Annotated in this window: 108 protein-coding genes and 1 pseudogene (2 of these 109 running past the window's edge); 69 read left to right on the plus strand and 40 right to left on the minus strand. The window is 68.3% G+C overall.

The annotated features are described in order from the left end of the window. Both DDQ50_RS12245 and DDQ50_RS17515 read right to left on the minus strand, forming a co-directional pair. Nucleotides 1-1,245, minus strand: the 5' portion of a protein-coding gene (locus tag DDQ50_RS12245) for a DHA2 family efflux MFS transporter permease subunit (protein ID WP_240614362.1). Its footprint begins 174 nt before the window's first position; 1,245 of the gene's 1,419 nt are visible here — the first part of the coding sequence; its start codon is at nt 1,243-1,245; its stop codon lies off the left edge, out of view. A gap of 46 nt (nt 1,246-1,291) precedes the next feature. Beyond that, the gene (locus DDQ50_RS17515) at nt 1,292-1,669 is read right to left on the minus strand and encodes a hypothetical protein (RefSeq protein WP_240614363.1); all 378 of its coding nucleotides are present in this window, start codon (nt 1,667-1,669) and stop codon (nt 1,292-1,294) included. Between the two features lie 185 nt (nt 1,670-1,854). Here DDQ50_RS17515 and DDQ50_RS12250 point away from each other — a divergent pair, with 185 nt between their 5' ends. Beyond that, entirely contained in the window at nt 1,855-4,347 is a 2,493-nt protein-coding gene (locus tag DDQ50_RS12250; protein WP_116756985.1) for a DEAD/DEAH box helicase, read from the plus strand. A gap of 111 nt (nt 4,348-4,458) precedes the next feature. On the opposite strand, the gene DDQ50_RS12255 is transcribed toward DDQ50_RS12250, so the two are convergent. The 3 genes from DDQ50_RS12255 to DDQ50_RS12265 all read right to left on the minus strand — a co-directional run bounded on the left by DDQ50_RS12255 (nt 4,459) and on the right by DDQ50_RS12265 (nt 5,204). Then, nucleotides 4,459-4,710, minus strand: coding sequence for a YozE family protein (locus tag DDQ50_RS12255; RefSeq protein WP_116756986.1), 252 nt, complete (start codon nt 4,708-4,710; stop codon nt 4,459-4,461). Then, nucleotides 4,707-4,898, minus strand: coding sequence for a hypothetical protein (locus DDQ50_RS12260; RefSeq protein WP_116756987.1), 192 nt, complete (start codon nt 4,896-4,898; stop codon nt 4,707-4,709). The genes DDQ50_RS12255 and DDQ50_RS12260 overlap by 4 nt, the downstream gene beginning before the upstream one ends. 108 nt (nt 4,899-5,006) lie before the next feature. Then, a complete protein-coding gene (locus tag DDQ50_RS12265) occupies nt 5,007-5,204 on the minus strand; it encodes a hypothetical protein (protein WP_116756988.1) in 198 nt (65 codons plus the stop codon). A 185-nt stretch (nt 5,205-5,389) separates the two neighbouring features. On the opposite strand from DDQ50_RS12265, the gene DDQ50_RS12270 reads away from it, so the two are divergent. The 4 genes from DDQ50_RS12270 (at nt 5,390) to DDQ50_RS12280 (ending at nt 8,489) form a co-directional block, all read left to right on the plus strand. After that, a complete protein-coding gene (locus tag DDQ50_RS12270; RefSeq protein ID WP_116756989.1) occupies nt 5,390-6,220 on the plus strand; it encodes a CPBP family intramembrane glutamic endopeptidase in 831 nt (276 codons plus the stop codon). 68 nt (nt 6,221-6,288) lie between these two features. Beyond that, nucleotides 6,289-7,014, plus strand: coding sequence for a hypothetical protein (locus DDQ50_RS17520; protein WP_240614364.1), 726 nt, complete (start codon nt 6,289-6,291; stop codon nt 7,012-7,014). 7 nt (nt 7,015-7,021) lie between these two features. Beyond that, a complete protein-coding gene (locus DDQ50_RS12275) occupies nt 7,022-8,041 on the plus strand; it encodes an LLM class flavin-dependent oxidoreductase (protein ID WP_240614365.1) in 1,020 nt (339 codons plus the stop codon). 100 nt (nt 8,042-8,141) lie between these two features. Next, complete coding sequence (locus tag DDQ50_RS12280) at nt 8,142-8,489, plus strand: hypothetical protein (protein WP_116756991.1); 348 nt, start codon at nt 8,142-8,144, stop codon at nt 8,487-8,489. Between the two features lie 388 nt (nt 8,490-8,877). On the opposite strand, the gene DDQ50_RS12285 is transcribed toward DDQ50_RS12280, so the two are convergent. Then, on the minus strand, nt 8,878-10,230 hold the full coding sequence (locus tag DDQ50_RS12285) for a transaminase (RefSeq protein ID WP_116756992.1): 1,353 nt from the start codon (nt 10,228-10,230) through the stop codon (nt 8,878-8,880). Nucleotides 10,231-10,270: 40 nt separating this feature from the next. Further along, nucleotides 10,271-10,978, minus strand: a complete 708-nt coding sequence (locus tag DDQ50_RS12290; RefSeq protein WP_240614366.1) for a GntR family transcriptional regulator — start codon at nt 10,976-10,978, stop codon at nt 10,271-10,273. 274 nt (nt 10,979-11,252) lie between these two features. Between DDQ50_RS12290 and DDQ50_RS12295 the strand changes: the two genes are divergently transcribed. The 12 genes from DDQ50_RS12295 to DDQ50_RS12350 all read left to right on the plus strand — a co-directional run bounded on the left by DDQ50_RS12295 (nt 11,253) and on the right by DDQ50_RS12350 (nt 23,941). Next, a complete protein-coding gene (locus DDQ50_RS12295; protein WP_240614367.1) occupies nt 11,253-12,518 on the plus strand; it encodes an iron-containing alcohol dehydrogenase in 1,266 nt (421 codons plus the stop codon). Next, nucleotides 12,515-13,960 carry an NAD-dependent succinate-semialdehyde dehydrogenase gene (locus DDQ50_RS12300; protein ID WP_116756994.1) on the plus strand — a complete coding sequence of 482 codons (1,446 nt, stop codon included), beginning with the start codon at nt 12,515-12,517 and terminating at the stop codon, nt 13,958-13,960. The genes DDQ50_RS12295 and DDQ50_RS12300 overlap by 4 nt, the downstream gene beginning before the upstream one ends. Nucleotides 13,961-14,001: 41 nt before the next feature. Beyond that, nucleotides 14,002-14,700, plus strand: coding sequence for an RraA family protein (locus DDQ50_RS12305; protein WP_116757437.1), 699 nt, complete (start codon nt 14,002-14,004; stop codon nt 14,698-14,700). 59 nt (nt 14,701-14,759) lie between these two features. Next, nucleotides 14,760-15,599, plus strand: coding sequence for an NAD(P)-dependent oxidoreductase (locus DDQ50_RS12310; RefSeq protein WP_116756995.1), 840 nt, complete (start codon nt 14,760-14,762; stop codon nt 15,597-15,599). After that, nucleotides 15,596-16,579: a carbohydrate ABC transporter permease gene (locus DDQ50_RS12315; protein WP_116756996.1), complete on the plus strand. Its 984-nt coding sequence runs from the start codon at nt 15,596-15,598 to the stop codon at nt 16,577-16,579. The genes DDQ50_RS12310 and DDQ50_RS12315 overlap by 4 nt, the downstream gene beginning before the upstream one ends. Beyond that, nucleotides 16,576-17,514 carry a carbohydrate ABC transporter permease gene (locus DDQ50_RS12320; RefSeq protein WP_116756997.1) on the plus strand — a complete coding sequence of 313 codons (939 nt, stop codon included), beginning with the start codon at nt 16,576-16,578 and terminating at the stop codon, nt 17,512-17,514. The genes DDQ50_RS12315 and DDQ50_RS12320 overlap by 4 nt, the downstream gene beginning before the upstream one ends. Nucleotides 17,515-17,551: 37 nt before the next feature. Further along, the gene (locus DDQ50_RS12325) at nt 17,552-18,871 is read left to right on the plus strand and encodes an ABC transporter substrate-binding protein (protein ID WP_116756998.1); all 1,320 of its coding nucleotides are present in this window, start codon (nt 17,552-17,554) and stop codon (nt 18,869-18,871) included. A 109-nt stretch (nt 18,872-18,980) separates the two neighbouring features. Then, a complete protein-coding gene (locus DDQ50_RS12330) occupies nt 18,981-20,147 on the plus strand; it encodes a CaiB/BaiF CoA transferase family protein (RefSeq protein ID WP_240614368.1) in 1,167 nt (388 codons plus the stop codon). Then, nucleotides 20,144-20,947, plus strand: a complete 804-nt coding sequence (locus DDQ50_RS12335) for an enoyl-CoA hydratase-related protein (RefSeq protein WP_116757000.1) — start codon at nt 20,144-20,146, stop codon at nt 20,945-20,947. The genes DDQ50_RS12330 and DDQ50_RS12335 overlap by 4 nt, the downstream gene beginning before the upstream one ends. Next, nucleotides 20,944-21,864 (plus strand): amidohydrolase family protein, encoded by a 921-nt coding sequence (locus DDQ50_RS12340; protein ID WP_116757001.1) that lies wholly within the window; start codon nt 20,944-20,946, stop codon nt 21,862-21,864. The genes DDQ50_RS12335 and DDQ50_RS12340 overlap by 4 nt, the downstream gene beginning before the upstream one ends. Further along, on the plus strand, nt 21,861-22,913 hold the full coding sequence (locus DDQ50_RS12345; RefSeq protein ID WP_240614370.1) for a Gfo/Idh/MocA family protein: 1,053 nt from the start codon (nt 21,861-21,863) through the stop codon (nt 22,911-22,913). Before DDQ50_RS12340 ends, DDQ50_RS12345 begins: the two co-directional genes overlap by 4 nt. Continuing rightward, a complete protein-coding gene (locus DDQ50_RS12350) occupies nt 22,910-23,941 on the plus strand; it encodes a Gfo/Idh/MocA family protein (protein ID WP_116757002.1) in 1,032 nt (343 codons plus the stop codon). The genes DDQ50_RS12345 and DDQ50_RS12350 overlap by 4 nt, the downstream gene beginning before the upstream one ends. Here DDQ50_RS12350 and DDQ50_RS12355 read toward each other — a convergent pair. Continuing rightward, on the minus strand, nt 23,910-27,440 hold the full coding sequence (locus DDQ50_RS12355) for a TM0106 family RecB-like putative nuclease (RefSeq protein WP_116757003.1): 3,531 nt from the start codon (nt 27,438-27,440) through the stop codon (nt 23,910-23,912). The genes DDQ50_RS12350 and DDQ50_RS12355 overlap by 32 nt on opposite strands. A 162-nt stretch (nt 27,441-27,602) precedes the next feature. Between DDQ50_RS12355 and DDQ50_RS12360 the strand changes: the two genes are divergently transcribed. Both DDQ50_RS12360 and DDQ50_RS12365 read left to right on the plus strand, forming a co-directional pair. Then, entirely contained in the window at nt 27,603-28,460 is an 858-nt protein-coding gene (locus DDQ50_RS12360) for an aldo/keto reductase (RefSeq protein WP_116757004.1), read from the plus strand. A gap of 99 nt (nt 28,461-28,559) precedes the next feature. Continuing rightward, complete coding sequence (locus tag DDQ50_RS12365) at nt 28,560-29,459, plus strand: alpha/beta fold hydrolase (RefSeq protein ID WP_116757005.1); 900 nt, start codon at nt 28,560-28,562, stop codon at nt 29,457-29,459. Nucleotides 29,460-29,666: 207 nt separating this feature from the next. Here DDQ50_RS12365 and DDQ50_RS12370 read toward each other — a convergent pair. Beyond that, a pseudogene (locus DDQ50_RS12370) lies at nt 29,667-30,203 on the minus strand (glycosyltransferase family 2 protein); the annotation flags it as partial. A gap of 167 nt (nt 30,204-30,370) precedes the next feature. Here DDQ50_RS12370 and DDQ50_RS12375 point away from each other — a divergent pair. Then, the gene (locus tag DDQ50_RS12375; RefSeq protein WP_276308399.1) at nt 30,371-31,345 is read left to right on the plus strand and encodes an alpha/beta hydrolase; all 975 of its coding nucleotides are present in this window, start codon (nt 30,371-30,373) and stop codon (nt 31,343-31,345) included. On the opposite strand, the gene DDQ50_RS12380 is transcribed toward DDQ50_RS12375, so the two are convergent. Beyond that, complete coding sequence (locus DDQ50_RS12380; RefSeq protein WP_240614372.1) at nt 31,332-32,096, minus strand: glycosyltransferase family 2 protein; 765 nt, start codon at nt 32,094-32,096, stop codon at nt 31,332-31,334. The genes DDQ50_RS12375 and DDQ50_RS12380 overlap by 14 nt on opposite strands. A 198-nt stretch (nt 32,097-32,294) precedes the next feature. Between DDQ50_RS12380 and DDQ50_RS12385 the strand changes: the two genes are divergently transcribed. The 5 genes from DDQ50_RS12385 (at nt 32,295) to DDQ50_RS12400 (ending at nt 38,177) form a co-directional block, all read left to right on the plus strand. After that, nucleotides 32,295-33,140, plus strand: coding sequence for a DUF1295 domain-containing protein (locus tag DDQ50_RS12385; protein WP_116757008.1), 846 nt, complete (start codon nt 32,295-32,297; stop codon nt 33,138-33,140). A gap of 370 nt (nt 33,141-33,510) precedes the next feature. After that, on the plus strand, nt 33,511-33,888 hold the full coding sequence (locus DDQ50_RS12390) for a hypothetical protein (protein ID WP_116757009.1): 378 nt from the start codon (nt 33,511-33,513) through the stop codon (nt 33,886-33,888). 98 nt (nt 33,889-33,986) lie between these two features. Then, complete coding sequence (locus DDQ50_RS17290; protein WP_165829802.1) at nt 33,987-36,062, plus strand: hypothetical protein; 2,076 nt, start codon at nt 33,987-33,989, stop codon at nt 36,060-36,062. A gap of 116 nt (nt 36,063-36,178) precedes the next feature. Beyond that, entirely contained in the window at nt 36,179-36,304 is a 126-nt protein-coding gene (locus DDQ50_RS17615) for a hypothetical protein (RefSeq protein WP_276308401.1), read from the plus strand. 277 nt (nt 36,305-36,581) lie between these two features. Then, a complete protein-coding gene (locus tag DDQ50_RS12400; protein ID WP_116757010.1) occupies nt 36,582-38,177 on the plus strand; it encodes a bifunctional phosphatase PAP2/diacylglycerol kinase family protein in 1,596 nt (531 codons plus the stop codon). Nucleotides 38,178-38,297: 120 nt separating this feature from the next. On the opposite strand, the gene DDQ50_RS17295 is transcribed toward DDQ50_RS12400, so the two are convergent. Beyond that, a complete protein-coding gene (locus DDQ50_RS17295) occupies nt 38,298-38,447 on the minus strand; it encodes a hypothetical protein (RefSeq protein WP_165829803.1) in 150 nt (49 codons plus the stop codon). Between the two features lie 231 nt (nt 38,448-38,678). Between DDQ50_RS17295 and DDQ50_RS12405 the strand changes: the two genes are divergently transcribed. From DDQ50_RS12405 to DDQ50_RS12425, 4 genes are all read left to right on the plus strand, one after another. Then, the gene (locus tag DDQ50_RS12405; protein ID WP_116757011.1) at nt 38,679-39,257 is read left to right on the plus strand and encodes an HhH-GPD-type base excision DNA repair protein; all 579 of its coding nucleotides are present in this window, start codon (nt 38,679-38,681) and stop codon (nt 39,255-39,257) included. Nucleotides 39,258-40,136: 879 nt separating this feature from the next. Beyond that, the gene (locus tag DDQ50_RS12415) at nt 40,137-40,949 is read left to right on the plus strand and encodes a DarT ssDNA thymidine ADP-ribosyltransferase family protein (protein ID WP_133245965.1); all 813 of its coding nucleotides are present in this window, start codon (nt 40,137-40,139) and stop codon (nt 40,947-40,949) included. 56 nt (nt 40,950-41,005) lie between these two features. Further along, nucleotides 41,006-41,932 carry an RNA polymerase sigma factor SigJ gene (gene sigJ, locus DDQ50_RS12420; protein WP_116757014.1) on the plus strand — a complete coding sequence of 309 codons (927 nt, stop codon included), beginning with the start codon at nt 41,006-41,008 and terminating at the stop codon, nt 41,930-41,932. Nucleotides 41,933-42,057: 125 nt separating this feature from the next. Continuing rightward, nucleotides 42,058-42,825, plus strand: coding sequence for an SDR family oxidoreductase (locus DDQ50_RS12425; protein WP_205663629.1), 768 nt, complete (start codon nt 42,058-42,060; stop codon nt 42,823-42,825). 41 nt (nt 42,826-42,866) lie between these two features. Here DDQ50_RS12425 and DDQ50_RS17300 read toward each other — a convergent pair whose 3' ends face one another. Together DDQ50_RS17300 and DDQ50_RS12430 are read right to left on the minus strand one after the other, a co-directional pair. Further along, nucleotides 42,867-43,034 (minus strand): hypothetical protein, encoded by a 168-nt coding sequence (locus DDQ50_RS17300; RefSeq protein ID WP_165829804.1) that lies wholly within the window; start codon nt 43,032-43,034, stop codon nt 42,867-42,869. A gap of 133 nt (nt 43,035-43,167) precedes the next feature. Further along, nucleotides 43,168-44,574, minus strand: coding sequence for an FAD-binding oxidoreductase (locus DDQ50_RS12430; protein ID WP_116757016.1), 1,407 nt, complete (start codon nt 44,572-44,574; stop codon nt 43,168-43,170). A gap of 107 nt (nt 44,575-44,681) precedes the next feature. On the opposite strand from DDQ50_RS12430, the gene DDQ50_RS12435 reads away from it, so the two are divergent. Further along, nucleotides 44,682-45,083: a SpoIIAA family protein gene (locus DDQ50_RS12435; protein ID WP_116757017.1), complete on the plus strand. Its 402-nt coding sequence runs from the start codon at nt 44,682-44,684 to the stop codon at nt 45,081-45,083. A gap of 208 nt (nt 45,084-45,291) precedes the next feature. Next, the gene (locus DDQ50_RS12440; RefSeq protein ID WP_116757018.1) at nt 45,292-45,780 is read left to right on the plus strand and encodes a pyridoxamine 5'-phosphate oxidase family protein; all 489 of its coding nucleotides are present in this window, start codon (nt 45,292-45,294) and stop codon (nt 45,778-45,780) included. Nucleotides 45,781-45,791: 11 nt separating this feature from the next. Here DDQ50_RS12440 and DDQ50_RS12445 read toward each other — a convergent pair whose 3' ends face one another. Both DDQ50_RS12445 and DDQ50_RS12450 read right to left on the minus strand, forming a co-directional pair. After that, entirely contained in the window at nt 45,792-46,568 is a 777-nt protein-coding gene (locus tag DDQ50_RS12445) for a YqjF family protein (RefSeq protein WP_240614374.1), read from the minus strand. A 26-nt stretch (nt 46,569-46,594) separates the two neighbouring features. Further along, nucleotides 46,595-49,564, minus strand: coding sequence for a DEAD/DEAH box helicase (locus DDQ50_RS12450; protein WP_116757019.1), 2,970 nt, complete (start codon nt 49,562-49,564; stop codon nt 46,595-46,597). Nucleotides 49,565-49,647: 83 nt separating this feature from the next. On the opposite strand from DDQ50_RS12450, the gene DDQ50_RS12455 reads away from it, so the two are divergent. Continuing rightward, complete coding sequence (locus DDQ50_RS12455) at nt 49,648-50,262, plus strand: carboxymuconolactone decarboxylase family protein (protein ID WP_116757020.1); 615 nt, start codon at nt 49,648-49,650, stop codon at nt 50,260-50,262. Nucleotides 50,263-50,542: 280 nt separating this feature from the next. Here DDQ50_RS12455 and DDQ50_RS12460 read toward each other — a convergent pair whose 3' ends face one another. Together DDQ50_RS12460 and DDQ50_RS12465 are read right to left on the minus strand one after the other, a co-directional pair. After that, nucleotides 50,543-51,706: a diaminopropionate ammonia-lyase gene (locus tag DDQ50_RS12460; RefSeq protein ID WP_116757021.1), complete on the minus strand. Its 1,164-nt coding sequence runs from the start codon at nt 51,704-51,706 to the stop codon at nt 50,543-50,545. Between the two features lie 26 nt (nt 51,707-51,732). Further along, nucleotides 51,733-52,479 (minus strand): SDR family NAD(P)-dependent oxidoreductase, encoded by a 747-nt coding sequence (locus DDQ50_RS12465; RefSeq protein ID WP_116757440.1) that lies wholly within the window; start codon nt 52,477-52,479, stop codon nt 51,733-51,735. A 46-nt stretch (nt 52,480-52,525) separates the two neighbouring features. Between DDQ50_RS12465 and DDQ50_RS12470 the strand changes: the two genes are divergently transcribed. Genes DDQ50_RS12470 through DDQ50_RS12480 form a run of 3 tightly spaced genes read left to right on the plus strand, consistent with a single transcriptional unit; the run spans nt 52,526 to nt 55,941 of the window. Then, the gene (locus DDQ50_RS12470; RefSeq protein ID WP_165829805.1) at nt 52,526-53,980 is read left to right on the plus strand and encodes a gamma-glutamyltransferase; all 1,455 of its coding nucleotides are present in this window, start codon (nt 52,526-52,528) and stop codon (nt 53,978-53,980) included. Beyond that, a complete protein-coding gene (locus DDQ50_RS12475) occupies nt 53,980-55,212 on the plus strand; it encodes a M20 family metallopeptidase (protein WP_116757023.1) in 1,233 nt (410 codons plus the stop codon). The genes DDQ50_RS12470 and DDQ50_RS12475 overlap by 1 nt, the downstream gene beginning before the upstream one ends. Before the next feature lie 48 nt (nt 55,213-55,260). Then, entirely contained in the window at nt 55,261-55,941 is a 681-nt protein-coding gene (locus tag DDQ50_RS12480; protein WP_116757024.1) for a GntR family transcriptional regulator, read from the plus strand. Nucleotides 55,942-55,981: 40 nt separating this feature from the next. Here DDQ50_RS12480 and DDQ50_RS12485 read toward each other — a convergent pair whose 3' ends face one another. The 3 genes from DDQ50_RS12485 to DDQ50_RS12495 form a co-directional block, all read right to left on the minus strand. After that, nucleotides 55,982-56,776, minus strand: a complete 795-nt coding sequence (locus DDQ50_RS12485; RefSeq protein ID WP_116757025.1) for an amino acid ABC transporter ATP-binding protein — start codon at nt 56,774-56,776, stop codon at nt 55,982-55,984. After that, complete coding sequence (locus tag DDQ50_RS12490; RefSeq protein ID WP_116757026.1) at nt 56,769-57,437, minus strand: amino acid ABC transporter permease; 669 nt, start codon at nt 57,435-57,437, stop codon at nt 56,769-56,771. The genes DDQ50_RS12485 and DDQ50_RS12490 overlap by 8 nt, the downstream gene beginning before the upstream one ends. 85 nt (nt 57,438-57,522) lie before the next feature. Beyond that, the gene (locus tag DDQ50_RS12495; protein ID WP_116757027.1) at nt 57,523-58,437 is read right to left on the minus strand and encodes a substrate-binding periplasmic protein; all 915 of its coding nucleotides are present in this window, start codon (nt 58,435-58,437) and stop codon (nt 57,523-57,525) included. 150 nt (nt 58,438-58,587) lie between these two features. Between DDQ50_RS12495 and DDQ50_RS12500 the strand changes: the two genes are divergently transcribed. Continuing rightward, nucleotides 58,588-60,024 carry a flavin-containing monooxygenase gene (locus tag DDQ50_RS12500; RefSeq protein ID WP_116757028.1) on the plus strand — a complete coding sequence of 479 codons (1,437 nt, stop codon included), beginning with the start codon at nt 58,588-58,590 and terminating at the stop codon, nt 60,022-60,024. 103 nt (nt 60,025-60,127) lie between these two features. On the opposite strand, the gene DDQ50_RS12505 is transcribed toward DDQ50_RS12500, so the two are convergent. Then, a complete protein-coding gene (locus tag DDQ50_RS12505) occupies nt 60,128-60,559 on the minus strand; it encodes a heme-binding protein (protein ID WP_116757029.1) in 432 nt (143 codons plus the stop codon). Nucleotides 60,560-60,610: 51 nt separating this feature from the next. On the opposite strand from DDQ50_RS12505, the gene DDQ50_RS12510 reads away from it, so the two are divergent. The 15 genes from DDQ50_RS12510 (at nt 60,611) to DDQ50_RS12580 (ending at nt 75,311) form a co-directional block, all read left to right on the plus strand. Beyond that, on the plus strand, nt 60,611-61,408 hold the full coding sequence (locus DDQ50_RS12510) for an SDR family NAD(P)-dependent oxidoreductase (RefSeq protein ID WP_116757030.1): 798 nt from the start codon (nt 60,611-60,613) through the stop codon (nt 61,406-61,408). 347 nt (nt 61,409-61,755) lie between these two features. After that, complete coding sequence (locus tag DDQ50_RS12515; RefSeq protein ID WP_377940298.1) at nt 61,756-62,709, plus strand: aldo/keto reductase; 954 nt, start codon at nt 61,756-61,758, stop codon at nt 62,707-62,709. Between the two features lie 182 nt (nt 62,710-62,891). Then, on the plus strand, nt 62,892-63,275 hold the full coding sequence (locus DDQ50_RS12520; protein ID WP_116757032.1) for a DUF3054 domain-containing protein: 384 nt from the start codon (nt 62,892-62,894) through the stop codon (nt 63,273-63,275). A 113-nt stretch (nt 63,276-63,388) separates the two neighbouring features. After that, nucleotides 63,389-64,144, plus strand: coding sequence for an SDR family NAD(P)-dependent oxidoreductase (locus tag DDQ50_RS12525; RefSeq protein WP_116757033.1), 756 nt, complete (start codon nt 63,389-63,391; stop codon nt 64,142-64,144). 36 nt (nt 64,145-64,180) lie between these two features. Then, on the plus strand, nt 64,181-64,582 hold the full coding sequence (locus tag DDQ50_RS12530; protein WP_116757034.1) for a DUF2256 and DUF3253 domain-containing protein: 402 nt from the start codon (nt 64,181-64,183) through the stop codon (nt 64,580-64,582). A 249-nt stretch (nt 64,583-64,831) separates the two neighbouring features. Next, nucleotides 64,832-65,524: an HAD family hydrolase gene (locus DDQ50_RS12535; RefSeq protein WP_116757035.1), complete on the plus strand. Its 693-nt coding sequence runs from the start codon at nt 64,832-64,834 to the stop codon at nt 65,522-65,524. Between the two features lie 420 nt (nt 65,525-65,944). Then, nucleotides 65,945-67,216: a M20/M25/M40 family metallo-hydrolase gene (locus DDQ50_RS12540; RefSeq protein WP_116757036.1), complete on the plus strand. Its 1,272-nt coding sequence runs from the start codon at nt 65,945-65,947 to the stop codon at nt 67,214-67,216. Next, nucleotides 67,213-68,001 (plus strand): FadR/GntR family transcriptional regulator, encoded by a 789-nt coding sequence (locus DDQ50_RS12545; protein ID WP_116757037.1) that lies wholly within the window; start codon nt 67,213-67,215, stop codon nt 67,999-68,001. The genes DDQ50_RS12540 and DDQ50_RS12545 overlap by 4 nt, the downstream gene beginning before the upstream one ends. Then, a complete protein-coding gene (locus tag DDQ50_RS12550; protein WP_116757038.1) occupies nt 67,998-68,957 on the plus strand; it encodes an ABC transporter permease in 960 nt (319 codons plus the stop codon). The genes DDQ50_RS12545 and DDQ50_RS12550 overlap by 4 nt, the downstream gene beginning before the upstream one ends. Further along, complete coding sequence (locus tag DDQ50_RS12555) at nt 68,954-69,814, plus strand: ABC transporter permease (protein ID WP_116757039.1); 861 nt, start codon at nt 68,954-68,956, stop codon at nt 69,812-69,814. The genes DDQ50_RS12550 and DDQ50_RS12555 overlap by 4 nt, the downstream gene beginning before the upstream one ends. Further along, on the plus strand, nt 69,811-70,812 hold the full coding sequence (locus DDQ50_RS12560) for an ABC transporter ATP-binding protein (protein WP_116757040.1): 1,002 nt from the start codon (nt 69,811-69,813) through the stop codon (nt 70,810-70,812). The genes DDQ50_RS12555 and DDQ50_RS12560 overlap by 4 nt, the downstream gene beginning before the upstream one ends. Further along, nucleotides 70,809-71,699 carry an ATP-binding cassette domain-containing protein gene (locus DDQ50_RS12565; protein ID WP_165829806.1) on the plus strand — a complete coding sequence of 297 codons (891 nt, stop codon included), beginning with the start codon at nt 70,809-70,811 and terminating at the stop codon, nt 71,697-71,699. The genes DDQ50_RS12560 and DDQ50_RS12565 overlap by 4 nt, the downstream gene beginning before the upstream one ends. A gap of 9 nt (nt 71,700-71,708) precedes the next feature. Continuing rightward, nucleotides 71,709-72,509: an alpha/beta fold hydrolase gene (locus DDQ50_RS12570; RefSeq protein WP_116757041.1), complete on the plus strand. Its 801-nt coding sequence runs from the start codon at nt 71,709-71,711 to the stop codon at nt 72,507-72,509. 22 nt (nt 72,510-72,531) lie between these two features. Beyond that, the gene (locus DDQ50_RS12575) at nt 72,532-74,112 is read left to right on the plus strand and encodes an ABC transporter substrate-binding protein (RefSeq protein ID WP_116757042.1); all 1,581 of its coding nucleotides are present in this window, start codon (nt 72,532-72,534) and stop codon (nt 74,110-74,112) included. 221 nt (nt 74,113-74,333) lie between these two features. Next, nucleotides 74,334-75,311, plus strand: coding sequence for an aldo/keto reductase (locus DDQ50_RS12580; protein ID WP_116757043.1), 978 nt, complete (start codon nt 74,334-74,336; stop codon nt 75,309-75,311). Nucleotides 75,312-75,405: 94 nt separating this feature from the next. On the opposite strand, the gene DDQ50_RS12585 is transcribed toward DDQ50_RS12580, so the two are convergent. From DDQ50_RS12585 to DDQ50_RS12595, 3 genes are all read right to left on the minus strand, one after another. Beyond that, entirely contained in the window at nt 75,406-76,287 is an 882-nt protein-coding gene (locus DDQ50_RS12585) for a nuclease-related domain-containing protein (RefSeq protein ID WP_165829807.1), read from the minus strand. Nucleotides 76,288-76,442: 155 nt separating this feature from the next. Next, nucleotides 76,443-77,723, minus strand: a complete 1,281-nt coding sequence (locus DDQ50_RS12590; RefSeq protein ID WP_116757045.1) for a uracil-xanthine permease family protein — start codon at nt 77,721-77,723, stop codon at nt 76,443-76,445. 165 nt (nt 77,724-77,888) lie between these two features. Further along, nucleotides 77,889-78,734, minus strand: a complete 846-nt coding sequence (locus DDQ50_RS12595; RefSeq protein ID WP_116757046.1) for an SDR family oxidoreductase — start codon at nt 78,732-78,734, stop codon at nt 77,889-77,891. A gap of 239 nt (nt 78,735-78,973) precedes the next feature. Here DDQ50_RS12595 and DDQ50_RS12600 point away from each other — a divergent pair, with 239 nt between their 5' ends. Next, complete coding sequence (locus tag DDQ50_RS12600; RefSeq protein ID WP_116757047.1) at nt 78,974-79,693, plus strand: gamma-glutamyl-gamma-aminobutyrate hydrolase family protein; 720 nt, start codon at nt 78,974-78,976, stop codon at nt 79,691-79,693. Between the two features lie 533 nt (nt 79,694-80,226). Here DDQ50_RS12600 and DDQ50_RS12605 read toward each other — a convergent pair. After that, nucleotides 80,227-80,892, minus strand: a complete 666-nt coding sequence (locus tag DDQ50_RS12605) for a response regulator transcription factor (protein WP_116757048.1) — start codon at nt 80,890-80,892, stop codon at nt 80,227-80,229. A 129-nt stretch (nt 80,893-81,021) separates the two neighbouring features. On the opposite strand from DDQ50_RS12605, the gene DDQ50_RS12610 reads away from it, so the two are divergent. The 4 genes from DDQ50_RS12610 (at nt 81,022) to DDQ50_RS12625 (ending at nt 83,933) form a co-directional block, all read left to right on the plus strand. Continuing rightward, the gene (locus tag DDQ50_RS12610) at nt 81,022-81,303 is read left to right on the plus strand and encodes a GlsB/YeaQ/YmgE family stress response membrane protein (RefSeq protein WP_116757049.1); all 282 of its coding nucleotides are present in this window, start codon (nt 81,022-81,024) and stop codon (nt 81,301-81,303) included. Between the two features lie 141 nt (nt 81,304-81,444). Beyond that, the gene (locus DDQ50_RS17065; RefSeq protein ID WP_133245967.1) at nt 81,445-82,290 is read left to right on the plus strand and encodes a hypothetical protein; all 846 of its coding nucleotides are present in this window, start codon (nt 81,445-81,447) and stop codon (nt 82,288-82,290) included. Between the two features lie 268 nt (nt 82,291-82,558). Further along, entirely contained in the window at nt 82,559-82,918 is a 360-nt protein-coding gene (locus tag DDQ50_RS12620; protein ID WP_116757051.1) for an ArsR/SmtB family transcription factor, read from the plus strand. 13 nt (nt 82,919-82,931) lie between these two features. After that, entirely contained in the window at nt 82,932-83,933 is a 1,002-nt protein-coding gene (locus DDQ50_RS12625; protein ID WP_116757052.1) for an SRPBCC family protein, read from the plus strand. Between the two features lie 212 nt (nt 83,934-84,145). Here DDQ50_RS12625 and DDQ50_RS12630 read toward each other — a convergent pair whose 3' ends face one another. Further along, nucleotides 84,146-84,556, minus strand: coding sequence for a DUF6157 family protein (locus DDQ50_RS12630; protein WP_116757053.1), 411 nt, complete (start codon nt 84,554-84,556; stop codon nt 84,146-84,148). 68 nt (nt 84,557-84,624) lie between these two features. Between DDQ50_RS12630 and DDQ50_RS12635 the strand changes: the two genes are divergently transcribed. The 3 genes from DDQ50_RS12635 to DDQ50_RS12645 all read left to right on the plus strand — a co-directional run bounded on the left by DDQ50_RS12635 (nt 84,625) and on the right by DDQ50_RS12645 (nt 88,149). Beyond that, entirely contained in the window at nt 84,625-85,485 is an 861-nt protein-coding gene (locus DDQ50_RS12635) for a helix-turn-helix domain-containing protein (RefSeq protein ID WP_116757054.1), read from the plus strand. Between the two features lie 778 nt (nt 85,486-86,263). Next, a complete protein-coding gene (locus DDQ50_RS12640; RefSeq protein ID WP_165829808.1) occupies nt 86,264-87,226 on the plus strand; it encodes a thymidylate synthase in 963 nt (320 codons plus the stop codon). After that, the gene (locus DDQ50_RS12645; protein ID WP_116757056.1) at nt 87,223-88,149 is read left to right on the plus strand and encodes an alpha-glutamyl/putrescinyl thymine pyrophosphorylase clade 3 protein; all 927 of its coding nucleotides are present in this window, start codon (nt 87,223-87,225) and stop codon (nt 88,147-88,149) included. Before DDQ50_RS12640 ends, DDQ50_RS12645 begins: the two co-directional genes overlap by 4 nt. Here the strand turns inward: DDQ50_RS12645 and DDQ50_RS12650 are convergent. The 3 genes from DDQ50_RS12650 to DDQ50_RS17305 all read right to left on the minus strand — a co-directional run bounded on the left by DDQ50_RS12650 (nt 88,121) and on the right by DDQ50_RS17305 (nt 89,757). Then, nucleotides 88,121-89,224 (minus strand): XRE family transcriptional regulator, encoded by a 1,104-nt coding sequence (locus tag DDQ50_RS12650; RefSeq protein ID WP_116757057.1) that lies wholly within the window; start codon nt 89,222-89,224, stop codon nt 88,121-88,123. The genes DDQ50_RS12645 and DDQ50_RS12650 overlap by 29 nt on opposite strands. Then, on the minus strand, nt 89,221-89,511 hold the full coding sequence (locus DDQ50_RS12655) for a hypothetical protein (protein ID WP_133245968.1): 291 nt from the start codon (nt 89,509-89,511) through the stop codon (nt 89,221-89,223). Before DDQ50_RS12655 ends, DDQ50_RS12650 begins: the two co-directional genes overlap by 4 nt. Before the next feature lie 93 nt (nt 89,512-89,604). Next, nucleotides 89,605-89,757 carry a hypothetical protein gene (locus DDQ50_RS17305; RefSeq protein WP_165829809.1) on the minus strand — a complete coding sequence of 51 codons (153 nt, stop codon included), beginning with the start codon at nt 89,755-89,757 and terminating at the stop codon, nt 89,605-89,607. 776 nt (nt 89,758-90,533) lie between these two features. Here DDQ50_RS17305 and DDQ50_RS12660 point away from each other — a divergent pair. The 6 genes from DDQ50_RS12660 (at nt 90,534) to DDQ50_RS12685 (ending at nt 97,108) form a co-directional block, all read left to right on the plus strand. After that, entirely contained in the window at nt 90,534-90,854 is a 321-nt protein-coding gene (locus tag DDQ50_RS12660; protein WP_116757059.1) for a nucleotide pyrophosphohydrolase, read from the plus strand. Nucleotides 90,855-90,996: 142 nt separating this feature from the next. Next, nucleotides 90,997-92,565: a DNA/RNA helicase domain-containing protein gene (locus DDQ50_RS12665; protein ID WP_240614376.1), complete on the plus strand. Its 1,569-nt coding sequence runs from the start codon at nt 90,997-90,999 to the stop codon at nt 92,563-92,565. Between the two features lie 148 nt (nt 92,566-92,713). Beyond that, nucleotides 92,714-93,268 carry a PadR family transcriptional regulator gene (locus tag DDQ50_RS12670; RefSeq protein WP_116757061.1) on the plus strand — a complete coding sequence of 185 codons (555 nt, stop codon included), beginning with the start codon at nt 92,714-92,716 and terminating at the stop codon, nt 93,266-93,268. A gap of 56 nt (nt 93,269-93,324) precedes the next feature. Beyond that, nucleotides 93,325-95,007, plus strand: coding sequence for an ABC1 kinase family protein (locus DDQ50_RS12675; RefSeq protein WP_116757062.1), 1,683 nt, complete (start codon nt 93,325-93,327; stop codon nt 95,005-95,007). Nucleotides 95,008-95,182: 175 nt separating this feature from the next. Beyond that, the gene (locus DDQ50_RS17070; RefSeq protein WP_476692338.1) at nt 95,183-96,124 is read left to right on the plus strand and encodes an SRA domain-containing endonuclease; all 942 of its coding nucleotides are present in this window, start codon (nt 95,183-95,185) and stop codon (nt 96,122-96,124) included. Between the two features lie 102 nt (nt 96,125-96,226). Next, on the plus strand, nt 96,227-97,108 hold the full coding sequence (locus DDQ50_RS12685; protein ID WP_116757064.1) for a restriction endonuclease: 882 nt from the start codon (nt 96,227-96,229) through the stop codon (nt 97,106-97,108). 140 nt (nt 97,109-97,248) lie between these two features. On the opposite strand, the gene DDQ50_RS12690 is transcribed toward DDQ50_RS12685, so the two are convergent. Then, the gene (locus DDQ50_RS12690) at nt 97,249-98,835 is read right to left on the minus strand and encodes a Na+/H+ antiporter (protein ID WP_165829810.1); all 1,587 of its coding nucleotides are present in this window, start codon (nt 98,833-98,835) and stop codon (nt 97,249-97,251) included. Between the two features lie 354 nt (nt 98,836-99,189). Here DDQ50_RS12690 and DDQ50_RS12695 point away from each other — a divergent pair, with 354 nt between their 5' ends. Both DDQ50_RS12695 and DDQ50_RS12700 read left to right on the plus strand, forming a co-directional pair. Then, a complete protein-coding gene (locus tag DDQ50_RS12695) occupies nt 99,190-100,014 on the plus strand; it encodes a polyphosphate kinase 2 family protein (protein WP_116757066.1) in 825 nt (274 codons plus the stop codon). Nucleotides 100,015-100,175: 161 nt separating this feature from the next. After that, on the plus strand, nt 100,176-100,574 hold the full coding sequence (locus tag DDQ50_RS12700) for a GlcG/HbpS family heme-binding protein (RefSeq protein WP_116757067.1): 399 nt from the start codon (nt 100,176-100,178) through the stop codon (nt 100,572-100,574). 223 nt (nt 100,575-100,797) lie between these two features. Here the strand turns inward: DDQ50_RS12700 and DDQ50_RS12705 are convergent, their stop codons facing one another. Genes DDQ50_RS12705 through DDQ50_RS12715 form a run of 3 tightly spaced genes read right to left on the minus strand, consistent with a single transcriptional unit; the run spans nt 100,798 to nt 103,120 of the window. After that, nucleotides 100,798-101,616, minus strand: coding sequence for an amino acid ABC transporter ATP-binding protein (locus DDQ50_RS12705; protein ID WP_116757068.1), 819 nt, complete (start codon nt 101,614-101,616; stop codon nt 100,798-100,800). Next, nucleotides 101,600-102,262 (minus strand): amino acid ABC transporter permease, encoded by a 663-nt coding sequence (locus DDQ50_RS12710; RefSeq protein ID WP_116757069.1) that lies wholly within the window; start codon nt 102,260-102,262, stop codon nt 101,600-101,602. The genes DDQ50_RS12705 and DDQ50_RS12710 overlap by 17 nt, the downstream gene beginning before the upstream one ends. A gap of 21 nt (nt 102,263-102,283) precedes the next feature. After that, nucleotides 102,284-103,120 carry an amino acid ABC transporter substrate-binding protein gene (locus DDQ50_RS12715; RefSeq protein WP_116757070.1) on the minus strand — a complete coding sequence of 279 codons (837 nt, stop codon included), beginning with the start codon at nt 103,118-103,120 and terminating at the stop codon, nt 102,284-102,286. A 219-nt stretch (nt 103,121-103,339) separates the two neighbouring features. On the opposite strand from DDQ50_RS12715, the gene DDQ50_RS12720 reads away from it, so the two are divergent. Continuing rightward, complete coding sequence (locus tag DDQ50_RS12720) at nt 103,340-104,236, plus strand: G5 domain-containing protein (RefSeq protein ID WP_165829811.1); 897 nt, start codon at nt 103,340-103,342, stop codon at nt 104,234-104,236. Between the two features lie 68 nt (nt 104,237-104,304). Further along, nucleotides 104,305-105,870, plus strand: a complete 1,566-nt coding sequence (locus tag DDQ50_RS12725) for a carboxylesterase/lipase family protein (RefSeq protein WP_116757072.1) — start codon at nt 104,305-104,307, stop codon at nt 105,868-105,870. Between the two features lie 373 nt (nt 105,871-106,243). Here DDQ50_RS12725 and DDQ50_RS12730 read toward each other — a convergent pair whose 3' ends face one another. From DDQ50_RS12730 to DDQ50_RS12760, 7 genes are all read right to left on the minus strand, one after another. Then, nucleotides 106,244-107,590 carry an APC family permease gene (locus DDQ50_RS12730; protein ID WP_116757073.1) on the minus strand — a complete coding sequence of 449 codons (1,347 nt, stop codon included), beginning with the start codon at nt 107,588-107,590 and terminating at the stop codon, nt 106,244-106,246. 749 nt (nt 107,591-108,339) lie between these two features. Then, nucleotides 108,340-109,281 carry a sugar kinase gene (locus DDQ50_RS12735; RefSeq protein WP_205663630.1) on the minus strand — a complete coding sequence of 314 codons (942 nt, stop codon included), beginning with the start codon at nt 109,279-109,281 and terminating at the stop codon, nt 108,340-108,342. Continuing rightward, a complete protein-coding gene (locus tag DDQ50_RS12740; protein WP_116757075.1) occupies nt 109,274-109,912 on the minus strand; it encodes a bifunctional 4-hydroxy-2-oxoglutarate aldolase/2-dehydro-3-deoxy-phosphogluconate aldolase in 639 nt (212 codons plus the stop codon). The genes DDQ50_RS12735 and DDQ50_RS12740 overlap by 8 nt, the downstream gene beginning before the upstream one ends. Then, nucleotides 109,909-111,054, minus strand: coding sequence for a pyridoxal phosphate-dependent aminotransferase (locus DDQ50_RS12745; protein WP_116757076.1), 1,146 nt, complete (start codon nt 111,052-111,054; stop codon nt 109,909-109,911). The genes DDQ50_RS12740 and DDQ50_RS12745 overlap by 4 nt, the downstream gene beginning before the upstream one ends. 78 nt (nt 111,055-111,132) lie before the next feature. Then, nucleotides 111,133-112,053 (minus strand): amidohydrolase family protein, encoded by a 921-nt coding sequence (locus DDQ50_RS12750; RefSeq protein WP_116757077.1) that lies wholly within the window; start codon nt 112,051-112,053, stop codon nt 111,133-111,135. Next, a complete protein-coding gene (locus DDQ50_RS12755) occupies nt 112,050-113,045 on the minus strand; it encodes an ABC transporter permease (protein WP_116757078.1) in 996 nt (331 codons plus the stop codon). The genes DDQ50_RS12750 and DDQ50_RS12755 overlap by 4 nt, the downstream gene beginning before the upstream one ends. Continuing rightward, on the minus strand, nt 113,042-113,800 hold the 3' portion of the coding sequence (locus tag DDQ50_RS12760) for a sugar ABC transporter ATP-binding protein (protein ID WP_116757079.1). 738 nt of this gene lie beyond the right edge of the window; the window shows 759 of its 1,497 coding nt (coding positions 739-1,497); its start codon lies beyond the right edge, outside the window; it ends in the stop codon at nt 113,042-113,044. The genes DDQ50_RS12755 and DDQ50_RS12760 overlap by 4 nt, the downstream gene beginning before the upstream one ends.

Consider the following 113,800-nt stretch of genomic DNA (forward strand, 5'->3'; position numbering starts at 1 on the left):
CGGCCCGGCGAGGATCGAGCCGAGGAACGCGATCGCGATGAGACCGGCGACCCGTGAGACGGCGTTGTTGACAGCGGAGGCGATGCCGCTGCGGGACGAGTCGACGGCGCTCAGCACCGCGGAGGTGAGGGGCGCGACGGTGATCGTGATGCCGAGTCCGAAGACGACGAGACCGGGCAGGAGCTGCCACCAGAACGAGAAGTCCGAGCCGACGAGGAACATGCTGGTGACCCCGACCGCCGCGACGGCGGGACCGATCGCCATGAACCAGCGCGGACCGTAGCGCCCTGCCAGGGAGCCGAACGTGCCCGAGAGGAAGAGCGGGATCAGGGCGCCGGGCAGGCTGGCGAGCCCGGCGAGGATCGCCGGTGCGCCGACGACCTGCTGGAGGTAGAGGGTCACGACCAGCGGCGCGAGGGACAGCGCGGCGTAGATGAACGCGGTCGCCAGGTTGCCGACCGCGAAGTTGCGGACCGAGAACAGCGACAACGGGAGCATCGGGTGCGGTGCGCGCCGTTCCCAGAGCAGGTACGCGACGAACGAGGCGAGGCCGACGACGAGGGGCACGAGCACCGCCGGGCTGAGCCAGCCGAGCCGTTCGCTCTCGATCAGCGCGAACACGGGACCCGCCAGACCCACCGATCCGAGCACGGCGCCGAGGATGTCGATCCGGACGCCGGAGTGACTGCCGGCCGGGTCGGAGACGCGGCGCAGAAGAAGGATCGTGACGAGGATCGGCACGACGTTGGCACCGAAGATCCACCGCCACCCGACGAGGTCGACGAGGGCGCCGCCGAAGACGGGTCCCGCGATGAAGGCGACGCCGGTCCACCCCGTCCACAGCCCGATCGCGCGGGAGCGGAGCGCCCCGTCGAAGTTGGAGGTGATGATGGCGAGCGAGCTCGGGACGAGCAGCGCCCCACCGATTCCCTGCACGACGCGCGCAGCGATCAGGAGCCCCGCGCTCGGTGCGATGGCGCAGGCAACCGAGGCGATGCCGAAGATGACGAGACCCGCGGCGAGGACTCTCACCCTGCCGAAGGAGTCCGAGATCGATCCGGCCAGGAGGATGAGCGAGGCGAGGGTCAGCAGGTACCCGTCGAGCACCCATTGGCTCGTGACGACGCCTCCACCGAGTTCGTCGACGATCGCCGGGAGCGCCACGTTGACGATCGACCCGTCGAGGAACGGGACGAACGACGCGAGGATCGCGACGATCAGGATCGAGCGTTGGCGGCTGTTCACGGAACTCCTTCTGTGCCGGAGCGCGTGGACGCGCCGTCGGCGTCGTCTATCCGGTGACCTCGAGGGTGAACTCGATCGTCTCGTCGGACGCGCTGTCGGTGAGAGTGACCTGGGTGGTCCCCGCACTGATGGGCTTGATGCCCGGATTGAATTCTGCGCTCCCGTCGTCCTTGCCGGGGACGAACTCGGCGATCGCGGTGTCGGCCACCTCGCCCGTCCACGCCTTCGGGTCCTCGGCGCTGAGGTCGAGGACGGTGCCGATCGGCAGCGATACGGTCGTGCCGTCGAGGCTCGAGTCGAGTGTGACGATGACGGGTGCGACGACCGAGCCCGTCGCCGAGGGCTCGGGCGAGGGCGACGAGCAGCCGGCGAGAGCGAGGGTCGCGGCGAGGGCCGCGACGACGAACGATTTCCTGAGCGACATGGGGTCCCCTCCGACCGGTGCTGTCGATGGGTCCGCGGAAGCCCGGCGGACCCGCACATCGGTGCGGTCGCGGTGTCGGCGGCCGCACTTCCCGTGCGCGCTCACGCTACTCCCAGCGAGGGTGGAGCATCGGGAACGACACCGCACCCCAGCGCGTCGCCGTCACATAGGGCAGGATCGAGCAGATGAGCCTCGTCGACCGCATGCCCGCGACCGACGATCCCGATGCCGCGTACGAGGGCTTCACGGGATGGGCGGCCGACGAGGGCTTCACGCTCTATCCGGCACAGGATGAGGCGGTGCTCGAGATCGCCACGGGCGCGAACCTGATCCTCGCGACACCGACGGGGAGCGGGAAGTCGCTCGTGGCCGTCGCAGCCCATGCGACAGCCCTCGCGCAGGGCAGACGCAGCTACTACACCGCTCCGATCAAGGCGCTGGTGAGCGAGAAGTTCTTCGCTCTCGTCGACATCTTCGGCGCGGAGAACGTGGGGATGGTGACGGGGGACTCATCCGTCAACTCGCACGCCCCCATCATCTGCTGCACCGCGGAGATCCTGGCCAATCTCGCGCTGCGGCGCGGCGCCGACGCAGAGGTCGACCAAGTGGTGATGGACGAGTTCCACTTCTACTCCGACCCCGACCGCGGGTGGGCGTGGCAGGTTCCGCTCCTCCTCCTCAGCCGGGCGCAGTTCGTACTGATGTCGGCGACCCTCGGCGACATGTCGAGCATCGCCGCCGACCTCTCGCGGCGCACGGGTCGGCCGACCGCTCAGGTGACGGGGGTCGACCGTCCGATCCCGCTGCACTACTACTACGTCACCACACCCGTGCAGGAGACCGTCGAGGACCTGCTGCACAGCGCTCAGGCCCCCGTCTACATCGTGCACTTCTCGCAGGCCGCCGCCATGGAGCGGGCTCAGGCCCTCTCGAGCATCAAGGTGCTCGACAGGGAAGGACGCGACCGCATCGGCGAGGAGATCGGCGGCTTCCGATTCACGACTGCGTTCGGCCGCACCCTCAGCCGCCTGCTGAGATCGGGCATCGGCGTGCACCACGCGGGGATGCTGCCCAAGTACCGCCGGCTCGTCGAGCAGCTCGCCCAGCGCGGACTGCTGCGCGTCATCTGCGGCACCGACACGCTGGGGGTCGGAATCAACGTCCCCATCCGGACCGTCCTGCTCACCGCGCTGACGAAGTACGACGGCACCCGGATGCGTCAGCTCACGGCCCGGGAGTTCCACCAGATCGCCGGCCGCGCCGGCCGGGCGGGCTTCGACACCGCGGGCACCGTCGATGTGCAGGCGCCGGAGCACGAGATCGAGAACGCCAAGCAGATCGAGAAGGCCGGCGACGACCCAAAGAAGCGCCGCAAGATCATCCGCAAGAAGGCGCCGGAGGGCTTCGTCTCGTGGGGCGAGCCGAGCTTCCGCAAGCTGGTCGACGCCGACCCCGAGCCGCTCTCGAGCAGCATGGTGCTCACCTCGGCGATGCTCGTGAACGTCATCGCGCGCGGAGGCGACGTGTTCGGCAACGTGCGCTCACTGGTCTTCGACAATCACGAACCGCGCGCCCGGAAGTATGCACTGGCCCGGCGTGCGATCGGCATCTACCGGACCCTGGTGGCCGCGGGCGTCGTCGAGAACATCGACGGCGAGATCCGGCTGACGGTCGACCTCGCCCCCGACTTCGCCCTCAATCAGCCGCTGTCGCCCTTCGCTCTCGCGGCTCTCGAGCTGCTCGACCGTGACGCGCCGACCTACGCGCTCGATGCGGTCAGCGTGATCGAATCGACCCTCGACGACCCCCGGGCGGTGCTGTCGCAGCAGGAGTACATCGCGCGCGGCGAGGCCGTCGCCGCGATGAAGGCCGACGGCGTCGAGTACGAGGAGCGGATGGCGGCGCTCGAGGAGGTCACCTACGCGAAGCCGCTCGCCGAGTTGCTCGACGCCGCATTCGAGACGTTCGCGAGCAGCCAGCCGTGGGTTCGCGACTTCGCTCTCCGACCCAAGTCGGTGGTCCGCGACATGTTCGAGCGGGCGATGTCCTTCGGCGAGTTCGTCTCGTTCTACAGTCTCGGACGCAGCGAGGGACTCGTCCTGCGCTATCTGTCCGATGCCTTCCGGGCGATCCGGCAGACCGTTCCTCCCGAGGCGAAGTCCGAGGAGCTGCTCGACATCATCGAGTGGCTGGGCGAACTCGTCCGCCAGGTGGACTCGAGTCTGGTCGACGAGTGGGAGCAGTTGATCGCCCCGACCGCTGATCCCGAGGCGCCGGTCGTCCCGCCGGCACCGCCGAGCGTGCTCACCAACCGGCGCGCGTTCATGGTGCTCATCCGCAACGAGATGTTCCGCCGCGTCCAGCTGGCCGCCCTCGACAAGGCCGACGATCTCGCAGCCCTCGAATCGCACGGCGGTCTCGACGCCGAGGCGTGGGGCGACGCGCTCGACAGGTACTACGGCGAGCACGACTCGATCGGGACGGGGCCGGCCGCCCGAGCTCCCTCGATGCTGGTCGTCGACGAGGCGCGCGCGTCGGAGGGCGTGTGGGGTCTTGAGCAGATCATCGACGATCCCACGGGCGACCACGACTGGCGGATCCGCGCCGAGGTGGACCTGGCAGCGTCGGACGAGGCGGGCACCGCGGTGGTCCGCACGCTCGACGTCATCCGACTCTGACCCGATCCCGCCAGCCCGAGCCCGCCCGCACAGGCTTGCCCGCTGAGCCCGTCGAAGCGAAGGCCCCCGCCAGGGCCCGCCCGCTGAGCGCAGCGAAGCGAACGGCGACCGTCAGCCGCCGAAGCCCTCCGGCCGATCCGAGGTCGGCGACGGCTGCGCCGATGCGGTGAACTCCGACCATGCCCGGTCGTATCGTGCCTTCTCCTCCGGCGATGCGTTCTCGAAGTAGCCGTCGAAGATCGGCTTGCCGCCCGAGTCGGGGAAGTCGCCGGCCGCGGCGATGTCGGCCGCGAACGCGCCGACCTCGTCGTCGCGGCCCTTCTGCTCGGACAGCCAGTGGGGGAAGGTGGCGGTTGCGGTCATGATTCGTCCTCTCGTCCTTCTGGGTCGAGGTCGGGTGTGGCCGACTCGTAATCGTCGTCCAGTTCGTCCTCCTCGGAGATGGGCCGTCGATGCTCGGTTCCCGGGGGAGCGGGCGCCGCGGTGGCGCCGCCGTTCATATCGGGGATGAGCGCGTACGGATCGGGTTCACCGAAACCAGGTCGTGACATGTGGTGCTCCTTGTTCCTTCGATGGATCATGGGCGGCCGGGCTTGTGCTCAGAGAGCCGGCGGGCCCGACCATACCCCTGGCGCCTCCTCGGGCGGCGGCCGATTCGGTCAGACGGCTCCGTCGCCGGCCGGTGCGTCGGGCGCGCCCGCACTGTCATCGCCGCCTTCGAGTTCGGCGTCCTGCGGGTCGACGTCGGAGGGGGCCGGGACTCCCGTGCTGAACCCCGTCGCTCCGGCGCTGCCATCGGGGGGCAGCGTGCCGCCGATGATGCCGCTCAGGTCGGGTTCGATGTTCGGGTCGCTCATGGTCGTCCTCCTCGTGCTCGCCCTCGGTTTCCGAGGTCACCCCAGCCAACGACGGGAGCCCTGCCGAATCAAGGACACTCACGATGCCCTCAGCAACTCGACAGCGGGATGGGTGGCCGCGTCGGGGAGCCGTTCAGGAGGGCTCCCTCTCGGTTTCGCAGCCGAGGCGTGAAAGGGTTGACCCGATGTCGGACATCGCAGCGCAGCCGAAGACCCGGGAGAGCGGCACCGCACCCTGGGGTGTGATCCCCGCAGCCGGAGTGTCGGTCTCCGCGTTCCTGCTCTTCGCGGTCCAGCAGCCGATCCCGGGGTATCTGGTCCTCGTGGCGAGCATCGCCGTCGCGTTCGCGGCGGGGCGAGAGCTCGGCAAGGACCTGCTTCTGATCGGAGTGGGTCTCGGGATCGTCAGCTCGGTCTCGGTGGAGGCGAATCTCGAGTGGGGCAACATCGTCCTGCTCGGTTTCGTTCTGACCGCGGCCGTCGTCGTGCCCTTCGTGCTCGACCGGTACGTGTACAAGCACCGCACGATCCAGTTCCCGGTGCGCCGGCGCGAACCCTGGACGAGGCTGGAGAAGAGCTACCTCGGCATCGCGGTCGTGCTCGCCTACCTGATCCTCCCCGTCTACTTCATCGGGTCGGGCGCCTACCGCAACTGGCCCGCGGTGCACGAGTGGCACGAGATCGCTCGGCTGTTTGTCGGCGTCAACGCGGTCGGCATCTGGGACGAGCTGTTCTTCATCTGCATCGTGTTCACCCTGTTCCTGCGACACTTCCCCCTCTGGGTGGCGAACATCCTGCAGGCCGTCGTCTTCGTCTCGTTCCTGTGGGAGCTGGGATACCGCGAGTGGGGACCTGCGATCACGATTCCATTCGCCCTGATCCAGGCCTACATCTTCACCAAGACCCGTTCCCTCGTCTACGTGATCTGCGTGCACCTGCTGTTCGACCTGTTCGTCTTCCTGGTCATCGTGCGCGCCCACAACCCGGGAGCCATCCCGATCTTCCTGTTCAACTGACGGCGCGGACCCACCCGGCGGCTCGAATCCACCGGCGGTCCGAGCCGTCCTCCGACGAAATGGCAGTGATGAGCAAGTCAGACAAGAAGTCCGTGTCCGATTCGGGCCGTAAGAGCAGGAAGGCCGAGGCGACCGTCGAGGAGCTCACGGCAGCGGTCACCGACACCGCCCGCATCGCGAGCGATGCCGCACTCAGATCGAACGCCGCGACGGCGAAGGCGGTGCGCAAGCGCGAGGCGCTCAAGGTCGCCCGTGCCAGAGCCGAGGCGGCCGCGGAGGACGCCGCTGAAGCGCGCGCCGCGCTCGACACGGCCAAGGCGGCCGCGAAGAAGGCGCTGCGCGAGGAACGGAGGGCGGACGAGGCGGCAGCCAAGGCGAAGCGCAAGCGGCGCAAGGCCGAGGCGGCGGCCGCCGTCGCATTCGGCGCGGCGGCGGATGCCCGTTCCGCGCTCGACGCGCATCCGCTGCCTCTTGCGGCGCAGGAGGCCACCGCGGGCGATGCCGACGCCGGAGCGATCCCCTCGGAGCTGACCGAGCCGGAGGGAGCCCCCGTCGCTCCCGTGCCGGTCGAGGATGTGCCGGCCTCACCCGAGGACATCCCCATCGCCTCGACCGGACCCGCCGTCTCGGGGGAGCCCGGGGACGGGCTGGGCGCGGCAGTGGACGGGACGCTCGCCCACCTGCGGGCTCTCGCCAAACAGCGCGGCCTGCGCGGCTACTCGGCGATGTCGAAGAGCCGCCTGCTCGAGGTGCTCAGCGCATCCGAGACGGAGAGCAGCGCGGACAGGGCATGATTCTCTCGTGAAGAGAATCGGCTTCCTCAGCTTCGGTCACTGGCAGGCGGTTCCGGGGTCGCTGACACGCACTGCCGCGGACGCGTACCTGCAGGCCATCGAACTCGCGGAAGCGGCCGAGGAGATCGGCATCGACGGCGCCTACCTGCGGGTCCATCATTTCGCGCGCCAGTTCGCGTCCCCGTTCCCGCTGCTGTCGGCGATGGCTGCCCGGACGAAGACCATCGAGCTCGGCACGGGCGTGATCGACATGCGGTACGAGAACCCGCTGTACATGGCCGAGGAGGCCGCGATCGCCGACCTCATCAGCGGGGGTCGACTCCAGCTCGGTGTGAGCCGCGGGTCACCGGAAACGGCTCTCCGCGGATTCGAGTCGTTCGGCTACGTTCCGGGCGAGGGGAGCACGGACGCCGACGACGCCCGAGCGCGCACCGAGGTGTTCCGCGCGGCGATCGCCGGTGCGGGTGTCGCGCGGGCGAACCCGCAGATGACCGGTTCCACCGGAGCGCTGGCGATCCAGCCGCAGGCACCCGGTCTCGCCGACCGGATCTGGTGGGGGAGCGGCACCCGTTCCACCGCCACCTGGACGGCCGAGCAGGGTATGAACCTGATGAGCTCGACGCTGCTGAGCGAGGACACCGGAGTTCCGTTCCACGAACTGCAGGCCGAGCAGATCGCGCTGTACCGCGAGGCCTGGGCGGCAGCGGGTTGGGACCGGGAGCCGCGCGTGTCGGTGAGCCGCAGCATCCTGCCGATCACGAACGACATGGACGAGCTCTACTTCGGGGAGCGTGCCGACGGCGAGGGCGAGGACCAGGTCGGTTACCTCGACGGCGGACTCGCCCGGTTCGGCAAGAGCTACATCGGCTCGCCCGAGCAGATCGTGCGCGAACTCGAACGCGACACCGCCGTGCAGGCGGCCGACACCGTTCTCGTCACCGTGCCGAACCAGCTGGGCGTCGACTACAACACCCACCTGCTGCAGTCGATCGTGCGCGACATCGCGCCCGCGGTCGGCTGGCGCTGACCCCCTCCACACAGACCGGACACGGGCTGGGAGGTATCTGAGACGTCTCTCCGCTGCCGGGCTCCGGTGTTTCGATGGCGGTGAGGAGAGGACGGTCACGATGGCGATCGAACTGAACAAGCCGGCACTCGAACAGGCCCGAAAGCTTGTCCGCGACGGCGAGGTCGTGAAGGACGAGCGCGACGACTGGAGCGAGGCGGCCCCCACCGCGAGCCAGGAGAACGCGTTCATCGAGAAGCACGGCTGGACCGAGTACTCGCACTGGCATCTCGGCATCGACCGGGACCAGTCGGAGGAGACGAAGGGGCGCTACAGCTTCCCGTACGGCGACTTCTCGAAGGTCCGCCGCGGCGGTGTCATCTCGGCGGAGAGCCGGGCCGCTCAGAACGATCACGACGACATCGCCGACGCGACGAAGAAGCTCAAAGAACTCATCGACGGCGACTGACGCCCGCGCCGCCCTGCGCTTCGACGAGCTCAGCGGGCGGTCGGGCAACCCCGCCCATTGAGCTCGTCGAAATGAGCGAACGGACGCAACCCGCCCACCCCTCCGGTCGAAAAGACCGGACCGACGCACCCCCGCCCATTGAGTCGTCGAAATGAGGGAACCAACGCAACCCCGCCCATTGAGCCCGTCGAAATGAGCGAGGCGACGCAACCTACGCTTCGACAGGCTCAGCGGGCGGGCGGTCCCGCGCTTCGACAGGCTCAGCGGGCGGGCGTTCCCGCGCTTCGACGGGCTCAGCGGGCGGGGGTCGCGCAGTCGGAGGTCGAGTAGCGCGGAGCGGGTACCGAGGGCAGCCCAAGCCCAGCCTCAGCCCCAGCCCCCGCCCGGCCTACGCCGTCAGCTCGGCCAGCGCCTGCTCGAGGACCGCGAGGTGGGCGTCCACATCGTCCCTGGTGGTGACGGGAGACATCAGCGCCATGTTGTGGAACGGGGTGAGCAGGATCCCGCGGTTCGTCAGATAGAGGTGCAGGAAGTCCTCCAGCTCCGCATCGGCGGCGGCGTCCGACTCCGTTCCGTTCCGCGGGGCGGGGGAGACGAAGCGGTATTCGGCTCGCGCGCCCAGCTGACTGATCGTCCACGGCAGCCCGAACCGCTCGAAGAGTCGGCGCACCCCGTCGGTGTAGTGATCGGCGACCTCGATCATGCCGGTGAACGCCGCGTCCGTGAGCACGTGCTCCAGGGTCGCGCGGGTGGCGGCGATCGACAGCGGACTGCCGGCGAGGGTGCCGCCGACACCGCCCATGTCGATCAGGCCGAGGTCGGTGCGGCCGAGCACACGGTCGGCGATCTCCCGGGTGAGCCCGTAGGCGCCGCTCGGGACGCCACCCGCGATCGCCTTGCCGATCACGAGCACATCCGGCTCGAGCCCCCATGCCTTCGTCGCCCCGCCGGGGCCGGCGGAGAAGGTGTGCGTCTCGTCGATGATGAGCAGCGCCCCGTGACGGCGGGTGAGCTCGCGCACGCCCTCGTGATAACCCGGGTCGGGAAGCACGATGCCGATGTTGGTCAACGCCGGCTCGATGAGCACCGCCGCGACGTCGCCGTGGGCGAGCTGCCGCTCGAGCCCGTCGAGGTCGTTGATCTCGGCGACCCGACTGGTGAGCGTGACGTCCACGGGAGCTCCGACGTTGCCGGGACGGCTCGTCCCTTCACCGTCAGCGCCGACGACGATGAGCGACTCGTCGACGCTGCCGTGGTAGCTGTAGCTGTGGAACAGGATCTTCGACCGGCCGGTGAGTGCCCGGACGAGTCGGATGGCCCACCGGTTGGCGTCGGTCGCGGTGAGCGAGAAGCTCCAGACGTCGAGCCCGAATCGGCGGCTGAGCTCTGCGCCCACCCATTCGGCGTCCTCCGTCGGCATCATCGTCGTGACCCCTCCGGAATCGCCGATCCGACGCTGGACCGCGTCGACGACGGGAGCGGGGGAGTGCCCGCCCATCGCACCGGTGTCGCCCAGGGCGAAGTCGAGGTAGACGTTGCCGTCGATGTCGGTGACCCGATTGCCCCTGGCCTCGGCGAGGTAGAGCGGGAAGGCGCCCGCCTTCTTGTTCATCCAGGTCATCGGAACCTGGCCGAACAGATGCTCGGCACGGTCGTAGGCGGCGCGTGAGCGCGGGTTCCGCTCCAGGAAGGTCCGCTGCTCACGCGCGGTCAGCTCAGCGAGTCGGGCGCGATCGATCATGTCGCCAACCTACCGACCGGCGGGACGCCTGCGCGCCGTTTCAGTCGTCGAAGCTCTTGCGGAAGCGGACGGCGGACGCGTCGATGTGCTGGCGCATGGCGAAGGCCGCGTCTCCCGGGTCGCGCAGTCGGATCGCCGTCAGGATCCGCGCATGCTCGTCGACCGCCAGGGAGGTGATGAGCGCGTGATTCGACAGACGGAAGAGGTGCGCGTGGGTGTGCAGTCGCGAGAGCGCCTCGCGAATGAAGGTGTTGACGCCCGCGACCGCGATCTGGTCGTGGAACTCGGCGTCGAGCCGCGAGAACTCCGCATAGCTGCGACCGCGGTCGCCGAGGACGGACGCCATCTGCTGCTCCAACTGGTCGAGCGATGCCAGTTGCTCGGGGGTGATCTCCTCCGCCGCCCGTCGAGCGGCCGCGGGCTCGAGGAGCTGGCGGATGACGATCAGATCCTCGAACTGCGCCCGGGTCATCTTGGGGGCGACTCGGTAGCCCGACAGGTGGTTGCGAACCACGATGCCGTCGGCTGAGAGGCGATGCAGCGCCTCCCGGATCGGGGTCTGCGACACCCGGAGCTCGCGGGCGAGGGCGTCGATGGTGATGCGGTCGTCGGGGCCGAGTTCGGAGGAGAGCACCCGACCGAGGAGCTCTTCGTAGACGGATTCGCCGATGGGGGCTCGCGGATGATCGTCGGGCGCGAGCTCGGGATCGACCGCTGCCTCTGGCGTGCCCTGCGGAGAGAGTTCCATCGCGTGCCCTTCTGCAGACGGAAGAGAGAACCTTGCGAATCGTATCGCATATCGGTCATTTGCGATCAGATCCGTGACGGACGCCTCCCGTTTGATCCGGATCATTTCGCGGAGGCGGCTGCAAATATCGACGAATTGCGGGCAGAACGGTTGACATGGCGTTTGCGACGCTCGTAAGGTCTCCGTAATCCGATCCGATCTGATCGGATTACCTCGACCGAAGAAGCTTGGGGCCGCTGTGCACTCGTCGTCCATCCTGCCGGGATCCGTCCCGGTGAGCACTCGCCCCATGGGGGAGCTCTTCGCGGCACTCCGAGCTCCGAGCGAGATCATCTTCGGCGCGGGTCAGCGCAGCGCCCTGTCGTGGCTCGGCCCGCGACTGGGCACACGCGCCTTCATCTGCGTCGACCCCTACTTCGCGACGAGCGAGGAGTTCACCGAACTCGTCGCGCTCGTCGAGACGGCGGGTGTCGCGGCGGCGATCTTCTCCGACGTGGTTCCCGAACTGCCGACCGACAGCATCCTCGCCGCGGTCGAAGCGGCACGCTCGCACGAGGCCGACCTGTTCATCGCGGTCGGAGGCGGCTCATGCATCGACCTGGCCAAAGTCGCCGCCTGCCTCCTCGCCCACGGCGGGGACATCGGCGACTACTACGGCGAGTTCCGCGTGCCGGGCCCCATCCTCCCGCTCATCGCGATCCCCACCACGGCCGGCACCGGCTCGGAGGTGACCCCGGTCGCCGTCATCACCGATCCGCGGCGCGAGACCAAGGTCGGCATCTCCAGCCCCTACCTCATCCCCACCGTCGCGATCTGCGACCCCGAGCTGACGCTCACCTGCCCTCCGGGCGTGACGGCCAGCGCGGGGGCGGATGCGCTGTCGCACTGCATCGAGTCGTACACGGCGATCAGCCGCGAGACCAACTCGGCGCTCGCGGGCGAACGCGTCTTCGTGGGGCGGGGCGAACTCACCGACAGCTTCGCGCTCGCCGGGATCAGCGCGATCGCGCAGGGCCTGCAGCGGGCCTACACGGATGCCTCGGACCTCGAGGCGCGCGCTCTCGTGATGTACGGCTCGTTGATGGGCGGTCTCGCTTTCGGCACAGCCGGAACCGCGGCGGCCCACGCCCTGCAGTACCCGATCGGCGCGATGACGCACACCCCGCACGGGGTCGGTGTCGGCATGCTCCTGCCCTACGTCATGGAGTACAACCGCGAGGAACGGGTGACGGAGCTCGCGGAGATCGCCCGCCGGTTCGGGGCCGTCGGAGACGACGAGAGCGTCGCCGCACTCGCGCCGCAGCTCGTCCAGGACTTCCTCGCATCCGTCGGCATCCCGTCGACTCTCGACGCCATCGGATTCCCGACCGATCGTGTCGGTTGGGCCGCGGAGCAGGGGCTGGCGGCCGTGCGACTCAGCGAGAACAATCCCCGCCCCCTCGCGGACGGCGCCGTCTCCATCCTCGGCGCTGCGGCGATCGGGCGACTCGACGCGGTGCACGAACGCGTTCATCCGACAGCGAAAGTGGAGAAGGTATGACCCCCGTGCTCGACGGCCTGATCGAGGACATCACCGATGGCCGGCAGACCTCCGACCCATCGGCCCGCGAGGTCCGAGTCGACAACCCGGCGACCGGCCGGCCGCTCATCAGCCTTGCGGCCGATGACGTCGCCGCCGCGCTGCGGGCCGCCGACCAGGCCTCCGCGGTCGCCGAGGCCTGGGCCGCCACCTCGGCACGCGAACGCAGCGGGATCCTGATGCGCACCTTCACCACGATGATCGAGCGGCGCGAACTGCTCGCCGACCTGATCTCGGCCGAGAACGGCAAATCGCATGCTGACGCGCTGGGCGAGGTCGACTACGCGGCCGAGTACTTCCGCTGGTACGCGGAAGAGGCCGTCAGGATCCGCGGCGAGGTGTTCGACAGTCCGAACGGGGCGAATCGGGTGCTCGTCACGCACGAGCCCGTTGGACTCTGCCTCCTCATCACCCCGTGGAACTTCCCGGCCGCCATGGCGACCCGCAAGATCGGACCGGCGATCGCCGCCGGTTGCACGGCGATCCTGAAGCCCGCCTCCGAGACACCGCTCACCGCTCTCGCGATCGCGGACATCCTCCGCGAGTCCGGACTGCCGGACGGGGTGCTGAACGTCGTCGTCACCGACACGGCGGGCAAAGTCGTCCGAGCCCTCCTCGACGACGGTCGGGTCCGGATGCTCTCCTTCACCGGGTCGACCGAGGTCGGCCGGATCCTGCTCGCCCAGGCGTCGGAGACGGTCATCAAGACCGCGATGGAGCTCGGCGGCAACGCCCCGTTCCTGGTGCTCGACGACGCCGACGTCGACGCCGCACTCGACGGCGCACTCATCGCCAAAATGCGCAACGGCGGCCAGGCCTGCACCGCCGCCAACCGGTTCTACGTGGCGGACAGCCGGCACGACGAGTTCGTGGAGGGCCTGGTCGAGCGCATGGGCGCCATCACCGTCGGCGACCCGGCGGAGAGCAGCACCCAGTGCGGACCCCTGATCAACGCGGAGGCGGTTCGCAAGGCGCAGGAGCTCGTCGACGACGCGCTCTCCCGCGGGGCCCGGCTCGCCCTCGGCGGCGAGACCCCCGACGGCCCCGGGTCCTTCTACCCGCCGACCGTCCTCGTCGACGTGCCCGCCGACGCGCGGATCCTGCACGAGGAGGTGTTCGGCCCCGTCGCCCCCGTCGTGCGCTTCACCTCGGACGACGAGGCGCTGGCCGCCGCCAACGACACCGTGCACGGCCTCGTCTCCTACCTCTACACGGGTGACCTGGCCCGCGGGCTCCGGCTCTCGGCGCGGCTCGAGGCGGGAATGGTCGCGCTCAACCGCGGCCTGGTCTCCGACCCGGCGGCCCCGTTCGGCGGGGTCAAGCAGAGCGGCCTCGGCCGCGAGGGCTCCCACGAGGGCCTCCACGAATACCTCGAGACGAAGTACGTCGCCACCACCTGGTGACCGTCCCGACCGCAGATCACCACAAGAAAGGGAACAACCCCATGGATTACCCCGAGATCGAGAAGCTCTTCGACGGATTGCGCGTCTCCGACGTGCGCGACGGGATGGACTGGATCGGACTCTTCAGCAAGGGCTCGGTGCACCGCGACATCCGCCCTCTGTTCGAGGGAGCACGCCTCGCGGGCCCGGCCCTGACCGTCCGTCTGACGGCGAGTCAGCGCCAGGCGCCGTTCATGACCCCCGACGAGTACACCGAGTGGGCTCGTGACTTCTGGTACAAGGAGGTGCACATCGAGCCGTACGCGGAGGAGATCAAGAAGGGCGACGTCGTCGTCATCGAGGCGCCCGACCAGGGCGTCGGCCAGCTCGGCTCGTGGAACACGCTGAACTTCTACCTCAAGGGCGCCCAGGGCGTCGTCACCTCCGGTGGAGTGCGCGACACCGACGAGTGCCGCATCCAGAAGGTGCCCGTCTTCGCGCAGTTCATCAACCAGACCATGACGCAGGGCCGGATCGAGTACCTCGAGCACAACGTGCCCATCACCGTCGGCAACCAGCTCGTCAAGCCCGGCGACATCATCGTCGGCGACGGCGACGGCGTCATCGTCGTGCCCATCGAGCACGTCGAAGAGGTCGCCAAGTACGCGAGGCAGGAGGCCGAGAACGACAAGCGCGGCCGCCGCCGCATGTACGAGCAGCTGGGCTGGGCCCTCGACGACACGGTCCAGGTCGACGACTGACGACTGATCGGCTCTGGCCGATCCATCCCCTCACCGTGTCTTTCAAAGGAGAGAGAGCAATGAAAGTGGCCTTCATCGGGCTCGGCGACATCGGCCTCCCCATGGCCCGGCATCTCGTCGATGCCGGCTTCGAGGTGGTCGGCGCCGATCTGAACGCCGCACCCCGTCGCTCCCTCGAGAAGCACGGCGGCACCGTCGTCGACGACGTGGCCGACCTGGGGGACTGCGAGGTGATCTGCATCGCCGTGCCCGACGACGATGCGGTCACCGCGGTCCTCCTGGAATCCGGCCTCGTGGAGAAGCTCGCGAAAGGGTCAGCGGTGCTGCTGCACAGCACGATCCTCCCGCCGACGGCTCCGCGTCTGGCCGAGGCCGCCGAGACCCACGGGGTGAGCGTGAACGACGCTCCCGTGAGCGGCGGCGCCGCGCGGGCGGCGACGGGGGAGCTGACCATCATGGTCGGCGGATCGGTCCCCGCGTCGGGACGCCGCGTGCTCGACGCGCTCGGTTCCGTCGTCGAGGCGGGCCCGGTGGGAAGCGGGTCGGCGCTCAAACTCGCCAACCAGCTGTCGATGCTGGCCTCCCTGCAGGCGCTGTACGAGGGTCTCGCGCTCGCCACCGAGTTCGGCGTCGACGAGAAGGTCGCGCTCGCGACCCTCGAAGGTTCGACGGGCGACAGCTGGGTCGCCCGCAACTGGGGCTTCTTCGACGAGCTGGCCCGCAACTACGACGCGAGCGGCACCCCCGTCGAGTTCCGTCCGTGGAGCAAGGACCTCTGGGACATCGTCGCGACCGGACGCCAGGCGGGCCTGTCCCTGCCGCTCGCTGCGCTCCTGTCGCAGATCCTCGCCACCGCCGTCGAAGACCACGCCCACCACGGCGGAAAGAAGGAGTCATGAGCCAGCTCGTCGCCGACCTGGTGTCGGTCGAGAACGATGAGGGCGCCGCGCCCGGCGGTCGCGCCATCCCGCCGCGCTCGGCGGCGCAGAAGCGACGCCGGCGCAAGGAGACGCTCTCCGCCTACGCGTTCCTGTCGCCATGGCTGCTCGGACTGCTCGCCATCGTGCTCGGCCCGATGCTCGCGTCCCTGTACCTCTCGTTCACCCGCTACGACCTGATCGGCACACCCGAGTTCATCGGGCTCGACAACTACGTGCGGATGCTGTTCGAGGACCCGCGTTTCTACCGAACCGTCGGCGTGACCGCGATGTACACCCTCATCTCGGTCCCCGCGATCCTGATCTTCTCGCTGCTGCTCGCGATGTTCCTCAACCGGGGCATCCGGTTCCTCGGCATCTACCGTGCACTCTTCTACCTGCCCTCTCTGCTCGGCGGCAGCGTCGCCATCGCCGTCCTCTGGCTCCAGGTGTTCGGCTCGGAGGGCATCTTCAACGCCGTGCTCGCGCTGGTGGGGATCGACGGTCCCAGCTGGATCGGCAGCCCGTCCTACGCGCTCCTCACCGTCATCGCACTGAGCGTCTGGACATTCGGAAGCACCATGGTGATCTTCCTCGCGGGCCTCCGGCAGATCCCCGACACCTACTACGAGGCGGCCTCCCTCGACGGGGCCAGCAAGTTCCGGCAGTTCCTGTCGATCACCCTGCCGCACCTCACTCCGGTGATCTTCTTCAACGGGCTGCTCACCATCGTCAACGCCCTGCAGTCCTTCACCCCCGCCTACGTGATCAGCGGCGGAACCGGCCAGCCGGCCGACTCCCTCCTGCTCTACACCGTCTACCTCTACCTGCGCGGCTTCGTCGACTTCCAGATGGGCTACGCCTCGGCGCTCGCCTGGGGTCTCCTCCTCGCGCTCGCCGCCATCACCGCACTTCTGTTCTGGAGCACCCGCTTCTGGGTCTTCTACGGGGAGGACTCATGACCACCACACCGGCTGCTCGCATCTCACCCGACCTGCTCGAACCCTCCGGCAGTCGCGGTCGCCGGCGCAGGGGCGGGCTGTTCATGCCCCGACGAGCGACCAACAGCCGCCTCCTCGCCGGATGGGCCCGACACGCGATCACGATCGCCGTGCTCGTCGTCATGCTCTATCCGGTGGTGTGGATGATCGACGCCTCCTTCAAACCCGACGCGCAGATCGGCTCGACGCTCCTCCCGTTCCAGGGCCCGTTCACCCTCGAGAACTACGCCGATGGGCTCAACCCGACCTCGACATTGAACTTCGGTCTCTACTTCTTCAACTCGTTCGTGCTGGCGATCCTCGCGGTCATCGGCAACGTCGTGGCCTGCACCCTCACCGGGTACGCCTTCGCCCGACTGAACTTCCCGTTCAAGAAGACGCTGTTCGCGGTGCTGATGGGCACGCTCCTGCTGCCGTATCAGGTGACGATCGTTCCGCAGTACATCCTGTTCAACGAACTCGGCTGGCTGAACACCTACCTGCCGCTCGTCGTCCCGAAGTTCCTCGCCACCGACGCGTTCTTCGTGTTCCTCACCGTCCAGTTCATCCGCGGCCTGCCGCGCGAGCTCGACGAGGCCGCCCGCCTCGACGGAGCGGGCGACTGGGGGATCTTCCGCCGCATCATCGTCCCTCTCCTGGGGCCGGCGATCGCAACCACGGCGATGTTCACCTTCATCGCCACCTGGAACGACTTCCTCGGGCCGCGGCTCTACCTGAGCAACACCGCGCTCTACACGGTGCCGCAGGGCCTGGTGCAGTTCGTCGACTCGACCGGCCAATCCTCGATCGGCACCCTCTTCGCCATGGCGACCCTCTCCATCACGCCGCTCGTCGGGTTCTTCCTGGCCTCGCAGCGGCTGCTGACCCAGGGCATCGCCACCACCGGACTCAAATGACTCACGACACAGCACAAAGAAACGAAATGGAGATGACATGAACAGATCCCGCACCATGACGATGGCGTCGGCGGCGATCATCGCCGTCCTCGGCCTGAGCGCCTGCGCAGGAGGCGGAGGAGGCGGCGGCGAGACCACCGCACCCGAGGCCGAGATCGGTGGAGAGATCCAGTACGCCTGGTGGGGAGGTCCGGCCCGCAACGAGAAGACGCAGGCGGTGATCGACCTCTACCAGGAGGCCAACCCCGAGGTGACCGTGCAGGGCACGACGGCCGAGTTCGCCGCGTACTTCGAGCAGGCGACCGTGCAGGCCGCCGGCAAGAACCTGCCCTGCGTTCCGCAGATGCAGAACCGCCTCATGGCCGACTACGCGGATCGCGGGGCCCTCATGCCCCTCGACGACCTTGTCGACTCCGGCGCGATCGACGTGTCGAACATCCCCGAGTCCGTGCTCGAGAGCGGTCGCGGAAGCGACGGCAACCTCTACATGATCCCCTACGGCGCTGCCTTCGGTTCGATGATCGTCAACACCACGCAGGTCGAAGCGGCGGGTCTCGACCTGCCGCCGGAGGGTTACGACTGGGATTGGCTGGCCGAATGGGGCGCCGACCTCACGAAGGCTCAGGGCAAGCCCTCCCTCGACCTGGTGCGCAGCCAGACCGATTCGCTCGAAGCCTGGATGCGCAGCCACGGCAAGGACCTGTACGAGGACGGGCAGCTCGGATTCGACGAGGGCGACCTGGTCGACTTCTGGGACTACGTCACCGACCTCCAGGACTCGGGCGTCGCCATCCCGGCGGAGACCGCGTCGGAGCAGAACTCGCTGCCGCTCGAACAGCTCGGCGTGAGCACCGGCAACCAGGCGACGGTCGTCTGGCCCGCGAACGGTCTCGGAACCGCTCAGGCGACCATCGACGCGGCAGCGCCCGGCAACACCCTGGCGACGTACCCGCTTCCGACAGGTCCTGACGGCTACGGCAACGCCTTCTGGGTATCCGGTCTGGCGATCTCGGCCAACTGCAGCAACGTCCCGACCGCGGCATCGTTCATCGACTTCTTCGTCAACGATCCGGAGGCTGCCACCGTGTACGCCTCCGACAACGGCGCGAACGTCAACACCGAGAACCTGCAGCTGATCCTCGACGACGAGGCGACGACACCGGCCAAGAAGGCGGAGCTCGAGCTCTACGCATTCGTCGCCGACCAGGATGTCGCCCCCGCCGTCTACGGCAAGGGCTACGCGAGCATCTTCCAGCAGAACCTGCCCCGGTTCTACCAGCAGGTGGCATTCGGCGAGCTCAGCTCGAAGGAAGCGGCGAAGCAGTTCATCCAGGAAGCCGAAGCAGTACTCGGCTGATCATCCCCGAGGGGCGGGATGCGGCGCGTGCCGCACCCCGCCCCTCGGGCCGTCCGTCATCCGCCGCCCTGACCCGGGCCGGCACCCCGTCTCGACCAGGAAGTTCGACATGGACCCCCAGGCCCTCCAAGGAATGCGCGTCATCGACCTCACACAGGTGATGGCGGGACCGTTCTCGACCATGCTCCTCGCCGACCTCGGCGCCGACGTCATCAAGGTCGAGCCGCCCGGCGGGGGAGACCAGACCCGGCATTCCTGGGGCCGATCGGGCAAGGGCGACGACGGGCCCGCCTTCTTCGCGCTCAACCGCAACAAGAGGAGCGTCGTGCTCGACCTGCGCAGCGAGGGCGGCAAGGCCGACTTCCTCGCACTCATCGCCGACGCCGACGTCCTCATCGAGAACTACCGTCCCGGGGTGACCGACCGGCTCGGAATCGATTACGAGACCCTCCGCGCCATCAACCCCGGCCTCATCTACGCGAGCATCTCGGGCTTCGGCCAGACCGGCCCCTACTCGCAGCGCGCCGGCTACGACCTCATCGCCCAGGGAATGACCGGCGTGATGAGCATCACGGGCACACCCGGCGGAGCGCCCGTGAAGGCGGGCGTGCCCGTCGCCGATCTCGGCGCGGGACTGTTCAGCGTCTACGGCATCCTCGCCGCCTACATCCACAAGCTGCGCACGGGTGAGGGCCAACGTCTCGAGACCTCCCTGTACGAGGCGGCCATCGCGCTGTCGGTCTGGGAAGCCACCGAGTACTGGGCGAGCGGCCAGGTGCCGAAGGCGACCGGCTCGTTCCACCGGATGTCCGCGCCCTACGGCGCCTACCGGACCGCTGACGGCCACATCACGATCGGTGCGAACAACCAGCGACTCTGGGGGTTCCTCACCGCTGCTCTCGGCCATCCCGAGCTCGAGCACGACGAGAGGTTCGCGACCAACCCGCTGCGCATGCGCAACCGCAATGAGCTCACGGGCGTGATCGAGAGCATCCTCGCGGGCCACGACTCCCAGTACTGGGTCGACACCCTGCTCGCCGGAGGAGTGCCCGCCGGCCCGATCCTCGCCTACGACGAGGTGCTCGCCGACCCGCACGCCCAGTACCGCGAGATGGTGCAGACCATCCCGCATCCGGTCGAGGGCGAGGTCAAGACGCTCGGCTTCCCGGTCAAGTTCGGCCGGACGCCGGCACGCACCCACCGTCACCCTCCGCTCCTCGGCGAGCATCAGGAGGAGCTGCTGTCGAAGACGGACGCCGACACGGGGAAGCGATGACCGGGCAGGTCCTCCGCAGCCGCGACGACGGAGTCGTCACATTCACCCTGTCGCAGCCGGAGCGGCGCAATGCGATCTCGTTCGAGATGTACGACCGGCTCGAGGACGAGTTCGCGGCGATCGCCGCGGACGACACCGTGCGGGCCCTCGTCCTGCGCGGCGCGGCCGGATCCTTCGCCGGCGGCACCGACATCCGTCACCTCGCCGACATCCACGACGGATCCGCCGGCGTCGAGTACGAGGCCCATATGCGCCGAGTGCAGAAGGGGCTCATCGACCTGCGGATCCCCGTCGTCTCCGTCGTCGAGGGCGCCTGCGTCGGAGGCGGTCTCGTCTTCGCGGCCCTCAGCGACCTCGTCTACTGCACACCGGATGCGAGATTCGGCACCCCGATCGCCCGCACGCTCGGCAACACCATCTCGGCGACCTCGTTGGCACGACTGCAGGAGACCTTCGGGCGGCGTCGGACCGCCGAGATGCTCCTGACGGGCCGACTCCTCACCGCCGATGAGGCGGAGCGAGCCGGATTCGTCACCGCCGTGCTCGGCGGCGCGGCGCTCGAGGCGCGGCTCGGCGAGACCCTGCAGGCGATCTCGCAGTGCTCACCCGAGTCGATCTGGTCGTTCAAGGAGCTCGAGCGCCGGATCGACGCCCATCTCTCGACCGTCGAAGTCGACGACGTCTTCGCCCGGATCTACGGGGGGCGGCAGTTCCGCGAGGGGGTCGCGGCATTCCTCGGCAAACGGGCCGCGCGATTCGTCACCGACGCGCCGGCCGAGCCGGACGGGGGAGGACGATGAGCGCGAACGCGGCGATCGACTCCCACCATCACCTCTGGCCCAGTTCCGTGATCGGCCGTCAGGACTGGCGTCCCGCCGATGACGACGCCATCGACCGCGCTTTCGAGACCGCGGAATTCGCCGAGCTGCGCCGGTCGACGGGTGTCGACGGAAGCGTCCTCATGCAGTCGGTCGACGACGCGGACGAGAACGATCGGCTGTTCGCCTACGCGGCCGCGGATCCCGGCATCGTCGGCGTCGTCGGCTGGGCCCCGCTGAACAGGCCGGTCGAGGCGCGGGGCGTGATCGACGCGCTCCTGTCATCGAACGGCGATGTCGCCGGGGCGGAACGACTCTCAGGGGTCCGCTGCCTCATCGGCCGCGACGACATCGACTGGGCGCTCGAACCCGAGGGCCTCGCTCTGTTCCGCTCGATCGCCGCAGCCGGGCTCGCGTGGGACGTCGTGCCGATCACCGCCGAACAGCGTCGGACGGTCGCTCGCCTGGCCGAACAGGTCCCCGCGCTGCGCATCGTCATCGACCATCTCGGAGCGCCGCCCCTCGATGGCGGATGGGACGCCTGGTGCTCGGCACTCGGCGACATCGCGCAGGCCGACAACGCCGCGATCAAGCTCTCGGTCGGCGTCGCGGTGCTCTCCGCCATGCCGCGCTGGGACCGCGGGTTCGTGGCCACCGCGTTCGGGCATGCGCTCGACGTGTTCGGTCCCGAGAGGGCCATGCTCGGCAGCAACTGGCCCGTCGTCCTCCTCCGCACGGAGTACGGGTCCGCCTGGAGCGACGCGGACGCCGCCGTCGCGGGTCTCCTCGACGGCGACGACCTCCGCCGCGTTCGCGGCGGCACGGCGTCCGACTGGTACGGGCTCGACCTTCCAGCGGCCGGACCCGTGTCACCCCAGGAGAGACAGGAGCAACTGTGAACAGACCTCTGCGAGTCGGACTCGTCGGGACGGGATGGGTGGCCCATCAGCACGTCGCCGGGTACCGCTCGGTCGCCGACGGGGTGATCGACGTCGTGGCCGCCTGCGATCCCCGTGCCGACGTGCTCGCCGACTTCGCCGACCGCTACACGATCGAGCGCCGCTTCCCCGATGCGACGAGCATGATCGCGTCGGGCGAGATCGACGCCGTCGTCCTGCTCACCCCGCCGTCCGTTCGCGACGAGGTCATCTTCCCCGCCATGGAGGCCGGGGTGCACCTGCTCATCGAGAAGCCGTTCGCGACGACCGGCGGCGACGCGGTGCGCTACGTCGAGGCGGCCGAGCAGGCGGGCATCACCCTCGCCGTCAGCCAGAACTTCCGGTGGTTCCCGGAGTACGTGTGGCTGAAGGAACGTCTGGCGCGACCCGACGCGGGCACACCTCGGTATCTCGAGGCCCGCAGCTTCCAGAATCGGCCGCAGGCACCGGGGGTGTGGAGGGCGACCGAGCGGAAGCTCGAGATGGCGATCTTCAGCGTGCATCTCATCGACCGCCTCCAGTGGCTGGCGGCGGCGCATCCGGTCACGGTGAGCGCGATCACCCGCCCCGGCTTCGACGAGTCCATCCCGGGCGAGCAGTTCACGACGCTCACCGTGGAGTTCGAGGGCGGTCCGGTCGCTCGGATTACGTCGTCCTGGACGAGCCTCGCGCTTCCGGTCCAGGACGCCCGCGTCGACACGGAGATCGGCTCCGCCGCGGTCGGTCGGGTGCACCCGATGGCGGGTGAATCGTGGGGGAGGGCGCAGTTCGGCGACGGGTCGGACGAAGTCGCCTTCGCCGACGACGACGCGGATCCCCAGATGGCGCGGAGCTACGGCTTCAGCGGACGCGAGTTCGCCGAAGCGGTACGGGAGGGCCGCCAGCCCGCACACAGCGGACGCGACAACCTGAAGACGATGGGCATCATGGAGGCCGCGTACCTGTCGGCCGATCGGGGCGGGGAGCCGGTGGCGGTCGCCGAGGCGCTCGCCACGGCGGCGCACGCGTGAGTGAACAGCTCGGCGTCGCCCTGATCGGAGCCGGCAACAGTGGCGGTCACTACCACCTGCCCCACCTCCTGAACCATCCCGGGTTCCGCCTCCGCACGGTCGCGACCCGGTCGGGCACGGTCGGTCCCGAGCTTCCCGACGCCGTCACGGTGGTGTCGGACTGGCGTTCTGCGATCTCGGATCCCTCGATCGACCTCGTCGTGGTCGCCCTGCCGCATGATCTGCACCATCCGGTTGCACTCGCCGCTCTCGATGCCGGGCGGCACGTCCTCGTCGAGAAGCCGATCACGGTCACGGGCGACGAGGCTCGCGAGCTCGAGGCCGCCGCGAACCGTTCAGGCGTCGTGCTCGCCGCGCACCACCAGCGCCGATTCGAGGCGGACTTCGTCGCTCTCACCGAGGTGGTGCGCTCAGGAGAGCTCGGAGAGATCTGGCGGATCGTCGTGACACGGAGCCATCAGGGCCGTTACCGCGAGAGCACGCCGACGCGGCCCCACGTGGGCTCCGCCTCACTCGGCTGGGCCCACGCCAGAGCCAGCGGGGGCGGGATCGCACGGGTCATCGCCCCGCATTCCGTCGACCAGCTGCTCACCCTTGCCGACGACGGTGTCGATCGCGTCTCGGGTCGAGCACACCTCGATCCCGTCGACGACGTCGAGGACTGGGTGGCCATCGACATCGACTTCGCCTCCGGGATCACGGGCACCGTCGAGGCGTTCCGGCGGAGCCGGATCGCGCCCGCCCGCTTCACCGTCTACGGAAGTGCGGGCACGGCGGTCGCGACGGACGGCACCGAGCTGCGGATCACGACCGATGACGGCGACCGGGTCATCGACGGTCTCGAGCCGCCGGGCACCATGGGGCGGGAGATCTACGACGACCTCTTCGCCGCCGTCACTCGTGGGGCGCCGCTGCGGGCGAGCCTCGCCGACGCCATCCGGGTGGTCGATGTGATCGAGGCGGCGGAGACGTCGTTCAGGGGCGCGAACTCGTGGGTCAGCGCGTCGTCAGGCGGAGGAAGCCACTGAGCTCGGCGACCCCCTCGGCGGTGTAGGGAAGGTATTCGCGCAGACCGGGGGAGTGGACGAGGTACGCGGCCCACTTCGCCCGCGACACGGCCACGTTCAGCCGGTTGCGCATCAGCAGGAAGGAGAGTCCTCGAGGCGCGTCGCCCGGAGATGACGCCGTGAGCGAGACGATCGCGACGGCGGCCTCCTGGCCCTGGAACTTGTCGACCGTGCCGACGGGGGTCGAGGTGAAGCCGGCCTCGTCGAGCAGACGGCGGATCAGCGACACCTGGGCGTTGTAGGGCGCGACGACGATGATGTCGGAGGCGAGCAGCGGGTCGCCGATCCGGCCCGTCGAGGGGTCGGTCCATTCCCGGCCGAGATGAGCCCGTACGAGGTCGACGACGGCCCGCGCCTCTTCGGGGGATTCTATCGAGTTGGACTCGTGACCGATCGGCACCGGGTGCAGTCCCGGAGCAGCGCCCTCGAGCAGGCGATCGGTGGTCTCGGGCAGGCGCGACGTGAGCCTTCCCTCGTAGGACAGGTCGGATACGGCGGCGCAGAGAGCGGGATGCATGCGCCAGCTCTGGTCGAGGAAGTAGCCGAACTCGGACGGCAGGACGTCGTGCCCGTCGGACAGCCAGCCCAGCGCCGAGCTGTCGATCGGCTCGGGGTGCAGGCCCTGACTGACCTGCGGGAGCTGCTGCGGATCGCCGAGCAGCAGGAGGTTGCGGGCGCTCACCCCGACGGCGATCGTGTTGGCGAGCGAGAACTGGCCGGCCTCGTCGATGACGAGGAGGTCGAGGCTGTTGCGGGGCACCTGGGAGGCGTTCGAGAAGGTCCACGCCGTGCCGCCGATGACGAACCCCGACGACCGCCGATCCAGCTGGAACTGGAGCAGCGCCTTCACGTCGGCGACCTCGGTCCAGGGCGGCGGCTCGCCGTAGCCCGTGCGCGGGGCCCGCTTGCCGACCAGCTCGGCGGCGACGCCCTCCTGCAGGATGCGGCGGAACAGGTTCTCGACGACCTCGTGCGATTGCGCGACGACACCGATCCTCCACCCGCGGCGCAGCACCAGCTCGGCGATCACCTTGGCGCCCACGTAGGTCTTGCCCGATCCGGGCGGGCCCTGGACCGCGAGGTAGGAGTGATCGAGTCGTTCCGCCGCCTCGGCGATGGGGCGCCACCCGTCGGTGTCGGTCGGCTGGGGCAGCGGGCCGCCGTCGATGAGTCGCGGGGGTCGGCGTCGCAGCAGATCGAGGCTCGGCTCACCGGGAAGGGAGGGCAGCCCGGCCGTGACCTGCTCACCCCATTCGATGATCGCCGAACGCAGCGTCGTCGTCGGGATGGGTGCGGCGGGCGTCAGAGCGACCGGCATGGTGTTCCAGGTCTCGGCGCCGACACCGGCCTGCTCCTCGAGGATGATCTCGGTGCGCTCACCGACCGCGCGGATGGCGACCACGGAGGTGGCGTGATGCTCGCCGCGGTTGCCGGCGGGCACCGGATCGCAGCGCGGGGGGATCGGATCCTCGTACATCGCGTACGGCTGCGCGCCCGGGTCGAGTCGACTGCCCGGAGCGAGGAGGCCGCTGAAGCGGAGCCTGCGCACGGTCTGCCGTCGCCCCTCCGGCACATGCCAGTCGGCGACGACCCCGCCGGCGAGGGGGATGAACACGTCGCGCTGGTCGGCCCATTCCTCGATGGGCGACACCTCGCGGTTGAAGTGCTCCCACCAGAACGCCTTGTCCTCGCGGCGGTGGTACTCGATCGCGGCGGCCGCGAGGGCGAGGGCGGTCTGGTCCGCGTCGCGCTCGGCAGCGGGCACGCCTTCGACCGCGCCCAGCAGCGAGTCGCGAGCGGCGTCCTCGGCGCGTTCGAGCCGCTCGTTGCGCGGGGCGTCGGGCACGAGTTCATCCCGCCGGGCGACGCCCTGCTCGTCGGCGCGCGCCACCAGCCAATCGCGGAGTCGACGGGTGGAGACGCAGTCGTACCGGTTGTACTCGGCGATCTCGGCGAGCAGCGCAGCAGCCTCGTCGGCGCGTCCGGCGTCGCGGAGGACCGTGTAGTCGACGTAGGCGGTGATCGATGCGGCGGCGTTGGTCACGTCGCTGACGCGCAGCTCGTCGCCCATGTACAGCGGCTCGAGCTTCTTCAGGCTGTAGGAGCGCTCGGAGATGCGGATGGAGCGCTTGACGATCGGGTACAGGTCGACCAGGACGTGCTCGCGCAGGAGCTCGTCGAGCACGCTCTCGCCCACGCCGTACCGCGCGCACAGCATCTGCAGGTGCGCCCGCTCGTAGTCGGCGTAATGGTAGATGTGCATGCCGGGGAACCGCGCCCTGCGCTTCTGGACGTAGTCGAGGAAGTCGAGGAGAGCCTGCTTCTCGCTCGCCCGGTCGTGCGCCCAGAACGCGACGAAGTGCTCGGAGTCGTCGTCGAGATCGATGACGCCGAAGAGGTAGTCGAGGCCCCAGTCGCGGCCTTCGTCGCTCCAGAGCGGGTCGCCCTCGAAGTCGAAGAAGACGTCGCCGCGATCGGGCGAGGGGAGGGCGGCGAGCCCGGTGGGATCGCGCACCTCGAAGTGCACGGGTCGGCGACCCTGCTCGTCGTAGGGCGGGGCGGCGACCTGCATGGCCGCCTGCGCCCGGAGGTTCTCGAGGGTCGCCGCACCGATGCCCTCGACCGGGTGGTCGAGCGCGGCGAGCTCGTCGATCGTGCGGACACCGGCCGCGGCGAGGCGGGCGCGCTGATTGCCGCGGAGGCCGGCGACCAGGAGGACGTCGTGGTGCAGCTCGACCTGCAGGGCGCATTCCGCGCAGCGACCGCAGGCGGCGTACCCGACGGCGCCCCACGCGATCGGGGACGGGTCGGCGAGGCGCTCGTCGATCATGAACCGCAGCCGCGCGAAGCGGTCGTCGAAGACGGGTTCGATGTCGGTCAGCCGGTGGGTCGACCTCGACCCGTCGCCGAGGAGGAGGTGGACCTCGGATCCGATCGGGATGTCGAGCCTCCGCAGCTGCCCGGCGTAAGCGGCCAGCTGGAGCAGGGCCGTGATCTTCGCCTTCCGCGCGAGCTTGGTGTCGTAGACCTCGTAACGGGGCCGGCCGGATGAATCGTCGTCCGTTCGGACGAGGAAGTCGGCGAATCCGACGAACTCGTCGTCGAGGAAGGTGGCCTGGTACACGACGTCGGCGCCATCGCGGAGGGCCCCGATCGTCTCGGTCATCGCAGCGGCGAGCGCGGCCAGATCGCCCTTCGACGACGGCTCCGCGATCTCGGCGACTCCGCCGCGCGAACCGGGGGAGTGCACGCCGAAGAGCTCGCGGTAGCGGAGGAGCTCGCGCTGCTCGTGTTCGCCGCCCAGGACGCTGGCACGCTCGAGCATGGGGTCGTCGAGGTCGGGGACGGCCTCGACGCGGCCGAGCTTGGCATCGAGACGGCGCATGAGGGCCCACTCGCAGGTCACCGCGGCGGTGAGATCGGAGGCGCTCGAGAACACGACTCCATCACGGACGAACATCGTCGGCCTCCCTCCCTCATCGACTCCGCCGACGCTAACAGTGACCGAGGACATCGGAGGCCGACCCGGACGTCCCAACCTGAGCGCCCGCCGGGTGCGGGCTCGGAACGCGGGCGTAACGTTCATGACGGTAAACCTTCGGCGACCTCAACAGGAGAACTAGTGAAGCAGCGCACCATCGGCACACGCACCGTCAGCGCGATCGGCCTGGGCGGGATGCCCATGTCCATCGAGGGCCGGCCCGACGAGGAGCAGTCGATCCGCACGATCCACGCGGCACTCGACTCGGGGGTCACATTCTTCGACACCGCGGACGCGTACCACCTGCACGCCGACGACGTCGGACACAACGAGGAGCTCTTCGCGAAGGGCATCGCCACCTGGAGCGGCGACACCTCGGACGTGCTCGTGGCGACGAAGGGCGGACACCTGCGTCCCGGCGACGGATCATGGACCCTCAACGGTCGCCCGGACTACATCAAGGGGGCCGCGAAGGCGTCGATCAAGCGGCTCGGCGTCGAGCGGATCGGGCTGTACCAGTTCCACCGCCCCGACCCCGAGACCCCGTACGCGGACTCCGTCGGTGCCGTGCGCGACCTGCTCGACGAGGGCCTCATCGAGATGGCGGGCATCTCGAACGCGAACCCCGAGCAGATCCGCCTCGCGCAGGAGATCCTCGGCGGTCGCCTCGTCTCGGTCCAGAACCAGTTCTCGCCCGCCTTCCGCAGCAGCGAGCCCGAGCTCGAACTCTGCGCGGAGCTCGGAATCGCCTTCCTTCCGTGGAGCCCCCTCGGAGGCATCGGCCGCGCCAGCCAGCTGGGCAGCAAGTACGAGGTGATCCAGCAGATCGCCGACGCGCACGGGGTCAGCCCCCAGCAGGTCACCCTCGCCTGGGAGCTCGCCCTCGCGCCCATCGTGATCCCGATCCCGGGCGCGTCGAAGCCCACGAGCGTGGAGGACTCCGCGAAGGCGGCCGACCTCGAGCTCACCGCCGACGAGGTCGCCGCGATCTCGGCCTGACCCGCCCGTCGGCACGGCATCAGGTGCCGGGTCCCGGCGGGGGCACCGTCCCGCGGCGTGCGCTCTTGCGCCGCCGCGGGGCGGGGCTAGCCTGGGCGCGTGACCACGGTCCCGGATGAGTACGAGCTGCGCGATCGGCGCCTGCCCGACATCGACTGGGCCACCCCGCCCGCCGGCAGCGCGGTCTCCACGTTCGACGCTCCGAGCGGACCTCTGGCGGTTCTCTCGATGGGGGATCCGTCCGCGCCGCGGGTGGTCCTGGTCCCCGGAGTCACCGGGTCGAAAGAGGATTTTCACTTCCAGTTCTCCGAGCTCGCCGCCGCCGGCTTCCTCGTGCAGAGCTACGACCTCGCAGGGCAGTACGAGTCGTGGCAGGCCGGCCCCGAACGTCTCAGCCCGCCGCGCGCCGAATACGACTACGACCTCTTCGTCGACGACATGATCGCGTTCCTCGAAGCGGGACGGACTCCGGCGCATCTCGTCGGCTACTCCTTCGCCGGCATCGTCGCCCAGCTCGTCGTGGCCCGCAGACCCGAGCTGGTATCGAGCCTCACCCTGTTGAGCACCCCTCCGCTCGCCGGCGACTCCTTCCGCGGGGTGCGCTGGCTCGGTGCCTTCAGCAGGCTCGGCTCACGCGAGGCGATCGCCGGCTTCATGAGATGGGGCATCGACGCCAACACCCAGCACGTGCCATCGGGCCGTCTGGCGTTCGTCCGCGAGCGCTTCTCGCTCACCCGCACGGACGCGCACGAGCAGGTCGTCGGCCTGATGCAGGCCGTGCCCGACCTGGTGGAGCAGTTACGGGCGGCGCCCATTCCGAAGGCGGTTGCGGTGGGCTCCCACGACCTGTGGCCGCTCCGACTCCACCGACGCTTCGCGAGCGGCATCGGGGCGAGCATCGCCGTCTACCGGACCGGGCACAGCCCGTGCGAGACGGCGCCATATCAGCTCAGCCGAGATCTGCTCTCCCTCTTCGACAAGGCGCTGCAGACCGGTTGAGCGGGGCGTCGTAACTGGGGCGTGGATGGCGCGCGCGACCCGTCGCCGGATGGGGCGGCGGTCCCGCCACTCGAACGCGAGCGTGCCGAACGCCATCCCGATCCGCCGACCGAAGCCGTCGAGGGTCGAGAACGGGCGGGCCGAGATCCCCACCGCCAACTCCCTGTCGTAGAGCACCCGCATGTCGGGAAGCAGCGCGAAGCTGATGTCGAGGTCGTCGTGCAGCTCGCTGCGCTCCACGTTGACGCTGGGCCGGATCCGGTGCCACGCCTCGGCGCGGATGGCGAAGTTGGAGCCGAACAGCGGGGGATGCCCCAACGCGATAGACATCGACCAGAAGTAGCCGCCGAGATAGAGGGCGTGGCCGAGCCGCTCCACGATCGGGGAGCCGCCGTAGAACTCGCCGGATCCCGTGATCGCGGTCAGTCCCGGGTCGTCGGAGAAGGACGCGGCGATCCGCTCCAGCCAGTCGGGGGCCGGAACGGAGTCCGCGTCGAGGCGGGCGAGGATCTCGCCCGTCGCCGCGTCGAAGCCGGCGGCCGTCGCCTTGGGGATGCCCCGCACGGGTTCGTGCACCACCCGCGCGCCGGCGAGGCGGGCGACCGCCACGCTGTCGTCGGTGCTGCCGTTGTCGACGACGACGATCTCGTCGGCCTGGCGGTTCTGGGCGGCGAGGGCGGCGAGGCAGTTCCGCAGGAAGTCGGCGTCGTCGAGCACCGGGATGACCACCGAGATGCGCGACATAGTGCGCTCAGACTACGACCGGGCCAGTCTCCGGGACCCTCACCACGCTCGCGCCACCTTCGCGTGACGCACTGTTCGCCTGACCCACACTCGGGGTCCCCGTCTCTCACGACGAATGCTGACGTGGTCGCCAGCCCCTGCTCGGCTTCGGCTCCTACGCTCGGCGCATGCCTGTCGCACTTCCCTCCCGAGTGCCGGTGTGGGCATGGAATGCCCTCATGGCGCGCGTCGCGCCGGGGGAGCTCCGCCGCTTCAACGCCGAACCGGTCCGCACCGTCACGGTCACCCGAGACCTCCCGTACGGCGGTTCCCGCGACCCCGAGCAGCGGCTCGATGTGCTGGTGCCCGAAGGGTCCGCACCGGGTGACCCGCTGCCCGTGTACGTCTACTTCCATGGCGGCGGATGGACCGCGGGCGACAAGGCGCCGCTCACGAAGTACTGCGCCAGCCAGGCCGACGCCGGCATGATCGTCGTCAACGCGAACTACCGTCGAGCCGACCACCGCGCGCGTTCCGGTCATCAGATGCAGGACATGCTGACCGACGCATCCGCCGTGCTCGGCTGGGTGCGGCGCAGCATCGCCGATTTCGGCGGCGATCCCGACCGGGTGGTCGTCGGCGGCGACTCGGCGGGCGGGCAGATCGCCGCCCTCACGACGGCGATCCAGCGATCCCCGGTCCTGGCCGAGCACTACGAGATCGATCCGTTCGAGGGCCCCGTCATCAAAGGGCTCGTGCAGCACTGCAGCGTGGCCGATTTCCGGATCGTGTTCGAGCGCGGCTTCATCATGGGACTCGACTTCGTCCGCATGCTCCTGCCCGACCGCGCACGAGGACTGACCCGTTCGCGCCTGATCGACGCGGCGCACTTCCTCTCGCCCGTCGAGTGGCTCGATGCGTCCGCCCCACCGACCCTTGTGACGAGCTCGGCGCGCGACTTCCTCTACCGGGCGAACCTCAACCTCGCGGCACGGCTGCGCGAACACGGAACGGACGTCGACTCCCTCTTCCTCGGCCGCGAGGCCGTCCGGGCGCGGCACACCTGGCAGCAGGACGCGAGCCTGCCCGAGTCCCAGCTCGTCTACCGACGTCTGCAGGAATTCGTGGGGCGGGTCGCGGCCCCGGGTCTCAGCGCCGCCTGAGCGCTGGTTCGGCCCGGAACTCGCCGCGCCATTTGATCCGGCGACGCCAGCGGAGCAGCGGCGACTCGTGCGGCCAGTGCAGGCTGAGCGACCGCCAGCCGCGGGCGACGCGGAGACGGCGGGCGCCCCGGTCGAGCGGACGCGACGAGATGCCCACCCGCAGGTCGCGGTCCCAGGCCACGAGGTGGCGCCGGCCGAGATGCACGCTGAGGTCGATGTCGTCGTGGATGTCGTCGCCCGTCCGGTGCACCCGCGACCGGACAGCGCGCCACACATCGGCACGGAAGGCGCAGTTCGAGCCGAACAGGGGCGGGTTGCCCAGAGCGGCGTGCATGCCCCAGCGGTAGCTCGACATGTAGACGTTGGAGAGCAGGCGCAGCACGCGTCCATCCCGCTCGACGTCGGCGTCGGAGTAGAAGTCGCCGGGCCCGGTCACCGCGGCGACGTCTCCGCGGCCGATCCGGTGTTCGATGCGTTCGATCCAGTCCCGGGGGAGCCTGCTGTCGGCGTCGCAGCGCGCGATGATGGGCGATGCCGCCGCGTCGTAGCCGGCGGACGCCGCGGCGGGGATGCCGGGTGCGGCCTCGAAGACCACCCGTGCGCCGGCACGCCGGGCGATGGAGGCGATGTCCTCGGTGCTCGCGTTGTCGACGACGATGACCTCATCGGGCGCCACGGTCTGCGCGGCGAGGTCCTGCAGCACGCGCTCGAGCTCGACGCCGTCGTCCTTGACGGGGATGACGACACTCACGCCGAGACGGTCACGACCACTGCCGCCTGCTGAACCCACAGCCGAAGACTGCGGCACCGCGGGCCGCGGGTCAAGTCGGTTGACAGGCGCGCACGGTGACCCTGAACCCCGACTGCCGTCCCGGTCCCCCCGCGCGGCTGTGGCGCGGATCCGCCGGTCGGGTGTATTCATAGCGTGTCAAACGGAGGAGGAGCCCGCATGGATCAGCTCACCATCGTCATGATCGTCGCCGCAGCGGTCAGCGCCGCGACCTGGATCGCCTCGCTCATCACGGGCGATCACTCCTGGGTGGACCGGATCTGGTCGATCGCGCCTGTCGTCTACGGCTGGATCTTCGCCGCCGGCTCGGGGTGGGACGCCCGAGTCGTGCTGATGGCATCGCTCATCACCCTGTGGGGCGCACGGCTCACCTTCAACTTCGCGCGGAAGGGCGGCTATACCGGGACGGAGGACTACCGCTGGCCCGTGCTGCGCGCGCGCATGACGAGGTGGCAGTTCGAGCTGTTCAACCTCGTCTTCATCGTCGGTTTCCAGAACACCCTGCTCGTGCTGATCACGACCCCGCTCGCCGTCGCCGCGGCGGAACCCGGCGCCGCGATCGGCGTCTGGGACGTCGTCCTGGCCGTGGTCTTCCTCGTCTTCCTCGCGGGGGAGACGCTCGCCGATCAGCAGCAGTGGGACTTCCACCAGCGGAAGGCGGCCGAGCGGGCGGCCGGGCGCGAGGTGCGTCCCGGGTTCCTGTCCACCGGCCTCTGGCGCTTCAGCCGGCACCCCAACTTCTTCTTCGAGCAGGCCCAGTGGTGGGTCGTCTACTTCTTCGGTGTCGCCGCGATCGGCGCCTCCGGGTCGCTGCCGTTCCTCGGCGGCGTCATCAACATCAGCCTGATCGGACCGGTGCTCCTGACCGCGCTGTTCCTCGGATCGAGCAGGTTCACGGAGGCCCTCAGCGCCGGCAAGTACCCGGAGTACGCGAGCTACCAGCGCACGACGTCGATGCTGCTCCCGCTCCCGCCCCGCACCCCGCAGACCCAGCCCACCACCTGACCGCCCGGAGCCCGTCGCCCCACCCGCCCGTTGAGCGCAGCGAAACGAGCCCCACCCCGCCCGCCGACCCCGTCGAAACGAGCCCCACCCGCCCGTTGAGCGCAGCGAAACGAGCCCCACCCCGCCCGCCGACCCCCATCGAAACGAGCCCCACCCGCCCGTTGAGCGCAGCGAAACGAGCCCCACCCGCCCGTTGAGCGGAGCGAAACGAGCCCCAACCTGCCCGTTGAGCCCGTCGAAACGAAGGCCCCGAGCGACGCCTCAGCTCCACGAATCGCCCCGGCGACCAGCATTTCTGTTACCTGAACTGGGGGTTCAGTCCACCGTCACGGGCGGCGTAGCGTTCAGACAACGAATTGGGGGATTCGCGATGTCTGAATCGAACCTGCTCGAGCTCATGCTCGGGCTCACCGCGGGCGCTGTGGGCGTCATCCTGATCGTCATCGGTCTTCCGCTCTGCGCCGCCGTGTTCGGACGCGCGCTGCTTCGCAGCTACCGGCAGAGGCGCCTGTTCCGTTCGACGACCTCGGCGATCGTGGTCACCTCGGTCGTGGCGCTTCTCGGCGGCGGACTGTGGGCGTTCGCCGTCAGCACCGCGCCGGGCGTCTACGACCAGCCGCTGTCGATGCTGGCGATGACGTTCATGCCGTTCACCGTCTCATTCGCGGCACTCGCACTGATCGCGCAGCATTTCACCACGCCGTCGCGACGCCGCAGCGAGAGCCGCGCGGCGGGGCTCGTCCGGTAGGACCTTTCGGGCGCGACGCGCCGACGGGGGTTGTTATGCCGCCCCCGGTATACGCACACTGAGCGGGTAGCCATCGACGGTCCGCCCAGGAGGCGCGCGTGAACATTCCGACGACCACTCACGACGGGGGAGCAGAGCGGCTCAGCAGGAGCCGCACCCGCACGCGGGTCGGTCTCGGCGTGATGATGCTCGCCGGACTCTCGGTGCTCACGGGATGCTCGGTCGTCGGGTCCGAGGCACCCGCCGTGACGCCGATCGCCGCCGAGTCGGCGACGATCCAGGACGTCTGCGACACCGCGACCGAGCTCACGGAGGCGGGCGAGCCGGGGAGGGCGCTCGACCTCATCGAGCAGTACCGGGACGGTCGGCCGGTCACCCCGACGCCGTCGCCGACGGTCACGCGGCGCACTGCGACTGTGAGCCCGAGTCCGACGCCGTCTCCGACGGCCACTCCGATCGTCGATTGCGAACCCGAGCGGCTCGCCGCGATCGATGCACTCGGCGGCACCTACCTGGCGGAGGACGTCCCCTCGCCCGCCAGCTCCTTCGCCAAGGACTGGAACGCGGTCGTCGCCGCATTCATCGTGCCGATCGTGCCGGCGCTGCTGTCCCTCCTCGGCATCGTCATCGCACTCCTGGTGCTAGCGCGCCTCGCCGCGCTCCTGCCGCGGATGCCGTGGCTGAGCACGCGCACCAAGGTGACCCGGGGCGTGCTCGGCCTGGGTGGGCTTGGCCTGATCGCCGTCGCCGCGGTCGTGCTGGCCACGACCTTCCCCCTCGGCGAACTCGGCCTGATGATCGGGTTCGCGGTCGTCGGACTCATCGGGAGCGTCCTCGCGGGCACCTGGCTGGCAGGGCGTCTCGCCCTGTCGATCGAGGTCCGGCAGGGCGACAAGTCGGTCCGCGAGGCGTCGGCCCGTGTGATCGCGCTGCTGCAGGAGATCGGCGCGGCGCCCCCGCGCGGCATCGAGGTCCCGGTCGGAACCGACGTGACGGCGCTGCAGAACGCGCTCGTCACCGCACCGGTCACGAACCCGTTCGTGCAGATCGTCCGAGCCGTCGTCGCCGCGATCATCGGCTCCACACCGTGGCGAGTGCTCGTCAGCATCGAAGACGAGGCCGCGTCGGTCATCGTGACCCGGAACGGGCGCACCATCGCCGCGCACGAGATTCACGCGCTGTCGCTCCTCCCGGCGGGGGTGAAAGACCCGGGCGCTGCGAAATCGGCGCCGCCGGCCGTCGCCGGCGAGGGACCGGAGAAGGTGGAGAGGCCTGCCGAGATGGTGCCGTTCCTCTCCGAGGCCGTCGCCGCGGTGGTGCTCGTCACACTGTCGGTCGAGTACGACGGATTCGAGGGCCTCGCGGGCGCCACGCAGTGGAAGAGCGTCGCTCGGGGGTACATCGCCACGACCGCTTTCCGAGATGACCCGGCCACGGCGAGGCGACTGCTCGGCTCCGCCCTCGAGGTCGACCCGGCGAATCTGGTGGCCGACATCTCCCTCCAGTACCTGCTCAACCGTCACGCCGCCGATCCCGACGACCTCGTCGCCTACCTGGCCTGGCTCGAGCACCGCATCGGGGGCCTCCTGCTTCCCGCCGTCGGCCCGCGCCCGGGGGAACCGGCTCCGGTCGAGGTGATGTCGACAGCCGATGAGGGCGCGTCGCACGAACGGGTGGAACGCGGCCATCTCGACATCGTCCGTCGGCTCCTCCTCAGCTACGGCGCCGCCGGCCTCAACCTTCGCGAGGTCGCGCCGTCACGGGTGCCCGACGCCGTCCTGCGCCGCAACGTCCGCCGCCTCGTCGACCTCCTCGCCGATGATCAGCCACCGTCGGGTGCGCTTCGCGATCGGATGCGGCCGATCGCCGGTCTGATGTTCGTCGAGCTGGTGCCGAGCGAGAAGGGCTCGGGCTCGCCGGTCGACCGCTGGGCCGACCTGGCCCTCGAGTCGGCATCGCCGTCGATCGCGTTCAACGCGGCCTGCTACTTCTCGACGGGCTGGCGCGATGAGCTGTCCGCGGGCGCGAAGAAGGTCATCGAGGCGCGCATCGCCGATCGGCTCCAATACGCGCTGACGGTGCCGCACCTGCGGATGGCGGCGTGGACCGACCCGGTCCTCGCCCGCCACCGCGACCACCCCTGGTACCGCGAACTGCTCCATAGATTCGAGTAGCGAGCACCCGACGAGGGAACCTCGTCGGGCCGTCGAACCGATCCGAACATCAGGCATAGAAGGCACCATAGAAACCACATAGAGTCACGTCGTCTCGTAGTCATGAGGGCAGAACGGTGACCGGCGGCCTGGCCGAGGGCGGCTCGCTCGACGGCGCCACGACGGTCACGACGACGACAGCGGGCGAGTACACGAACCCCGAGATGGGTGGAGGCATGGGCGGCGGCCCCGGCTCCCGCTGACGCCCGCCGAGGCAGGCGAGCCGCCCGGCCCCGCGCAAGCCGAGCCGGGCGGCTCGCCTCACAGACCGTGAACCGCCCCGCAGAGTCGGGCGTTCCGGCTGAATGCGCACGTTCCGGCTGGCCCCACCCGCCGCAACGTGCGCGCAGCCCGTCCGACAAGGTGCCCCACCTCCGCAGGGATCGGATACTCCGGTCCTGTCCGCTCGTTCCGCGTGGAGGAATGTCCGGAAGGTGCGTTCTCCCATCTTCATCGGGCGGCGTCTTCTAGCCTGGGCGCATGCGACCGAGCACGGCCAGACATCCGATCGTCGCCTACAAGCGGGCGAAGCTTCTGCCCGACTGGGTGAGGCACATGGACCGCGCGGCCGGGGATGCCCTCAACGCCCAGTACGCGCACCCTCAGCTGGACCGCGGCTACCGCAGGCTGTCCCGCCTGGCGGACCGCGGACGACTGTGGTTCGCGATCGCCGGCCTCCTGATGCTGCTCGGCCGGCGGCGGGCGGCGCTGCGCGGTGTCGCGTCTCTCACGGCCGCCAGCCTGGTCGCGAACCTCGTCGCGAAAAAACTTTTCGGCGGTCCCCGTCCACTGCTCGCGGATATTCCTGTCGGCCGCCAGCTGAAGAAGTACCCGTCCTCGGCGTCGTTCCCCTCCGGGCATTCGGCCAGCGCGGCGGCCTTCGCGACCGGGGTCGCCCTCGAGTCACCCCTCGCCGGAGCCATCGTCGCGCCCGTCGCCGCCGCCGTCGCCTACTCGCGACTCCACGTCGGCGCGCACTGGCTGTCCGATGTGCTCGGGGGAGTCACCCTCGGGGCCGGCGTCGCCGTCCTCGGCCGACTGGTCGTCCCGGCGGAGGTGCCGACCGCCATGCCGATGCCCGAGACCGGTGCCGCGGTCGAGCTCCCTGCCTCTGACGACGGGACGGGCGTCTTCATCGTCATGAACTCCTCGGCGGGCAACGACGTCGTCCGCATGGACCCGTCTACCGTGATCGAGCGCCGCCTGCCGAACGCGACCCTTCATCGCATGAGCCGCGAGGAGAAGCTCGACGAAGTGGTCCGTCACGCGATGACCTCGGCGGAGAGGCCGCGCGTACTCGGTGTCTGCGGCGGCGACGGCTCGGTCTCGCGGATGGCCCAGCTGGCCCGCGAATTCGAGCTGCCGCTGCTCGTGCTGCCCGGCGGCACCTTCAATCACTTCGCTCGGGCGGCCGGGGTCGCCACTCTCGACAAGGCGATCGATGCCCTGGCCGCCGGCACCGGGCTGAGGGTTGCGGTGGCCGACCTCGACATCGCCCGCGACGGCGGGTCGCCGGGCTCGACAACGGTGCTCAATGCGGCATCCGTCGGCATCTACCCCGACTTCATCGCCGAACGGAAGAGGTGGAAGAAGCAGCTCGGCAAGTGGCTCGCCGGCTTGGTCGCCGCGACTCACGCACTCCGGGCGGCGGAACCCGTCGACATCTCGATCGATGGTCGCCGCGCCCGGATCTGGTCGCTGTTCGTGAGCGTCGGCCGCAACGAGCCCGAGCAGATCGCCACGATGCAGCGGCGAAGCCTCGACGACGACGTGCTCGACATCCGCATCCTGCATGCCCGCGGATCGCGGTTCCGCGCCGTCATGTCGATGGCGTTCGGTCGGAAGACCAGTAGCGTGCTTCGGCTGCTCCACCTGCTGCCGCGGCGATCGGACATCGAATCGTTCACACGCACCGACCTCGACGTGAACGTTGGGCCACGGGCCGTCGGGACGCCGGGCCTCACCCACGACGGCGAGCTCGAGCAGCCGGAGACGGGCTCCTACCGCGCGAGCATCAAGATCCAGCCGTCAGCACTGGATGTCTACGCGCCGACCGGTTCGAGGACCCAGTCCTGAGAGGTTGAGGATCCGCCCCGCGCACGTTCCGGCGAGCGGGGCCGGCCGGAACGTGCGCGCCGAGCCGGAACGCCTGGGGCAGGTCGGGTGACCTGCCCGGTCACGGCTCTCGCGACTGAGTCAGCGGTTCTTGACCTTCGACACCGCGTCGGTGTTCGCGGCGGAGCGGTCGTTGCTCGCGCGCTTGTCGGCCTTGGCGTTGCGCTTCTCCTTGAGGCTCTTCGTCGCAGCCGTCTTGCTCGAGCTCTTGCGCACCGATTTGTCACCCATTGATCTGCCCTCCGTCGAGAGCCACGGCGACCCTGTTGTGCTGAGACTACGGGTTCGGGGGAGTCGGTGGGCGAGTCGGTGGTCGTGCGAACCCCGGGACACCCGGACGAGCCCGCCGTGTCCCGGCCGATCGATCGGCGGCGGGGTCCGACATCCTCGATCGCCGTCACCGTGCCGCCCCTCTCCGCCGGTGCCGGTTGCCATCGGGGCGGCCCCTGCCAGAATCGGTGCATGACCGCCGCGCTGCACATCACGGGAGATCCGGAAGCCGACGAACTGCTCTCCTCCGACCCGCTCGCTCTGCTCATCGGCATGCTGCTCGACCAGCAGGTCGCGATGGAGACCGCGTTCGCCGGGCCGGCGAAGATCCGCGAGCGCCTGGGACGCTTCGACGCCGAGTCGATCGCCGACGACAGCGCCGACGACATGTCCCAGCTGTTCCGCACCCCACCGGCGGTGCACCGATACCCCGACTCGATGGCGGGTCGCACCCAGGCGCTCTGCCGGGCGGTCGTGGACCAGTGGGGCGGCGACGCATCCGCTATCTGGACCGAGGGCGATCCCCAGGGCTCCGAGATCCTGCGGCGGTTGAAGGCCCTGCCAGGGTTCGGGGATCAGAAGGCGAAGATCTTCCTCGCCCTCCTCGGCAAGCAGCGAGGTCTCACCGCATCCGGATGGGAGAAGGCGTCGGCCCCCTACAGCGAGGAGGGCAGCCACCGTTCGGTGGCCGACATCGTCGACGCCGCCTCGCTGACGAAGGTGCGCGAGTTCAAGAAGGCAGCCAAAGCCGCGGCGAAGGCCACGAAGTAACCGGCACCCCGCCGCCCGCTGAGCCCGTCGAAGCGCAGCCGCTCATTTCGCTCCGCTCAATGGGCGGGGTCACCTCGCTATCGCCCGCTGAGCCCGTCGAAGCGCAGCCGCTCACTTCGCTCCGCTCAATGGGCGGGACACCTGCCGTCCGCTGAGCGCAGCGAAGCGAAGGCCCGCCTCGCCACCGCGGGTCGACGGAGTCGCTCATTTCGACGGGCTCAATGGGCGGGGTCACCTCGCCACCGCCCGCTGAGCCCGTCGAAGCGCAGCCGCTCATTTCGCTTCGCTCACTGGGCGGGACACCCTGCCGCCCGCTGAGCGCCGCGAAGCGAAGGCCCGCCTCGGCAACCGGGTCGACGGTACCGCTCATTTCGACGAGCTCAATGGGCGGGTCACCTCGCCGCCGCCCGCTGAGCCCGTCGAAGCGCAGGTGCGCATTTCGCTCCGCTCAATGGGCGGGGTGTCGTCGCTCCCGCCCGCTGAGCCCGTCGAAACGCAGCCGCTCATTTCGCTCCGCTCAATGGGTGGGACACCCTGCCGCCCGCTGAGCGCAGCGAAGCGAAGGCCCGCCTCGCCACCCCGGTCGACGGTGCCGCTCACTTCGACGAGCTCAATGGGCGGGGTCACCTCGCCGCCGCCCGCTGAGCCCGTCGAAGCGAAGCCGCTCATTTCGCTCCGCTCAATGGGCGGCACACCCCGCCGCCCGCTGAGCGCAGCGAAGCGCAGGGGTCCTTGCGGCGAGGTGCAGGAGGGCGGCGCGGGATCGCGTAACGGAAGGCCAACGATCGCTGCCCGCGTAGAGCGTCGTGGGCGCTTTAGGCATCGTGGCCGCGGAAACCCCGTAACGTGGACAGTGCGGTCGGAGGGACGGTGCGTTACGTGGCGGAGTGCATTCACGGATTCGAAGAGGGGCTCTGCGACAGCTGCTACCCCCGCGAGGTCAAGGTCGACGAGTCGAAGCCCGTCATGAAACGAGGCAAGGCCGCTGCGGTCCGCGGGCCGCGAACGGTCCCGGCCGGAACGACGACACGACCCCGTTCACGCGGTGAAGGTCGCATCGCCGCCGCGCGCCCCGTCGTGCCGCTCGGCAGCCGCCGCATCTACCACGTCACGCACATCAGCAACTTCGAGTCGATCCTGCACGACGTCGCCATCCGCGCCGGCGCGACGCCGATGATAGATCTGCTCTCCCCGGAAGCCCGCGCCGCCCGCTCGACCGCCGAGGTCGTCGCCGGCGAACCCGTGTCCGCATTCGTCCCGTTCGCCCTGTCGCCCGACGCCGCCTGGTGGAATCTGATCCTCACCGGCGCCATCGAACCCACCTGGTCCGACGCCGCCCGCAAGGAAGCGGCGACGCAGTACATCATGCTGGTCGGCACCGTTGGCGCGATCGGCCCCGACGTCGTCGTCAGCGACCGGGATGCCGCATCCCCGCTGGCCCGCTTCGGCGTCGGACTGAACGCCGCCTCCGCGCTCATGCGCAGCGCTCTCGAGGACGACCCCGAGCTCATCCACCCCGAGGTCCTCGCCCGCGGCGATTACCCGCTCGAGCAGATCGTGCTCCTCGCGATCCCGAACGAGCCGGTCCGCGAACGAGTGAAGCAACTCATCCGCGACAGCGGCGAACAGGCACCGAAACTCGCCGTCTACCCGCCCTGGTTCCAGCCGACGGACCCCGACGACGAGGCCTGACCCTCTCGAGCCCGCTCCTCAACCGGTAGAAAGAACCCGGTGAGAGGAAGGCGTGGATGAGCGACGGACCAGCCGATGACGTATCGGACCGCACCGGCGACGACCCCTACCTCGGAGAGCGACGCCACCTTCTCGGCGTGGCGTACCGCATGCTCGGCACCCTGCACGACGCAGAGGACGCGGTGCAGGACGCCTTCGCGCGCTGGTACCGCCTGACGCCCGGGGAACGCGCCGCCATCGCCGTTCCGGGCGCATGGCTGACCAAGGTCACCGGGCGCATCGCGCTCGACATGCTCGGCTCCGCCCGCGCGCGCCGCGAGCGATATGTGGGGGAGTGGCTACCCGAACCCGTCCCCGCGACAGCTCTGACCTCGGCGTCGCACTCCGGCGACCCGCTCGACGCGGTGGCGCACGACGACTCCGTCAGCATGGCCCTCCTCGTCGTCCTCGAATCGTTGACCCCGGCGGAGCGGGTCGCCTTCGTGCTCCACGACGTCTTCGCCGTGCCATTCGACGAGATCGCCGAGATCGTCGGCCGCACCCCGCAGGCGTGCCGCACGCTCGCCTCGTCGGCCCGGCGGAGCATCCGGGATCGACGCGAACGCGAGAGCGGATCGGCAGCGCACCGGAGGGTGATCGAGGAATTCTGGGCCGCCAGCCGCAGCGGCCGGCTCGATGCACTGATCGCCGTCCTCGATCCCGACGTCGTGACCCGTTCGGATGGCGGAGGCAAGGTCAGCGCGGCGCTCAATCCGGTGCGCGGCGCGGACAGGGTCGCACGGTTCCTGCTCGGCATCCTCGCCAAGCAGTCGGAGCTGGTGGCGACCCTCGAACCCGTCGGCGACCGGACGGGGTTCGTCTTCCGCCGCGACGGCGTCGTCACGAGCGTCGTCACCGCGAACGTGAGGGGCGACGTCGTGACCGATGTCTGGATCGTCCTCAACCCCGACAAGCTCGACGCGTGGAACCGCCAGAGGGAGTGACGACCGGACAGCGGGATCGAGGAGGGCGCCTCACATTCGCCCCGCCTGCATCGTCGAGGAGGTAGGAGCTGTCATCTCGACGGCCGGATACCGTACGGGGAAGCCGTCGGGGAGGAGTGCAGGGGATGAAGATCGCTGTCGCAGGGGGCACCGGGGCCGTGGGCCGTCACGTGGTCGATGTGGTCAGAGAGCGCGGACACGAGCCTGTGGTGCTGGCACGGTCGACGGGCGCCGACCTCATCACCGGATCCGGCCTCGCCGACCGGCTGGACGGAGTCTCCTCGGTCGTCGACGTCACGTCGATCGCCGCCCAGTCGGGCGCGACGTCGACGAGGTTCTTCGAGCGGGTCACCGAGAACCTGCTCGCCGCGGAGCGGAGGGCGGGAGTCGGGCATCACCTCGCCCTCTCCATCGTCGGCAGCGACCTCGCCCCGCACGGCTACTACGCGGGCAAGGCGGCCCAGGAGCGAGCGGTGGAGCAGGGCGCGGTGCCCTGGACGATTCTCCGCGCGACCCAGTTCCATGAGTTCGCCCCGCAGATCCTGGGGCGGATGAGGACGGGTCCGCTCGCGCTCATCCCGGTCATGCGATGCCAGCCCGTCGCCGCCCGCGAGGTAGCCTCTCGACTCGTCGACCTCGCGGCAGGCGTCCCTGCGGGCCATGCGGTCGATCTCGCAGGACCGAGGGAGGAATCGATGGTCGACATGGTCCGTCGCTACGTCTCGGCGACGGGCGGCCGATCCGCTCTGCTGGCCATTCCCGTACCCGGAGCGTTCGGGAAGGCGCTGCGGGACGGCACGCTCCTCGCCGGTACCGAGGCGCAGCGCGGAACGCAGACTTTCGCGCAGTGGCTCGACGAACTCGGTGCCGGGCGGGAGTCTCGACGGCGCTGAGTTGACGGCGCTGAGTCGACGGGCGTCGCGATCGGACAGCCTCAGGCGATGAGGGGGTGCAGGTCGAGTCCGAACAGCACCAGCGGCCACAGGATGATCGCCAGCAGCCCCTCGATGAGGTTGCCGAGGATGTTCCACTCGACGAGGTACCCGCGGACCGCCGCGACGATGATCCCCACGACGACGTACAGGACTCCGACGACACTCACACCTCGACCGCGTCTGCGCATCCGACCCACCCAACGATTCCGCCCGGTCCCATCGACCGGTGACAGACGCACGATACCGACGGCATCTGCCGAAACGGTGAGCGTCAACCCAGTGGCTCCGATGCGGTGCACCTCATCTCGTCATCTCGGCCGCAGCACGGACGGGTCGGGCCGCGCGCAGCACCGACCTCGGATCGTAGATCGCGGACAGGGCGACCAAGCGGTCGAGGGTCTCCTGCGGGTAGCTGCGGCGCACGTCGACCGGGTCGGCGCTAGAGGAGAAATTGGGCATCGATCCGCCCGTGGACCAGGGCTGCATTGCGGCCATGATCCTCGCGGAGTCCGCGGCTGTCACGGCTGCCACCGGACCGGCCGCGATGCCGATGGTGATGAGACTCACCGCGGCGTCTCGGTGACCCATCGCGCTCGGCCCTGTCGGCGTCCGAGCGATCGCCCCGCCGAGGAGGCGGAGTTCCACTGCCACCTGGACACTGTCGGCTCCGGGCCCCGCAGCCCTGAGGAGGGCATCGACGGCATCCGGCGGGAACTCCCGCAGCAATCCGCCGTTGTCGGCCGCCGGCATGGGATCGACCGGGTCGGCGTGGATGGACGCGATCTGCGAGTACGGCAGGTCGCCGATCCCTCCGAGCACCGGGGTGGCGACGGCGAGGAGCGGTGCGAGGATTCGCTGCGCCTCCTCTGCGTCACCGACCCAGGCGAACCGGACGGCGAGCGTGACCTTCCCCGCGAGGGGCGGCGGCACGAACGGGGCGTCGGGCATCCGCATGATGGCGACCGAGGTGGTTGCCGCGTCGGGCAGGTCGGGCGCCCATTCCGCCCAGGCATGCAGCACCGCTGCGATGTCCTCTGCGCCGAAGTAGAGGGCGCCCCCGTAGATCTCCGACAGCCGGGGGAGGTCGAGCTCGACCGCGGTCACGATGCCGAGAGCCCCCTTGCCGCCGCGAAGAGCCCAGAACAGGTCGAAGTTCTCGGTGCCGCTGACCCGTCTCCTCTGTCCGTCGCCCGTGACCACGTCGAAGGCGCGAACGTAGTCGGCCGACACCCCGAAGGTCCGGGCGACGGGTCCGAGGCCGCCGCCGGTCAGGTAGCCGACGACGCCGACCGTCGTCGCACTGCCGGACAAGGGAGCGAGGCCGAGCGGGGTGGCTCGCTCGAAGAGAGCTCCCCAGGTCACCCCCGCACCCACCCGAGCCCAACCGGCCTCATCCACGTTCAGCTCGTCCATCGCGCCCGTGCGGATCAGCAGCACTCCGTCGAGGGGGTCGGCTGCGCCGTGTCCGGTCGCACGAACCGCCACCTCGATGCCGTGATCCGCCGCATAGCGCACCGTCGCGGCGACGTCCTCGGCGGAGTGGGCCTCGACGACGGCGATCGGGTGGGACTGGACCGCGACGTTCCAGGAGGCGGCGCCGAGGTCGTAGCCGTCGGAGCCGGGCCTGTGGAGGGGGCCGGTCAGGAGCGCGGCGAGTTCATCGAACTGCTCGTCGCTGAGTATCGGGGTGTCGGTCGATGTGGGCATGCGCTGCTCCTGGAAGCGGATCGTGTGACGGAGTGAATTCGGAGGTCGTGAAACTCTCTGCGGTTGCGCGGGAGCGGGGGATGGGGCGGACTCCCGAGTAAACCGGGTTGACTGACGGTGACGAGTCGCTCGGACTCGACGAAGGAGCACTCATGGCGCTGACCTATTCATCAGTCGAGGGAACCGAACTGGTGACGGTGGCGTACGACGGCGATCTGTCCGCCGCGGATGTGCGGGCGCTGCGCGAGCACATCGAGTCCGTGGTCGCGGACCACGGCGCGATGCGCCTGCTGCTGGAATACGGCCGTGCCGGATCCATGCCGCCGAGCGCGCTGTTCGAGGACATGAAGAACGCGGAATTCGTGCGGAAGATCGCGCGCGCTGCGATCGTGACCGATTCGACCTGGATCCGAGGTGTCGCGGGCACCATGCGGCACCTGGTGCCGTTCGAGGTCAAAGTGTTCTCGCCCGATGAGCACGGGGCAGCGCTGGAGTGGGTCACCGACTGACCCGTCGACCCGTGCGCTCTCCCGGTCCACGCCACGCTCCCTTGCGTCGTTAGGTGAGCATGTTTCCGCAGACCCCCGAGACGCGCAACGTGCCGCTCGGGGGTCTCGGGCGTGACATCCACCTCACGTGCAGTGGGCACCCAGGTCGGGCGGAGAGGTCAGCCGTAGCGTCGGGGCAGACCAACCGGTGCAGCGAGGGAGCAGGACTATGACGACGGCGACGAAAGACGAACTCGAGACGATCGGCAAGATCGTGAAGGCGGCTCGCATCGGCCTTCTGACGACGATCTCCGAGGATGGTCGGCTGCTGAGCCGTCCGCTCGCGACCGTCGAGGCGGAGTTCGACGGCGACGTGTGGTTCTTCACCGCCGACCCCTCCCACAAGACGGAGCAGCTTCAGCTCAACAACCAGGTCAACGTCGCCTACGAGTCCGGCAAGGGGTACCTGTCGATCGCCGGCACCGCCGAGATCGTGCACGACCGTTCGAAGATCGACGAGCTCTGGACGCCGGCGGCCGAGGCCTGGTTCGAGCAGGGCAAGGACGACCCGAACATCGCCCTCATCAAAGTGCACGCCGAGAGCGCGGAGTACTGGGCGAGCCTCGACCCCAAGCCCGTCGTGCTGCTGAAGTACGCGAAGGCGATCGTCACGCATGACCGGCCCGACATCGGCGAGAACGCCAGCGTCGATCTCTGAGCGCGTGAGGTTCAGCTCCCCGGCAGCTGCCGGGGGAGTCCGAACACCGTCCTGACACCGGGGGAGAACAGCACCGAGTCCGGCGTGGCCGCCCCCAGGTCCGGGAATCCCGCGGCGGCGAGCAGCTGGTCATCCATCCGGATCAGTTCCGCCTTCCGGAGCGGCCAGCGCTCGTGCTCGTTGCGCGCGTAGTTCGTCACGCCGAGGTGCGTCTCGTGGAACGCCCACCGCGCGGTGAGGAAGTCGGCGATCGGATCCCCTTCCACCGGCGCGGAGAGGGGGCGCGCGACGAGATGCGTCCCGGCGTTCGGCACGGCCCGCTCATTGCGCTTCGGGACCAGCCGGGCGTCGAGGTCGTGGCGGCGGGACCGGTAGGCCACGAGTCCGCCCCGCCGGCCCATGGACATCCTCGCCCAGTGATACGGAAGGCCGAACGCGGCTCGGGCGGTCAGGACGCTGACCAGCCGACTGGCGTCGAGCGAGGCGAAGACCACCCCGCGACGTCCGCGCTCGTCGACGGAGTACAGACGCACGTTGACCTCGGGGAAGGTGCCGAAGTACGGCACCGCCGGACCGCCAAGGAAGGCGCTGTGCGACAGTCGGAACGCGATGAGCCCGACCCAGGTCGACCCGTCGATCTCGTCGGGCCGGGTCCCCTCCGGGAGGAGAGGAGCCACACGGGCCGGATCGACTCGCCAGTGCAGGAACGTGGCATCGCTCCAGCGCTGCGCGATGACGATACGACCGCCGAGCGGCGGGGCTGTGACGCTGATGGGCTCGATCTGCACGACCCGAGACTACGTACCCAGGGTGATCAGAAGTCGAGCAGGCCCCGGATGTCGTCGGCGGACAGCGTCGAGCTGAACAGCTGGTCGTCGTCGATGACCGCGTCGAAGAGACGTGCCTTCTGCTCCTTGAGAGCCATGACCTTCTCCTCGATGGTGCCGTCGGCGACCAGCCGGTAGACGTTGACCGATCGGGTCTGGCCGATGCGGTGCGTTCGGTCGATCGCCTGCTCCTCGGCCGCCGGATTCCACCAGGGGTCGAGCAGGAAGACGTAGTCGGCCTCGGTCAGGTTGAGGCCGAAACCGCCCGCCTTGAGGCTGATGAGGAAGACCGGCGCCTCGCCGCCGCGGAACCTGTCGATGACCTCGGAGCGGCGGGTCGTCGATCCGTCGAGGTACTCGTACTCGATGCCGGCGGCTTTGAGCCGTTCGGCGGCCTTGCCGAGGAACGAGGTGAACTGGCTGAAGACGAGCGCGCGATGGCCTTCGGCGATGACGTCGTCGAGGTGGTCGAGGAGCACGTCGAGCTTGGCCGACGGCATGCTCGCGTACTGCTCGTCAACGAGCGACGCGTCGAGGCTGAGCATGCGCAGAAGGGTGAGGGAACGGAAGACGATGAACCGGTTCTTGTTCATGTCGGTGAGGAGTCCGAGAAGCTTCTGCCGCTCGCGCTGCAGGAACCGGTCGTAGAGCTTGCGGTGCGCGGGTGCCAGATCGACGTGCAGGACCTGCTCCTGCTTGGGCGGCAGGTCGGATGCGACGAGCTGCTTGGTGCGTCGCATCATCAGCGGGCGGATGCGGCGACGCAGCCGGGCGAGTCGCTCGAGCCCGTACCCGGCGGCGATGGGGCGCGTGTACTCCTCAGCGAACTTGCGTCCGGAGGGGAACAGGCCGGGAGCGACGATCTGGAAGATGGCCCACAGGTCGGTGAGGCTGTTCTCCATGGGCGTGCCGGTGATGGCGAGCTTGAACGGAGCGTCCAGCGCCACGGCGTTCTCGTGAGCCTTCGAGGTGGCGTTCTTCACGAACTGGGCCTCGTCGAGGATGAGCCCCGCCCAGGCCACCTCCTGGTAGCCGGCGAAGTCGAGCCGGAAGAGCGCGTACGAGGTGATCACGATGTCGGCGCCCCGCGCCGATTCGGCGGGCGAGATGCCGGACTTGCGCTGGGTGCGGGTCACCCCGGTGACGGCCAGACCGGGGGTGAAGCGCTGCGCCTCGGCCACCCAGTTCGAGACGACCGATGTCGGCGCGACGACGAGGAACGGCTTGCGCCCGATTCCGGAGGTCGTCTCCGTCGCGTGGGCGACGAGTGCGAGGGTCTGCAGCGTCTTGCCGAGCCCCATGTCGTCGGCGAGGACACCGCCGAGTCCGTGCCGCCACAGGAAGGTCAGCCAGGTGTAGCCGTCACGCTGGTACGGCCGCATCTCAGCCTGGAGGCCCGCCGGCAGCGGGGTCGTCTCGATGGGTGCGTCACCGGTGAGCTCGCGGAGACCGGCGACGGTCTCACGCCAGGAGATGGCCTGGACCGTCTCCTCCGCGAGGTCTTCGAAGTCCGCCCAGAGGCTCGCCTGGTATCGGCTGATCCGGAGGCCCGTCTCCCATTCGTCCAGTTCCGACGCCTCGGCGATGAGCTCGCGGAGCTGATCGAACACCGGCTGACGCAGCGACAGGTAGGACCCGTCGATCAGCAGGAGCTTGTTCGACCCCTTGGCCAAGGCCGTGAAGAGCGGTGCGAACGGGACCTTCTTGCCGTCGACGGTCACGACGACGCCGAGGTCGAACCAGTCGCGCTGATCGGTCTCGACGGTCGTGACGGTGAGCGCGGGCACCCCGGTGAGCTCGCGGTACTCGGGGACGTCGCCGACGACGTCGACCCGGACGCCGTCGGTCTCGCGGATGCGGGGGAGGACGTGCTCGCTGAACTCCGCCGCATCGACGCCGACGAGGGTGGTGAGCGCGGTCGGCACGCCGCCGCCGAGTGCCTCGCGGAGGGCGTCGATGACCTCCCGTTCGGCGACGGGGTCGCGGAACTCGTCGTCGACGGTCGGCGAGACGGCGAGAGGAACGCGTTCGCTCCCGTACTCCCAGTGCCAACCGAGGGTCAGCATGTTTCCCGGGGAGTAGGTCGCGGTCAGGACGAGACCGGGCGCGGATGCCTCGGGCAGCTCGACGGATCCGTCGGGACTGGTCACCGAGACGGCGCGCCGCAGCTTCGGGTAGTACTGCGAGAGGAACTCGTCGGCGTCGCTCGCGGGGACGACGATGGTCGACGGGCTCTTCAGGAGCTGGCGCTGCTCCTCGGTGACGGGCTCGACGGTCGGTGCGAGCGCGACGGTGGTCGGGTCGAACGTGAACGTGTAGAGGCCGTGGTCGCCGAGCAGACGCACCGCGTCGGTCGGCCGCCTCTCCCCGTCGATCCGTATCGCAGGGGCGACGAGCAGGTCCCCGGGGTTGCCGTGCTCGGAGGTCGAGACGATCTCGATGCCGAGGGTCGCGCCGTGCCCGATGGTGACGGGGGTGCTCTTCTTGCCGGTGACGAATTCCATGCCCAGCTCGGCGGCGGATTCGAAGAGCGACCACAGCAGCGGGCTGCCGATGTGGTCGAGGTAGATCCAGTCCGGCTCGGCCGCGCCGTACGTGCCGCGAGTCGACCGGTCGAGAGCGACGAGTTGGGCGAGCCAGCTCTGGTGCTCGGGGTTCAGGCGCAGCCGTCCGGTGTGGTAGCCGACGTTGCTCCAGTTCACGGTGCCGCGAACCCAGTTGCCGGACACGCTCCGGGTGACGGGTCGGATGGCGAGGCGCAGGTCGGCGCTGCGGGGCGTGTTGATGTCGGCCGTCTTGGCGGAGGCTCCGCGCCAGCGGTCGCGGAGGGCGCCCATCTCGCGCACTTCGAAGAGAAGCCCCATGGGCGTGAAGTCGTGGCTGACGGTCCGCGATCCGGAGGCCGCTCGCGCGTCGGTCATCGCGGTCACGGCGGTCTTCCAACTGGCCGAGGGCATCCCTTCAGGCTACCTGCGCGCAGGCCCCGCCCGGACCGATCGACGCTCTTCAGGCCTGTTCCTCGGCGAGCTCGCGTGCGAGCATGTCCGCATCAGCGAACGAGGGAGTCGCCATGAGCTCGATCGAGACCGTGCCGGAGTCGGACGCGACGGGGCGCCGAGCCGACCTCTACGCGGAGGACCGCGAGGAGTACGGGTTCGTGCCGGATCACACCCGGGTGATGACCGTGAACCTCGGTGCCTACGAGGCGTGGGAGAACCTGATCTCGGCGATCGCCCGGCCGATGGGCCTGCGCCGCTACGAGCTGGTGACCCTCGCCGCCGCGCGGGGAGCGGGTTCGCGGCACTGCCGGCTGGCGCACGGCCGGAAGAGCATCAGCCTCTTCGGCGAGGACCAGCTGCTGCGCATCGCTCATGACTATCGGGATGCAGGACTGTCCGGGGCGGAGGTCGCGATGATGGAGTACGCAGAGCGGATCAGCCGGGATGCCGGCTCGATCACGGATGCCGACCTCGACGTGCTGCGCGGACACGGCTTCACCGATCGCGACATCGTCGACATCGCCCTCGCGGCGGCGGCGAGGAACTTCTACAGCCGTGCCATCCAAGCCCTCGCGGCCGAGGTCGAGGACCTTCCCGGCCTGAGCCCGGCCCTCGCGCGCGCCCTCACCGAGAACCTCGCCCCAACAACCCCCTGACCCGCCCCGCCGGCCCCGCCCGCCGAGCGCCCGCCCGTTGAGCCTGTCGAAACGAAGGCCCTGCACTTGCCCCGCCCGTTGAGCGCAGCGAAACGAAGGGACCCCGGCCCTAACCCCGCCCGTTGAGCGCAGCGAAACGAAGGAACCGCAAGGCCCACCTGCCCGTTGAGCCCGCCGAAACGAAGGCCCTGCACTTGCCCCGCCCGTTGAGCGCAGCGAAACGAAGGAACCGTCCCACCAACCCCGCCCGTTGAGCCCGTCGAAACGAAGGGACCCCGACCTACCCGTCGGCCCCTGCGGTGAGCAGCCGTTCGTAGTTCACGGGGTCGGTGATCCCTTCGGTGTTGATGAACAGCACGACGCTGTCGGAGCCGAGTCCTGCTTCATCGAGGCGACCGGTGGAGGCCAGATCGAGGAGGGCCGCGGCACCCGCGACTCCCGACTCGCCTGACTCGATCCCCGCGTCGGCGAGGGCGACCGTGGCGCCGGCGAGGGTGTCGTCGTCGATGGCGATGAACCGGTCGGCGAGGCCGTCGACGACGGGCCAGGCGATGAGCGACGGGAGCCCGCAGTTCAGGCCCGCCATCGCGGATCGGTGGGGGCCGGGCACCTCGGTCATGTCGCCCGCTCGCGCCGATGCCATCAGGCAGTTCGCGGTGCTGGGCTCGACGATGATCGAGTCGACTCCGCGGCCGACGAAGTGGCGCAGCCCCGCGGCCGCGAACGACCCGACGCCGGCCTGCAGCACGACATGCGTGGGGGAGGGGAGCGCTCGTTCCGCGACCTGGTCGTCGACCTCGTAGAAGAGGGTGGAGTAGCCGTCGATCACGTCGCGGGGAGTGGTGACGTATCCGTCCCACGAGGTGTCGGAGATGACGAGGCGATCGGGGCCGGCCAGCTGCGCGGACGCGGCGATCGCATCGTCGTAGGTGCCGTCGACGACATCGACCCGGGCGCCCTCGCCCGCGATCGCGTCGATGCGAGCCTGCGCGGTGCCTTCCGGCACGAGGATCCAGGCGGCGAGCCCCATCTGACGTGCGAAGTAGGCCACTCCGCGCCCATGGTTACCGTCGGTGGCGGCGACGAGCATGAACTCGCGATCGGGCTGCTCGACTGTGAGACGCGAGACGGCCTCGCGGAGCGGCCCGAACTCGATGGGCACCGTCGGATCCGCGCCGAGCCACTCCCGCCAGATCGCTCGTCCACTGGCCCACGAGGCACCGAGGATCTTGAAGGACGGCAGGCTCGCTCGGAGCGCCTCGTTCTTGACCATGACGGCCCGGACGCCGAGTGCGGACGCCAGCGCCGGCACCTCGAGCAGGTCGGTCCGCTCGAACCCGGGCAGTGTGACGTGGAACGCCTGGGGCGCGCGACTGTCGGAGTCGAAGCCCGTTCCGTGGAGGTCGGGTGCGTCGAGGTCGCGGAGGTAGGTCGTGGTCGGCATCGGGGGGGGTTCGCTCTCTGCGGTGTTCAGACCGCGGTGTATCCGCCGTCGACGACGATGGATTGGCCGGTGATGTAGCGCGAGGCGTCGGACGCGAGGAACAGGATGGTGCCCGCGATGTCGTCCGGTGAGGCCTGGTAGCCGAGCGGGATCGACGACACCAGCTCGTCGAGTGCGGCGTCGGCGTCGTCCTGGAATCCCCAGAACGAGTCGTTGAAGGGGGTGTCGACCCATCCGGGGCTGACGGCGTTCACGGTGACACCGGCGGGGCCGAGCTCGTCTGCCACGGAGCGGACCAGGCCGAGCAGACCGCTCTTCGTCGCGTGGTAGGCGGGCATCCCGGCGTGGCCGCGAAGCGCACCGGTCGATGAGGTGACGATGATCCGCCCCTGGCCGGAGCGTCGGAGCGCTGCCTCCGCCGCCTGGATGAAGAAGAACGGGGCGCGCAGATTGACGGCTGCGGATCGTTCCCACGAGTCGAGGGTCCAGTCGGCGAGGGGGTGGCTCTCGAGGACGGCCGCGTTGTAGAACAGCACGTCGAGTTCACCGTCCCAGAGCTCGAGGGCCGCGGCGATGACGTCGGTGGGCGCGAGAGGGTCGGCGAAGTCCGCGCGAACGACCGAGAGCGATCCCGGGTGCGCCGCGACCGAGTCGAGCAGCTCAGCTCCGGGTTCGGATCGGTCGGCGAGCAGGACGTCGTCTCCCCGAGCGAGGAAGGCCGCGACAGCGGCCGCACCGATGCCCGTCGAACCGCCGCAGACCAGAATTCGCATGCCGTCGTCCTCTCTCGTATTATTTATACAAGATACAGGAGGTCGTGTGCGACGACAGGCAGCAGAAGCAACCGGACCCACAGGTTCGGCGTCGACCGCGCACCCGATCGCCACCGAGGCTGCGCTCGCGGTCCTTGCGGAAGGCGGCTCGGCCGTCGATGCGGCCATCGCCGCCCACCTGGTGCTCGCCGTCGTCGCTCCCCAGGCGACCGGCGTCGGCGGCGACCTGCTGGCGCTCGTGCACTCGGGCGATGAGGTCGTCGCTTTCGGCGGTACCGGGCTCACTCCGGCGTCCATGCCGGTCGACACCACGGCCGCCGGCGCGACCGTCACCGTCCCCGGGTTCCTCGCGGCATGCGCGGACATGCATCGGATGTTCGGCCGGCTGCCCTGGGAGCGACTGTTCGAAATGCCCATCGCCCTCGCTGACGGCGGCATCCACGTCGACGGTCCGCTGCACGACGCCGCCGAGGAGCAGCGCTCCCGTCTCCAGCCCTTCGCATCGTCCTACGCCCTGCTGGGGCTCGCTCCGGGCGACCTCTGGCGCCAGCCCGAGCTCGCGGCTCTTCTCCGGTCGGTCTCGATCCGCGGAGCCCGCGCCTTCTACGAGGAGTCCGGGGGAGGCATCGCCTCCGCGGTGGCATCGGCGGGCGGCGCGATGCAGCCGTCGGACCTGATCGGCCACGAGACGATGATCGGCTCCCCGATCTCCTCGACGGCCGAGGGGATCGCTCTGAGCGTGCAGCCGGCGCCGACCCAGGGTGTGCTGCTCGCGATGGCGTTCCGCTGGATCGAGGGCCACCGGGACCTCCTCTCCGAAGGGAACCTCGATCACCTCCTCGTCGAGGCGACCGGTGCCGCGTTCGAATTCAGGGACGACGCATTCCGCGGAGCCGGACTGCTCGACGAACCGCTCGCGGTCTCACTCGACCGCGCGACGCGGCGCGACGGCCCCCGCGCCTATCTGCACACCGCGGGCGTCGCGACGGCGGACGCCGACGGGCTCGTGGTCTCGTCGCTGTCGAGCGTCTTTGACGACTTCGGATCCGCGGTCCTCGTGCCCGAGCTCGGCATCGTCCTCAACAACCGCGCCGAAGGGTTCACGGCCGGCGCCAATTCCTATCGGCCCGGTGCGCGCCCCGTCCACACACTCGCCCCGGCCATGGTCGAGACGGCGGACGGCGTCATGGCGATCGCGACCCCCGGTGCCGACGGCCAGGTGCAGACGCTCCTCGCCATATTGACGCGACACCTGCTGCTGGGTATGCCCCTCGCCGACGCCGTGTCACGCCCGAGGTGGAGGAGCCAGAGCGGCGATGTCCTCGTCGAACGCTCCTTCCCCGAGGGGGAGCAGGCCGGATTGATCGCACGCGGACACCGAGTCGTCGTCCGTCCGGATGGGATCGACGCGTTCGGCGCCGTGGTGGCGGCGGGCTCGCGGGAGGGCACGACCTGGTCCCTCGCCGACTGGCGCCGACAGACCGAGACAGGAGCCGTCTGATGACGAATCGCACCGGAACCGATGACGCCCTCGGCATCGAGATCGAGAGCCGACGCGAGCAGATCGTCGAGCTGTGCGCGGCCCTGGTCGCGGCGCACAGCGTCACCCCGCCCGGCGATACGACCGCTCCGGCCCGGGTGACCCGCGACGCTCTCGTCGAGCTCGGCATCGATGCCCGATTCGAGGCGCGAGACCCGCGCAAACCGAGTGTGGTCGCCGAGATCGACTCGGGGCGGAGCGGTCCGCATCTCATCCTCAACTGCCATCTCGACACCATGCCCGCCGGCGACGAGTCGCAGTGGACCGTGACCCCGTGGGAGTTGACACGCAAGGACGGTCGGCTCTACGGGTTGGGGATGGGCAACATGAAGGGCTCCGTGGCTGCCATGGTCCACGCCCTCGACCTTCTGCGCCTCCGCAAAGACGAGTGGACCGGGCGAATCACCCTGCTCGCGGTCAGCGACGAGGTCGCCTTCGGAGACGACGGCGCCGGCTATCTGCTCGAGGCCTTCCCCGACTTCGTCGGCGACGCCCTGCTCTGCGGCGAGGGCGCAGGGTTCAAGCGGCTCGCCATCGGCGAGAAGGGGCTCCTCTGGCTCCGACTCGAGACGACAGGGCCGGTAGGACATTCATCGAAGGCACGGCGTGGGGCCACCGCCACCTCGTCGCTCGTCGCCGCTCTCGCGCGCATCGACGAGCTCGGCGGCGAGCCGTCGGCGCTGCCGGCCGGACTCACCGGGATCCCCGTCGCCGAAGACGATTTCGGGTTCCGACTGACCGCCAACATCGGCACGATCACCGGCGGCTCGTTCATCGGCCAGAGCGCGACCGAAGCGTCAGCCGAGATCGACTTCCGCGTCCCGCCCGGCATGACCATCGCCGATCTCGAGGACCGGGTGCGCTCGCTCGTCTCGGATCTGCCCTCGGTGACGGTGACGCGCATCAAGGGCTGGGACGCGAACTGGACCGACCTCGACGATCCGATGCTGGCGAGCTGGCAGCGAGTCCACCGAGCCATCAGCGGACGGGACGCCGAGCTGTGCGTCCGTCAGCCGGCGAGCGACGGCAGCCGCTGGCGCACCAGGGGAGTGCCGGCGCTCTGCTTCGGCCCTCAGCCGTACAACTCGGCGGACATCGACGACTTCGCGGAGGAGGACGAGACGCTGCGCTGCGTGGCCCTGTTCACCGGCACCGCCCTCGATTACCTCCGAACTGGGGCGGTCGCTCAGTAGCCGATTACCTGGTCGGAGGCTGATATATAAGGTATATTCGGCTGGGCCATGACTCTCGATGCCCTGCAGATCAACCTGTCCCTTCCTACGGTGGGGCCGTCGGAGACGCTCCCCGCCCGGGTGCACGCGATCCTCGAACAGGCCATCATCGACGGACGGTTCGAGCCCGAGAGTCGCATCCACGCCGATGACCTCGCCGCGCACTTCGGAGTCAGTCGCATTCCCGTGCGCGAAGCCCTGCGCTCATTGCACGAGGCCGGCTGGGTCGAGATCCGACCGAGATACGGCGTGCGCGTGCGATCCCGCGACCCGCTCGAGCTCGACGACCTGTTCGAGTTCCGGGCCGAGGTGGAGCGCACCGTCGCCCGCTTCGCAGCGGAGCGCCGTGACGAGGACGACCTCGCGGCCTTCGCCGAGATCGTCGAATCCAGCCGCGTCGCCCGCGACGCCCACGATCTCGAGACACTCGACGCCAACGGTCTGCGGCTGTACGCGACGCTGCGCGCCGCCGCCAAGAATGCGGTCATGGCCGAGTCGTCGGTGTCGCTGGAGAAGCGGGCGCGGTTCTACTACGTGACGATCGCGAACGACCTCGGCCTCGACTGGACGTACGTGCACGAGAGGGTCGTCGACTTCATCCGCGCCGGCGACGGCATCGCGGCGGGCGACCTCATCCACGACCACATCCTGAAGACGGGTCAGCAGACCCGCGAGCTCCTCTTCCGCTGACCCGTGCGGGCCGCTCGGCTGAGGAGCTCGACCGAACCCCTCAGTCGTTCTCCCACTCGAGCTTGTTGAGGAACTGGCGCAGCCGCGCGCTTTTGGGGCGTTCGAGCACCTGAGCGGGATCGCCCTCCTCGACGATGACGCCGCCGTCGATGAAGATCACGCGCGACGCGACGTGACGGGCGAAGCTCATCTCGTGGGTGACGACCGCCATGGTCGTCCCCTGCGACGCCAGCGACTTCATGGTGTCGAGGACCTCGCCGCGCAGCTCGGGGTCGAGTGCCGACGTGGGCTCGTCGAAGAGCACGACCCGCGGTTCCAGCGCGAGCGCGCGGGCGATCGCGACACGCTGCTGCTGGCCGCCGGACAGACGTGTGGGGCGCACATCGTCTTTTCCGACGATGCCGACTCGCGTGAGGAGCTGCTGAGCGCGCGCCTCCGAGTCGGCCCTGCTCATGCCGCGCACGTAGCGGGGGCCCGCCGCGACATTCTCGAGCACGGTCATATTCGGGAAGAGGTTGAACTGCTGGAAGACCATTCCGACCTCGCGGCGCAGCGCCATGAGGTTCGCGGGCCGCGAGTCGACGACCTGTCCGCGCACCCGGATCTCGCCCGATGTCGGCGTCTCCAGCATGTTGATGCAGCGGAGCATCGTGCTCTTGCCCGAACCACTCGGCCCGAGGATGACGACCACCTCGCCGAGGGCGATGTCGAGGTCGATGCCCTTCAGCACCTCGTTGTCGCCGTACGACTTGTGCAGGTCGCGGAGCTCGATCTCGTAGTGCTCCCCGGCGGGCAGTCCGCTCTTGCGGCCGAGCGGGACGGTGACCTCAGGCATTGACGACCTGCTTCTTGTGGAGGTAGCTGACGAGGGCGGAGAGGGGGATGTTGATCGCGAGGTAGAACACGGTCACGACGAGCAGGCTCTCGAGGTTGCGGAAGGTGCTGGCGCCGAGGGTCTGGCTCACGCTCATCAGCTCGGCGACGCCGATGACGGAGACCAGACTGGTGTCTTTCGTCAGCGACACGAGCATGTTGCCGACGGGCGGTAGCATCCGCCGGATCGCCTGGGGGAGGATCACGCGGCGGAGCGCGGTCGAATCCTTCATCCCCATGGCCCGCGATGCCTCCCACTGGCCGCGGTCGATGGAGGTGATGCCGGCCTTGAAGATCTCCGCGTAGAACGCGGCGTAGTTGAGCGACAGCGCGATGATGCCGCTGACCAGGGCGTTGACCGTGATGCCGACGATCGGCAGCAGGAAGAAGATGGTGACGATCTGGACGAGCAGCGGGGTGAGGCGGAACAGGTCGACGTAGGCGCGGACCGGCCCTCGCACGTACCAGCGCTCGGAGGTCAGGCCGATCCCGGCGAACAGGCCGATGACGAGCGATGCGACCGTCGCGATGGCCAGGATCTCGAGGGTGAGCAGCGCCGCCTCGAAGAAGAGCGGATAGCGCGCGAGCACCGCCGAGAAGTCGAACTGATAGCCGCCGTTCACAGGAGGTCCCTTCTTGCCGCTCTTCTCATCGCTTCGACGAGGACGGTGGTCCCGTCATCGGCTGATGACGGGACCACCTCCTTGATCACTGGTTCTCGAGCTCGGCGGCCCACTTCTCGATGCGCTCGGCCTCGCGGCCGGTGTCGACGAGGTCGGCGACCCAGGTGTTGAGGCACGAGGCGAACTCGGTGTCGCCCTTGCTGAGCCCGAACGCGACATCGAAGGGGTCGATGATGTCGGACTCCTCGGGACGCTCGGTGGTCACGCGACCGTTGAGGCCGATGGCCGCGAGCTTCGGGTTGGTGTAGTTGGTCAGCAGGAGCTTCATGACACCCGACTCGCCCATGGTCGACTGCGCGCGACCGCCGGAGAGGAAGTCGTAGGGGATCAGCTGGCCGCGGAGCGCGGCATCGACCTGCGGCGCGTTCGGGATGTACTTCGCCGCCAGGTCGCCCTGCGCGGTTCCGGTGCCGAACGCGAAGGTGTTCGAGGCCACGTCGAGGTCGTCGATCGTCTCGTAGTCGGAGTCCTCACGGACGTAGAACAGCTGACCCGAGAGGTAGTAGGGATCGGTGAAGTCGATGACCTGGCGCCGCTCCTCGGTGTCGAACAGCTGGGCGCCGATGATGTCGGCCTTGCCGGACTGGATGGCGGGGGCGAGGAGCGAGTAGTCGTACTCGGTGATGTTGAGGTCGACACCGAGGATCGCCGCGAGCTCCGCCGCGTTGTCGGGCTCCACCCCGACGTAATCGCCGTTGTCGTCCTTGAAGGTGAAGGGCGGCGAGATGCCCGTCGCCCATTCGAGGGTTCCGCGGGACTGGATGTCGGCGATCGTCTCCGAGGCCTCGGGAGTGCACGCATCCGCGACGGCCGAAGCGATCTCGACATCGGACTCGACGGGTGCTGAGCTGGCGTCGGTGCTGGGGGAGGACGAGCAGGCCGCGAGCAGGGCGATTGCCGCCAGACCGGCGACCCCTGCTCCGATTCTCTTGATGTTCACGAGCGTCCTTTCAGAATGCCGGTGAGGGGATGAGTGGTGCCGTGGGCCGCGGAAGAACCGCTACGTATATAAAATATTCGGTGCGTGTCCACCGTGTTACCGTCCGGTTACGGACATGTATCTTTTATAAATTATGCTAGCTTGGCGGGCATGAAGAGCGTTCGGGTGGCCATCATCGGTGCCGGGTTCGCCGGCGTGGGGCTCGCGGCCTCGCTGCTGCGCAAAGGCGTGCGCGACGTCACCGTCTTCGAGAGGAGCGGCGAGGTCGGGGGAGTGTGGCGCGACAACACCTATCCGGGTGCGGCGTGCGACGTTCCGTCGTACCTGTACTCCTATTCATTCGCGCCCAAACGCGACTGGTCCCGGCGGTACGCGCCTCAGCAGGAGATCCAGGACTACATCGTCGAGACGGCCGACAAGCTCGGCGTCACGCCGCTCGTGCGCTTCAACACCGAGATCGTGTCCGCCGTCTGGCATGAGGTGGACCAGGAGTGGCAGCTCACTGACCGTGCGGGGAATCGGACCGCGTTCGAGGTCGTCGTCTTCTCCTGCGGCCAGATGAGCCAGCCGCTGATCCCCGAGCTGGTCGGGGCGGACGAGTTCAGCGGCCCCACAATGCATTCGGCGCGCTGGAATCCCGAGATCGACCTCGCCGGCAAGCGGGTCGCGGTCGTCGGAACAGGGGCGAGCGCGATCCAGTTCGTGCCCGAGATCGCGAAGATCGCCGAGCGGGTGACCGTCTATCAGCGCTCACCCGTCCACGTCATGCCCAAGCCCGATCCGGTCTACGAGAAGCCGATGAGCCGGTGGCAGTTCTGGTCGCGCCGGTACGCGCTCTTCCTGCAGAAGGAGGCGCTGTCGGCTCGGGTGAATCACTTCCCCGGCCTGATGAAGCGCAAGGAGTCGCAGTTCGCCGAACACCTCGTCGCCCAGGTCCCCGATGAGACGCTGCGCGCGAAGGTCATGCCGCACGACCGCTTCGGCTGCAAGCGGATCCTCGTCTCGGACCACTGGTACCCGGCACTGCTGCGCGACAACGTCGAAGTCGTGCCGTCGCGTGTCGCCCGGGTTGGAGCACACGAGGTGGTGGCGGCCGACGGGGAGTCCCGCGAGGCCGACGTCATCATCTACGGCACCGGATTCCAGTCGACCCGGTTCATGCTGCCTCTCGACATCGTCGGAGTCGACGGGATCAGCCTCGAGGAGCGCTGGAACGTGGGCGCCGCCGCCTATCTCGGCACCCAGGTCGCCGGGTTCCCCAACCTGTTCCTGACCTACGGCCCGAACTCGAACGTCGGGCACAACTCGATCCTGTTCATGATCGAGAGCCAGATCCACTACATCGTGAGCGCGGTCCGACGCATCGCGAAGGGCAAGGCCCGCTCCGTCGTCGTGTCCGACGGGGTGTTCGCCCGCTTCAACGAGCGCATCCAGCACCGCAGTCAGCACACCGTGTATGCGACGGGCTGCACGAACTGGTTCATCAACGAGAACGGCGTGCACACCCAGAACTGGCCGGGTTCGGTGATCCCCTACTGGTGGCGCACGCGGTGGATCCGCCCGCGCCACATGGTCGAGAGCAGCTGACCCGCCGCAACACGAGTCAGGGAGATCAGCCCCGATCCGACCGGTTTCGACGTGTGAACCGGGAGTTCGGAGCCGATCTCCTCGATCCGTGCGGTTGATGGACTCAGGAGAGGCGGGCGAGCGCCTTCTCGACGCACGAGGTGTCGACCGATGCCGCAGCTCCGCTTGCGCCGACCGCGCCGATGAGCTCGCCGTCGACGAACCACGGCACACCGCCGGCCATGGCGGTGATGCGGCCGCCGACGGTTCCGTCGAGGCCCCAGTCGCTGCCGCCCGGAGCGCTCGAGGTGCTCCAAGCGCCGCTCGGTGCGCTGAACGCGGCGGCGGTGAACGCCTTCGCCGCGGCGAGGTCGAGCGCGACGAACTGAGCGCCATCCATGCGCGCGCTCGCCACGATCACGCCGCGCGGATCGACGACGACCACGCCGAGCGCGACACCCGCGCCCTCGGCCTCGGAACGCACCGCCGCGAGGGCTGCAAGTGCGGCATCGAGGGTGACGACGCGGTGTGAGGCGAAGAGCGGCGCGTGTTCCATGGGTCTCCTAGGTCGTGTATAAATTATCTAAACACACGACGGGAGCGTCCCATGCCTGATCTTCTTCTCGGTCGGATCGCGTTCATCACCGGGGGCGCCGGCGGAATCGGCTACAGCATCGCGCAGCGCTATCTCGAGGAGGGCGCCTCGGTCGTCCTCGCCGACGTGGCTCTCGACCGTGCTGCGACCGCGGCGGATTCGCTGCGCGGGTTCGCACGCGAGGGTGCGGGCATCGTCGCCGTCGAGATCGAGGTCCGCGATGAGGTGTCGACCGTCGCCGCGTTCGAGGCGGGCGAGGCCGCCCTCGGCCCGATCGACGTGGTGGTCGCCAACGCCGGGATCCTGTTCCTCGGCCCCGCCGTCGACACCCCTCTCGAGGAGTGGAGTCGCGTGATCGACGTGAATCTCACGGGCGCGTTCGTCACGGCGAAGGTCGCAGCGGCCCGCATGACGGCGGCCGGCCTGGACAAGGGACGGATCATCTTCACCTCGTCGCTCTTCGGGGTTCGCGGCGGGGTGGAGAACAGCGCCTACTCGGCATCGAAGTGGGGCATGCTCGGGCTGATGAAGTGCATGGCGGCCGAGCTCGCGCCGGCGGGTGTGACCGTCAATGCGGTGTGCCCGGGCCAGATCAGGACGGCGATGATCGAGAAGCTGTCCCTCGACCGTGCGGAACTGCGCGGCACCACGCCCGAGCAGGAGATCGACAGGCTCGCGGCGACCATTCCGCTCGGCTACCTCGCGAACCCGCTGCAGATCGCGGATGCGTTCATCTACCTCGCCTCGGACCTCAGCTCCTACACGACGGGCCAGGAGCTGATCGTCGACGGAGGCGTCCTCGTCGGCTGACCCGCCCACCGCCCGTTGAGCCCGTCGAAACGAAAACCCGAGCCCAGCACCCACCCCGCCCGTTGAGCCCGTCGAAACGAATACCCGAGCCCAGCACCCACCCCGCCCGTTGAGCGAAGCGAAACGAAGCCCCGCGGCCACCCCGCCCCGCGGCACCACGCGGCGCAGCGGTCGACCGTTCCCATCCCGTCCTCGCCAGTTCGACGGGTGTCCACGCGGGGGCCAGCTGCGGTCCAGGTCGCCGGGGGCAGACTCGTACCCGCGGCGAGGAATATCGCGTCGACGCCCCGGTTGCCACCAGGGCGCACTGCGCCACGGCAGGACGAACGGAAGGAATCCGAGTGAGCATCAAGGCCCAGAACCGCGTGAAGATCGGCGACACCGGAATCGAGGTGTTCCCGCTGTCGCTCGGCGGCAACGTGTTCGGCTGGACGGCCGACGCTGAGACGTCCTTCGATGTGCTCGACGGCTACGCCGCGGCAGGCGGCAACCTGATCGACACCGCCGACGGCTACTCGGCGTGGGTTCCGGGCAACTCGGGCGGCGACAGCGAGATCATCATCGGCGACTGGATGCGCTCACGCGGCAACCGGGACGACATCGTGGTCGCAACGAAGGTCAGCCAGCACCCCGACTTCAAGGGCCTCAGCGCGGCCAACATCCGTGCCGCCGCGGAGGCGTCCCTCGGCCGCCTCGGCACGGACCGCATCGACGTGTACTACGCGCACTTCGACGACGCGTCAGTACCGCTCGCGGAGACCGTCGGCGCGTTCTCGAAGCTCGTCGACGACGGTCTCGTCCGGGCGATCGGAATCTCGAACTACTCCGCGGACCGCATCGACGAATGGTTCGCGGTCACCGAGCAGAACGGCTTCCACAAGGCCGTCGCCCTGCAGCCGCAGTACAACCTGATGGAGCGCGGCTTCGAGACGGAGCTGCAGGGGCGAGCCCAGAAGTACGGCCTGGGCGTGTTCCCGTACTACGCGCTCGCCTCCGGGTTCCTGACGGGAAAATACCGTTCGGGTTCGGCGCAGGGCGACAGCCCCCGTGCCGGGCAGGCCGCCGCCTACCTGGATGACCGCGGCGTGCGCGTCCTCTTGACGCTCGACCAGGTCGCCTCCTGGCACAACACGACCGTCACCGCTGTCGCGCTGGCGTGGCTGCGCGCCCAGCCGACGATCGTCGCCCCGATCGCCAGCGCCCGCACGACGGATCAGCTCACCGACCTCCTCGCCTCGGCCACCCTCGAGCTCTCGAGCGAAGAGGTCGAGAAGCTGGTCGAGGCCTCGAACCCGCTCTGAGCGACGCGGGGAGCTGCATTTCGACGAGCTCAACGGGCGGAGCGGGGACCTGCGTTTCGACGGGCTCAACGGGCGAACCGCAGCCACCGGAGGTCGAGTAGCGGGAGGCACGTAACAAGACCGGTCGCGTAGCGCAGCGTATCGAGACCCGCTCCTCCGCCGCAGCGAACTACGGTGAACAGGTGCCCTCCCGTCGCTCCACCGTCCTCACCTGGCTCGGGGACCTCGTCGCCGTCACCGCCTTCGTCCTCATCGGCCGTGGCAGCCACGACGAGGGTCCGGCGGGAATAGCCCTCACGCTCGTCCCGTTCCTCGTGGGCCTGCAGTCGGGTTGGCTCCTGAAGGGCCGGGGGACCCCGTGGCTCATCCGCCCCGGGCTGATCATCTGGGCGGGCACCGTGCTCGTCGGCCTGGTCACCCGGGCTGCTCTCGGCGACGGCACACCGCTCAGCTTCATCATCGTCACGACCCTGGTACTCGCCGCCTTCCTGTTGGGATGGCGGGCGATCGCCGCCTGGCTTCGTCGGCTCAGCCGCCCCAGATCCGAGGTGCCAGGAGTTCACTAGCCGCTTCTAGCGGACTCCCTGCTTTCAGACACCTGTCGCACAACGGGCGTACCATCGGCCTTGATGCCCGTTCCATACGAACGCATCGAAAAAGGATCGAAGGGAAACACATCATGGCTACGTATGACGTCGCTGACCGTTCCGCGATCGTGACGGGAGGTGCGTCCGGAATCGGTAAGGCCATCGCGACGCTCCTGGCCGCGAACGGCGCATCCGTCCTCATCACCGACCTCAACGCCACGGCGATCGATGAGGTCGTCGCCGAGCTGAAGGACGCCGGCGGCTCGGTCGCCGGTCTCGCGGGCGACGTCTCCGACCCCGAGCACTCGGTCGAGGCGGTCCGCAAGGCGGGTGAGCTCGCCCCGCTGAAGATCGCGGTCAACAACGCCGGCATCGGCGGCCCCTCCGAGCCGATCGGCGATTACCCGCTCGACGGGTGGCGCAAGGTCATCGAGATCAACCTGAACTCCGTCATGTACGGCATGCGGGCACAGCTGCCGGCGATGGTCGCAAACGGCGGCGGATCGATCGTCAACATGGCCTCCATCCTCGGGAGCGTCGGTTTCGCGAACTCCAGCGCCTACGTCACCGCGAAGCACGGCGTCGTCGGGCTCACCCAGAACGGTGCTCTCGAGTACGCGCCTCAGGGTGTCCGCGTCAATGCGATCGGGCCGGGGTTCATCAAGACGCCGCTGGTCGAGGCGAACCTCAGCGCGGACGCACTCACGTTCCTCGAGAGCAAGCACGCGCTGGGCCGTCTGGGAGACCCGGAGGAGGTCGCGACGGTCACCGCGTTCCTCGCGAGCGACGCGGCGAGCTTCGTCACGGGTTCGTACTGGACCGTCGACGGCGGATACACCGCCCAGTAACCGCAAGCTCCCATCCGAACCGGCGAGACTTCTTCGATGACGTCCCGCCAGAGCCGCACCGATACGCCGCCCGACAAGACCTGCGTGGTCTGCGGGCGGCGCATCGAGTGGCGCAAGAAGTGGGAGAACAACTGGGACGAGGTGCGCTACTGCAGCGCAGGCTGCCGCCAGCACCGGCTGACCGACGCCGACCGGCGGTACGAGCGGGAGATTCTCGACCTTCTCGACCAGCGCGCCGCCACGGCGACGATCTGCCCGTCCGAGGTCGCCCGCGCCGAGTCGAAGGACGAGTGGCGCGACCTGATGGAGCCCGTCCGGCGGGCGGCTCGCCGCCTGGTCGCGCAGGGCGAGGTCGAGATCACCCAGCGCGGTTCGGTCGTCGACCCGTCGACGGCGAAGGGCCCGATCCGCATCCGCCGCGTCCGCCCGACCAACTGAACGAACGGGCCCGAACCCCGCCCGCTGAGCCCGTCGAAGCGCCGCACACCCCGCCCGCAGAGCGCAGCGACGCGAAGGCCCGAGACACTCCCGCCCGCAGAGCGCAGCGACGCGAAGGCCTACGCCCGTCCGCTGAGCCCGTCGAAGCGCCGTACACCCCGCCCGCAGAGCGCAGCGACGCGAAGGCCCGAGACACTCCCACCCGAGGGTCACCCAGGCCGCAGACTCCCGACCTAGGCTGATCCAGCCATGAGCCCCGCCCCCACTGCCGTCGCGTTCTTCGATATCGACAACACCCTTCTGAAGGGCGCGTCTCTTTTCCACCTCGCGCGCGGAATGCACAAGGGCGGCCTGGTCTCGAACCGGGACATCGCCCGTTTCGCCTGGAAGGCCCGTCATTTCGCTCGCCACGGCGAGAACCTGTCGCATCTCGACGAGATCCGAGCCCGCGCCACCGAGCTGGCGTCGGGCATCCCGGTAGTCCGCATGGATGCGCTGGCCCGGGAAATTTACGACCGCTACACCGAATCGGCTCTCTGGCCTGAAAGCGTTGCGCTCGCTCGGCAGCACATCGCCGAGGGGCACGAGGTGTGGCTACTGTCGGCGACCCCGCAGGTTCTCGCGGGACTGATCGCCGAGCGCCTCGGGCTCACGGGGGCGGGCGGCACGAAGCTCGTCGAGGTCGACGGGCATCTCACCGGTGAGATCGACGGCAAGCTGATGCACGGTGCCCAGAAGGCGGTCATCGCCGCCGAGATCGCTGAGCGCGCCGGCGTGGAACCGGGGGAGTGCTGGGCGTACAGCGACTCCCTCAACGACCTGCCCCTGCTGAACTTCGCCGGGCACCCGAGCGTGGTGAACCCTGATCGCGGCCTTCGCGAGCACGCGCTGGCCAACGGCTGGCCGATCCTCGAACACCGCGGCGACCGCAAACGCGCCTGACCCACACCAACACGCACCCGCACAGGCCGGACCTCGAGTAGCCGAAGGCGACAGAACCCCGCCGGTTGACCAAAGCGAGACGCCAGTAGCCCGAGGGCGATCGAACCCCCGCCCGTTGAGCGAAGCGAAACGCAGGGCCCGCCCACCCCCGAGGGTCGAGTAGTGCCAAGCGCTCAGAGAACCCCCGCCCGTTGAGCAAAGCGAAACGCAGGAGCCCCACCCCGGAGGTCGAGTAGCGCGGAGCGCGTACCGAGACCGGTCGAGTAGCGCGCCAGCGCGAACCGAGACCCGCCCAGCCGCCTTACGTCTTCCGTTTCCCGGAGGTCACGCCGTGTTGCGGGCTCGTGACGTTCTGCTGAAAGTGGACATCCCGCCGCTTCCAAAGGTCTAATGTCTGAACACTAAACCTTTAGGACGGGCATGCTCAGCGACCTCGACACCGCGATCGACCGGCACTCGGAAGCTGCTTTTCGCTTCCTCGCCGACCTCGTCAGCGCGCCCAGCACTGTCGGCTCCGAACAGGCGGCGCTGGAGGTCTTCGCCGGCGAACTCGAGTCGCTCGGCCTCGAGATCGAACGACTGCCTTTCCCGAACGAGCAGCTCGACGACTCTCGGGCGGGTATCAGCCCCCGCGTCGACACGTCGGTCGAGCGATATCAGGTCGTCGCGCGAACCCCGGGCGAAGGCGAGCTCAGCCTGTTGCTCAACGGTCACATCGATGTCGTGCCGGCCACGGCGACCGCGCGCTGGACTTCGGATCCGTTCGAACCCCGCCGAGCTGACGGCCGACTGTACGGCCGCGGGACCGGCGACATGAAGGGCGGCTTCGCGATCGGAGCGCTCGCTCTGCGCGCGCTCCGCGATGTCGCCCCGGACCTGTTCGCGGGTCGGCGTCTCGGCTTCTTCGCCGCGATCGAGGAGGAGTGCACGGGCAACGGCACCCTGTACGCGGTTGCGAACCAGGGCGTCGTCGCTCCTGAGGTCGTGCTCCTCGAACCGACCGACCTCGGTCTCCTGATCGGAGGCGTCGGAGTGCTCTGGATCGACATCGACGTGGTCGGCGTCTCCTCCCACGCGTTCGAGGCCGACGCCGAGGGCAACGCGGTAGAACTCGCGATGCGGCTCGTCGAGTCCTTGCGGGACTGGACCGCAGGTCTCGTCGCCGACTTCCCGCCGTCGCTTCACCTCCACGACGACCACCCCTACAACGTGAATCTCGGCACGATCGCTGCCGGCGACTGGAACTCGACGTCTCCGTCGGTCGCGACCCTCGGGCTGCGAATCGGCTATCCGACCCAGTGGACGGCCCAACGCGCCGAGAGCGAGGTGAGGGCGAGGATATCCGAGCTCACGGGAGCAGGCACCGCCTATCCGGCCGAGCCTGTCGTCCGGCTGTCCGGTTTCCGGGCTACCGGGTACGAGATCGACACGGACGCGCCGCTGGTCAGCGACCTGATGGCAGCACATGCCGACGCCCACGGGGCGCAGCCCGAGCTCTACACGCTGGGCAGCACGACCGACGCGCGCACCTATCTGCGCGACTTCGGGATCCCCGCGGTCTGCTACGGAGCGGTGGCACATGGCATGCACGGGGTCGACGAGTCCGTCGAACTGCAGAGCATCGTCGACGGCGCTCGCACACTCGCGCGCTTCCTTCTGAAGCGCTTCTCGGACGAGGAGGTCACCGCGTGAGCGACCCGCTGGACATCAGCATCGACCCGTTCGCCGAGGCGGAGCCGGCCCCCATGTCCTCGTGGGACGTGCCGATCGTCACGCAGAGCGTCGCCGACCACGTGGCCGACCGTCTCGTCACCGCGATCGCGCTCGGGGTCTATGTCCCCGCGCAGCAGCTGCCGAGCGAACGCGAGCTCGCCTCCATGCTCGGCGTCTCCCGCACCTCGGTCCGCGAAGCGCTCGGCCGGCTTGCAGCAGACGGCTACCTCGAGGTCCGCCGCGGGCGCTATGGGGGCTACTTCGTACTCGCCGACTGGGGACCGTCGTCAGCCGAACAGGTGCGGCGCCACCTCGTGCCGAAATGGGCCGACTTCGAGCACCTCTTCGACGCCCGCTCGCTGCTGGAGCCCCTCATCGCGCACACCGCCGCACTCCGTCGCACCGACGACGACTGCACCGAGATCGCGAACGCCGCCCAGGCCTACATCGATGCCGCCGATCACGAGGCCTCTCGCCGTGCCGACGGCGACCTGCATTTCGTCATCGCTCGTGCGACCCACAATCCGCTCCTCGTCCGGCTCTCCGTCGATCTGCGCACCAAGATCTCGCTGAACCTCGGCGCCGAGCCCTACAGCGACGAGGTGCGCCGCAAGGCGATCGACCAGCACCAGCGACTGGCCGCCGCCGTCATCGGCGGGCGCGCCGAAGAGGCGTCCGAGATCGCCGCGGGGCATTTCACCCTCTCCGAGAACCTCATCCGCGACCTGGTGCGCCGGGCCGAGCAGGAGGGCGGGTCGGAATGACCAGTCGCCTCCGGTTCGTGATCCGCCGCCTCCTCCTCACCATCCCGGTGCTGCTCGTCATGAGCATCATCGTGTTCCTCATCATCCGACTCGTTCCCGGTGATCCGGTGCGCACCATGCTCGGCTTCCGAGCGACCGCCGAGAACGTCGAGCAGGTGCGTCACGAGCTCGGCCTCGACCGGCCGATCGTGACCCAGTACTTCGACTTCCTCGGCGGCCTCCTGCGCGGCGATCTCGGGACCGACATCGTCAGCCACGCGTCGCTCGCCGACCTCCTGGCCCAGCGACTTCCCGTCACCTTCGAACTGACCGGGCTCGCCATGCTGATCGCGGTCCTGGTGGGCGTACCCCTCGGAGTCCGGGCTGCGACCGGCGGCAGGTGGATCAAGCGGGCGACGGAGGGGTTCGTCGTCCTCGGCGTCAGCATCCCCGACTTCTGGCTGGGCATCATGCTCGTCCTCGTCTTCGCGTCCACCCTCGTGCTGCTTCCGCCCTCGGGTTACGTCCCCTTTGAGGTGGCCCCGCTCGACAACCTCCGCTATATGGCTCTGCCGGTCCTGACACTCGCGGTGGGGGAGGCGGCCTACATCCTCCGCACGACCCGCAGCGCCGTCGAGTCGGTCATGACCAGGCCTTTCGTCGGCTTCCTCCGCGCCAAGGGAGTCTCGGAGAGTCGGATCGTCTTCGGGCACGCTCTCCGCAATGCCGCGCCGTCGATCGTGACCGTCATCGGCATCCAGGTCGGCGTGCTCCTGGGCGGCGCGATCATCATCGAAACCCTGTTCGCCCTTCCCGGGGTGGGACGGCTCGTCGTGACCGCGATCAATCAGCGCAACTATCCGACGGTGCAGGTCGGCGTGCTCGCGATCGCCGCGATCTTCATCCTGGTCTCGCTCGTCACCGACCTCGTCGTCGGCTGGCTCGACCCGCGCGTCTCGGACGGAGCGGCGACATGACCGCCACCATCGTCGCCCCGGCGACTCCGCAACGCCGCTCGAAGCGGGCCTCGAACAACGCGGTTCTCGCGGGTGCGATCATCCTCGGCCTGCTCGCTCTCGTGGCGATCTTCGCCCCGCTCCTCGCACCGCACGACCCCGAAACCGTGGTCGCCGACCAGGTGCTCGGAGCCCCGAGCCTCGAGCACCCCTTCGGATCGGACGCGCTCGGCCGTGACGTGCTCAGCCGGGTCATGTTCGGGCTGCGGGTCAGCCTGCTCGTCTCCCTCGCCGCCGTGCTCGTCTCCACCGCGATCGCGGTACCTCTCGGACTTCTCGCCGGCTATTTCGGCGGCCTCACCGACACCGCCATCTCCCGAGTCCTCGACATGGTGCTGGTACTTCCGGCTCTGCTGCTCGCGATCACTTTCATCGCGATCCTCGGGCCGGGCAGTACGGTCGCGGCGCTCGCGATCGCGGTCATCTATCTGCCGATCCTGGCCAGGGTGATGCGCAGCAGCACGCTCGTGGTCACCCGCAACGATTACGTGCTCGGCGCGCGTGCCCGCGGGGCCGGGCACCTGCGAGTGCTCATCGGCCACGTCGCGCCCAATGCGCTCGGGCCGGTCATCGTTCAGGCCTCCGTGCTCAGCGCTTTCGCTCTGCAGCTCGAGGCCGCTCTGAGCTTCCTCGGGCTCGGCACCCAGCCTCCGACCCCGTCGCTCGGCGGGATGCTCAGCGATGGCCGCGACGTGCTCAGTCAGGCGCCCTGGGTCGAGATCTTCCCCGGCCTCACCATCGTGGTCGCCGTGCTCTCCTTCACCCTGCTGGGCGAGGGGCTGCGGCGCGCGTTCGACCCGAAGGGGGTGGCGGCATGACCGCGCTGCTGTCGTTGACCGACATGGAGGTCCGCTTCGGCGCCGCCGAGAGCATGGCCTCCGCTGTCGACTCGGTCTCGCTCGAGGTGAAGAGCGGCGAGATCTTCGGCATCGTCGGCGAGAGCGGCTGCGGCAAGAGCACTCTCGCGAACGCCGTCATGGGCCTCCTCCCCGGCGCAGCCCACGTCGACGGTTCCGCCAAGCTGCAGAACCGCGAGGTGCTCGGCCTCGACGAGAAATCGCTGAGGGCACTGCGCGGCGACGAGATGTCGATGATCTTCCAGGACGCCTCTGCGAGCCTCGACCCCACCTGGCCGGTCGGCGATCAGATCGCCGAGACGATCCGCGCTCACCGCAAGGTCAGCCGTCGTGAGGCAAAGCAGCAGGCGATCGACCTGATGACCGAGGTCGGCATTCCCGACGCGGCATCCCGCTACGGCGACGCGCCGCATCGACTCTCGGGCGGTATGCGCCAACGGATCGTCATCGCGGCGGCACTTGCGAACCAGCCCAAGCTGCTGATCGCCGACGAGCCGACGACCGCCCTCGACGTGACGATCCAGGCCCAGGTGCTGCAGCTCATCCGCCGTCTGCGCGACGATCACGGCACCACCGTCGTGCTCATCACCCACGACCTCGGAGTGGTCGCCGAGATCTGCGACCGCGTCGGCGTCATGTACGCGGGCCAGTTGGTCGAGGTGGCGGATACCGCCGACCTGTTCGCCGCACCCCGGCACCCGTACACGCGTGCGCTGCTCGCCGCCTCGCCGGGCGTGCCGACCGAATCGCGGCGCCTCGCGACCATCCCCGGCCAGGTGCCCGCCCCCAGCGACCAGATTCCCGGTTGCCGGTTCCAGGAACGCTGCCCGCGCCGACTCGAGACCTGCATGACCACCCCGCATCGCGAGCCGGTCTTCCCCAACGAGGTCGCCTGCTGGAACCCCGAGCCGCTGCCCGCCGGCATGGCCAGCCCGACGGATCTGCTGGGGGAGAAGTGACCGCGCTGCTGCAGGTCGAGAACCTGGTCAAGACCTACCCGGCGAGCGGTGGACTGCCGTTCCGACGCAAGCGCTTCACCGCGCTCGATCACGTGAGCATCAGCGTCGATCGCGGTCGCACGCTGGGCCTCGTGGGGGAGTCGGGCAGCGGCAAGAGCACGCTCGGTCGCTGCGTGCTCGGGCTCACCGCCCCCGACAGCGGATCCGTCATCTTCGACGGGGCCGACGTGACGAAGCTACGCGGTGCCAAGCTGTCGGAGTTCCGCCGCCGCGTGCAGCCTGTCTTCCAGGATCCGTACGGCAGCCTCGACCCGCGCTGGTCGGTCGGCCGCAGTGTGCGCGAGTCGCTCGATGTCTTCCGTGTCGGCACGACCGCCGATCGCGAGCAGCGCGTTCGCGACCTCTTCGATCGCGTCGGGCTGAACCCTGCTCTCACCGATCGACTGCCGAGCAGCCTGTCGGGCGGACAGCGACAGCGCGTCGGCATCGCGGCAGCACTCGCCAGCGATCCGGAGCTGATCGTGGCCGACGAGCCGGTCAGCGCTCTCGATGTCAGCGTGCAGGCCCAGATCCTCAATCTGTTCCAGGACCTGCAGAACGACCTCGGCGTCGCCACGATCTTCGTGACCCACGACCTCGGAGTCGTCGAGCACGTCAGCGACGACATCGCCGTGCTCTTCCACGGCGAGCTCGTCGAGATCGGGCCGGCAGACCGGATCCTGCATGACCCGCAGCACGACTACACGAAGCGTCTGCTCTCGGCAGTGCCGCGCCCGCCGCTGATCGGCGCAGGCACACCGCGTCCGACCACGCCGCTCGCGCATCCCACGATCCTTCCCACCTCTGCTCGCACCGCCCCCGCCACCGACATCCCCACCACCGACTAGGAGCCCCCGATGCCTACCGCACAGCTCAACGGAATCACCACGAACTACCTCCTCGAGGGCGACGGCCCCGAGACGGTCGTGCTCATCAACGGGCTCGCCGACGACCTCGCCTCCTGGGACTTCCAGGTCCCGGCTCTCCTCGAGGCCGGCTACCGGGTCCTCCGCTTCGACAACCGCGGCATCGGCGCGTCCGACAAGCCGGCCGGCCCGTACACCTCGCGAATGCTCGCCGACGACGCAAAGGCGCTCGTCGATCAGCTCGGCATCACCGACTTCCACCTGATGGGCGTCTCGATGGGCGGCATGATCGCCGAGGAGTACGCGCTCGCCTACGCCTCCGATCTGCGCTCGCTCACCCTCGCCTGCACCTACGGCACGCCCGACCCGTTCTGCCTGCAGATGTTCGCCATGTGGGCGGACATCGCCAAGAAGATCGACGTGCCGTTCGTGATGCGCGACGTGATGCTCTGGGCGTTCACCGGGCCCTTCTTCGAGAACTTCCCCGCCGAGGCCGCCGAGTTCAGCGAGGCGATGGCCGCCCTGGACATGACCGAGGAGGCCTACCTCTCCCAGCTCAATGTGATCCAGCAGCACGACGCGCTCGAGCGTCTGACCTCGCTCGATGTCCCCACCTTCGTGCTGGCCGGCGAGGAGGACATCCTCATCCCCGTCCGTCTCTCGCGCCGCCTGCAGGAGGCGATCCCCGGCAGCAAGTGGGGAACCGTCCCCGGCGGCCACGCCTGCATGTGGGAGTTCCCCGACCAGTTCAACACCGCGTTCATCGACTACCTCCGCTCCACCTCTCGCTAACCCCCTCTCAGAAAGCGAAGCAATGGCAACCACAGCGCAACTCCGGTCGCGTCGCACGAGGTTCCTCCTCGGTGCGGCCGCACTGACCGTCACGGCCCTTCTCACCGCCTGCGCCGGGGGAGGCACGTCGTCGGGCGGCTCCGGCTCGGGCTCGACCGGGTCGATTCAGCAGGGCGGTGACCTCCGTGCCGCCCTGACCGGCGAGCCCGACGTGCTCGATCCGGCCACATCGGCGATCTACACGGGCGCCGAGGTGTACGAGAACATCTTCAGCAAGCTCGTCGACTTCGATGCCGACGGTGAGATCATCGGCGACCTGGCGACCAAGTGGGAGCAGACCGACGACACGACGTACACCTTCACGCTCGTCGACAACGCGACATTCCAGAACGGCGAGAAGTTCACCTCGGCCGACGTGGTCTACACCTTCGACCGCATCCTCGACCCCGAGACCGCGAGCGCCTACGCCGGTCTGTACTCGGCGATCGACACGGTCGAGGCGGTCGACGACACCACCGTCGTCTTCCATCTGAAGACTCCGTTCGGCGCATTCCTGACGAACCTGGCGACCAACGGTCAGATCGTGAACCAGAAGGCGATCGAGTCGTCGGATCCGGCCCGGGAGCCGGTCGGCACCGGCCCGTTCACCTTCGTCGAGTGGGTTCAGGGCGACCACATCACGGTGAAGAAGAACGAGGACTACTTCAAGGACGGCAAGCCGTACCTCGACACGATCACGTTCCGCTTCCTGCCCGTCGACCAGAGCCGTATCGACGCCCTCTCCGCGGGCGAGCTCGACTGGGCTGACGCGGTCCCGCTGAACCAGGTGGCCACCCTGTCGGAGGACCCGCGCTTCACCTACGTGACGAGCGACACCGCCGGCATCCCCGACTTCCTCGCGATGAACACCACGGCCGCGCCCTTCGACGACGTCCGCGTCCGTCAGGCCGTCTCGCTGGCGCTGGATCGTCAGGAGATCACCGATGTCGCCTACTCGGGTACCGGTGAGAACGGTCTCGAAGAGGTGCCGACAGGGTCGAGCTGGTACGACGAGACCGGTCTCTTCGCCACCGAGCCCGACATCGAGAAGGCGAAGCAGTTGCTCGCCGACGCCGGTTACGCGGATGGCCTGAAGGTCACCTATCTCGGGCTACCCCAGTACCCGGAGCTGCTGAAGACCGGTCAGGTCGTTCGTGAGCAGCTGAAGAAGATCGGCATCGACATGGAGATCGAACAGGTCGATGTGTCGGTGTGGTTCGACCAGTACAGCTCGGGCGATTACCAGATCACGAGCGCGTATCAGGAGCGCACGATCGACCCGGACAACTTCTACTCGCTGGTCACGAAATCGGGCGGACCGATCAACACGACGTTCTACTCGAACCCCGAGGCGGACGCCCTGATCGACCAGGCCTCGTCGTCAGCTGACGAGGCGGCGCGCAAGGACCTGTACCAGCAGATCCGGACGATCGTCACGACCGATGCCCCGCTGGTGTTCGCGCACTACGAGACCATCAACTACCTGATGAACCGCAACGTGACCGGTTCGGAGATCACCCCGACTCTTTCCCTGCACATGGAGAACGTCGGCTTCACCAGCTAGATCGGGTTTCACGGCTGTGGCCCTCGGTGCGAAGCGCACCGGGGGCCACTTCTCGTGCCGCCCGTTGACCGACGCGATAGAAAGGTCCCTCCGCCAGCCGCCCGTTGAGCGAAGCGAAACGAAGGCCCCTCCACCCCCGCCCGTTGAGCGAAACGAAGGCCCCCTCACCGACTCCCAGCATCACCGGCCTACCGTAAGACCACACCACCAAGGGAGCACGCATGGACTACCGCAACCTGGGCACGTCGGGCCTCGAAGTATCGCGCGTCATCCTCGGCTGCATGAGCTTCGGCGAACCCGACCGCGGCAACCACGAATGGTCGCTGCCGCTCGACGAGTCCCGTCCCTTCATCCGTCAGGCGATCGAGGCGGGCATCACCACCTTCGACACCGCGAACGTCTACTCCGACGGAACGAGCGAGGAGTTCCTCGGCACCCTCCTCCCCGAATTCGCGAAGCGCGACGAGATCGTGCTCGCGACGAAGGTCCACGGCCGCATGCACCCCGGACCGAAGGGCTCGGGCCTGTCGCGCGGCGCCATCTTCGCCCAGGTCGACGCGAGCCTGCGCCGCCTGCAGACCGATTACATCGACCTCTACCAGATCCATCGCCACGACCCGAAGGTCCCGGTCGAGGAGACGATGGAAGCCCTGCACGACCTCGTGAAGTCCGGCAAGGCCCGATACATCGGGGCGTCGTCGATGTGGGCGTGGCAGTTCGCCCAGATGCAGTACGTCGCCGACCTGAACGGCTGGACGCGCTTCATCTCCATGCAGGATCAGTACAACCTGATCATGCGCGAGGAGGAGCGCGAGATGCTCCCGTTCTGCGCGGATCAGGGCATCGGGGTGATTCCGTGGAGCCCGCTGGCCCGCGGCAAGCTGACGCGGGACTGGGATGCGGAGACGAGCCGCAGTCAGACCGATGAGTTCGGCAAGACGATCTACACGCAGGCGGTCGAGGCCGACCGCAAGGTCGTGGCCACCGTCGCCGAGATCGCGGACGAACGTGGAGTCCCGCGCGCGCAGATCGCCCTGGCCTGGCTCCTCGCCCAGCCGGCGGTCACCGCGCCGATCGTCGGCGCGACGAAGCCGCACCATCTCGCGGATGCGGTGGCCGCCGTCGACCTCGTCCTGACCGACGACGAACTCGCCCGCCTGACCGAGCACTACGTCCCGAGGCTGGCAACCGGCTTCTGACACTCGGACGTCCGGACGCCAGATGTTCGGACGTCGGGTAGCGCGGCGTATCGAGACGCTTCGAGTGAGGCCGCAAGCCGCATCGAGAGTCCTGCTACGGCGTCACGATGGTTGCCAGGTAGGCGGGCAACCCGACAGTCAGCCCGAACCAGGCGACGCCGATGAAGAGAGCGGCCTTCACCAGCTCTTGCCACACCGACTTCTTGGCTCGCCCCCGACTCCGGGGCCGAGAAGCGGCGGCCTTCTGCCGATGCGGGGCGGCCCGAACGAAGTCCCGGCCGCGCGCTGGCACGACAGTGTCGATTCGCGTCTCCATCCGAGGCGTTGGGAGAGGCGCGTCCGCCGACTGGGCACCTTGCAGGTTCCGAGCGACTATCGCGTTGAAGTGGATGGCCAGCCGTCGGGCATCCACGACTGCTGGCGGAGCACTGCACCACGTCTCGGAGCGGGATGCTGCGGCCGCGATCTCCTCGAGCTGCTCGGCACTGAACTCGCGTCGGAGGCCGTTCAAGTGACCGAGAAGCTCCCAATCGGCGAGCACTCGGACCCCGCCCTCCGGCAGGGCCTTGACGGTCCGAGAGCCAGGATTCACGAAGACGATGAGTGGCTGGACAGGGACCGTCAACCCAGATGCACTGCTGAGACGCGTCGATGCACGGGAGGCCTCCTGTGCTGCCTTTCCGATGTAGTTGGTGTGCTGTCCCGAGACCAGGAGACCATGTCCGCCGATCCAAAGGGACTGCCCCGGGTGGCTTTTCGTATTGATCGTGAATACACCGGGTGGACCGATGACGACGTGGTCGATGTCGGTGCCCTGCTCACCGATAGGTACCGAATGGAGGACCGTGAACTCCGAAGGAAGCCACGCCAGGACTCCAGCAACGGCGATCTCACCGAGGGCGCCCTTGTACCAGGAAAGCGCTTCTCCACTCGGCACGTTGAACCCAGGTGGATGCAATGCCAGCGTCTGCTGCATGAGCGAGTGCGCGGGCAAACGCGAACGCAAGTCCGCCATGGTGCCGTCCGATCTCGTCGCCCCCCAGCGACTCACGGCCAAGCTATCCCCGCGAACGACACGGCTGCGGGCCCCAGTTCGGGCGCCATTCACACCCCAACGACCCGCTCACCGCCTCAGCTGAGCCGCTGCTTCTCGATCCCGCGTACGCGCGTGATCCCGCTCATGAGGTGGAACACGACGATCGCGGCCACGGTGCCGAGCACGATGCCACCGAAGCTGAGGTCGCCGGCCGTGATGGTGAAGTTCGCGATGCCCATGATGAGCGCGATCCCGGCGGTCAGCTGGTTGACTGGACGGCTGAAGTCGACCTTGTTCTCCACCCAGATGCGAACACCGATGATGCCGATCAGCCCGTAGAGCGCCGTCGTCACTCCGCCGAGCACGCCGGTGGGGATCGTGTTGATGATCTCGCCGATCTTAGGCGAGAGCCCCAGCACGATCGCCGTGATGCCGGCCACCCAGTAGGCGGCCGTCGAGAAGACGCGCGTTGCGGCCATGACGCCGATGTTCTCGCCGTACGTCGTCGTGGGGGAGCCACCGCCGAGACCGGCGAGCACCGTCGCAATGCCGTCGGCGAAGAGCGCCCGACCGGTGAGCGGGTCGAGGTCGCGGCGGATCAGCTGACCCACGCCCTTGATGTGACCGACGTTCTCGGCGATGAGCGCGAGCACGACGGGCAGGAACGTGATGTAGATGCCGATCTGGCTACCCGAGAACTCCGGCGTCGTGAACTGCGGGAGTCCGACCCACGCGGCATCGGCGACCTTGCTGAAGTCGACCTCGCCGGCGATGACCGATGCGACGTAGCCGACGAGCACTCCGAGCACGATCGAGAGCCGGCCGAAGAACCCCTTGAACACGACGGCGGCGAGCACGATCGCGAGCAGCGTGATGGTCGCGATCAGGGGCGATTCGGCGAAGCTGTCGCGTGCGGTGGGCGCGAGGTTGAAACCGATGAGGGCGACGATCGCGCCGCTCACGACGGGCGGCATCAGCACGTCGATCCAGTGCGTGCCGACCACCTGCACCAGCACACCGACGAGCGCGAGGATGACGCCGACGATGATCATGCCGGCCAGCGCAGTACCCGGACCGCCTGCGGTCGTCGCGGCGCCGATGGGCGCGAGGAAGGCGAACGACGACCCGAGGTAGCTGGGCAGCTTGTTTCGGGTGATCAGCAGGAACAGAAGGGTTCCGACGCCGGAGAAGAGCAGCGTCGTGGCGGGCGGGAATCCGGTGATGAGCGGCACGAGGAAGGTGGCGCCGAACATGGCGACCACGTGCTGCATGCCGAAGCCGATGGTGCGGCCCCAGGTGAGGCGCTCCTCGGGGAGGACGATCTCGTCGGAGGAGACGTTCTTGCCGTCGCCGTGCAGAGTCCAGGGAAGTGCCATGTCGTCTCCTCGGCCCGGGTTGGTGCGGGAGGCGCGAAGCGCGGTGGGCCGGATCGAGCGTAGTGCCGACTCCGCCGGCGGGCCGGCAACGGCATGCGGAAGGGCCGCGCACCCGGCGCGGCCCTCCCGTCATCCGCCCGGCAGGGTCGGCGGCACTCCATGCGGCTACGCGCCGAGGATCGGCTTACCGCCTGTGACCGGCAGCACGGCGCCCGAGATGTAGCTGGCCGCATCCGAGGCGAGCAGCACGTAGGCGGGCGCGAGCTCGGCCGGCTGGCCGACGCGGCCGAGCGGGGTGTCTTCTCCGAAGCCCTCCACCTTCTCCGGCGGCATCGTCGACGGGATGAGCGGCGTCCAGATCGGCCCCGGCGCGACGGCGTTGACCCGGATGCCCTTCTCGCCCCACATCTGCGCGAGGGAGGCGGTCATGCTCGCCATGCCCGCCTTGGTCATCGCATACGGGAGCAGTTGTGGCGACGGGGAGTCGGACTGGATGGACGAGGTCGCGATCACCGACGACCCGGGCTTCAGATGCGGCTCTGCGGCTTTGGCGAGGCGGAAGTAGGCGCTGAGGTTGGTGGCGAGGGTGAAGTCCCATTCGTCGTCCGGGATGTCCTGGATGCTCTCGCGGGACATCTGGAATGCGGCGTTGCTGACCAGGATGTCGAGTCCGCCGAGTTCGTCGACGGTCTCCCCGACGATGGAGCGGCAGTGCTCGGGGTCGGACAGGTCACCGGGAAGCAGGATCGCGCGGCGTCCGGCCTCCTCGACCCATTTGGCGGTGTCGGCAGCGTCCTCGTCTTCGGAGAGGTAGGAGATCGCGACGTCGGCGCCCTCTCGCGCGAAGGCGATGGCGACGGCTTTGCCGATGCCGCTGTCGGCTCCCGTGATGAGTGCGACCTTTCCGGTGAGCAGGCCGTGCCCTTCGTAGCTCGTCTCGCCGTGGTCGGCGGGGGGCGTGAGGTCGGCTTCGAGGCCGGGGACCTCTTGCTGCTGTGCGGGGATGTCCATGCTGGGCTCCTTTGCGAGTGGCCGTCGAGGGCTTCGGTCACCGACCATCTGATCGCCGCAAGATGGGCAAAATGTGGTCGGAAGCCGCGAACCAGCTGGGGACTTCTCGAACCGGGCGCCCCCTCTCGTCGCTCGTCCCACGTAGCCCGGCGTCACATTCCGCCGCCGTTGCGCGGTCCGGTCGTACGCTCGATCATCGGCAAAAAGAGCCGGGTTTCGGATGATTCGGGAGGGCACGCATGCGCACGCGTCGAGTCGCCGTCCTGCATGTCACCGGGGAGCGCGAACACAATCCCACCTATCAGCGGCTGGCTGACGATCTGAACGTGTCGGCCGTCGCGACGATCGCATCTCTCGGATGGCAGTCGCGTCTGCACGCCGCGGCCGATTCCTCTGTCGGGTCGGCGCTGGCGATCGCCCGTGACAGCCATCTCATCGTCGTCGTCGGGGGCGAGGATGTGCGCCCCGACTTCTACGGCGGGCCGCTCGACTACACCGGCGCGGGCAGCCACAGCGCGGCAGCGGACGAGGCGCAGCTGGCGGTCATCCGCGATGCGGCGCTGCGCGGCACCCCGGTGCTCGGCATCTGCCGCGGGCACCAGATCATCAACGTCGCCCTCGGCGGGGATCTCATCCAGCATCTCGAGGAGACGGGTCAGCATCGGGTCCCGACGCCGGGCGCTGCGACCCGGTTCACGAGGCACACGGTCGACCTCGCCGATTCTTCGCTGCAGCACGCGATCGCCGCCGGGGAGTACGTGCAGAGCTCGCACCACCAGGCGGTTGGCCGCCTCGGCGACGGTCTGCGCGCGGTCGCCGCGAGCTCGGATGGTGTGGTCGAGGCGATCACCCACGCGTCGCTCCCGATCGTGGGAGTGCAGTGGCACCCGGAGCACACGGGCGCCCCGGCAGACCAACTGGCCCGCCTCCTCCGCCACACCCTGACGAAGGCCGCCTAACCAACGGCCCGCCGCCCGCTGAGCGCAGCGAAGCGAAGCCCAGCACCCCGCAGAAACCCGCCCGATGAGCGCAGCGAAGCGAAGGTCGGCACCCCGCAGACCGCGCCCCCCGCCCGTTGAGCCCGTCGAAGCGAAGGACGGCACCCCGCAGACCGCGCCCGCCGCCCGCTGAGCGCAGCGAAGCGAAGGTCGCCCCCGCCCGCTGAGCCCGCCGAAGCGAATACCTCAGGTCACCCCGCCCGCTGAGCCCGCCGAAGCGCAGGCCGCACCCGCCCGCTGAGCCCGCCGAAGCGCAGGCCGCACCCGCCCGCTGAGCCCGCCGAAGCGCAGGCCGCCCCGCCCGCTGAGCACAGCGAAGCGCAGGCCGCACCTGCCCGCTGAGCCCGCCGAAGCGAAGACCCCAGATCACTCCGCCCGCTGAGCGCAGCGAAGCGAGGGTCACCCCGCCCGCTGAGCCCGCCGAAGCGAATACCTCAGGTCACCCCGCCCGCTGAGCGCAGCGAAGCGAAGCCCCGAAGCAAACCCGCAGCCGCTTACGGCCCTCCGCGCCAGTGATCGATCCGATGCACGTCCGGCGTGAACCCGTGGTCGACACCCCACAGCACCGCCTGGGTCCGACTCTCGACCCCGATCTTCCGATACGTGCTGCGGATGTACGACTTCACCGTGTTGGGGGAGAGGTAGGTCAACTTCGCCACCTCGGCGTTGCTCTTCCCCTGCGTGATGAGCGCCAGAATCTCGGATTCGCGGTCGGTGATGCCCTCCCGTTTGCCGGGCCAGTCGAGCCCGGGGGCACTCGGAGCGCGGCGCGGCTCGTCCATGAACACCTTCTCGCCGCCGTGGATCCGCTCGAGCGCTTCGACGAGTTCACCCGCCGACAGCGTCTTCGAGAGGTACCCGTCGACGCCCTGTCCGCGGGCGCTTTCGACGAGCGAGGTCTGGAAGTTCCAGGTGTAGACGACCACCTTGTCGGCACGCGGGTTGCGCACGAGCTCCGCGATCTCGTGGTGATCGGATTCGGGCTGCGCGAACGAGTCGTAGAGGACGATGTCGACGTGGTCGTTGGTGGTGGTGTTGGCGTTGATCTCGGCGACGACCACCCGGTGGCGGTAGTCGTCGAACATGCGCGCGAGCCCCATGAGAACGACGTCGTAATCGTCGACTAGCGCGACCGTCAGCGCATCCGATGTATCGACCATGCCAGAACCGTAACCCTCCCTAGGGGTGTACCGGCACCCCCCGAAGGGTGGGGACACTGGAATCTCATCCCGGCGCTGTCGGGGCAAACGCATGTCTCATCACGTGCACCAACGAAGAAGGCGGACATCATGCTCGGTCTCATCATCAGCATCATCGTCATCGGCCTGATCGCGGGCGCTATCGCCCGACTGATCGTGCCGGGCAAGCAGAACCTCGGGATCGTCGCGACGATCCTTCTCGGCATCGTCGGGTCGTTCATCGGAGGCTTCCTCGGCTTCCTGATCTTCGGTCAGGACGCACAGGACGGCTTCTTCCAGCCGGCCGGAATCATCGGCTCGATCATCGGCGCCATCATCGCGCTACTGATCTGGATCGGCATCTCGGGCCGCCGCTCGGGCGCCCGTCGCTGACGCACCTCGCACAAGCTTGAAAGCCCGGTCGCTCGAAGGAGCGGCCGGGCTTCCACATGCCTTCGGAACAGTAGTCCGTGCGTCCCGTCGCATTTATCGTGAGTGTCAGTACCGAATACCGCCAGCCAGAGGAGGCATTTCATGGAGCCGACATCGCTCGCCAAGCTCGCAGCAGACTCTGATCCAACGTCGGTCGAGGCAGCGCGAGTAGGCGGAAGACTCACCGAGAATGTCTTCGGGCCCGTGACGAAGGAGATGGGGCAGATCCTCGCCGAGAAGCTCCGGTCGCGGCACGCGCGCAAGGTGGCGGAACGAGCAGCAATGAAGGACGCGCAGCATCGTGAAAGAAGCGGACCTGTTTCGGAACGGGTCGGTCTTGCAGTTCTCGATGCCGCGCAGGGTGCCGACAACGAGTTCCTAGCTGAGTACCTCAGCGGCGTTCTTTCTTCCTCGCGAGGAGATGGCGGAAGCGACGATAGCGGGGTCACGTGGAGTGCTCTCATCGCCCGACTATCCAGCGAGCAATTGCGAGCCCATTTTCTCCTTTACGCCGCGTTCCGCCGACTTTCCACGGGTGCGGATGATATTTGGAGCGTAGTAAATGAAACGTTCGTGATCCCTCTCTCCGACTTGGACCAAGCGCTCCCAAGGGGGTTCTCGTTAGCCTTTGTCGAGGCTCTGTATGGCCTACAGGCCGAGGGCCTGCTTGGTAGAAACCTTTCGCACGGGGATGCGGAACACCTAAAAGACGGCTACCTGCGCGGCAAGGACCGCAGTGCCCTCCAGTCTGGGATAGTTCTCGCGCAAGCGACGCCGCGCGGAATTTGGCTCTTCCTTCGTGCGCACGGCTACAGCGGAACTTGGATAACAACGATCGCGGACCCCTCAGTGCGATTGGCGATGACGAGCGATGAGCCAATATTCACTGTCGAACCGTGGGCTTCTTTTGTGAAGGACCTGCCGCCTGAGGCTACGACGGCCGCCTAGCAGACGACGACCCTTCGGATCACGATCGTGGTCCGCCTGGTCGCAGACCCGCAGGCCCGACTGATCGTGCCGAGCATACGGAACTTCTATCGGCGCCTTCATTGCCCTGACCATCTGAATTCGGGTCTCCGGACGTGATTCGGGATCGCGCCCTTCACCCACCCCGTACGAGGTTGAAAGCCTGACCGCTCGCAGGATCGGTCAGGCTTCTGCGTTGCTATAGGACAGCTCTTGCGCCCCTTCCGACCGAGGCGTAACCTACAACCAAATGGTTGTACGAGAAGGATTCGAACTCACCGACGATGACGTGGATCGCATGTTCCGCGCCCTCGCCGATGCCACCCGACGCGATATCGTCCGACGCACGCTGAGTGCCGAGGCGTCCGTGTCGGAGTTGGCCGCGTCATATGAGATGTCGTTCGCGGCGGTGCAGAAGCACGTCGCCGTACTCGAGGAGGCAGGGCTCGTGAGCAAGCTCCCTCGTGGCCGCGAGCGGATCGTGCGGGGGAACCCCGACGCGATACGTCGTGCGCAGTTCTGTCTCGACCAGTTCGAAGCCGTCTGGCGGGCACGCATCGATCGTCTCGATGCGCTGCTCGAAGCCGACTCCGCCCAGGAATCCGACTGAAAGGTTCACCCTCATGCCCGTCACCTCTGTCGAGAAGGACCTCGACGCGCTGACCCTGACGATCGTCGCCGACTTCGCCGCCCCGGTGCAGCGGGTCTGGGATGCGTACACCGACCCCCGCCAGATCGAGCGCTTCTGGGGCCCGCCCACCTATCCCGCCACCTTCACCCGTCACGATGCGGCAGTAGGCGGCCGGAGCATCTACTCGATGACCGGCACCGAGAACGGTGACACGCACGGCGGGTACTGGGAGTGGGTCGCCGTCGACGCCCCGAACTACTTCGAAGTCCTCGACGGCTTCCTCGCCGACGATGGGACAGCGACCACGGGCCTGCCCGTCACCCGGATGCGGATGGACTTCCACCCCGCCGATTCCGGCACCCGCGTCATCACCGTCTCCTCCTACGACACACTTGAGCAACTCGAGCAGCTCGTCGCCATGGGGATGGAAGAGGGGCTGCGTCAGGCGATGGGTCAGATCGACGACGTCCTCGCCGACCTTGCGTCCTTCGCCGCAGACCACTCCGTCGAGGCGCAGATCCTCAGCGACACCCAGGTGCGCGTCTCCCGCGTCATCCGGGGTTCGGTCGAGCAAGTGTGGCGGGCGCACAACGACGCCGACCTGATGAAGAAGTGGCTCCTCGGACCCGATGGCTGGACCATGCCGGTCTGCGAGATCGCCACGAACGTCGGCGACACCTACCGTTACGAGTGGGAGCAGGCCGGGGGAGAGGGCCGCTTCGGGTTCACTGGGCAACTCCTCGAGAACGAGCCGCCCCACCGCGCCGTGACGACGGAAGCGATGATCGACACCAACTACCCGCCGACGCTCAACGAGCTGACCCTGACGCCGGTGGAAGGCGGAACTCTGCTATCCCTCGTGATCACCTACCCGAACGCCGAGGTTCGCGACATGGTGCTCGCCACCGGAATGACTGACGGCATGGAGACGAGCTACGCACGCCTGGAGTCGGTCCTGGGGGAGTCCCGCGAGCTGGCAGACGCCAGCCACTGACGGCTGGCCCTGCCCGCTGAGCCCGACAAAACGAAGGCAGGCTGGCCCCGCTCATTTCGACAAGCTGAAAGGGCGGGGCCAGTCGCCCACCCGCAAAGCGAAGCGAAGCGACGCGAAGAACCCACCCGCCCGCCGTCCGCTGAGCCCGTCGAAGCGAAGGCAGGCCGATGCCACGGCGGATAACGGCCGCCCCGTCCGGACACCCCGCGCTCTCAGGCTCGCTTCGACCGCATCGCCTTCAGCTGCGTGAGCGACGAATCTGCCGCCAGTTCCTCGTACCGGTCCGATCCGAGCGGCACGACGGCGAGCCGCCCCTCGGCGTCGTGGTGGGTGCCCCATCCATACCGTTTACCGAGGGGCGAAGACCGCAGGCAGGCCTGATCTTTGGCGAAGAACGCCGCACGCGCCTCGACTCGCTCGGACTCGGGAATCTCCTGGCGCTGCGCGTGCACCGCGAAGAGCACATCATCGGATGTGAGTTCGTAGGGGTGCGCGGCGATGAGCTCGTACTGGAGCGTCGCGATCGTCGGCCCTTTAGCGTTCGTCGGAGGCTCGAGGCCCTCGGCCACCGGACAGTCGTCGGCAACCTGGATGAAGGCGTTCGCGTAGTTGGTCGTTCCCATGCGAACACTCTCGGCGACGTTCGCACCAACGCTCTAGGAGATTTGCGACACCGGTGCAGACTTGAGCGATGACCGGGAATGCCTCGAGCGTAGACGGCCACCCCGTGGAGCCCGGTGAGCGTTCCGGGGTTCTGCACCCCGACAACCTGGCGCGGTACGACGCGCAGTGGATTCCGCCCGCAGCCGATCTCGCCGAAGTGGTCGACCAGTACTGGCACGTGTCGTGGTCGTTGGGCACCGGGGAGGAGCTGGATCAGCGGATAATCGACCTCCCTGCCGTGACGGCCACCGTCGAAGAGGGCGACGTGCCGGCGCCGCTTGCGGTCACCGGGGTCCAGTCGGGCGCGTGGCGGCGAACCATCCGTGGGTCGGGCCGTGTGTTCGCGATCCGGCTGCGCCCCGCCGGACTGGCTGTGGTCAGCGACCTCACGGTGCAGGAGGTCAATGACCGGACAGTCGCGCTCAACGAAACCACAGACGGGCGTCTCGCCTCGCTGACGCGCGCGGTGGCAGCCGAGTACTCGCCCGCGTCACGGGCGCGAGCGGCGGATGTCGCGATCCGGTTACTGCTGCTCGAACGACCTCCGGCGAGGAGCGGACTGCTCGCCAACCGGATCATGGACGAGTTGCGCGGGGACCTCCGCAAACGTGCGGGAAGCCTCCTGGCCGAACAACTCGCCGTCAGCGAGCGAACGATTCAGCGCGCCTTGATCAGCACAGTCGGACATGGGCCGAAGTGGGTGATCCGCCGCATCCGATTGCAGGAAGTCGCTCGGGCGCTCGTTCTTCGACCATCGGAGGAGCTGGCCGCAGTCGCAGTGGAGCTCGGATACACCGACCAGTCGCACCTCACGGCCGACTTCCGGTCCGTGACCGGCCTCACGCCGGGCGCATACCGCCGGGAGGTCGCACGGCTGACGGGCGTGTGAGGTCGAGCACCTGCGGATCGCAGCGATCGGATTCCCCACCCAGGCCGAGCAGGTCTCTAGCCGTCGCCGAGCGCGTGTCCGACCTGCTCGACCTGAAGTCAGCGGGCTGGCACCCTCGTTCAACAGCAGTAGAAGGCCGCCTTTGAGACGGTCGATCGCGATTCGGGCCGCAACTGCACAAAGTACGACGTCGTCATCGGCGAGCTGGCCTCCGTGGGACTTAGTAAGCGCATTACTGTCAAGGTCGCGATCCAGGAGTTATATCGACAAGGCGTCCCTCTCGAGCAAATTCGAAGCGCGACTTAAGGCGGAAGGTGGATCGGTCTCATACAACGTCCAGAGGAATCGCTCGAGGCAGCCATCCGCCGCCAGCACCCGGACCGCTCGGGAACGCATATGTGGCACGACCTCGGCATCTCGGATGGAGCGGCCAGCTGGGTCAGGCCGGAGCTAGGAAGCACGCGGACTGAGGAGATGCTCGTCGCGCTGGAGGCGGCTGCCAGCAGCGCGATCCCGTTCCGTTAGCAGGTAAGCACCTCATAGCTGCGGCGCAACAATATCGAACGGTCAAGTCATAAAGGACGCCACAGCGCCCGACCGCTCAGTTGTCCTCGGCCAGTACGGCGACTGAGCGGTCAGTGCGCTGACCGACCGTTACAGCATCGGCGATTATCGCATGTCTTATGCCGATGCCTGACGGCGCTTTGACGGGCGTGTGTCGTGTGGGAGAGATAGCTTGTAGGACACAGGTCGTGAAGGTGACAAGGGGGTGGGTGAGGTGTCAACGACGCTCGAGGCTAACACCTTCGACGATCTCCTTCACCTGGTGTTTGACCGCCTCATCGCGGCCGGTCAGCGAATCAACCCGTCACGCGGTCCGGCGCTGGAGGAGACAGCGGTATTGCTGCGACTGACCGACCCTCGGTCACGCCTCAGCCGTAGCGCCGGACGCTCCACGGTCGTCAGCGCGCTCGGTGAGCTGTGCTGGTACCTCCATGGAAGCGATGACGTAGCTCACGTTGCCTACTACGTCCCGCAGTACCGGCGGGAGGCGATCGACGGGCGGCTGCCTGGTGCCTACGGCCCTCGGCTGTTCGGTCCGGGCGGCAACGGACAGCTTGGTCGAGTGATCGAGATACTGAAGCAGAAGCCGGACAGTCGCCAAGCAGTGGTGCAGCTGTTCGACGCCGATGATCTGAGTCGGACGAAGGACGTGCCGTGCACCTGCACACTGCAGTTTTTACTTCGCGATGGTCGAGTGGAGCTAATCGTCCACATGCGTTCGAACGACGCCTTCCTCGGTTTGCCCCACGACCTGTTCGCGTTCACGATGTTCCAGGAACTCGTGGCCCGCAGCATCGGAGCGGAGCTTGGCGCATACACTCACTTCGTTGGCAGCCTGCACCTGTACGACGATCGCCGAGCGGAAGTTGACGCCTACCTCAGCGAAGGCTGGTTTGCTCAAGGCACGGCTGTCATGCCGCCGATGCCGGACGGCGACCCGTGGGCGGCAGTAGGTGTGATGCTCGAGGCGGAGCAGCGGATTCGGTTGGCTCCCGCAGAGGAGTATGAAGCCGAGGGGTTGGCGGAGGGCTATTGGGGCGATCTGGCCAAGGTGCTCGCTGCGTTCCGCCTGCGGAGGCGCCCGGAACGGCTCCCCGCCATCGCTGCGTCGCTCGCGAGTCCGTTTTACGGCATCTATGTGACCGACCGAATCCACAAAGGGGGAGCGGCATCGTGAGGGCAAACTATGCGGACGCGGCTGCCAGGATTGGCGCGGGCCTTGCCGCCTACGAGGCAACCAACGGCCCGCTACTAGGGATCGTCGCCGCTGAGGCGCGGGAGACCTTGATCGAGCAGATCATCGACTCGGAGCAGCGCGTGCGCTACTTTCAGCACCTCCAGGCCCGCGAGCTCGATCCTGCGAGCGCTGATCCGACAGGTGTGGCTTTCGACCCACTAAGAGCTGCGATCGTCCACCGTGACGCGGGAGATTACGACGAAGCAGTGTGGATGGTGTTTTTGTTCGTTCACTTCGGTCACCACCGGACCGCGGGTTGGCAATATGCCCGCGACGTCTACGGGCGACTTGGGGATGGTCAGCGATGGACGTGGGAGGAGACTGCCGGCGACCCGATCTCATTCCGGTTGTGGCTCGAGGCTCATCAGGACAAGATCCGGGCCGGCAACGGCCGGTTCGGTAACCACCGCAAGTACGAGAGCCTGGATGCGTGGTCGGATGGCGGGACCGGTACTGCTGTGCAGTCCTATGTCGAATGGGTGCTGGAGGCCGGCGGCGACCACGAAGAGCGGTTCGCTGGCCTCGCCGAGCTGTCTCCGGAGGAGCGGTTCGATGCGCTGTTCCGGCAGTTGCGTGCCGTTCGGCGCTTCGGCAGAGTCGCCCGCTTCGACTATCTGACCACGCTGCAGAGGCTTGCGCTGCTGGAGGTTCGTCCTCCGCACTCCTACCTGGTGCCCAACGGCGGCCCGTTGTACGGGGCATGCTTGCTCATCAACGGCGATCCTAATGTCGGTAGCGCGCGGGACATGCAGCGGACACTTCTGGCGATCGGAACCGTGGCGGGTATTGCGCCGGATGTGTTCGAGGACGCGGCCTGCAACTGGCAGAAGAGCCCTATGGTCTACGAGAGGTTTTCAGGGTGACGCCGTCCCAGCGGTAGCGGCGCTTGAGCTGGTTGAGTTGGTGGTGCCCGATGATGCCCCTGTGCTGGAGCTGGCCGACGATTATCCCCGCGGCGATGCCGGCCTGAGAAGCAGCAGCGACAACAGCTCGCATGGTCGGACTGCTCGACCGCTCACTCGATAGAGCGGAGACGACCCCGTCAGCAAGCGTACGGGCGGCGAAGTCGTTGGCTTCGTGTTCTGCGTTGTCCTCTGACGGGCCGTCGAGATCGTCGAGTAAGGGCTCCTGCACATCGTGCAGCAGCAGGTGGCCAAGCTCGTGGAACAGCGAGAACCACAGGTGGTCATCGGCCAGGTGCCGCACGCTGAGGACGAGTGCGGCCCGGCCGGACCGGGTGCGGAACGCGGCGCCGCTGATCGGGCAGCCCTTCGGGGCGCGCACGATCACGGCTGCCACACCCGCGGCTGCAAGGACCCTCTGTAGCTCGGGGATGAATCGCTCAGGGTTGGGCTGGCGGCTGAGGGCTCGTAGGGCTGGGATTGCGGCGCGTACGGCCGTGGGATCCCAGGCCTCAAGGGGTAGGGATTCGGCTTCAATCTCCGCCTGACGCAGCCAGGCCGCGACGGCCGCCTCATCAGACTCGAACGTTTCGGAAGCGCGATACCTCGCCTGCTCGACGGCCGCGCCGAAACGGCTATTCCAGTCGTCGGCGTCGACGACGTCAAAGAACGCCGAGCAGGCCGCGACGCGCTCGCGCCAGTCGCGGCCCAGAGGGCTGATCCAACCGAAGGCGGCCATTTGATCAAGCGGCATCCGCTGGAAGATCTCGTCCAAACCGAGAGCGTGGAGCCCCTCACGATACCTCTGCTCTCGGGTCAACCAAAAGTCAGAGGAGCCGCCCAACGTCGCCGCGAGCTGGCCCGCGAGATCAGCGCCAATCTCGCGCTCACCGACGACGATTCGCCGCACTTCGGGGTCGGGCAAATCGAGGCGATCGGCGAGATCCTCCACTGACCACAGGCGCCGTTGTAGCGCGGTCAGGATGGTTTCTCCGGGCGCGGAGACCCAGCGCGGCTCGAAGGAGATGTTCGTCACGAGGCACCACCTATCTTCTTGATCGAGACTAGCTGGACGCGAGTGACCCTGGACAGATCGACTCGGTGATTCCCGACACGGACTCGCGCAGTGTCGACTAGGCAGGTGATCGTCACTCGCTCGCTGGCGTCGAACGTGACCGTGCCAGCCTCGTAGCCGAGGTCATAGAGGAAGCCGAGGTCCTCAAGGGAGGTGGCCGCAACGAGGTCCTCGAGGACCTGCTTGGCCGCCTCGACCTCACCCGCGTCCAAGGCGCCGGGAGACGGCTCGGTCCAGTATGCACGCAATGTCGGAGACTGAAAGCTCAGCTCCATAACCACCCCCGCTCACCACGCAAACCGGCAACCTCGTGTGAGGCTTACAGGCCCCTGGCCGCGACCCTAGTGCGCACCGCTGGCCGGTGCGGTGTTCGACAGACTTGCGAAGCTCATCTTCGGACTCCCGTAGACGCCGAAGTTCTGCACGTGCAGCCGGGCGATCTCGGGCACGGGCACATCATCACGCAGCTGTCGCGCGGACGGTGACCTGGTCACCGCGGCACGCTAGCCGCGTGAGGTGAAGAATCCTCTCACTGCCGGTCGGAGAGCCTGGCAGATGAGCTCAGCCCCGAAACGATCCGATTTTCTGTAGAAACTGGATCATCCCGTTGACGGGTGATCGAGCTTCATCGCGAAAAAGGATCGCAGCCTCGAGTATCTCGTTCGCCTTCCACTACTCCGGGACCTTCCTTCTGCGTTCGCTCGATCTCCGCTGCCGCATCGGTCGTGAACCCCGGGTTGGCTCCCGCGCCGACCTCGTATCGGCGTTGGCAGGTCGCAGCGTCACCGGACTCATCCCCAGGAGCCCTGCCTCATGCCTGACGGCGCCCATCATCGTTGGATGCGACGGCCGCGTCTCCGCGAGCATCCGGAACACCCGCTCACGCATTTGCGGCGGATGTTTCCCGTTCGTGGTGTTCCATCCCGGCCTGAAGAAAGGAATGAAAATCAGGTCGATTCAGAAGCGGATGGACGGACCGGTGCGCGTACGACGAGACCGAGCCTTATCCAGCTCAGGGGCATATTCGGAGGGGCAAACACGGGGGAATTGCAGCGAAGACGACCCCGTCGGGGCCGCACGACAAGCTTACGAAAATGTGACCCTTCTCCATCTGGTCAGCCGCTGCGGAGGGCCCCCAACACTCCACACGCGCGGACGATGCGCAACCCCGGTCGCTGATCCACGGGAACGCGGCCAAGTTTTCGCAGATCCAGAGTTCGAGCGACCCCGGTTACATCGGCAGTCGTCGCGCCGCTGCTACAGTCGCCCCATGCCTGCGGGAACCGTTCTTCACGCTCTGCGAGCCTTTGTGGCCGAGCGCGAGTGGGCGCAGTTCCATACGCCGGAGAATCTCGCGAAGAGTATTTCGATCGAGGCGGGTGAGCTTCTCGAATGCTTCCAATGGGGCGGCGACTACAACGCTGATGATTTGCGGGGTGAGCTCGCTGATGTGCTCACCTACTGCATCCTGCTTGCCGACAATCTCGGACTCGACGCGGACGAGATAGTGCTCGATAAGCTTGCGAGGACTCGTGCGAAGTACCCGGTGGAGAAGTCCCGGGGCCGGAGCGCCAAGTATGACGAACTCTAGGATTGAGCGGATTCCGTTCTCGGAAGACGCCGTCAGAGTCTTCGCCGAGAGTGACCCGCTACACAAGAACTGGCCCGTCGTCTACCTTCTCGAGGGCGGAGCCCAGGTCTACGTAGGTGAGTCCCTAGATGCGAGTTCTCGCATGCGGCAACACCTTGCCAACCCGCGGAAGAGTTCGTTCGAGGCCGTGCGAGTCGTGCTCGATAACACATACAACAAATCGGTCTGCCTCGACCTTGAAGCCTTCCTCATCAACGCCCTCAACGGTGACGGCCGACTCAATGTCACGAATCTCAACGCGGGGATCGTCGACCGTGACTATTACGACCGGGAGCGCTATCGGCGCTCCTTCCTTGACGTATTCGAGCAGTTGCGCGCGGCAGGAGTGTTCGACCGCCGCATAAAGGAGATAGAGAACAGCGACCTCTTCAAGCTCTCGCCGTTTAAGGCCCTCAACGCCGATCAGGCTGTCGCAATCGAAGGCATCCTTGAGGCGTTGTTCGAAGATGTAGAGAAGGGCAGCGCCGGCCCGATCGTAGTTCAAGGAGATCCTGGAACCGGCAAGACAATCGTGGGAGTGACCCTCGCCAAGCTGCTGCAGGACATCAAGCGGGCAGACGAAGCGGACGTCATCGATGGAGATTCCCTGTTCAGCGACTTTTTTACCAAGGGCTATGCCGACCAGATTGCCGGCTACCGTATCGGGGTGGTTGTACCGCAGCAGTCGCTGCGCGCATCGATCAAGCGCGTTTTCCGGAACACGCTCGGACTTCAAGCGGACATGGTCCTCAGCCCCTTCGAGGTGGGAGCATCTGAAAACTTCTACGACATCCTCATCGTCGACGAGAGTCATCGCCTCAATCGCCGGTCGAATCAACCGTCCGCAAGATTGAATCAACGCTTTCGTGAGATAAATGAGCGGCTTTTCGGATCCGACGATGTCGCTTGGACGCAGCTCGACTGGATCCGTGCGCGGAGCCAGCACCAGATCCTCTTGCTCGACGCGGGACAGAGAGTGAAGCCGGCCGATCTTCCCGAAGATGCTCTGCAGCACGTTGTAGCCATTGCGCGCCATGAAGACCGCCACTTCCCACTCGCGTCCCAAATGCGAGTTCTCGCTGGGCAGGACTACATCGATTACGTTGGGCGCATCCTGCATGGTGCCCAGCCCAGCAGGGTCGATTTCCCCGGTTATGACCTCAGGTTCTTCAACGATTTCGGCCAGATGCATGACGAAATCCGCCTGAGGGACGCTGAACACGGGCTCGCGCGTCTCGTGGCTGGCTTCGCCTGGGAGTGGCGCAGCAGGCGGTCGAAGGACCTCTTCGACATAGAGATTGACGGTCGCAAGTTGCGGTGGAACCAGACTGACAAAGACTGGATCAGTTCGGAGACCTCGCTGGAAGAGGTTGGCTCGATCCATACCGTTCAGGGGTACGACCTCAACTACGCGGGCGTGATCATTGGGCCCGACCTGCGCTTCGACACAGGGGCCGGGCGGCTATACATCGACCGGAATTCCTACTTCGACAAGAAGGGCAAGGAGAACAATTCCGCGCTTGGGATTACCGTTACTGACGACGACCTCCTTGAGTTCATAGCCGCGGTCTACTTTGTTCTGCTTACGCGCGGAATGCGTGGAACCTACCTTTACGTGCACGACCTAGCTCTCGGGGACCACATGCGTAAGTTCTTCCCCGCGGCTCGCTGATTTCGCTCACCTGCATCGCCGGCGAAGCGGAGGGAGCGACGCGCGCGTCACTGCACTCAGCGTGTTGACTGGCGGTTGGCGTCTGCGTTACGCACTCAGCCCCCTCCTATATCGCTGAGTATCGTTGAGACCGATCGAGGAGGTCACCATGAATGGATCATCCAGGACTGATGGGTTCGGCACCGCAGGCGCCAACCCCGTTGACGGCATGTGGCAGGCGTTCGAGCAGCTGCGCACGCGCCTTGAGAAGAATTTCGAGAAGAGCGCCGGCAGTCGTGTCGGCCGCGGCGACGTGCGCGCCGCCGTGCTCGCACTTCTCGCCGAGCAACCGATGCACGGCTACCAGATCATCCACCAGATCGAAGAGCGCAGCGGCGGACGCTGGAAGCCCAGCGCCGGCTCCGTCTACCCGACGCTTCAGCTCCTTGCCGACGAGGGCCTCATCACGGCGGAAGAGTCCAACGACCGCAAGACCTACTCGCTGACCGAAGCCGGTCGCGACGAGGTCAACCGGTCCGGAGTGTCCGCACCGTGGAGCGCCAAAGAGGATGAGAAGACCGGATCCCTGCCTAAGGCCGGCATCGAGCTCGCCCAAGCCGCCGCTCAGGTCGGCCGCACCGGGACCGACGCCCAGACCCAGCAGGCCGTCGAGGTGCTGAACGACGCGAGGCGCAAGCTCTACGCGATCCTCGCCCAGAGCTGACCGGAGTGGCATCGCCCCAACCCGAACGGGCAGGAAACACAGCGGGCGCGGGCGCAGTGCCAGCAGGCACTGGCCGCGCCCGCTATCGCCGCATCCTCCGATTCGCCGCCCGGCACCTCGCCGCCACCTGGTGGTGGGAGATCTTTCTTCCGCGCATCGGCCTCAGCCGACTGAGCGAGCGCACCCGCACCCGACGGATGAAGCGCATCGCCCGACGTTTCCACGACCTCGCCCTCGACCTCGGCGGCCTCATGATCAAGGTCGGCCAGTACATGTCGTCGCGCCTGGATGTGCTGCCCCCCGAGATCACCAAAGAGCTGGAAGGCCTTCAGGATGAGGTGCCCGCCGTGCCCTTCCCGGCCGTCCGCACCCTCGCTGAGGCGGAACTGGGACGAACTCTCGCGAGCGCGTACGCGTCGTTCAACGAGACGCCGATCGCATCCGCGTCGCTCGGTCAGGCCTACCGCGCCCGCCTCACCCCGGAGCTGGCTGAGGAAGCGGGATTCGAGGACGTGGTCGTCAAGATCCAGCGCCCCGGCATCGACACGATCGTCGAGGTCGACCTCGCCGCGTTGCGCCGTGTCGGCGGATGGCTGAGCCACATCCGACTCGTCTACACCCGCGTCGACATGCCCGCTCTGGTGGAGGAGTTCGCCGCCACCAGCCTCGAAGAGATCGATTACCTGCACGAGGCCGCCAGCTCCCAACGCTTCGCCGAGGTCTTCAACGGCGACGCCCGCGTCGGCGTCCCGGGAATCGCGTGGGAACGCAGCACCCGCCGGGTACTCACGCTCCAAGACGTGACGGCGATCAAGATCACCGACGTGGAGTCGCTGCGCGCGGCCGGCATCGAGCCGTCCGAGGTGGCGGAGGTGTTCGCCACGGTCATGTTCGACCAGGTGTTCACCGACGGCTGGTTCCACGCCGACCCGCACCCCGGCAACATCTTCGTCACTCCGCTGCCCGACGGCACCGGGGGAGAGGGTCGGGCCTGGAAGCTCACCTTTATCGACTTCGGCATGATGGGCCAGGTCCCGCCGACCCTCCGCGCCGGCCTGCGCAAGCTGCTCATCTCGGCAGCGACTCGGGACGGAAGCGGACTTGTCGACGCGATCCGCGACGTCGGGATGCTGCTGCCCTCCGCCGACACCGTCGAACTCGAACGAGCGATGACGGCGCTCTTCGGCCGGTTCGGCGGCATGGGCTTCGCCGAACTGCGCGAGGTGGATCCGCGCGAGTTCCGCGACTTCGCGAAGCAGTTCAACGACGTGGTCCGCTCGCTGCCGTTCATGCTGCCGGAGAATCTGCTCCTCGTCATCCGCGCCATGTCGCTCACGTCGGGTGTGTGCAGCGCGCTGGACCCGCAGTTCAACCTCTGGGACTCGGTCGAGCCCTACGCGCGTCAGCTCCTGCGCGACGAACGCGGCAATGCGGTACAAGACGTGGCACGCCAGGCGCTCGACATCGTGACGACGGCGGCGACGCTGCCGAAGCGACTCGATGGGTTAATCACGCGGATTGAGGATGGCGATCTCGCCGTTACTGCTCCCAGGCTCGAGCGACGGGTGGCTTCGCTCGATAAGACGCTGCGGCGGATTGGGTCGTCTCTGGTGTTTGCGGGGCTAATCGTGGCCGGGGCGATTGTCCGGCCGGATGACACAGTGCTGGGGACCGTGTTGATGGTTGCATCCGTCATACCGCTGCTAGGTGTCGTGTTCGGCGGGCGTCGCGGAGCCTGAGCTGCCCGCACGATCACGTGCCGCGTCGCCATCATGATGAGGCGACGGCATCGTCAGATCGACCCGACCGCCATAATGAGCTCGCGCTTCCGTATTCGGATGACACGACATGGTAGGGGCATCGGCTTTGGCTGACTTTCACACCGAGGCATGGACGCTTCAACCCGGTGATTTGATGACTCGCGCTGAGCGGCAGGCTCTCTACGGCGGTGGAGTCCAGGGAGGCATTGAGCCTTCCACGACGTCTTCGATGATCTTTCTGTACACAGATCCCGCAAAGGGACTGGCTCATGGCTACAGCTTCGACGGTTGGGACGCTGAGCGAAACGTTTTCTTCTACACCGGAGACGGTCAGAACGGGCCGCAGACCTTTTCGGGCAAGAACGGTTCTGTCCTTAACCACGTGCAAGCCGGTCGAAGGATTCAGCTTTTCTCTGCCGAAGGGCTAGTCGCCGGTAGCCAAACTAAAGCTCAGCGCTACCTGGGGGAGTTCGTCGTCGACCCTTTACGTCGTTTTGAACGGGAGACCTCGGTCGACCGAAACGGCACTCTTCGATCCGTCATCGTCTTCAGACTGCTCCCAGTTGGTAGCGTCCTACGGAGGAGCCGAGAAGACAGTTCGTTCCCCATCAGCCCGGAAAATATGGTGGCCACGGAGTCGCCGTTGGAGGGACCGCTCGATGACGTCGTGGACCGGGTCCTTCTCGAGCGGACACTGGCACCAACCTTTGCTCATCAAGCAACCGACGTGTTGCGGATGTCCATCAGACGTGAGGCGGCGATGGTGCTCCGGCTCACACAGCACCTCGAATCGCTTGGTCACGAGGTAGTCCGCAACCGGATAACGCCCGCGGGTAGCGCTTTCTCCCTCTACACCGACGTGTTCGATGCCTCGGAGTCCGTCCTGTACGAAGCCAAATCGGTTGCTGACAGGGCTTCGTCACGGCTGGCGGTGGGACAGCTGCTGGATTACAAGCGATACATGAGCGACAACGTGAGGCTGAGTGCCTATCTTCCGGGGAGACCCTCGGGCGACCTTCCCCGGCTCTTCGACTCCACCGGGATCGGGCTGAGCTACGAAGAAGGCCGGGCGATCTCTCTTGCCTTCGAGCGTTAGGCCCGGGGATTGAATCGACGCGCGCTAGGACTGGAGGCCCGCAAAGGGGGTCTTCTAATGAGGTTTTCCAACTCCTAGCTTCGGGAGAGGGGGAAATCGGTTATGAAACGCATTCCATGGCTCGTGCGGCGCCGCGCCGACCGTGTTGTAGAACGCTGGACGTCGCTAGACGCAAACCCCGAGGCAGCCGACGAAGTGATCGAACGAGACATTCGCCGCTGGATCGGTCCCGCCGCCGACGAGCTTATGGACTACGCGCAGGACCGGCCACTCCGGCAATACGTTGCCCTCGTGACGGCATTCAGCGGGACCGTTGTCATCGTCGTCTTCTGCCAGACGTTGATGGATAGCGGCCTTGGGGAGCACATCTGGTGGTTCGGAACGATAGTGGCGCTCGTGTTCTTCGGCCCTGCTACCCACCTCATCAAACCGCTGAAGACGTCGACCACTCGCGCACGCATCCGCAGCCATATTGGTCATGCGGCCACCACGGCTCTACTTCGTCGTCGGGCATTCGTAGTTAAGGCACCGACTCAACGGACCGAAGGCGTGAACGCCCGCGAAGCCGAGTTCCTTACAGCTGAATGGATGGCCCACCTCGGTGCGCCGGAGGCGCGAGTCACCCAGTATCGGCATGACGGCGGCATCGACGTTGTGACCCATTGCTTCGCGGTTCAGGTGAAGAACCGAACCGACAAGGTGCCGGTGACCGTTATCCGCGAGATTCAGGGTGCGGCACAACGTGACAATAAGCTGCCCATGGTGTTCGCGGCGAGTCATTTCACCCGTCCCGCGAGGGCAGAGGCCCGCGAGATGGCGATCCCGCTGTTCATTTTCCGAGCGAAAGAAGGCCGGCTGGTGGCAGCCAACCCGCAAGCGCTCCACTACCTGCAGAACGGGTTGCATGTGCCACTCCCCGAGGCGCTCCGAGTCCGACCGCGAGTGGACAGTATCAACCGGCGTCCGGCTACTACGAGCGATTGAGGAGGGAGCAGCAGAGTCAGCCACGGCGATTCGCGGCCGAGCTAGGTCGTTGCATTCTCTGCGTGTAATGCATGCCGAGAAACCGAACGTTGGGCACAAGTAAGCGTGCCTCCTATCGCTTCGCTCAACGGGCGGCGGGGCTACTCGTCCTCCGAGGTCGCCCTCGACAGGCGAATCTCCTCCAGGTCGATGCGGGATTGGATGCGGCGCAGGATCGTGTCGTCGATCTCGTTGCTGTTGCGGAGTTTGATTACCGCTGAGCGCTTCACCGAGAGCAGGGCCAGGCGGAGCGGAGCTTCGCGGTCGACGTCGGCTGCCGCGCCCTGAGCCTCGGACTCCTCGCCGTCGTGCTCGAACTCCTCGAGTCGCCTCGTGTACTCCTGGTTCAGCAGGTCGCGCAGCTCGTCGGGCGCATTCAGACGTTCCGCCTCAGCCGGGAGGGCCTCGACCACCGCCTTGAGTGCTGTCACCTCAGCCAGCTTGAACTCAGCGGCCTCAGTCGGGTCGGGCGGCAGCTGACCGAAGCGGACGATCGCCGCCATCGTCGAACCCTGCACGATCAGGGTCACCAGGATGACGATCGTCGTCACCGCGATGATCAGGTCGCGGCCCGGGAAAGCGTCGCCGTTCTCCAGCGTGGTCGGCAGAGCTAGCGCGGCAGCCAGCGACACCGCCCCGCGAAAGCCCGCCCACGCGATCGGCAACCGTTGGCGGGCACCCACGCGACGCAGACGCTGCGACGGACGCCGGTCGAGCACTCGAATGATGTACGGAGTCGTGTACCCCCACACGATCCGCACCAGGATCACCGCCAGAGTCACGAGTAGACCGAGGGCGAGCGCGACATCCCAATCACCGTCGATGTCCTCGACAACGGAGTGGAGTTGCAGGCCGACGAGCACGAACAAGGTGCAGTTCAGCAGAAAACTGGTCAGACCCCAGAACGAGTACGCCTGATTGCGCGCGCTCGCCATGATGACCGTGGGCCCGAAGTGCCCGACGACCAGGCCGGTGGTCACGACGGCGACAACGCCCGACACATGCACGAGTTCAGCCGGCAGGTAGGCGAGGAACGGCGTCAGCACGCTGATCGTGTTGACGAGCAGGCGGCCCCGAACAAGCTTGCGCAGACCAATCGCGAGGAAGGCGATCGCGGCGCCGATCGCGATTCCGCCCGCATAGGAGGCGACGAAGCGGAGGGTGCCCTCTCCGAAGTTGATGTCGCGCTCGAGCACCGCGGCCGCCACCGCAACCGAGTAGAGGGCGAGCGCGGTGCCGTCGTTGATGAGGCTCTCGGTGCGGAGGATGGTCTGGAATCGGCGGGGGAGTCGGCCGGCGACCGACGCCATCGCGGTCGCGTCGGTGGGTGCGACGATGGCGCCCAGCGCGATCGCGACGGACCAGGGGAGTCCGAACGCGTGCCCGATCAGCGCAACCACTCCGGCGGTGACGAGGACCAGCGGGATGGACTGGAGCAGGATCACGCGCGCGTTGCGGCGGATCTCACGCCACGACGTGTTCAGCGCCTCCCAGTACAGGAGCGCGGGCAGGAAGAGGAGGAGCACGAGATCGGGTGGCAGCTCGACCTCGCTGAAGAGCGGGATGAAGCCGAGGATCCCGCCGAGGACCAGCAGCACGATGGGCGGGCTCACGTGGATGCGTTCCGCGATCCAGCCGCCGACCACGATCACGCTGCCGACGAGGACTGCAAGTTCTAAGCCGTTCATGTGCGTCCCCTCGGCGGTTCGTATGTGCTTTCGGTGGGTCGAAATAGATGCTGGCACGGATGCGGGGGTTATACGTATCGCTTCGCTCAACGGGCGGGAGTGGGTCGAGGCCTTCGTATCGCTTCGCTCCATGGGCGGGCGGCGGCGGCTCGCTCTACGGGCGGGATCGAGGTTTAGTCCCTGCGTTTCGCTTCGCTCAACGGGCGGGCAGGCGGCGGCTCGCTCTACGGGCGGAGTCGAGGTCTAGCCCTTCGTTTCGCTTCGCTCTACGGGCGGGGTGGGTCCAGCCCTTCGTATCGCTTCGCTCAACGGGCGGGCGGGGGCGTGTGCAGGCCGCTTCGGTATGGTGCGGGGATGTCTGAGACGAACAGGGTCGACTTCGGGTTCGAGCTCTCCGAGGTCGATCCCTCGAGCACTCCCGGATTCCATGGATCGAAGAAGGACGGCGAGAAGGCGCTCGCCGACGAAGCGAAAGAGCTGTCCGATCAGCAGGAGCGGCTCTTCGCGGCCAGCAAGGGCGGCAGCAAACGCAGCGTTCTGCTTGTGCTGCAGGCCATGGATACGGCGGGCAAGGGCGGGATCGTCCGTCACGTCGTGGGCCAGGTTGATCCGCAGGGCACCTCGCTGCACGCGTTCAAAGCGCCGACCGAGGAAGAACGCGCCCACGACTTCCTCTGGCGGGTCGAACGGCAGCTGCCTCAGCCGGGCATGATCGGGGTCTTCGACCGATCGCACTACGAGGATGTCCTGATCGGTCGGGTGCGCCAACTCGCTCCGGCCGCAGTGATCGAGGAGCGGTACGAGCAGATCGTCGAATTCGAACGCCTGGTCGCCGAGAGCGGCACGGCGATCATCAAGGTGATGCTGCACATCTCGCGCGAGGAGCAGGGCGAGCGCCTGCTGGAGCGGCTCGATCGCCCGGACAAGCACTGGAAGTTCAACCCGGGCGACATCGATGAGCGCCAGTACTGGGATGCCTACATGGAGGCGTACCAGATCGCGTTGACCCGCACCTCGACCGAGCAGGCGCCCTGGCATGTGATCCCGGCGAACCGCAAGTGGTACGCGCGGCTCGCGGTGCAGCGACTGCTGCGCGAGGCGCTGAAGGGGATCGACCCGCAGTGGCCCGCCGCCGACTTCGATGTCGATTTCGAGAAGGCGCGGCTCGCCGCGAGTTGACCCGACCGCTCCGCCGAGAGCGTGAGTGTGCTGCCAAGTCTGCGAAAGCGGTGCCGACGGGCCCGTCCTTCAGGCTGGGCTGATTCGATGCACGGGTCGGCCGTTCGTGCCGACCGAGGTCCGACCGCGAGCCGGGCCGAACGATCGAAGGAGATTCGTCCATGACCGACATCACGCTCACCCAGGCTCAGACAGTCGTCGCCGCCGCACTCGCCAAAGCCGAGGAAGCCGGCACACTCATGAACATCGCCGTCGTCGACGCCGGCGGCAACCTCAAGGCCTTCGCCCGCATGGATGGCGCGTGGCTCGGCAGCATCGACATCGCGCAGAAGAAGGCGCGCACCGCGCGGTTCTTCAACATGGAGTCCGGCGCCATCGGCGAGCTCTCGCAGCCGGGTGGGTCGCTGTTCAACATCGAGGTGTCCAACGGCGGGCTCATCACGTTCCCGGGTGGGATCCCGCTCGAGGTCGGCGGCGAGATCATCGGTGCGATCGGGGTCAGCGGCGACACCGTTGAGAACGACCGCGCGGTTGCCCTTGCGGGGACCGAGGCGCTGTAGCCCGACCCGCCCGCGGAGCCCGTCGAAGCGAAGGGGCCAGCCAACTCTCGGATGTCGAGTAGGCCGAAGCCCGTACCGAGACCAGCCAGCCCTGCGGCTGCCAAGGCCTCGATACGCGCTGGGGCGCTACTCGACCTCCGAAGCCCCATTCGCTTCGACGGGCTCAGCGGGCGGCCTTGCCCGGTCCCCGTTCGCTTCGACGGGCTCAGCGGGCGGGGCCTGGTCAGTCGAGGGGGCGGAGGAGGCGGTTCAGGAACTCGCGCGTCCGGGGTTCGCGCGGGGCGGTGAAGAGGTCGGCCGGGGCGCCGCGTTCGACGACGACGCCGCCGTCGAGGAAGGCGACCTCGTCGGCCACCTCACGGGCGAACGAAAGCTCATGAGTGACGACCACCATAGTCCAGTCCTCGTGGGCCAGTTCGGACATGATCGAGAGCACGTCGCCGACGATCTCCGGATCGAGGGCCGACGTGGGCTCGTCGAACAGCAGCAGCTTCGGCTTCAGCGCCAGGGCGCGCACGATACCGACTCGCTGCTGCTGACCGCCGGACAGCTGGAAGGGGTAGACATCGCGCTTCGACTCGAGACCGACACGAGCGAGAAGCGCCTCGGCATCGGCGATCGCCGCATCACGGGGCCGGCGCTGCACGACGACGGGTCCCTCGATCACGTTCTCGAGGACGGTCTTGTGCGGGAACAGGTTGTAGTGCTGGAAGACCATGCCCGACGCGTCGCGCAGCCGGGCGCGTTCTGCCGCTCGGGCCCGCGGGGCAACATCGGCCCCGAAGTCGACGCGGTCGCCGTCGAGTTCGATCACCCCGGAGTCGGGCGGGGTAAGAGCGTTGAGAGAGCGCAGCACGGTGGTCTTGCCGGATCCGGATGGCCCGATGAGCACGAGCACCTTGCCGCGCCGCACCTGCAGGTCGACGCCCTTCAGCACCTCGAGCTCGCCGAACGCCTTGCGCAGGCCGGTCGCCCGCAGCAGCGGGACACCGGTGCCGCCGGTGGAACCCGGAACGGACGGCCGATCAGGTGTGAGCGACATAGCGATCCAGTCTCTTCTCGAGCCGACCCTGGACGGCGGACAGGCCGAGGCAGATCACCCAGTACACGACGGCGGCCTCGATGTAGAGCAGCATGAACTCCTGGCTGAACGCCGCGATCTTCTGCGCCTCGCGGAACAGCTCGGTCACCAGGATGAGCGACGCGAGCGAGGTGTCCTTCACGAGGCTGATGAACGTGTTCGACAGCGGCGGCACCGACACCCGGGCGGCCTGCGGGAGGATGATCCGCCGCAGCGTGAGCGACCTGGACATGCTGACCGTGTAACCGGCCTCCCACTGTCCGGCGGGCACCGAAAGGATTGCGGCCCGGATGATCTCGGCCCCGTATCCGCCGACGTTGATCGAGAACGCGATGACGGCACTCGGCCAGGGCGGGATCGTCAGACCGAGCGACGGAAGACCGTAGAAGATCACGAACAGCTGGACGAGCAGGGGAGTGCCGCGCACGACCGAGATCACGAACCGGGCGGCGGCGGAGAGCACCCGCACCTTCGAGATGCGGGCGAGCGCGATGCCGAGCGCGAGAACGAGACCTAGCGCGAACGAGATCAGCGCGAGCGGGACGGTACCGAGTACCGCCCCGCGCACGATGGGCCCGAGCGAATCCCAGGCGAGCTGCCAGTCCATGACCGAAGGCTAGACGCCGATCTACTCGCTGACGTCCTCGCCGAAGTACTTGTCGCTGATCTCGGCGAGGGTGCCGTCGGCGCGAAGCTCGTCGAGGGCCGCGTTGATCGCGTCGACCAGGTCGTCGCTGCCCTTGCGCAGTGCGAACGCGTTCGTCGAGACGTCGTCGCTCTCCGCCGCGATCTTGAGACCGTCGGTGTCGCCGTTCTTCTTCGCGTCGAGGAAGGTCAGCTCGTCGTTGACGGTCGCGTCGACTCGTCCCTGCTTCACGAGCTCGACGGCCTGGGCCCAGCCCTCGACGGGCTCGACGGTGGCGCCGGCGCCCTCCGCGATGTCGTACCAGTTGCTGGTCAGCGACTGCGCGGTGGTCTTGCCGGCGAGGTCGTCGAACGAGGCGATCGCGCTGCCCTCGGGGACGATGAGGACGCCGGGCGAGATGGTGTACGGCTCACTGAAGTCGTACTTGGCAGTGCGCTCGTCGTTGATCGACACCTGGTTCGCGATCAAGTCGAAGCGCCCCGCCTCGAGACCTGCGAAGATCGCGTCCCACTGGGTCTCCTGGAACTCGACGTCGACACCGAGCTTGTCGGCGACGGCGGTGATGATCTCGACGTCGTAGCCGGTGAGGTCGCCCGATCCGTCTTCGTGGTAGCTGAACGGGCGGTAGGTGCCCTCGGTGGCGACGACGAGCTTGCCGGCGTCCTTCACCTCCTGCAGGCTCAGGCCGTTGCTGGACCCTGCGGCGGAGTCGTCGCCCGAGTCGGTGCCGTCGGCTGGTCCGCCCGCGCAGCCGGCGAGGACGAGGGCCGCCGCTGTTGCGGCGAAGAGGGCGGAAAGAGTGCGTGTCTTGTGGAGCATGGGATCTTCCTGGTGCGGTGGAGCGGGTGCTGTGTCGAGACGCCCGGTTCGGCGCCCGGATCAGGCTAGGCGAGAAGTCGTTGACCCATCCCCATATGACGGCGCATGACAGCGGACTCGAAGCGAGAGCGGCGTGGCGACGAAGCCACGGCGTGTCGAACAGCCCCGGGTAGCGGGCGGAGGGCCATGCTCATCGCAACTGGTCCATTAGAGGAGCTCATGGCCGAGCCCGGTTGGTACGACGACCCCCGAGACGCGCGTGCCATCCGGTGGTGGGACGGCGAGCGGTGGTCTCTGCATACGGCTCCGAAGCCCCCGCGAGCTGCGCCTCCGACCGCCGCTTCGGCGGCGGTGGCGTCGCCTTCGCCCGCGCCGCGGGCCGAGAACCCGACCCCGGCGTCGCCTCAGCACGACATCTACGCGCGACAGACCGTCGCCGTGGCGACTCCGGCGGCCGGCTCCCCGGGGCTGCGACGCGCGAGCGGACTCTCCCGGCGGAACCTGATCCTCCTCGTGGCTCTCGCGGTGCTCGTCCTCATCGTGGGTGTCACCGGGCTCGCGAATGCGGCATCGTCGCTCGGTGGGCAGCCGAGGGGCATCGCCGCCGTGCCGCTGGAAACCGCCAAGCCCACCCCGTCGCCGACACCGACGGGTCCGAAGATCACCTATCAGACGGCCACCGAAACCGCCGTCGTCCCGTTCAACCGGCTCAGTCAGGACGACCCGAGCCGCGACTCGGGGACAACCGCCATCGTGGTCCCCGGGGTCGACGGAACACTCACCCGGACCTTCCGCGTCACTCTCGAAGACGGCGTCGAGGTGAAACGGGAACTGACGGGGGAGTCCGTGACTCTGGCACCCATCGACGAGGTCACCGCCGTCGGCACCTATGTGGCTCCGCCTCCGCCTCCCGCGCCGGTGGCCGCGGCGCCCGAACCGCAGGGCGGCGGATGCGATCCGAACTATGCGGACGGTTGCGTTCCGGTATCCAGCGACGTGGACTGCGCCGGTGGCAGTGGCGACGGACCCGCCTACTTCTCCGGCACGGCGCGGGTCGTCGGATCCGACATCTACGACCTCGACCGAGACGGCAACGGCATCGCCTGTCAGAGCTGACCGAGGTTCCGGCCGGTCGGAGGGCATCCGGCGCACCTGACGTCGGTGCCGTCTGGAATCCTGGTGGCATGAGCGCGCCCGACAGTGTCCCCGAGCCGACCGTCACGACAGTCTCGGCACCCGCCGGCACCTTCGTCGGGGCCGAGGTCGGAGCCACCTCGGTGTGGAAGGGGATCCGGTACGCCGAGCCCCCGACCGGACCGAATCGGTGGCGCGCGCCCCGTCCGGCCGTGGTGCCTGCCGATCCGGTTCGGGCAGACGCGTTCGGGCCCGCGGCGCCTCAGGCGCTGACGCCCGCGCTCGATCTCGGCGAGGGTATCCGGCTCGACGAGGACTGCCTGTTCCTCAACGTCTGGAGTCCGACGGCCGCGGTGTCGGCTCACGCGTCGGATGCCGTACCGCGGCCGGTGATGGTGTGGATCCACGGCGGCGCCTACACGTTCGGCGCGGCAAGCCAACGCGTCTACGACGGCACCGCCATGTCGTCGTTCGGCGACGTCGTCGTCGTGACCCTCAACTACCGATTGGGCGCGCTCGGGTTCCTCGACCTCGCCGAGTTCGACCTCGGCGACGAGGTGTTCGACTCCAACCTCGCGCTGCGCGACGTGCTTCTCGCGCTCGAGTGGGTTCGCGACAACATCGGCGCCTTCGGGGGCGACGCCCGCAACGTGACCGTCTTCGGCGAGAGCGCGGGCGGCGGCATCGTCACCGCCCTGCTCGCCACACCATCGGCCGAGGGACTCTTCCACCGTGCGATCGCCGAGAGCTCTCCGGCCTCGTCGATGTACGGCACCGAACGGGCACGGACCGTCGCCGATAGGTTCCTCGCGGAGGTCGCTGTCGAGCCGGCCGAGATCGGGAGGCTTCGCGACCTGAGCGTCGACACGATCGTCGCTGCGGCGACTCGCGTGTACGACAGGGTCCCGGTCGACGAACCGGGCACTCTCGCCTGGGCGCCCGTCGTCGACGGCGACCTCCTCCCCGAGCATCCGATCACGGTGCTACACCAAGGGCGAGGGCATCCGGTGCCGCTGATCATTGGCACGAACCACGACGAGGCGACCCTGTTCAAGTTCATGAAGTCGCCGCTCATGCCCATCACGAGCGACTCGATCACGACCATGATGACGAAGCTCGCCACCGAGAATCCCGACGCGGTCCTTCCCAGCCGCGAGCAGCTGCTCGGGGCGTACGAGGGGGTGCGGCAGAGGGCGATCGGGCTAGGCATCGCCCGCGACATCGGCTTTCGGATGCCGACGGTGTGGCTCGTCGAGGGGCATTCGAGGATCGCACCGACGTACCTTTACCGGTTCGACTGGTCGACCCCCATGCTGCGCCTCATCGGCATGGGCGCCGCCCACGCGACCGAGCTGCCGTACGTGTGGGGCAACCTCGACGTGAATCCACGCGACTTCACCTTCCGCCTCGGCGGGCATCGGGTCGGGCGGGAGATCTCCGACCGGTTCCTCGGGTGGTGGACGTCGTTCGCGTCATCCGGCGAGCCCGGGGGAGAGTGGCCGCCGTACAGCAACGGCCGAGCCAGCCTGCTGATCGACAAGCGCGACACGATCGTGCACGACGTCGACGCCACCCTGCGCAAGGGCTGGGGCGACGCGGTGCTCGCCTTCAGCTGAGCCGCGCCCATTGAGCCCGTCGAAACGGAGAGACTGCGCTTCGACGAGCTCAGCGGGCGGGCAACCCCGCCCATTGAGCAAAGCGAAATGAAGGCCCCTACGCATCGCTGCGCTCAGCGGGCGGGCCGACCATTGAGCCCGTCGAGATGGAGGGCCTGCGCTTCGACAAGCTCAGCGGGCGGGCAACCCCCGCCCATTGAGCGAAGCGAAATGAAGGGGCCCACGCATCGCTGCGCTCAGCGGGCGGGCCGCCCATTGAGCCCGTCGAAATGGAGGGCCTGCGCTTCGACGGGCTCAGCGGGCGGAGCAACTCCCGCCCATTGAGCGCAGCGAAATGCAGGGCCTGCGCTTCGCTGCGCTCAGCGGGCGGCGGCTACTTCTTGGCCTCTGCTCGTTTTCTGCCGTAGCGGGCGATGAGGAACAGCACCGAGCCGACCGCGACGTACGCCGCCGCGCCCAGCCAGACGACTCCGGTCTGCTGAGTGAGGAGCACGATGCTGGCGATGATGGCCAGCACCGGGACCGCTCGCGGCACGCTGAAGTGCTTGTGATCGACCTTGTCCTTCTTGAGCACGAGCACGCTGATGTTCGCCGACACGAAGACGAGCAGCAGAAGCAGCACGGTCGTCTCGGCCAGGGTGGCGACGTCACCGACAAAGCTCAGTGCCATGGTGGCCAGCCCGACCGAGATGATCGACACCCAAGGGGTGCCGCGCTTCGCCAGAACTTTGTCGAAGACATCCGGGAGCAGGCCCGACTCGGCGAGGCCGAATCCGACGCGGCTCGCCATCACCATGAACAGGAGGGCACCGTTGGCGATCGCGACGAGGGCGATGAGTCCGAACAGCCAACTGGGCACCGCGGCCCCGCTCGCGGCGACCACATCGAGCAGCGGCCCGCTGGACTCGGCCAGGTCGGCGGGCGGCAGCACCATTACCGCGCCGAGCGCGATGGCAAGGTAGACGACGGCAGCGGTGGCGAGGGCTCCGAAGAGAGCGCGCGGGTACACCTTCGACGGGTTGCGCACCTCCTCGGCCATGTTGGCTGCCGACTCGAAGCCGAGGAACGAGAAGAACGCGACGATCGATGCGGCGAAGGCCCCCTGCAGCGGCGGCACGTCAGCGGCGAACTCGAGCGCGCGGGCGGGGTCGCCCTGCCCGCCGCCGATGAAGATCCCGGCGCAGACGATCACGATGACGAGTCCGCTCACCTCGATGACCGAAGCCACGAGGTTCGCGGTCAGCGACTCCCGCACGCCGCGCAGGTTGATGAGGGTCAGAGCCGCGATGAAGATCAGCGCGGCCGGGATCGCCGGCACCGCGATGAGGGCGCTCAGGTAGTCGCCGGCGAACGCGTTCGCGAGCGACGCGGCGGTCGTGATCCCGGACGCCATCATGAGGAATCCGACGAGGAACGAGACATAGGGGATGCCGAACGCACGGTCCGCGTAACGGGCCGCCCCGCCGGCGTGCGGGTACTTGGTGATGAGCTCCGCATAGGTGCCGGCGGTCAGCAGTGCGACGACGAGCGCGATCAGCAGGGGGAGCCAGATGACGCCGCCCACGTCAACCGCCATCGTGCCGACCAGCGTGTAGATGCCGGCGCCGAGGGTGTCGCCGACGATGAACGCGAACAGCAGCGGCCCGGTGATGACCTGCTTGAGCTTGCTGCCTCTCTTCTCGGACGTCGCGGTGTCGGACGGGTTCGCGGTGTCGGTCATCCGCACAGTCCACCGTCTCCGTCGCGCCCGCTGCAAGGTGTTTCGGGATCTGTCAGCAAGCTCTCCCGACCGCGAAACACGCTCGAGACATGGAGGGCGGTCGAGGCTTCGGGCGGGGGATGCGAGGCGGGACGCGGGGCGCATTTCGCTGCGCTCAATGGGCGGGGCCGTCCGCGCTGCCGAGCCTGCCGCCGCTCATTTCGACGGGCTCAATGGGCGGCGAGGCGCCCGCCCGCTGAGCGCAGCGAAGCGCAGGGACCTCGGCTGCGGACGCTCATTTCGCTGCGCTCATTGGGCGCGGCCGTGCGCGCTGCCGAACGTTCCGCCGCTCATTTCGACGGGCTCAATGGGCGGCTAGCTGCCCGCCCGCCCGCTGAGCCCGTCGAAGCGCAGGGACACTCGGCTCGGACGCTCATTTCGCTGCGCTCAATGGGCGGGGCCGTGCGCGCTGCCGAACCTCTCGCCGCTCATTTCGACGGGCTCAATGGGCGGCTAAGTGCCCGCCCGCTGAGCGCAGCGAAGCGAAGGGGCCCTCCGGCGGCCAGCGCCGCCCGCTGAGCCTGTCGAAGCGCGCCGGCCTCTGCTCCCGGCGCTCATTTCGCTGCGCTCAATGGGCGGGGCCGCACGCACTGCCGAGCCCGTCCGCTCATTTCGCTGCGCTCAATGGGCGGGGCCTGCCGCCCCCACGGGCCCGCGGGAGACGGAGTCGACCGTCGGGCACCACCAGTTGGCAGTGCCCGACGGGACCTCTAGCGCTGGACCTCGCCCATCGAGGTCAGCAGGTTCAGGTCGTCGCGGGTGGGGAGACCCTCCCAGTCGCCCTCGACGGTCACCGAGAACGCACCGCACTGCGACGCCGTCTGCAGCATCTGCTCCGGCGACGCCTTCGCGATCCACTCGGCTAGATACCCCGCGGTGAACGCATCGCCGGCACCGATCGGGTCGAGCTCGTCCATCACGTACAGCGGCGCCGTGAAGCGGGTGCCGTCGATCACCGCGACCGCGCCGGCACGCCCGCGCTTGATGACGACCTGCTGCGAGCCCAGGGCTGCCAGACCCTCGGCGAGCTGCCAGTCGTCCTCGCCGTCGACGATGAGCCCCGCCTCGGAGTGCCCGGCGAAGACGATGTCCGCCCGCGCCGCGATCGAGCGCAGGACGGGTGCCGCTTCCTCGGCCGACCAGAGACCGGTGCGGTAGTTGACGTCGAACGAGACAGTCGTCCCGGCTGCGGACGCCACATCGATGGCATGCTCGACCGCCGCGCGCGCGGAGTCGCTCAGCGCGGGAGTGATGCCGGTCACGTGGAGGATCTCCGCCTGCTCGACAGCCGCGTCATCGACATCGGCGGGGGCGTATCGCGAGCCGGCGCTCGCGGCCCGGTAGTACTGCACCCGGCTCAGCCCCGCGGTGCGGCGCTCCTTGATCAGGAGTCCGGTGTTGGCGGTCCCGTCGACGATCGCATCCGTCAGGACGCCCTCACCGCGGAGAACCGAGGTGATCAGACGACCGAACTCGTCGTCGCCGACCCGGCCCGACCACTCCGCTGCGACCCCGAGGCGAGCGAGACCGATCGCGACGTTCGCCTCGGCGCCGGCGATGCCGAGCTTCATCAGCGGGGAATGCCGCAGGGGACCCGTCGTGGTGGACGAGATGCGCGCCATCGCCTCGCCGAGCGTGTAGACCTCAGCCACGATCGGACACCGCCTCGACAGCGCGACGTGCGCGCGCGGCGAGGGCGTCGAGCGAGCCGCCGGTGAGCGCGTCGCCGATCAGCGGCGAGCCGAGCCCCACGGCGACGGCGCCCGCCGCCAGGTAGTCGGCGATCATGTCGAGATCGACGCCGCCCGTGGGAACGAGCGGGATGTAGTCGAGAGGTGCGAGCACGTTCTTGAGGTAGGACGGGCCGCCCATCGCGCTCGCCGGGAACACCTTCACGGCGGTCGCGCCGGCACGGTAAGCGGTGACGATCTCCGTCGGTGTGAGCGCGCCCGGGTACCACCCCATCCCGGCGGCGATCCCGGCCTCGCCGACGAGCAGGTTCGTGTCGGGGGAGACGAGGAACTCCGCCCCCGCCGCCTTCGCCTGCTCAACATGCTCGACCGTGAGGACGGTTCCGACCCCGACGAGCACCTCCGGACGGGAGGCGAGCGCGGTGATGGCGTCCTGCCACCCCGGGGTGTTCGTCGTGATCTCGAGACAGCGCACGCCGTTCTCGATGAGGGTCTCGGCCACCGGGATCACTCGGTCTTCGCGGCCACCCCGGAGGATCGCGATGATCGGACTCTCCTGGAGGACGGTGGGCAGCAGGGCCGACCTGTTCATCGCATGGCTCCGATCCGCTCGATGCCGCGAGCGATGTCATCGCTGTCGGCTGCCAGAGAGAGTCTGGCCCACCCTTCGCCGCCGGCTCCGAACGCGGTGCCCGGCGCGATGGCCACCTGGTGCTCCTGCAACAACCGCACAGCCCAATCCTCCACGCTTCCTCCGGTCCGATCCGACACGTCGATCCAGATGTAGAACGCACCCCGCGGCTCGACGAAGGGGATGCCGACCTCGGTGAGCTTCTCCATGGCGAGCACACGTCGCGATGCGTAGGTGTCGCGCATGAACGCGACCTGATCCTGGGGGCCGGTGAGCGCCGCGATCGCCGCGGCCTGGGCCGGGGCGTTCACACAGGCGACCATGGGCTCCTGCAGCTTCGCGGCGGTGGCGGCGACCCCGGGAGGCGTGACGAGGTATCCGACGCGCACACCGGTCATCGCGTAGGTCTTGGAGAAGGAGAACGCCGAGAGCACGACGCCCTTCTCATCGAACCGGGCGGGGGACACGTGCTCGACCCCGTAGGTGAGCGCGTCGTAGCACTCGTCGGAGAGCAGCCAGATGTCGTTGCGCTCGGCGAAGCGCACGAGCTCCTCGATGACCTCTCCGGGGATGACCGTGCCGAGCGGGTTCGAGGGAGAGTTGACGAGCAGCACCCGGGTGCGCGGGGTGATGAGTTCCTGCAGCTCGGCGATGTCGGGGATGAACCCGCGCTCGGGCTTCAGCGCGTAGCGGACGGGAGTGGCCTGCAGCAGGCCGACGGCCATGGCGTAGTTCGGCCAGCCGGGATCGGGGATGAGAACCTCGTCGCCGGCCGCGATCGTCATCGACAGCGCGAGGTGCAGCGCTTGGGCTCCTCCGGCACTGACCACGATCTGGCTGGGGGACGCGTGGATGCCGTTCTGCTCGCGAACCTTCACGCTCAGCGCCTCGAGAAGTTCGGGCACCCCGGCGTTCGGCACGTAGTGCGTGTCGCCCGTCTCATAGGCGTTCTCGGCCGCGCGGAGCACATGCTCCGGGGGTACGAAGCTCGGTTCGCCCACGTGCATGCCGATGAACGGTTTGCCGGACGCCCAGGCGGCGTCCATGACACGTCGGATGCCCGATCGGGGCATGCGGTCGGCGGCGGGAGTGACGAGAGGCATGGTGGTGCTGGTGCTCCTAGCGGTGGTTCAGGTGGTGGTGCGGATCAGGTGCGGGTGGTGCCGGTCGGATGGCGCGGGTCAGCGGGTGAGGGACAGCAGTCGGGCGACGGTCCCGCCGAGCACGTCGTCGCGTTCGGACGGGAAGAGGTCGGGGAGGGCGATGTCGACCACACCCGCCGTCGCGTCGTACCCGGGCTGCCGATCGATCCATGGGGAGTCGGACCCCCACATGGTGCGATCGGTGCCGAAGGCGGCGACGAGGCGACGCCCCGGAACCGCGAGGTCGGCGTAGGGGTACGGATCGGCCGACAGGGCGTAGTGGCCCGAGAACATCAGGTGGAACCGCGGGTGGCGCGCCAACGCCTCGACCCGCCGCAGTTCGGACTCGGGGAAGGGGTCGACGAATCGGGGGCGGGCGAACTCGTCGACGCCCATGTCGTGGGGGGCGAAGCCGAAGTGGTTGAGGACGACAGCGAGTCCGGGCAGCTCGCGGCCGACTTCGTCGAGCAGTCCGGTCTGATCGGGGCCGACGTAACTCCACAGGGCGACGCCGTCCTGCTCGAGACGAGCGAGCACCGGCCACATGGGGGAGTCGCGGATCGGAGCGCCCGGGTCACCGAGCCACATGGTGCGGAGTGCGCGGAACGGGAAGCCGACCCGGCGTCCGAGGTACGCCTCCACGGGATCGACGCCGATGCGCCCCTGTTCGGCGGGTGAGGCGACCGCGACCGCGGAGAACGACGCCGGCAGCGCGGCGAGGCTCGCGGCGACGTAGTCGTCGTGCGCATCGAGGGGGACGAGGACGGCGCCGTCGATGCCGGCGGCCGCGAGTCGTCCGAGGTAGTCGGCGAGCGGGGCGGTCCGGTCGGCGGGAGCGAGCTCGTCAACCCCGCGCGGCGACTCCGCGGCGGGCAGGAAGACGTGCGCGTGCGCGTCGATCCGGAGCGGCGCCTCGTCCCTCGCGTCGCTCGTTGCAGTGGTGTCCGCCGTCACCGTCACCGCCGCCGCTTCGCGACGAAGACCGCCACCGCGGCGATGATGATGACGCCGCGGATCAGATCGGTGATGGTCGAGGGGAACTGCAGCAGCGTGATCGAGTTGGTGATCAGCGACAGCAGCGCGACGCCGCCCATCGTTCCGAGCAGTGTGCCGCGACCGCCGAGCAGCGAGGTGCCGCCGATGACGACGACCGTGATGGCGGACAGCTCGAGGCCGTCGCCGGCCGTGGGGGAGCCGATCGACGAGCGCGCGGCGAGCAGGATCCCCGCGACTGCGGCGAGAAGTCCGGAGGTGACGTAGACCCAGATGAGAACCCGGTTCGTGCTGATACCCGCAGCGCGGGCCGAGTGCAGGTCGCCGCCGACCGCGAAGACCTGCTTGCCCCAGACGGTGCGGTTCAGCAGGAACCAGATGATGGCGATCGCGAGTGCGAGCACGACGAAGGAGAGCGGGATGGGGCCGAGCTTGCCGAAGGCGAACTCGGTCAGCGCCGAGGTGACCTGGCCGGCGGGCGTGCTGCTGATCCAGAGTGCCGCACCGCTGACGAGGTAGAGCATGCCGAGCGTGACGATGAACGGCGGCATGTTCAGCTTGGTGACGAGCAGCCCGTTGATGGTGCCGAGGAGGGCTCCTAGCGCGAGCATTCCGAGGATGACGGGGAAGGTGCGGATCGGGTAGCCGTCGATCAGCACCGCGGTCAGCAGGGTCGTGATGGTGACCATCGAGCCGACCGACAGGTCGATCCCGCCCGACAGGATGACGGTGTGCTGCCCGAGCGCGACGAGTCCGAGGACGACGGCCGAGGTGAGGAGTGCGGCGATGTTGCCGGTGCTCCAGAAGGCGCCGCCGCGCATGACCGACAGCACGACGATGAGGACGGCGACGATCACCCAGACGGCTGCGCCGCGGCGGACCGCGGTGGCGACCCAGTCGCGGACGGTGCGTCCGGCGCTCGGTGCGGGTGCGGGCGAGGGGGCGAGGGTTGCGGTCATGATTCGGTTCCCAACGCAAGGTGCATGATCTTCTCCGAGCTCTCCGGATCGCGGGCGACCTCGCCGACGACCGCTCCGTCGCGGAAGACGAGGACTCGGTGGGAGAGTCCGATCACCTCGGGCAGCTCGCTCGAGGCGACGAGGATCGCCATCCCCTGGGCGGCGAGCTCGGTGATGATGCGGTAGATCTCGCTCTTCGCGCCGACGTCGACGCCGCGCGTCGGTTCGTCGAGCAGCAGCACCCGCGGCCCGACGCGCAGCCACTTGGCGATGACGATCTTCTGCTGGTTCCCGCCCGACAGCTGCTTCGCGAGCTGCGCTCCGCTCGATGAGCGGATGCCGAGACGGTCGCGCTCCTCGGCATAGGCGGCCGCTTCTCTGGCTCCGCTGATCCAACCGGCGGTGCTGATCGAGCCGAGGGCGGTGAGGGTGGTGTTCTGGCCGACGGGCAGCTCGAGCACGAGGCCGTCGCGTTTGCGCTCTTCGGGCACGAGGACGACGCCGGCGCCGATGGTCGCACCGAGGGAGGCGCGGAGGGGGCGACCTCCGACGGAGACGCGGCCGTCACCGCGCTGGCGCACGCCGGCGAGGGTCTTGAGCAGTCGGGATCGGCCGGATCCGACGAGTCCGGCGAGACCGACGATCTCGCCTGCGCGGAGTTCGAGGCTGACCGGCACGCAGTCCGCGCCGCGCGGCACGACGCCTTCGACCGAGAGGACGACCTCGTCCCTCCGGTCGGCAGGGTCGGGGAACAC

Source organism: Amnibacterium flavum, from assembly GCF_003097495.1.
Lineage (GTDB): Bacteria > Actinomycetota > Actinomycetes > Actinomycetales > Microbacteriaceae > Naasia > Naasia flava.

Coding starts and splice junctions, on each gene's coding strand:
- DDQ50_RS17515 (WP_240614363.1), bottom strand. CDS start 1,669: ATGTCGCTCAGGAAATCGTTCGTCGTCGCGGCCCTCGCCGCGACCCTC.
- DDQ50_RS12250 (WP_116756985.1), top strand. CDS start 1,855: ATGAGCCTCGTCGACCGCATGCCCGCGACCGACGATCCCGATGCCGCG.
- DDQ50_RS12255 (WP_116756986.1), bottom strand. CDS start 4,710: ATGACCGCAACCGCCACCTTCCCCCACTGGCTGTCCGAGCAGAAGGGC.
- DDQ50_RS12260 (WP_116756987.1), bottom strand. CDS start 4,898: ATGTCACGACCTGGTTTCGGTGAACCCGATCCGTACGCGCTCATCCCC.
- DDQ50_RS12265 (WP_116756988.1), bottom strand. CDS start 5,204: ATGAGCGACCCGAACATCGAACCCGACCTGAGCGGCATCATCGGCGGC.
- DDQ50_RS12270 (WP_116756989.1), top strand. CDS start 5,390: ATGTCGGACATCGCAGCGCAGCCGAAGACCCGGGAGAGCGGCACCGCA.
- DDQ50_RS17520 (WP_240614364.1), top strand. CDS start 6,289: ATGAGCAAGTCAGACAAGAAGTCCGTGTCCGATTCGGGCCGTAAGAGC.
- DDQ50_RS12280 (WP_116756991.1), top strand. CDS start 8,142: ATGGCGATCGAACTGAACAAGCCGGCACTCGAACAGGCCCGAAAGCTT.
- DDQ50_RS12285 (WP_116756992.1), bottom strand. CDS start 10,230: ATGATCGATCGCGCCCGACTCGCTGAGCTGACCGCGCGTGAGCAGCGG.
- DDQ50_RS12290 (WP_240614366.1), bottom strand. CDS start 10,978: ATGGAACTCTCTCCGCAGGGCACGCCAGAGGCAGCGGTCGATCCCGAG.
- DDQ50_RS12300 (WP_116756994.1), top strand. CDS start 12,515: ATGACCCCCGTGCTCGACGGCCTGATCGAGGACATCACCGATGGCCGG.
- DDQ50_RS12305 (WP_116757437.1), top strand. CDS start 14,002: ATGGATTACCCCGAGATCGAGAAGCTCTTCGACGGATTGCGCGTCTCC.
- DDQ50_RS12310 (WP_116756995.1), top strand. CDS start 14,760: ATGAAAGTGGCCTTCATCGGGCTCGGCGACATCGGCCTCCCCATGGCC.
- DDQ50_RS12315 (WP_116756996.1), top strand. CDS start 15,596: ATGAGCCAGCTCGTCGCCGACCTGGTGTCGGTCGAGAACGATGAGGGC.
- DDQ50_RS12320 (WP_116756997.1), top strand. CDS start 16,576: ATGACCACCACACCGGCTGCTCGCATCTCACCCGACCTGCTCGAACCC.
- DDQ50_RS12325 (WP_116756998.1), top strand. CDS start 17,552: ATGAACAGATCCCGCACCATGACGATGGCGTCGGCGGCGATCATCGCC.
- DDQ50_RS12330 (WP_240614368.1), top strand. CDS start 18,981: ATGGACCCCCAGGCCCTCCAAGGAATGCGCGTCATCGACCTCACACAG.
- DDQ50_RS12335 (WP_116757000.1), top strand. CDS start 20,144: ATGACCGGGCAGGTCCTCCGCAGCCGCGACGACGGAGTCGTCACATTC.
- DDQ50_RS12340 (WP_116757001.1), top strand. CDS start 20,944: ATGAGCGCGAACGCGGCGATCGACTCCCACCATCACCTCTGGCCCAGT.
- DDQ50_RS12355 (WP_116757003.1), bottom strand. CDS start 27,440: ATGTTCGTCCGTGATGGAGTCGTGTTCTCGAGCGCCTCCGATCTCACC.
- DDQ50_RS12375 (WP_276308399.1), top strand. CDS start 30,371: ATGCCTGTCGCACTTCCCTCCCGAGTGCCGGTGTGGGCATGGAATGCC.
- DDQ50_RS12385 (WP_116757008.1), top strand. CDS start 32,295: ATGGATCAGCTCACCATCGTCATGATCGTCGCCGCAGCGGTCAGCGCC.
- DDQ50_RS12390 (WP_116757009.1), top strand. CDS start 33,511: ATGTCTGAATCGAACCTGCTCGAGCTCATGCTCGGGCTCACCGCGGGC.
- DDQ50_RS12400 (WP_116757010.1), top strand. CDS start 36,582: ATGCGACCGAGCACGGCCAGACATCCGATCGTCGCCTACAAGCGGGCG.
- DDQ50_RS17295 (WP_165829803.1), bottom strand. CDS start 38,447: ATGGGTGACAAATCGGTGCGCAAGAGCTCGAGCAAGACGGCTGCGACG.
- DDQ50_RS12405 (WP_116757011.1), top strand. CDS start 38,679: ATGACCGCCGCGCTGCACATCACGGGAGATCCGGAAGCCGACGAACTG.
- sigJ (WP_116757014.1), top strand. CDS start 41,006: ATGAGCGACGGACCAGCCGATGACGTATCGGACCGCACCGGCGACGAC.
- DDQ50_RS12425 (WP_205663629.1), top strand. CDS start 42,058: ATGAAGATCGCTGTCGCAGGGGGCACCGGGGCCGTGGGCCGTCACGTG.
- DDQ50_RS12430 (WP_116757016.1), bottom strand. CDS start 44,574: ATGCCCACATCGACCGACACCCCGATACTCAGCGACGAGCAGTTCGAT.
- DDQ50_RS12440 (WP_116757018.1), top strand. CDS start 45,292: ATGACGACGGCGACGAAAGACGAACTCGAGACGATCGGCAAGATCGTG.
- DDQ50_RS12450 (WP_116757019.1), bottom strand. CDS start 49,564: ATGCCCTCGGCCAGTTGGAAGACCGCCGTGACCGCGATGACCGACGCG.
- DDQ50_RS12455 (WP_116757020.1), top strand. CDS start 49,648: ATGTCCGCATCAGCGAACGAGGGAGTCGCCATGAGCTCGATCGAGACC.
- DDQ50_RS12460 (WP_116757021.1), bottom strand. CDS start 51,706: ATGCCGACCACGACCTACCTCCGCGACCTCGACGCACCCGACCTCCAC.
- DDQ50_RS12465 (WP_116757440.1), bottom strand. CDS start 52,479: ATGCGAATTCTGGTCTGCGGCGGTTCGACGGGCATCGGTGCGGCCGCT.
- DDQ50_RS12475 (WP_116757023.1), top strand. CDS start 53,980: ATGACGAATCGCACCGGAACCGATGACGCCCTCGGCATCGAGATCGAG.
- DDQ50_RS12480 (WP_116757024.1), top strand. CDS start 55,261: ATGACTCTCGATGCCCTGCAGATCAACCTGTCCCTTCCTACGGTGGGG.
- DDQ50_RS12485 (WP_116757025.1), bottom strand. CDS start 56,776: ATGCCTGAGGTCACCGTCCCGCTCGGCCGCAAGAGCGGACTGCCCGCC.
- DDQ50_RS12500 (WP_116757028.1), top strand. CDS start 58,588: ATGAAGAGCGTTCGGGTGGCCATCATCGGTGCCGGGTTCGCCGGCGTG.
- DDQ50_RS12505 (WP_116757029.1), bottom strand. CDS start 60,559: ATGGAACACGCGCCGCTCTTCGCCTCACACCGCGTCGTCACCCTCGAT.
- DDQ50_RS12510 (WP_116757030.1), top strand. CDS start 60,611: ATGCCTGATCTTCTTCTCGGTCGGATCGCGTTCATCACCGGGGGCGCC.
- DDQ50_RS12525 (WP_116757033.1), top strand. CDS start 63,389: ATGGCTACGTATGACGTCGCTGACCGTTCCGCGATCGTGACGGGAGGT.
- DDQ50_RS12530 (WP_116757034.1), top strand. CDS start 64,181: ATGACGTCCCGCCAGAGCCGCACCGATACGCCGCCCGACAAGACCTGC.
- DDQ50_RS12535 (WP_116757035.1), top strand. CDS start 64,832: ATGAGCCCCGCCCCCACTGCCGTCGCGTTCTTCGATATCGACAACACC.
- DDQ50_RS12540 (WP_116757036.1), top strand. CDS start 65,945: ATGCTCAGCGACCTCGACACCGCGATCGACCGGCACTCGGAAGCTGCT.
- DDQ50_RS12550 (WP_116757038.1), top strand. CDS start 67,998: ATGACCAGTCGCCTCCGGTTCGTGATCCGCCGCCTCCTCCTCACCATC.
- DDQ50_RS12555 (WP_116757039.1), top strand. CDS start 68,954: ATGACCGCCACCATCGTCGCCCCGGCGACTCCGCAACGCCGCTCGAAG.
- DDQ50_RS12560 (WP_116757040.1), top strand. CDS start 69,811: ATGACCGCGCTGCTGTCGTTGACCGACATGGAGGTCCGCTTCGGCGCC.
- DDQ50_RS12570 (WP_116757041.1), top strand. CDS start 71,709: ATGCCTACCGCACAGCTCAACGGAATCACCACGAACTACCTCCTCGAG.
- DDQ50_RS12575 (WP_116757042.1), top strand. CDS start 72,532: ATGGCAACCACAGCGCAACTCCGGTCGCGTCGCACGAGGTTCCTCCTC.
- DDQ50_RS12580 (WP_116757043.1), top strand. CDS start 74,334: ATGGACTACCGCAACCTGGGCACGTCGGGCCTCGAAGTATCGCGCGTC.
- DDQ50_RS12585 (WP_165829807.1), bottom strand. CDS start 76,287: ATGCAGCAGACGCTGGCATTGCATCCACCTGGGTTCAACGTGCCGAGT.
- DDQ50_RS12590 (WP_116757045.1), bottom strand. CDS start 77,723: ATGGCACTTCCCTGGACTCTGCACGGCGACGGCAAGAACGTCTCCTCC.
- DDQ50_RS12595 (WP_116757046.1), bottom strand. CDS start 78,734: ATGGACATCCCCGCACAGCAGCAAGAGGTCCCCGGCCTCGAAGCCGAC.
- DDQ50_RS12600 (WP_116757047.1), top strand. CDS start 78,974: ATGCGCACGCGTCGAGTCGCCGTCCTGCATGTCACCGGGGAGCGCGAA.
- DDQ50_RS12605 (WP_116757048.1), bottom strand. CDS start 80,892: ATGGTCGATACATCGGATGCGCTGACGGTCGCGCTAGTCGACGATTAC.
- DDQ50_RS12610 (WP_116757049.1), top strand. CDS start 81,022: ATGCTCGGTCTCATCATCAGCATCATCGTCATCGGCCTGATCGCGGGC.
- DDQ50_RS17065 (WP_133245967.1), top strand. CDS start 81,445: ATGGAGCCGACATCGCTCGCCAAGCTCGCAGCAGACTCTGATCCAACG.
- DDQ50_RS12620 (WP_116757051.1), top strand. CDS start 82,559: ATGGTTGTACGAGAAGGATTCGAACTCACCGACGATGACGTGGATCGC.
- DDQ50_RS12625 (WP_116757052.1), top strand. CDS start 82,932: ATGCCCGTCACCTCTGTCGAGAAGGACCTCGACGCGCTGACCCTGACG.
- DDQ50_RS12630 (WP_116757053.1), bottom strand. CDS start 84,556: ATGGGAACGACCAACTACGCGAACGCCTTCATCCAGGTTGCCGACGAC.
- DDQ50_RS12635 (WP_116757054.1), top strand. CDS start 84,625: ATGACCGGGAATGCCTCGAGCGTAGACGGCCACCCCGTGGAGCCCGGT.
- DDQ50_RS12660 (WP_116757059.1), top strand. CDS start 90,534: ATGCCTGCGGGAACCGTTCTTCACGCTCTGCGAGCCTTTGTGGCCGAG.
- DDQ50_RS12665 (WP_240614376.1), top strand. CDS start 90,997: ATGCGGCAACACCTTGCCAACCCGCGGAAGAGTTCGTTCGAGGCCGTG.
- DDQ50_RS12670 (WP_116757061.1), top strand. CDS start 92,714: ATGAATGGATCATCCAGGACTGATGGGTTCGGCACCGCAGGCGCCAAC.
- DDQ50_RS17070 (WP_476692338.1), top strand. CDS start 95,183: ATGACTCGCGCTGAGCGGCAGGCTCTCTACGGCGGTGGAGTCCAGGGA.
- DDQ50_RS12685 (WP_116757064.1), top strand. CDS start 96,227: ATGAAACGCATTCCATGGCTCGTGCGGCGCCGCGCCGACCGTGTTGTA.
- DDQ50_RS12690 (WP_165829810.1), bottom strand. CDS start 98,835: ATGAACGGCTTAGAACTTGCAGTCCTCGTCGGCAGCGTGATCGTGGTC.
- DDQ50_RS12695 (WP_116757066.1), top strand. CDS start 99,190: ATGTCTGAGACGAACAGGGTCGACTTCGGGTTCGAGCTCTCCGAGGTC.
- DDQ50_RS12700 (WP_116757067.1), top strand. CDS start 100,176: ATGACCGACATCACGCTCACCCAGGCTCAGACAGTCGTCGCCGCCGCA.
- DDQ50_RS12705 (WP_116757068.1), bottom strand. CDS start 101,616: ATGTCGCTCACACCTGATCGGCCGTCCGTTCCGGGTTCCACCGGCGGC.
- DDQ50_RS12710 (WP_116757069.1), bottom strand. CDS start 102,262: ATGGACTGGCAGCTCGCCTGGGATTCGCTCGGGCCCATCGTGCGCGGG.
- DDQ50_RS12715 (WP_116757070.1), bottom strand. CDS start 103,120: ATGCTCCACAAGACACGCACTCTTTCCGCCCTCTTCGCCGCAACAGCG.
- DDQ50_RS12720 (WP_165829811.1), top strand. CDS start 103,340: ATGGCCGAGCCCGGTTGGTACGACGACCCCCGAGACGCGCGTGCCATC.
- DDQ50_RS12725 (WP_116757072.1), top strand. CDS start 104,305: ATGAGCGCGCCCGACAGTGTCCCCGAGCCGACCGTCACGACAGTCTCG.
- DDQ50_RS12730 (WP_116757073.1), bottom strand. CDS start 107,590: ATGACCGACACCGCGAACCCGTCCGACACCGCGACGTCCGAGAAGAGA.
- DDQ50_RS12740 (WP_116757075.1), bottom strand. CDS start 109,912: ATGAACAGGTCGGCCCTGCTGCCCACCGTCCTCCAGGAGAGTCCGATC.
- DDQ50_RS12745 (WP_116757076.1), bottom strand. CDS start 111,054: ATGCCTCTCGTCACTCCCGCCGCCGACCGCATGCCCCGATCGGGCATC.
- DDQ50_RS12755 (WP_116757078.1), bottom strand. CDS start 113,045: ATGACCGCAACCCTCGCCCCCTCGCCCGCACCCGCACCGAGCGCCGGA.